The 115,343-nt window shown below is 52.8% G+C and carries 104 protein-coding genes, 1 tRNA gene and 2 pseudogenes (1 of these 107 only partly in view); 65 read left to right on the top strand and 42 right to left on the bottom strand.

Annotation, left to right across the window (positions count from 1 at the left end; genetic code table 11):
• The 7 genes in view from Y71_RS17460 to Y71_RS17430 are tightly spaced (at most 3 nt apart) and all read left to right on the top strand, a layout consistent with a single transcriptional unit that may run on beyond the window.
• Window positions 1–312 carry the 3' portion of a hypothetical protein gene (locus Y71_RS17460; RefSeq protein ID WP_007374240.1) on the top strand. It extends 90 nt beyond the left edge of the window, so 312 of the gene's 402 nt are visible here — the last part of the coding sequence; its start codon lies off the left edge, out of view; its stop codon occupies window positions 310–312.
• A 2-nt stretch (window positions 313–314) separates the two neighbouring features.
• Window positions 315–596, top strand: coding sequence for a hypothetical protein (locus Y71_RS17455; protein ID WP_007374241.1), 282 nt, complete (start codon window positions 315–317; stop codon window positions 594–596).
• A complete protein-coding gene (locus Y71_RS30770) occupies window positions 596–1,027 on the top strand; it encodes a hypothetical protein (RefSeq protein ID WP_007374242.1) in 432 nt (143 codons plus the stop codon). Before Y71_RS17455 ends, Y71_RS30770 begins: the two co-directional genes overlap by 1 nt.
• Before the next feature lie 3 nt (window positions 1,028–1,030).
• Window positions 1,031–1,525 carry a hypothetical protein gene (locus Y71_RS17445; protein WP_007374243.1) on the top strand — a complete coding sequence of 165 codons (495 nt, stop codon included), beginning with the start codon at window positions 1,031–1,033 and terminating at the stop codon, window positions 1,523–1,525.
• A complete protein-coding gene (locus Y71_RS17440) occupies window positions 1,525–4,239 on the top strand; it encodes a transglycosylase SLT domain-containing protein (protein WP_007374244.1) in 2,715 nt (904 codons plus the stop codon). The genes Y71_RS17445 and Y71_RS17440 overlap by 1 nt, the downstream gene beginning before the upstream one ends.
• A complete protein-coding gene (locus tag Y71_RS17435; protein WP_007374245.1) occupies window positions 4,223–5,932 on the top strand; it encodes a hypothetical protein in 1,710 nt (569 codons plus the stop codon). Before Y71_RS17440 ends, Y71_RS17435 begins: the two co-directional genes overlap by 17 nt.
• Window positions 5,932–8,856 (top strand): hypothetical protein, encoded by a 2,925-nt coding sequence (locus tag Y71_RS17430; RefSeq protein ID WP_007374246.1) that lies wholly within the window; start codon window positions 5,932–5,934, stop codon window positions 8,854–8,856. Before Y71_RS17435 ends, Y71_RS17430 begins: the two co-directional genes overlap by 1 nt.
• Here the strand turns inward: Y71_RS17430 and Y71_RS17425 are convergent, their stop codons facing one another.
• Window positions 8,857–9,207 carry a hypothetical protein gene (locus Y71_RS17425; protein ID WP_007374247.1) on the bottom strand — a complete coding sequence of 117 codons (351 nt, stop codon included), beginning with the start codon at window positions 9,205–9,207 and terminating at the stop codon, window positions 8,857–8,859.
• Window positions 9,208–9,242: 35 nt separating this feature from the next.
• On the opposite strand from Y71_RS17425, the gene Y71_RS17420 reads away from it, so the two are divergent.
• From Y71_RS17420 to Y71_RS17400, 5 genes are all read left to right on the top strand, one after another.
• On the top strand, window positions 9,243–9,602 hold the full coding sequence (locus Y71_RS17420) for a hypothetical protein (RefSeq protein WP_007374248.1): 360 nt from the start codon (window positions 9,243–9,245) through the stop codon (window positions 9,600–9,602).
• Window positions 9,577–10,107 (top strand): lysozyme, encoded by a 531-nt coding sequence (locus tag Y71_RS17415; protein WP_035943258.1) that lies wholly within the window; start codon window positions 9,577–9,579, stop codon window positions 10,105–10,107. The genes Y71_RS17420 and Y71_RS17415 overlap by 26 nt, the downstream gene beginning before the upstream one ends.
• Window positions 10,104–10,634: a hypothetical protein gene (locus Y71_RS17410; protein WP_007374250.1), complete on the top strand. Its 531-nt coding sequence runs from the start codon at window positions 10,104–10,106 to the stop codon at window positions 10,632–10,634. The genes Y71_RS17415 and Y71_RS17410 overlap by 4 nt, the downstream gene beginning before the upstream one ends.
• Complete coding sequence (locus Y71_RS17405; RefSeq protein ID WP_007374251.1) at window positions 10,631–10,870, top strand: DUF1378 family protein; 240 nt, start codon at window positions 10,631–10,633, stop codon at window positions 10,868–10,870. Before Y71_RS17410 ends, Y71_RS17405 begins: the two co-directional genes overlap by 4 nt.
• A 92-nt stretch (window positions 10,871–10,962) precedes the next feature.
• Entirely contained in the window at window positions 10,963–13,368 is a 2,406-nt protein-coding gene (locus Y71_RS17400; RefSeq protein ID WP_050998947.1) for a putative phage tail protein, read from the top strand.
• Between the two features lie 38 nt (window positions 13,369–13,406).
• Here Y71_RS17400 and Y71_RS17395 read toward each other — a convergent pair whose 3' ends face one another.
• The 4 genes and pseudogenes from Y71_RS17395 to Y71_RS17380 form a co-directional block, all read right to left on the bottom strand.
• Window positions 13,407–14,894 (bottom strand): hypothetical protein, encoded by a 1,488-nt coding sequence (locus Y71_RS17395; protein WP_081120817.1) that lies wholly within the window; start codon window positions 14,892–14,894, stop codon window positions 13,407–13,409.
• Entirely contained in the window at window positions 14,891–15,832 is a 942-nt protein-coding gene (locus Y71_RS17390; RefSeq protein WP_007374255.1) for a glycosyltransferase family 2 protein, read from the bottom strand. The genes Y71_RS17395 and Y71_RS17390 overlap by 4 nt, the downstream gene beginning before the upstream one ends.
• The gene (locus tag Y71_RS17385) at window positions 15,829–16,191 is read right to left on the bottom strand and encodes a GtrA family protein (RefSeq protein WP_035943266.1); all 363 of its coding nucleotides are present in this window, start codon (window positions 16,189–16,191) and stop codon (window positions 15,829–15,831) included. The genes Y71_RS17390 and Y71_RS17385 overlap by 4 nt, the downstream gene beginning before the upstream one ends.
• A gap of 448 nt (window positions 16,192–16,639) precedes the next feature.
• A pseudogene (locus Y71_RS17380) lies at window positions 16,640–17,077 on the bottom strand (helix-turn-helix domain-containing protein); the annotation flags it as partial.
• On the opposite strand from Y71_RS17380, the pseudogene Y71_RS17375 reads away from it, so the two are divergent.
• Together Y71_RS17375 and Y71_RS17370 are read left to right on the top strand one after the other, a co-directional pair.
• Window positions 17,070–17,399 (top strand): annotated as a pseudogene (locus Y71_RS17375) (FMN-dependent NADH-azoreductase); the annotation flags it as partial. The pseudogenes Y71_RS17380 and Y71_RS17375 sit on opposite strands and share 8 nt — an antisense overlap.
• Window positions 17,400–17,781: 382 nt before the next feature.
• Window positions 17,782–19,353 (top strand): methyl-accepting chemotaxis protein, encoded by a 1,572-nt coding sequence (locus Y71_RS17370; protein ID WP_007374259.1) that lies wholly within the window; start codon window positions 17,782–17,784, stop codon window positions 19,351–19,353.
• Between the two features lie 227 nt (window positions 19,354–19,580).
• Here the strand turns inward: Y71_RS17370 and Y71_RS17365 are convergent, their stop codons facing one another.
• On the bottom strand, window positions 19,581–20,258 hold the full coding sequence (locus tag Y71_RS17365; protein ID WP_007374260.1) for a hypothetical protein: 678 nt from the start codon (window positions 20,256–20,258) through the stop codon (window positions 19,581–19,583).
• Between the two features lie 365 nt (window positions 20,259–20,623).
• On the opposite strand from Y71_RS17365, the gene Y71_RS17360 reads away from it, so the two are divergent.
• The 16 genes from Y71_RS17360 to Y71_RS17295 all read left to right on the top strand — a co-directional run bounded on the left by Y71_RS17360 (window position 20,624) and on the right by Y71_RS17295 (window position 42,894).
• The gene (locus Y71_RS17360; protein ID WP_007374261.1) at window positions 20,624–22,297 is read left to right on the top strand and encodes a ShlB/FhaC/HecB family hemolysin secretion/activation protein; all 1,674 of its coding nucleotides are present in this window, start codon (window positions 20,624–20,626) and stop codon (window positions 22,295–22,297) included.
• 11 nt (window positions 22,298–22,308) lie between these two features.
• Entirely contained in the window at window positions 22,309–23,139 is an 831-nt protein-coding gene (locus Y71_RS31010) for a filamentous hemagglutinin N-terminal domain-containing protein (protein WP_007374262.1), read from the top strand.
• A 30-nt stretch (window positions 23,140–23,169) separates the two neighbouring features.
• Window positions 23,170–33,348, top strand: coding sequence for a hemagglutinin repeat-containing protein (locus tag Y71_RS17355; RefSeq protein ID WP_236946443.1), 10,179 nt, complete (start codon window positions 23,170–23,172; stop codon window positions 33,346–33,348).
• Window positions 33,345–33,701, top strand: coding sequence for a DUF596 domain-containing protein (locus Y71_RS17350; protein ID WP_035943269.1), 357 nt, complete (start codon window positions 33,345–33,347; stop codon window positions 33,699–33,701). The genes Y71_RS17355 and Y71_RS17350 overlap by 4 nt, the downstream gene beginning before the upstream one ends.
• A 59-nt stretch (window positions 33,702–33,760) precedes the next feature.
• On the top strand, window positions 33,761–34,006 hold the full coding sequence (locus Y71_RS17345) for a VENN motif pre-toxin domain-containing protein (protein WP_079518149.1): 246 nt from the start codon (window positions 33,761–33,763) through the stop codon (window positions 34,004–34,006).
• Window positions 34,007–34,027: 21 nt separating this feature from the next.
• Window positions 34,028–34,471: a hypothetical protein gene (locus Y71_RS17340; RefSeq protein WP_081120812.1), complete on the top strand. Its 444-nt coding sequence runs from the start codon at window positions 34,028–34,030 to the stop codon at window positions 34,469–34,471.
• Window positions 34,472–34,696: 225 nt separating this feature from the next.
• Window positions 34,697–34,936, top strand: a complete 240-nt coding sequence (locus tag Y71_RS30070) for a hypothetical protein (RefSeq protein ID WP_007374267.1) — start codon at window positions 34,697–34,699, stop codon at window positions 34,934–34,936.
• Between the two features lie 501 nt (window positions 34,937–35,437).
• On the top strand, window positions 35,438–36,919 hold the full coding sequence (locus tag Y71_RS17335) for a VENN motif pre-toxin domain-containing protein (protein ID WP_007374269.1): 1,482 nt from the start codon (window positions 35,438–35,440) through the stop codon (window positions 36,917–36,919).
• Entirely contained in the window at window positions 36,919–37,263 is a 345-nt protein-coding gene (locus Y71_RS17330) for a hypothetical protein (RefSeq protein ID WP_035886251.1), read from the top strand. The genes Y71_RS17335 and Y71_RS17330 overlap by 1 nt, the downstream gene beginning before the upstream one ends.
• Before the next feature lie 292 nt (window positions 37,264–37,555).
• Window positions 37,556–38,506, top strand: coding sequence for an HNH/endonuclease VII fold putative polymorphic toxin (locus Y71_RS17325; protein WP_007374270.1), 951 nt, complete (start codon window positions 37,556–37,558; stop codon window positions 38,504–38,506).
• Window positions 38,496–39,107 carry a hypothetical protein gene (locus Y71_RS17320; protein WP_143091390.1) on the top strand — a complete coding sequence of 204 codons (612 nt, stop codon included), beginning with the start codon at window positions 38,496–38,498 and terminating at the stop codon, window positions 39,105–39,107. The genes Y71_RS17325 and Y71_RS17320 overlap by 11 nt, the downstream gene beginning before the upstream one ends.
• Window positions 39,108–39,127: 20 nt before the next feature.
• A complete protein-coding gene (locus Y71_RS17315; RefSeq protein ID WP_035886248.1) occupies window positions 39,128–39,565 on the top strand; it encodes a hypothetical protein in 438 nt (145 codons plus the stop codon).
• A 13-nt stretch (window positions 39,566–39,578) separates the two neighbouring features.
• Window positions 39,579–40,058, top strand: coding sequence for a hypothetical protein (locus Y71_RS17310; protein WP_007374272.1), 480 nt, complete (start codon window positions 39,579–39,581; stop codon window positions 40,056–40,058).
• 446 nt (window positions 40,059–40,504) lie between these two features.
• A complete protein-coding gene (locus tag Y71_RS17305) occupies window positions 40,505–41,032 on the top strand; it encodes a hypothetical protein (RefSeq protein ID WP_007374273.1) in 528 nt (175 codons plus the stop codon).
• A gap of 222 nt (window positions 41,033–41,254) precedes the next feature.
• Window positions 41,255–41,410, top strand: coding sequence for a CPCC family cysteine-rich protein (locus Y71_RS31005; protein WP_227135767.1), 156 nt, complete (start codon window positions 41,255–41,257; stop codon window positions 41,408–41,410).
• 179 nt (window positions 41,411–41,589) lie between these two features.
• Window positions 41,590–42,894 (top strand): type II restriction enzyme NmeDI-related protein, encoded by a 1,305-nt coding sequence (locus Y71_RS17295; RefSeq protein ID WP_007374274.1) that lies wholly within the window; start codon window positions 41,590–41,592, stop codon window positions 42,892–42,894.
• 103 nt (window positions 42,895–42,997) lie between these two features.
• Here Y71_RS17295 and Y71_RS17290 read toward each other — a convergent pair whose 3' ends face one another.
• Window positions 42,998–43,963, bottom strand: a complete 966-nt coding sequence (locus Y71_RS17290) for a PDR/VanB family oxidoreductase (RefSeq protein WP_007374275.1) — start codon at window positions 43,961–43,963, stop codon at window positions 42,998–43,000.
• An 8-nt stretch (window positions 43,964–43,971) separates the two neighbouring features.
• Window positions 43,972–45,009, bottom strand: a complete 1,038-nt coding sequence (gene hpxD / locus Y71_RS17285) for a molybdenum cofactor-independent xanthine hydroxylase subunit HpxD (RefSeq protein WP_007374276.1) — start codon at window positions 45,007–45,009, stop codon at window positions 43,972–43,974.
• Window positions 45,010–45,134: 125 nt separating this feature from the next.
• Between hpxD and hpxR the strand changes: the two genes are divergently transcribed.
• A complete protein-coding gene (gene hpxR, locus Y71_RS17280; protein ID WP_007374277.1) occupies window positions 45,135–46,055 on the top strand; it encodes a LysR family hpxDE operon transcriptional regulator HpxR in 921 nt (306 codons plus the stop codon).
• Here hpxR and hpxO read toward each other — a convergent pair.
• Complete coding sequence (hpxO, locus tag Y71_RS17275; RefSeq protein WP_007374278.1) at window positions 46,047–47,201, bottom strand: FAD-dependent urate hydroxylase HpxO; 1,155 nt, start codon at window positions 47,199–47,201, stop codon at window positions 46,047–46,049. The genes hpxR and hpxO overlap by 9 nt on opposite strands.
• Window positions 47,202–47,469: 268 nt before the next feature.
• Here hpxO and Y71_RS17270 point away from each other — a divergent pair, with 268 nt between their 5' ends.
• The 3 genes from Y71_RS17270 to uraH are packed head-to-tail and all read left to right on the top strand — an operon-like array spanning window position 47,470 to window position 49,650.
• Window positions 47,470–48,852 (top strand): nucleobase:cation symporter-2 family protein, encoded by a 1,383-nt coding sequence (locus Y71_RS17270; protein WP_007374280.1) that lies wholly within the window; start codon window positions 47,470–47,472, stop codon window positions 48,850–48,852.
• On the top strand, window positions 48,830–49,330 hold the full coding sequence (gene uraD / locus Y71_RS17265) for a 2-oxo-4-hydroxy-4-carboxy-5-ureidoimidazoline decarboxylase (RefSeq protein ID WP_007374281.1): 501 nt from the start codon (window positions 48,830–48,832) through the stop codon (window positions 49,328–49,330). Before Y71_RS17270 ends, uraD begins: the two co-directional genes overlap by 23 nt.
• Window positions 49,327–49,650, top strand: coding sequence for a hydroxyisourate hydrolase (gene uraH, locus Y71_RS17260; protein WP_007374282.1), 324 nt, complete (start codon window positions 49,327–49,329; stop codon window positions 49,648–49,650). Before uraD ends, uraH begins: the two co-directional genes overlap by 4 nt.
• Here the strand turns inward: uraH and guaD are convergent.
• Both guaD and Y71_RS17250 read right to left on the bottom strand, forming a co-directional pair.
• A complete protein-coding gene (guaD, locus tag Y71_RS17255; RefSeq protein ID WP_007374283.1) occupies window positions 49,630–50,949 on the bottom strand; it encodes a guanine deaminase in 1,320 nt (439 codons plus the stop codon). The two genes, uraH and guaD, sit on opposite strands and share 21 nt — an antisense overlap.
• Before the next feature lie 93 nt (window positions 50,950–51,042).
• Entirely contained in the window at window positions 51,043–52,539 is a 1,497-nt protein-coding gene (locus Y71_RS17250) for an NCS1 family nucleobase:cation symporter-1 (RefSeq protein WP_007374284.1), read from the bottom strand.
• 145 nt (window positions 52,540–52,684) lie between these two features.
• On the opposite strand from Y71_RS17250, the gene Y71_RS17245 reads away from it, so the two are divergent.
• The 3 genes from Y71_RS17245 to puuE are packed head-to-tail and all read left to right on the top strand — an operon-like array spanning window position 52,685 to window position 55,088.
• Window positions 52,685–53,401, top strand: coding sequence for a GntR family transcriptional regulator (locus tag Y71_RS17245; RefSeq protein WP_007374285.1), 717 nt, complete (start codon window positions 52,685–52,687; stop codon window positions 53,399–53,401).
• Complete coding sequence (gene hpxA, locus Y71_RS17240) at window positions 53,401–54,141, top strand: allantoin racemase (RefSeq protein WP_007374286.1); 741 nt, start codon at window positions 53,401–53,403, stop codon at window positions 54,139–54,141. The genes Y71_RS17245 and hpxA overlap by 1 nt, the downstream gene beginning before the upstream one ends.
• A gap of 14 nt (window positions 54,142–54,155) precedes the next feature.
• Window positions 54,156–55,088, top strand: coding sequence for an allantoinase PuuE (gene puuE / locus Y71_RS17235; RefSeq protein WP_007374287.1), 933 nt, complete (start codon window positions 54,156–54,158; stop codon window positions 55,086–55,088).
• A 93-nt stretch (window positions 55,089–55,181) separates the two neighbouring features.
• Here puuE and Y71_RS17230 read toward each other — a convergent pair whose 3' ends face one another.
• From Y71_RS17230 to hpxW, 6 genes are all read right to left on the bottom strand, one after another.
• Complete coding sequence (locus Y71_RS17230; RefSeq protein ID WP_007374288.1) at window positions 55,182–55,541, bottom strand: helix-turn-helix domain-containing protein; 360 nt, start codon at window positions 55,539–55,541, stop codon at window positions 55,182–55,184.
• A gap of 2 nt (window positions 55,542–55,543) precedes the next feature.
• Window positions 55,544–55,846, bottom strand: coding sequence for a type II toxin-antitoxin system HigB family toxin (locus tag Y71_RS17225; protein ID WP_007374289.1), 303 nt, complete (start codon window positions 55,844–55,846; stop codon window positions 55,544–55,546).
• A 110-nt stretch (window positions 55,847–55,956) separates the two neighbouring features.
• A complete protein-coding gene (gene hpxZ, locus Y71_RS17220) occupies window positions 55,957–56,343 on the bottom strand; it encodes an oxalurate catabolism protein HpxZ (RefSeq protein ID WP_035886240.1) in 387 nt (128 codons plus the stop codon).
• Complete coding sequence (locus Y71_RS17215; protein ID WP_007374291.1) at window positions 56,340–57,737, bottom strand: AtzE family amidohydrolase; 1,398 nt, start codon at window positions 57,735–57,737, stop codon at window positions 56,340–56,342. The genes hpxZ and Y71_RS17215 overlap by 4 nt, the downstream gene beginning before the upstream one ends.
• Entirely contained in the window at window positions 57,734–57,922 is a 189-nt protein-coding gene (gene hpxX, locus Y71_RS17210) for an oxalurate catabolism protein HpxX (protein ID WP_007374292.1), read from the bottom strand. The genes Y71_RS17215 and hpxX overlap by 4 nt, the downstream gene beginning before the upstream one ends.
• Window positions 57,923–57,932: 10 nt before the next feature.
• Window positions 57,933–59,516, bottom strand: a complete 1,584-nt coding sequence (hpxW, locus tag Y71_RS17205) for an oxamate amidohydrolase (RefSeq protein ID WP_007374293.1) — start codon at window positions 59,514–59,516, stop codon at window positions 57,933–57,935.
• 165 nt (window positions 59,517–59,681) lie between these two features.
• Here hpxW and hpxU point away from each other — a divergent pair, with 165 nt between their 5' ends.
• The 7 genes from hpxU (at window position 59,682) to hpxK (ending at window position 66,061) form a co-directional block, all read left to right on the top strand.
• Window positions 59,682–60,521 carry a MurR/RpiR family transcriptional regulator HpxU gene (gene hpxU, locus Y71_RS17200; RefSeq protein ID WP_007374294.1) on the top strand — a complete coding sequence of 280 codons (840 nt, stop codon included), beginning with the start codon at window positions 59,682–59,684 and terminating at the stop codon, window positions 60,519–60,521.
• Window positions 60,522–60,725: 204 nt separating this feature from the next.
• Window positions 60,726–61,511 (top strand): transporter substrate-binding domain-containing protein, encoded by a 786-nt coding sequence (locus Y71_RS17195; protein ID WP_007374295.1) that lies wholly within the window; start codon window positions 60,726–60,728, stop codon window positions 61,509–61,511.
• Window positions 61,512–61,520: 9 nt separating this feature from the next.
• Window positions 61,521–62,186, top strand: a complete 666-nt coding sequence (locus tag Y71_RS17190) for an amino acid ABC transporter permease (RefSeq protein ID WP_007374296.1) — start codon at window positions 61,521–61,523, stop codon at window positions 62,184–62,186.
• On the top strand, window positions 62,186–62,842 hold the full coding sequence (locus Y71_RS17185) for an amino acid ABC transporter permease (protein WP_007374297.1): 657 nt from the start codon (window positions 62,186–62,188) through the stop codon (window positions 62,840–62,842). The genes Y71_RS17190 and Y71_RS17185 overlap by 1 nt, the downstream gene beginning before the upstream one ends.
• Entirely contained in the window at window positions 62,823–63,560 is a 738-nt protein-coding gene (locus Y71_RS17180; protein WP_007374298.1) for an amino acid ABC transporter ATP-binding protein, read from the top strand. Before Y71_RS17185 ends, Y71_RS17180 begins: the two co-directional genes overlap by 20 nt.
• 15 nt (window positions 63,561–63,575) lie before the next feature.
• Window positions 63,576–64,814, top strand: a complete 1,239-nt coding sequence (locus Y71_RS17175; RefSeq protein ID WP_007374299.1) for a pyridoxal-phosphate-dependent aminotransferase family protein — start codon at window positions 63,576–63,578, stop codon at window positions 64,812–64,814.
• Window positions 64,814–66,061 (top strand): allantoate amidohydrolase, encoded by a 1,248-nt coding sequence (gene hpxK / locus Y71_RS17170; RefSeq protein WP_007374300.1) that lies wholly within the window; start codon window positions 64,814–64,816, stop codon window positions 66,059–66,061. The genes Y71_RS17175 and hpxK overlap by 1 nt, the downstream gene beginning before the upstream one ends.
• Before the next feature lie 55 nt (window positions 66,062–66,116).
• On the opposite strand, the gene Y71_RS17165 is transcribed toward hpxK, so the two are convergent.
• The 7 genes from Y71_RS17165 to ecpA all read right to left on the bottom strand — a co-directional run bounded on the left by Y71_RS17165 (window position 66,117) and on the right by ecpA (window position 73,933).
• Entirely contained in the window at window positions 66,117–66,599 is a 483-nt protein-coding gene (locus tag Y71_RS17165; protein WP_007374301.1) for a YqeJ family protein, read from the bottom strand.
• The gene (locus Y71_RS17160; RefSeq protein ID WP_007374302.1) at window positions 66,592–67,491 is read right to left on the bottom strand and encodes a winged helix-turn-helix domain-containing protein; all 900 of its coding nucleotides are present in this window, start codon (window positions 67,489–67,491) and stop codon (window positions 66,592–66,594) included. Before Y71_RS17160 ends, Y71_RS17165 begins: the two co-directional genes overlap by 8 nt.
• Window positions 67,492–67,785: 294 nt before the next feature.
• The gene (locus Y71_RS17155; RefSeq protein WP_007374303.1) at window positions 67,786–68,466 is read right to left on the bottom strand and encodes a fimbria/pilus periplasmic chaperone; all 681 of its coding nucleotides are present in this window, start codon (window positions 68,464–68,466) and stop codon (window positions 67,786–67,788) included.
• Window positions 68,456–70,099: a fimbrial adhesin EcpD gene (gene ecpD / locus Y71_RS17150; protein WP_007374304.1), complete on the bottom strand. Its 1,644-nt coding sequence runs from the start codon at window positions 70,097–70,099 to the stop codon at window positions 68,456–68,458. Before ecpD ends, Y71_RS17155 begins: the two co-directional genes overlap by 11 nt.
• On the bottom strand, window positions 70,089–72,596 hold the full coding sequence (locus Y71_RS17145; RefSeq protein WP_035943594.1) for a fimbrial biogenesis outer membrane usher protein: 2,508 nt from the start codon (window positions 72,594–72,596) through the stop codon (window positions 70,089–70,091). The genes ecpD and Y71_RS17145 overlap by 11 nt, the downstream gene beginning before the upstream one ends.
• Window positions 72,597–72,632: 36 nt before the next feature.
• Window positions 72,633–73,301 (bottom strand): EcpB family pilus assembly chaperone, encoded by a 669-nt coding sequence (locus Y71_RS17140; protein ID WP_035886230.1) that lies wholly within the window; start codon window positions 73,299–73,301, stop codon window positions 72,633–72,635.
• Between the two features lie 56 nt (window positions 73,302–73,357).
• Window positions 73,358–73,933, bottom strand: coding sequence for a common pilus major fimbrillin subunit EcpA (ecpA, locus tag Y71_RS17135; RefSeq protein ID WP_007374308.1), 576 nt, complete (start codon window positions 73,931–73,933; stop codon window positions 73,358–73,360).
• Between the two features lie 1,465 nt (window positions 73,934–75,398).
• Between ecpA and Y71_RS17130 the strand changes: the two genes are divergently transcribed.
• On the top strand, window positions 75,399–76,154 hold the full coding sequence (locus Y71_RS17130) for an SDR family NAD(P)-dependent oxidoreductase (protein WP_007374311.1): 756 nt from the start codon (window positions 75,399–75,401) through the stop codon (window positions 76,152–76,154).
• A 761-nt stretch (window positions 76,155–76,915) separates the two neighbouring features.
• Here Y71_RS17130 and Y71_RS17120 read toward each other — a convergent pair.
• Window positions 76,916–77,500, bottom strand: coding sequence for a helix-turn-helix transcriptional regulator (locus Y71_RS17120; RefSeq protein WP_007374313.1), 585 nt, complete (start codon window positions 77,498–77,500; stop codon window positions 76,916–76,918).
• A gap of 415 nt (window positions 77,501–77,915) precedes the next feature.
• On the opposite strand from Y71_RS17120, the gene Y71_RS17115 reads away from it, so the two are divergent.
• Window positions 77,916–79,298 carry a diguanylate cyclase gene (locus Y71_RS17115; RefSeq protein ID WP_007374314.1) on the top strand — a complete coding sequence of 461 codons (1,383 nt, stop codon included), beginning with the start codon at window positions 77,916–77,918 and terminating at the stop codon, window positions 79,296–79,298.
• A gap of 1 nt (window position 79,299) precedes the next feature.
• On the opposite strand, the gene Y71_RS17110 is transcribed toward Y71_RS17115, so the two are convergent.
• Complete coding sequence (locus Y71_RS17110) at window positions 79,300–80,193, bottom strand: AraC family transcriptional regulator (RefSeq protein WP_007374315.1); 894 nt, start codon at window positions 80,191–80,193, stop codon at window positions 79,300–79,302.
• A 162-nt stretch (window positions 80,194–80,355) separates the two neighbouring features.
• Here Y71_RS17110 and Y71_RS17105 point away from each other — a divergent pair, with 162 nt between their 5' ends.
• From Y71_RS17105 to Y71_RS17095, 3 genes are all read left to right on the top strand, one after another.
• The gene (locus Y71_RS17105; RefSeq protein ID WP_007374316.1) at window positions 80,356–81,072 is read left to right on the top strand and encodes an SDR family oxidoreductase; all 717 of its coding nucleotides are present in this window, start codon (window positions 80,356–80,358) and stop codon (window positions 81,070–81,072) included.
• 10 nt (window positions 81,073–81,082) lie between these two features.
• On the top strand, window positions 81,083–81,919 hold the full coding sequence (locus Y71_RS17100; RefSeq protein ID WP_007374317.1) for an SDR family oxidoreductase: 837 nt from the start codon (window positions 81,083–81,085) through the stop codon (window positions 81,917–81,919).
• 92 nt (window positions 81,920–82,011) lie between these two features.
• Complete coding sequence (locus Y71_RS17095; RefSeq protein ID WP_007374318.1) at window positions 82,012–82,734, top strand: YnfC family lipoprotein; 723 nt, start codon at window positions 82,012–82,014, stop codon at window positions 82,732–82,734.
• Between the two features lie 36 nt (window positions 82,735–82,770).
• On the opposite strand, the gene Y71_RS17090 is transcribed toward Y71_RS17095, so the two are convergent.
• Window positions 82,771–83,553: an SDR family NAD(P)-dependent oxidoreductase gene (locus Y71_RS17090; protein WP_007374319.1), complete on the bottom strand. Its 783-nt coding sequence runs from the start codon at window positions 83,551–83,553 to the stop codon at window positions 82,771–82,773.
• A gap of 126 nt (window positions 83,554–83,679) precedes the next feature.
• Entirely contained in the window at window positions 83,680–84,129 is a 450-nt protein-coding gene (locus Y71_RS17085; protein ID WP_007374320.1) for a winged helix-turn-helix transcriptional regulator, read from the bottom strand.
• A gap of 192 nt (window positions 84,130–84,321) precedes the next feature.
• On the opposite strand from Y71_RS17085, the gene agp reads away from it, so the two are divergent.
• Window positions 84,322–85,521, top strand: coding sequence for a bifunctional glucose-1-phosphatase/inositol phosphatase (gene agp, locus Y71_RS17080; RefSeq protein ID WP_050998977.1), 1,200 nt, complete (start codon window positions 84,322–84,324; stop codon window positions 85,519–85,521).
• A gap of 34 nt (window positions 85,522–85,555) precedes the next feature.
• Here the strand turns inward: agp and Y71_RS17075 are convergent, their stop codons facing one another.
• Both Y71_RS17075 and wrbA read right to left on the bottom strand, forming a co-directional pair.
• Complete coding sequence (locus tag Y71_RS17075) at window positions 85,556–85,783, bottom strand: YccJ family protein (protein ID WP_007374322.1); 228 nt, start codon at window positions 85,781–85,783, stop codon at window positions 85,556–85,558.
• A gap of 20 nt (window positions 85,784–85,803) precedes the next feature.
• Window positions 85,804–86,400 (bottom strand): NAD(P)H:quinone oxidoreductase, encoded by a 597-nt coding sequence (gene wrbA, locus Y71_RS17070; protein ID WP_007374323.1) that lies wholly within the window; start codon window positions 86,398–86,400, stop codon window positions 85,804–85,806.
• A gap of 394 nt (window positions 86,401–86,794) precedes the next feature.
• Here wrbA and Y71_RS17065 point away from each other — a divergent pair, with 394 nt between their 5' ends.
• Window positions 86,795–86,968 carry a con-10 family general stress protein gene (locus Y71_RS17065; RefSeq protein ID WP_071532050.1) on the top strand — a complete coding sequence of 58 codons (174 nt, stop codon included), beginning with the start codon at window positions 86,795–86,797 and terminating at the stop codon, window positions 86,966–86,968.
• Window positions 86,969–87,097: 129 nt separating this feature from the next.
• Entirely contained in the window at window positions 87,098–88,021 is a 924-nt protein-coding gene (locus tag Y71_RS17060) for a DMT family transporter (protein ID WP_007374325.1), read from the top strand.
• Here the strand turns inward: Y71_RS17060 and rutF are convergent.
• The 6 genes from rutF to rutA are packed head-to-tail and all read right to left on the bottom strand — an operon-like array spanning window position 88,002 to window position 92,098.
• Window positions 88,002–88,499: an NADH-dependent FMN reductase RutF gene (gene rutF / locus Y71_RS17055; RefSeq protein WP_007374326.1), complete on the bottom strand. Its 498-nt coding sequence runs from the start codon at window positions 88,497–88,499 to the stop codon at window positions 88,002–88,004. The genes Y71_RS17060 and rutF overlap by 20 nt on opposite strands.
• Window positions 88,500–88,509: 10 nt before the next feature.
• Window positions 88,510–89,100 carry a malonic semialdehyde reductase gene (locus Y71_RS17050; protein ID WP_007374327.1) on the bottom strand — a complete coding sequence of 197 codons (591 nt, stop codon included), beginning with the start codon at window positions 89,098–89,100 and terminating at the stop codon, window positions 88,510–88,512.
• The gene (gene rutD, locus Y71_RS17045; protein ID WP_007374328.1) at window positions 89,097–89,909 is read right to left on the bottom strand and encodes a pyrimidine utilization protein D; all 813 of its coding nucleotides are present in this window, start codon (window positions 89,907–89,909) and stop codon (window positions 89,097–89,099) included. Before rutD ends, Y71_RS17050 begins: the two co-directional genes overlap by 4 nt.
• A 7-nt stretch (window positions 89,910–89,916) precedes the next feature.
• Complete coding sequence (gene rutC, locus Y71_RS17040) at window positions 89,917–90,303, bottom strand: pyrimidine utilization protein C (RefSeq protein WP_007374329.1); 387 nt, start codon at window positions 90,301–90,303, stop codon at window positions 89,917–89,919.
• Between the two features lie 11 nt (window positions 90,304–90,314).
• Window positions 90,315–91,007, bottom strand: coding sequence for a pyrimidine utilization protein B (gene rutB / locus Y71_RS17035; protein WP_007374330.1), 693 nt, complete (start codon window positions 91,005–91,007; stop codon window positions 90,315–90,317).
• On the bottom strand, window positions 91,007–92,098 hold the full coding sequence (gene rutA, locus Y71_RS17030; protein ID WP_007374331.1) for a pyrimidine utilization protein A: 1,092 nt from the start codon (window positions 92,096–92,098) through the stop codon (window positions 91,007–91,009). Before rutA ends, rutB begins: the two co-directional genes overlap by 1 nt.
• A gap of 279 nt (window positions 92,099–92,377) precedes the next feature.
• Between rutA and rutR the strand changes: the two genes are divergently transcribed.
• Window positions 92,378–93,016 (top strand): HTH-type transcriptional regulator RutR, encoded by a 639-nt coding sequence (gene rutR, locus Y71_RS17020; RefSeq protein WP_007374332.1) that lies wholly within the window; start codon window positions 92,378–92,380, stop codon window positions 93,014–93,016.
• On the opposite strand, the gene Y71_RS17015 is transcribed toward rutR, so the two are convergent.
• Together Y71_RS17015 and Y71_RS17010 are read right to left on the bottom strand one after the other, a co-directional pair.
• On the bottom strand, window positions 93,013–93,408 hold the full coding sequence (locus tag Y71_RS17015; RefSeq protein WP_007374333.1) for a lysozyme inhibitor LprI family protein: 396 nt from the start codon (window positions 93,406–93,408) through the stop codon (window positions 93,013–93,015). The two genes, rutR and Y71_RS17015, sit on opposite strands and share 4 nt — an antisense overlap.
• 40 nt (window positions 93,409–93,448) lie before the next feature.
• Window positions 93,449–94,027: a nucleotidyltransferase family protein gene (locus tag Y71_RS17010; protein ID WP_007374334.1), complete on the bottom strand. Its 579-nt coding sequence runs from the start codon at window positions 94,025–94,027 to the stop codon at window positions 93,449–93,451.
• Between the two features lie 387 nt (window positions 94,028–94,414).
• On the opposite strand from Y71_RS17010, the gene Y71_RS17005 reads away from it, so the two are divergent.
• The 6 genes from Y71_RS17005 to Y71_RS16980 all read left to right on the top strand — a co-directional run bounded on the left by Y71_RS17005 (window position 94,415) and on the right by Y71_RS16980 (window position 101,195).
• Window positions 94,415–95,398 (top strand): autoinducer 2 ABC transporter substrate-binding protein, encoded by a 984-nt coding sequence (locus Y71_RS17005; RefSeq protein ID WP_007374335.1) that lies wholly within the window; start codon window positions 94,415–94,417, stop codon window positions 95,396–95,398.
• Window positions 95,399–95,505: 107 nt separating this feature from the next.
• Complete coding sequence (locus Y71_RS17000) at window positions 95,506–97,005, top strand: sugar ABC transporter ATP-binding protein (protein WP_007374336.1); 1,500 nt, start codon at window positions 95,506–95,508, stop codon at window positions 97,003–97,005.
• Window positions 96,998–97,987 (top strand): ABC transporter permease, encoded by a 990-nt coding sequence (locus tag Y71_RS16995; protein WP_007374337.1) that lies wholly within the window; start codon window positions 96,998–97,000, stop codon window positions 97,985–97,987. The genes Y71_RS17000 and Y71_RS16995 overlap by 8 nt, the downstream gene beginning before the upstream one ends.
• 1 nt (window position 97,988) lies before the next feature.
• Window positions 97,989–98,942 carry an ABC transporter permease gene (locus Y71_RS16990; RefSeq protein ID WP_007374338.1) on the top strand — a complete coding sequence of 318 codons (954 nt, stop codon included), beginning with the start codon at window positions 97,989–97,991 and terminating at the stop codon, window positions 98,940–98,942.
• A gap of 16 nt (window positions 98,943–98,958) precedes the next feature.
• Window positions 98,959–100,596 carry an FGGY-family carbohydrate kinase gene (locus Y71_RS16985; RefSeq protein ID WP_007374339.1) on the top strand — a complete coding sequence of 546 codons (1,638 nt, stop codon included), beginning with the start codon at window positions 98,959–98,961 and terminating at the stop codon, window positions 100,594–100,596.
• Window positions 100,593–101,195 carry a KpsF/GutQ family sugar-phosphate isomerase gene (locus Y71_RS16980; RefSeq protein WP_007374340.1) on the top strand — a complete coding sequence of 201 codons (603 nt, stop codon included), beginning with the start codon at window positions 100,593–100,595 and terminating at the stop codon, window positions 101,193–101,195. The genes Y71_RS16985 and Y71_RS16980 overlap by 4 nt, the downstream gene beginning before the upstream one ends.
• Before the next feature lie 66 nt (window positions 101,196–101,261).
• On the opposite strand, the gene putA is transcribed toward Y71_RS16980, so the two are convergent.
• A complete protein-coding gene (gene putA, locus Y71_RS16975; protein WP_007374341.1) occupies window positions 101,262–105,221 on the bottom strand; it encodes a trifunctional transcriptional regulator/proline dehydrogenase/L-glutamate gamma-semialdehyde dehydrogenase in 3,960 nt (1,319 codons plus the stop codon).
• Between the two features lie 417 nt (window positions 105,222–105,638).
• Here putA and putP point away from each other — a divergent pair, with 417 nt between their 5' ends.
• Both putP and Y71_RS16965 read left to right on the top strand, forming a co-directional pair.
• Window positions 105,639–107,147, top strand: coding sequence for a sodium/proline symporter PutP (gene putP, locus Y71_RS16970; RefSeq protein WP_007374344.1), 1,509 nt, complete (start codon window positions 105,639–105,641; stop codon window positions 107,145–107,147).
• A 99-nt stretch (window positions 107,148–107,246) separates the two neighbouring features.
• Window positions 107,247–107,675: a DUF3574 domain-containing protein gene (locus Y71_RS16965; protein ID WP_007374345.1), complete on the top strand. Its 429-nt coding sequence runs from the start codon at window positions 107,247–107,249 to the stop codon at window positions 107,673–107,675.
• 37 nt (window positions 107,676–107,712) lie between these two features.
• Here Y71_RS16965 and Y71_RS16960 read toward each other — a convergent pair whose 3' ends face one another.
• Window positions 107,713–108,897 (bottom strand): NupC/NupG family nucleoside CNT transporter, encoded by a 1,185-nt coding sequence (locus Y71_RS16960; protein ID WP_007374346.1) that lies wholly within the window; start codon window positions 108,895–108,897, stop codon window positions 107,713–107,715.
• Window positions 108,898–109,173: 276 nt separating this feature from the next.
• Here Y71_RS16960 and efeU point away from each other — a divergent pair, with 276 nt between their 5' ends.
• From efeU to phoH, 4 genes are all read left to right on the top strand, one after another.
• Complete coding sequence (gene efeU / locus Y71_RS16955) at window positions 109,174–110,007, top strand: iron uptake transporter permease EfeU (protein WP_007374347.1); 834 nt, start codon at window positions 109,174–109,176, stop codon at window positions 110,005–110,007.
• A gap of 49 nt (window positions 110,008–110,056) precedes the next feature.
• Window positions 110,057–111,184 carry an iron uptake system protein EfeO gene (gene efeO, locus Y71_RS16950; RefSeq protein ID WP_071920618.1) on the top strand — a complete coding sequence of 376 codons (1,128 nt, stop codon included), beginning with the start codon at window positions 110,057–110,059 and terminating at the stop codon, window positions 111,182–111,184.
• Between the two features lie 4 nt (window positions 111,185–111,188).
• The gene (efeB, locus tag Y71_RS16945) at window positions 111,189–112,472 is read left to right on the top strand and encodes an iron uptake transporter deferrochelatase/peroxidase subunit (protein ID WP_007374349.1); all 1,284 of its coding nucleotides are present in this window, start codon (window positions 111,189–111,191) and stop codon (window positions 112,470–112,472) included.
• A gap of 539 nt (window positions 112,473–113,011) precedes the next feature.
• Complete coding sequence (gene phoH, locus Y71_RS16940; protein WP_007374351.1) at window positions 113,012–113,800, top strand: phosphate starvation-inducible protein PhoH; 789 nt, start codon at window positions 113,012–113,014, stop codon at window positions 113,798–113,800.
• 38 nt (window positions 113,801–113,838) lie between these two features.
• On the opposite strand, the gene Y71_RS16935 is transcribed toward phoH, so the two are convergent.
• Window positions 113,839–114,654 (bottom strand): shikimate dehydrogenase family protein, encoded by an 816-nt coding sequence (locus Y71_RS16935; RefSeq protein ID WP_007374352.1) that lies wholly within the window; start codon window positions 114,652–114,654, stop codon window positions 113,839–113,841.
• Between the two features lie 202 nt (window positions 114,655–114,856).
• Window positions 114,857–114,944: transfer RNA gene (locus Y71_RS16930), tRNA-Ser, on the bottom strand.
• Between the last annotated feature and the right edge of the window lie 399 nt (window positions 114,945–115,343).

The raw sequence follows: 115,343 nt of genomic DNA, 5'->3' as shown, positions 1-115,343 counted from the left end.
GTATCTTTCCCGTCGTTTGCGCTGGAATGCGGGGAAAAAACACTCGCTGCCGGTGGCGCAATCCAGATAGCGCCTGGTCGCGTACGGCTGTGGTTAAAAACAGATCCTGATGCGGCTGATTTCTCTGTCCGCATTTTCCGCGCAGCAGCGCAATTTACCGCTATTGCCCTGCGGGAAAATCACCGCGTTGAATGTGTCTGCACCGATAACCTTTCTGCGCGCGTCGCAAAAATGCTCAGTTACCAGCAGGACGCTATCATCCGTAATTATCAGCCTGGGTGTGACGCCCGATTATTTTGTATTGTGAGGTGAACATGCTTTTTAAACGCAAATTCACGCTGGAAGCCGATCCGGCAACATGGACAGCGGGCGCAGCAGTTCTTTCGGCTGCTGTGGGTGGTTACTCTGCTATCCAGAGTGCCAACCAGAAAGGGACAACCATAAAGGCAACCGAGCCAGTAACGCAGGACACATCACAGGCACAGGCTGATGATTTGCTGCGCCGCCGTCAGCGGCAGGGTACTCAGGGCAACGTTACCGGGGCATCCGGTACAACGGTTAATTCCTCTGGGCAAAAAACACTGCTGGGGGGCTGATGATCGTTTTGTTTGAGCCTGGGCATCTGCTGGATATTGAGCCGCAGCCGTTGCAGATCGGCTGCATCAGGACACAGCAGCATGCTGAAAATATTGCAGAGGTCGGGGCATTCACCTGCCTTCATGACGGAAAGCCGGTTGCTATTGGCGGCTTTGTGCCTGCTGAAAAATACGGGTTGGTATTTGATGCCGGTATTGGTCACGCATGGATGATCATCTCCGCAGGAATACCAAATATCTGGCCCGAGATTTTCAGGGCGACAAAGCGCGGACTGCACAATGCATTGAAGGATTATCACCGCATTGAAGCCAGCACATCTTTCCCTGAGGGTGAGCGATTTCTTTCGATGCTTGGCATGCAGTGCGAAGGCAGGCTGAAAAAATTTAATCACCGCGGCGAGGATGCTTCGCTGTGGGCACTGACGAGGTGATTTATGGATTCTATGAACTGGCAGTCCGTGGGCAACAGCCTTCAACAAAATGCCGTCCCTGTTGCGCAAACATCAGCCTCTGCACTGAATGCGTTTTCTTCGCTAAGCAGCGCCCGGCAGCAGGCAACCAACCTGAACACCAATGCGCAATTGCTCGATAATCAGGCCAATCAGGCGGTGCAGAATTCCGGTCAGCAATCGTCACTAATCCGCCGTCGTGGCGCGCAGTTCCAGGCGGATCAGGATTCCCGCATTGCGGCCAGCGGTACCGGATTTGGTGGCACCAATGCGCTGCTGCGGCGCCAGACTGCGCTCAATATTCAGGAAGATGCGAATGCAGAGGCTAACAGCGGGATCCTGCAATCTGATGCACTGAAAAATCAGGCCAGCGCCACGCGGCAACAGGCGAAAGCTGCTCAGCCCGGTTTGCTTGGTTATCTTGGTGCCGCAACTCAGGTTGGATCGACATTTCTCACTGCTAAGTACGGGAAAAAATAATGGCCACTTTGCCTTTTTACACTCGCCAGAACACCACGCAGGGGCTGGGCGCCGGTCCCGTCAATCTGCCTGAGACCACTACCGATCTGCAACTCCTTGGGGCCGGTGCTGATTCTGCCGCGCGGGCAACGGAATCCATTAACCGCCAGGTGACTGATACGGCGTTACAGGATGGTGCGCTTAAGCTGGACACCATCAAATACAATCTCTTCAATCAGGTGCGGCAAAAAGAAGGGCAAAACGCGATAGGCGCATCTGATGATGCCCTTAAGCAATATGATCAGGCCGCCGGAACGCTGGGGCAAAGTATCCCGGAAGGCCGCCGTGATGACTGGGCAAGACAGGTCGCAGCAACACGGCTACAACTGCAAAGCTCAACTGATGCTCATGAATACCAGCAGTATCAGGACTACAGCCGTGGGCAGCTCGACGGGCGTCTGCAAATGGCCGTAAATGATGCCGAGAATTACCGGAACGATTCCAGTAATTACGCGCTGAGCCGCGCAAAAGCTGTTGATGCAATTAACACCTTCGGGCAGGCCAACGGCTGGTCAACTGACGAAATCAACGGGCGGGTGGCGCGACTGGATCAGCAGATGTCGCAGAACGCCACGCAGGCCTACATTGCCGACTGGCGAACCCGGCAACTGACTTCCCCGGCGACGTTTACACCGGGAAATGTTTCCTCCGACAAAATTTTCTCGGCGATGATCCCGTCAGAATCCGGCGGCAGGCAGTTTGACGGCAACGGGCAGACGCTCACATCGCCTGCTGGTGCCATGGGGATTGCGCAGGTGCTGCCTGCGACCGCACAGGAGACGGCAGCGAAACACGGAATTGAATGGGATCCGCAGCGCTTCATGAATGACGCCGGGTACAACATGCGTATCGGGCAGCTTTATCATCAGGATTTAACGAAAAAATATGGTGGTAATCAGGCGCTGGCGGTCGCCGCGTATAACGCCGGGCCGGGCGCAGTTGATGACTGGATTAACGGCACAAACCAGACCGGGAAAAATCCGGCGCTGTTACGCCTTGGCGACCCGAATAAAGGTGAAATTTCAAATGACCAGTTTATCGCGGGGATCCCTTTTAACGAGACGCGCAATTACACAATGGGCGTTCTCAGCCGCGCGCAGTCGTTACCGCCGGAAGCGGAAATTGCTCAGATCCAAAAAATGCCCTGGTACCAGAACGCAAGCCCCGAACAAAAAAGTCAGTTTATCGGGCAGGTTTCCGCCGAAGTGAACCGCCAGCGCGCCTATGGCATGCAGAATCTTCAGGATACGATGCAGAATAATATGGCGCAGATGCAGAACGGTATTATGCCGGTGCGTGACGTGTCACGGCAGGAATATTTATCCTACCTGCCGGAGGGCGCGACAGCGCAGCAACTGGAGCAATTCAGCCGCCAGTATGACGAATACGAAGCGACGAAAGCGCTGGTACCTACCTATAACACCATCATGACGCAACCGGCGATCTCTGCCCGCCAGAGTGTGCAGGCGCTCTATCCGCAGGCCAATGATCCAGATTTTGACCGTAAGATGACGCTTTACCAGAAAGCCTCTGCGCAGCTTAACCAGACAGAGCAGCAGCGCCAGAGCGATCCGGGCGCGTGGTTTATCAAAAATTCGCCGCTCGTCCAGCAGGCCTTTTCTTCATGGCAGCAGAATCCGGCAGATCCCACGTCTGCGCAGTCGTTTATTGCGTCTGTTCAGTCGGAAAAATCACGCTTTGGCGTCAACAGCACAAAATTGCTGCCTGATTCCGTGGCTGATGCCATGGCGGAAAGCTTTAACAACAACAAAGAAACGACGGTCGATTCCATTCGCCAGCAACTGAACGCCTTTGGGCCTTACTCCGAGATCGTTGGCCGCCAGATAATGGGGCAAAGTAAAAATGGCGCGCTCGTCGGTGCGCTCTCTGCCGGTAATCCGCGCGCCAGCGTGCCACTGTGGCAGGAGAGAAACACACCAACGGCCAGCCTGAAAGAGTCCATCATCGCGAAAAATGGCAAAGGCTCCGATACCAGCACAGCCCAGGAATGGGCGGATGCGTCTGCTGATTTCCGCCAGACCATGCTTGTGCAGCCGGGCGGTGCCGGAAGCTGGAATACGCTGAATGAGCAGGGGCAACGCCTCACGATGATCAATGTTCTTCGCGGAATGAGTCCCGGCGATGCGGCCAAACAGGCTGTCGCTGATATGTTCACCAGCCAGTACACGGTGAACGATACCTATCGCGTACCGACCTATCTCGGTTACCAGGCAGATTATATTGACCGCGGCGCCAGCCTCTTCAAAGAAAAACTGACAGCCGATCAGTTGCAGCCGCTTAACTTCGGGAAAAACACGCCTGATGAATTCGCGAAATCGCAAACACTCTACGAAGTAAAAAATAACGCGCATTGGGTTAACAACGCCGACGACACCGGGCTGGTGCTGTATCTCGGAAACAATGTGCAGAACGATGCCAGCGGCAACCCTGTAACGGTGAGTTTTTCCGATCTGGATAAACTTGCCAAAGCGGATCCATCACTCTTGCTGCGGGCTAAGTCTGCATGGGATAGCGAAAAAGAATACACGCCGGGAACCCAGCGCGGGGAGCGCGCTGCTAACCTTCAGGGGCTGCGGGAAACGTTCGGCGGCCAGCAGCAGGGCGGCCCATCATTCAGCGAAGGAATGAGGAATACCAATGCCAATTTACGTTGATGATGCAGATGCTGGCGCGGGCCTGCAACAACCCGGTACAAACTTTGAAAGCGGGCTGGGGCAGGCTGCGGGCGCGGCCTTTACTGAGGGTAGACGTTCAGGTCCCTTTAATGCTACCGGGCGCTTTCTCGAATCAGAAGCCTATGCGAACGATCCCACCTCGCCGCTGGTGGACCAGCAAACAGCCCAGCAGAAACTTGACGGGATGGGCATCAAAAATATCAGAATACCGGATCAGGGGTTAACGCAGGCTTATCTCGATCACCTGACGGAAACGCACAATGCTACCCAGGAACGAAAAGCTATTCTGGCGTCAGCACCGACAGGCGTCGTTGCAACTCCGCTTATTTTTACCGCCGGGCTGGCTGGTGCAATGACAGATCCCGGAAACGTGGCGCTCGGTTTTATTCCGGGTGTGGGTGCGGTGCGTGCGGCCAGCGTGGCCGGGCGTGTTGCCCAGCGGTTTATTCAGGGTGCCAGCGCTGGTGCTGTTCAGTCTGCTATCGCCGAACCCATCAACGCACTCGCTTCCGCTTCAGAGGGTGATGATTACACCCTAGGGCAGGCGGTGGAAAATTTCTTCATGAACACGATCGCCGGCGGTGGTCTGCATGCTCTTGGCGGCGCGGTGAGGGATTCCATTGCCGCGCGGCGCCAGCAGCGTATGCAGCAGGACAACCCACAGGCTGTTGCGGATGCTGCGCCAGCAGGGCAGGCGGACACTGTGAATGTGGCTGGCCTCACGCCGGACAACGCACCGGCGCTACGCGACAGTTTTTCCGACGCGCAGACTGACCTTGCGAGAACCATTAATACGGGTGTCGATGATTACGCCTGGCGGCGCGCATGGGATGAAAATATTCAGCCCTATCGTGACTCACTCTCCGGCCAGCTTGACGGGCAGTCGCCCCGCATCGCCGACATCAACCGGCAGATTGCCGAAAATGAAGCCTCGTTGCAGCAGGCAGATCAGCAGTTCCGTGACCTGGCAAAACAGTATCAGGGCCAGCGCATGAGCCGCAAACAGGCGGAAGCACGCGCGCGAAAAGATATTGAGCAAATCCGCCAGCAAACTGAGGAATCGACCGCACGGTTACGCGAAGAAATTTCTGCCAACAGGGACGCGGAAATCTCGCGCGGTAAATTACGCCAGCTTGAGCGCGGGGAAATACCGGATGATCTGGCAAGTCTGATTGAAGCCAGAGCCGGGCAGATTAAACAAGGGTTGCAGGTTTCTCCGTTGGCTGGTGGTGTAAGAACCGCCGCTGAGCGTTTCGGCGATGCGAATATTTTTGTCCGCCAGAATGCACTGAGGTCCGCGATTCGCCAGGCGGCAGACGGTTACAATCCTGATGTAGAAGATTTTTTCCGTCTTGCCGATCCGGCGGAACGAAGCGCCGCGCTGAACAGGCTGAAGACTCAGGCAGATAACCGGGTGCGTGCTGATGAGCAGGCCCGGTCGGCCAGCATCGACGCCGACCGGACAATTCAGCAACGTGGTGATGACCAGCTGCGCGCCGCGCAGGATGACCTCGCGTCAGAAATGGATCTGGCTCAGGCGCATTTTGCAGGCGCTGAGAACCAGGCGGAAATTAACGCCCACCTTGCCGAAATTCAGGCCGGGGCCGGGGATATGAGTTTTGCTCAGGCGGCACGCGCATTTGCAGCCTGTATGTTAAGGAGAGCCATCTAATGGCACAGGGTGAATTTCTGACAGCCTGCGAGCAGGCAGTAAACACGGCGGCCGGACGCCAGCTTGGCGAGGATGAAATGCAGGATCTCGTTACCCGCATGGAATCCACTGTCACACGTATACGGGCAGAAAATCAGGGGCTGTCACTGGAGGAAGCCGCTCTCCGTGCTGCTGATGAAGTGGCGCGTGATGATGCGCTGGCGAAGCACATCGAGGCGCGAAACCGGGTTATCAATATGCGCCTGATGCATGAGAACCTTCAGCGTATTGATGCCTTCGGTGGACGTCCTGATCTCGCTTTGTCCGCTATTATGGTCGGGCGCAATGAGGCTGTGGCCGGTTCCCGCGACAGCGCGTTTAACAACATGCGCCAGCTGCGCGATCACTACATTTCCGGTCTTGCCAATGACCTTGAAGCGCAGGGCGTTTTGCCTGTTTTCGCCAATGGCTCACTGGATCAGAATATTGCTGATGCTATGTGGCGGCTGGGCAACAACCTCGATGTGGGGCATATCCCGGAAGACGCAATCAAAATTGCCCGCGTGCTGGAGAAGTGGCAGGAAAAAGCGCGCATCGATGCAAACCGCGCTGGCGCATCGATCGGCAAACTGCCCGGTTATATTGCCCGCCAGTCTCACGATATCCATAAAATTCGCACCGCAGGCTTTGAGGCCTGGCGTGATGCCATCCTTCCGGAACTGGATCAGCGTACATTCGAAGGGCTGAACATAAACGGGCAGAACGGCTTAACCGTGCGAAAAGCGGCGGCGATGACAGAAGACCAGATTTACGGGCGGGCACGCCCGGCAAAGCCGCTGAAACCAGAAAACGTGGGGGCGCTGGCGCAGCGCGCTGACGGCCGTTTTTATATCAAAGGTGTTGTCAGTGAAAACGTCGATCTCATGCGCGGTAACGGGCAAGTGGTGCGGGCGAATTTCCGCAACGGGGATTTGCTGGCTAACGGGCAGGATATCGACCTTGGTGATATCGTTGGTTTCCGTAATGACGGCGGCGAGTGGGTGAGCGTCGCCGGGCGGACACCGCGTTTTGATCCGGCAGCGCCGGGCGGACTGTCGCCATCACAGGCGGCCATCGACGATTTTCTGCATAACGTGTATGTGGGCCTGTCTTCCGGCGTCCATTTGCGCACTGATCGCCCTGACTGGATGACCGGATTTAAAGGCGGCAGCACCAACGTTGCTCGCCGGGCGAGTCAGGAGCGCGTATTGCATTTTAAAGACGGGCTATCGTGGTACCGCTACAACGATAAATTTGGTGTGGGTAATCTGCGTGAAGCCGTGGGGAGCGGCCTGATCCATTCGGCTGAAACTACCGGACTGATGCGGCGTATGGGTACCAATCCGGAAAACATGTTCAATGAACTGGCCGACCGGATCGAGCAGCGCTACAAGGCCGCGAAAGATGACAATGCCCTGAATAAATTCCGGCAAAAGCGGAATACCTCTTTGACCAACCAGCTAAAGGAAATCACCGGCCAGACCAACATTCCCGGTAACGCCGGACTGGCGCGCGTGGCCGCGACCGCTCGCGCTATTGAGACAATGATGAAGCTGGGCGGCTCAGTGATTTCTTCCTTCAACGATATCGCTACCCAGGCAATGGAGATGCGTTATCAGGGGCGTGACATGCTCGGTGCCGTATGGGAGGCAACCACCAATAAAGTGCAGCTTACGCGCTGGAAGGGGGCGGAACGCCAGCAGGTGCTGAAATCGATAGGGCTGCATGCGGATGCCATGAAAGATGAACTGATGTACCGCTTCAGCGCCGATAATTCGATGCCGGGTCGGGTGAACAGGGCAATGCGGCATTACTTCCGGCTGAATCTGCAAAGCTGGTGGACAAACAGCAGCCGTTACAGTACCGGCATGATGGTTTCTGAATGGCTGGGCGCGCACGCCGGGAAATCATTTAGTGATGTGCCGGAAGAACTGCGGCGCGTGCTGACGATGCACGGCATAGAGGAAAACGAGTGGGCGGCGCTCAGCAAAATGAAGTTGCACGCCGCTGACGGCAACGCGTACATGACGCCGGACGGCGTGGCGGATATACCGCGCGCGGATATCGAAAATTACCTCACTAACCGGGGGCTGAAAATTAACGATCGCTCGGTCGAGTATGCCCGCGACATGCTTTCTGACAAAGTGCGCGGCTATATTCTCGATCGTGTTGGTGTGGCGCTGAATGAACCGGACGCACGCACAATGTCAATCATGAAACAGGGCATGCAGCGCGGTACCGCTTACGGGGAGATGTTGCGCTTTGCCTGGCAGTTCAAATCCTTCACCGCCAGTTTTATGCAGAATGCGATTGGGCGCGAGCTGTACGGCCGTGGTTATGATTTTGGCTCACTCAGTCAGAATAATAGCTTCCGCAATAATGCGCTGACGCGTGCATTCAGGAATGGCAACGGCGAGATAATGGGGGTTGCTCAGCTGTTTCTCTGGGCCACGGCATTCGGCTATTTGTCCATGCAGACGAAACTGATGCTGCGCGGTCAGACGCCGCGCCCGGCGGATAATGTCAGCACTTGGACGGCGGCAATGGCGCAGGGCGGCGGCCTGGGTATTCTTGGCGATTTCCTGTTTGGCGAATACAACCGGTTCGGGAACACCCCGGCAACGTCACTGGCCGGGCCATTTGCTTCTGACCTGGCGCAGGCAATTAATTTGTTCGGGCTGACAAAGCAGGGGGATGCGCGGGCTGCTGATTACTTCAATTTTGCGATCAGCCACACGCCGTACATGAATCTGCATGTTGTGCGCCCGGTGATGGACTTCCTGATCCTGAACCAGATGCGGGAATGGATGTCGCCTGGATCGCTGCAACGCTATCAACAGCGTGTGAAGGAAGAGCAAGGAAACGACTTTATTATCCCGCCGTCGCAATTTATGTTGGGAAGATAATCAGTAATCCCTGAACCCAAATTTTTGCAGGATTTTATTGATGCCGATAGTGGAATACCAGGCGATGCATAATCCTGCAACGATTCCGATTACTGCAAAAGGCCCACACAGAATATTGAACAGTGAAAATCCGCCACACAGAACGCTAATGAAGCTGATTGCTATAGAGATACCGATGGCGATGTATATTACTTGACTGTGTTCACTTTTCATTTTGTCAACCATTGCCGCTGAAGTATTCTTTGAATATAACAGAATCAACCCACCACCCGGTGGGTTTTTCTTTTCGCTCCCCTTATTTTTGCCCAGCACTTTTCCCCTCATCACAATCAGACCTGCCTGATATTTCACTTACTCCATCCCGGCTGGGAGGTGAGGCGATGAGGATGAACCAACAAACAAACTGGTTATCGTGGGCAGGTAATTCGATAACGACAGCGGCGGCCTTTTTGGGGATCACGACGCTGGAGTTAGCCTACCTGGTTATTGCTGTACTTGGCTTTCTTTTAACTTTTCTGAGCTGGCTCGATAAACGGCGTTCAATCCGAACTGAGCGCCTCTCTAATGCTGAACGTCTGAATTTAGACCGCCAGCGCACCAGAGCTATCGTTGATTTCCTGAGCAAATCCGACAAACACGATCTGAGCCAGGCCGATGAGGTTGTGGCTAAAGTTCAGCGCGTGATGGATGAAACCGAAATTCAGACACAGGGGCCATCTCATGGCATCGACGAGAGCGAAGCTTAGTGCGGCCATGCTCGGGTTGCTTGCCGCCGGGGCTTCGGCTCCGGTTCTTCTCGATCAGTTTCTGAATGAGAAAGAGGGCAGCAGCCTCACGGCCTATAAAGACGGCTCGGGCATCTGGACAATCTGCCGCGGCATCACGCTGATAGATGGAAAACCCGTCATCCAGGGCATGAAGCTGACACAGGCGAAATGTGACCAGGTGAACGCCATCGAGCGCAATAAGGCCCTGGCATGGGTGGACAGAAACATCAAGGTGACGCTCACCGAACCGCAGCGAGCGGGTATTGCGTCATTCTGCCCATACAACATCGGCCCCGGTAAATGCTTCCCGTCAACGTTCTATCAGCGCATTAATGCAGGCGATCGTAAAGGTGCCTGCGAGGCGATCCGCTGGTGGATTAAAGACGGTGGCCGCGACTGCCGCATTCGCTCGAATAACTGTTACGGCCAGGTGGCGCGCCGGGATCAGGAAAGTGCGCTGGCGTGCTGGGGGATAGACAAGTGAGTGCAGAAATCAAAGCGACCATCTTATTGCTGATTATCCTGCTGGTGGCCGGGCTGTGCCTGTTCTTCGGTATCCGCTACGAGAGCAACAGCAATCGCGCTGATACGGCGGAAGCCAACGTCCTTGTACAGGCCAAAGTCATTCAGATGCAGGCTGACCAGCAGCAAGCCTTTAACGGTATTGCCGGTACTACAGAGACCGCCAATACCACCGTTGACGCCAAAGCAGAGGAAACCGTCATTGAATACAGAACGATTCTCAAGCGTGAAAAATCGTGTGACCTGCCTGTGCCTGCTGGCGTTTCTGACGGGTTGCTCGACTACACGAACCGTCTACGTGCCAGCGCAATGCACTCCACTTCCGGCGGCGCTGACGCAGCCGGTGCTGGCACCTCTGCCACCGGGCAACTGACATATTGCCAGGCCGTTCTTTGGATTCAGCCACTACTGGCAGCAATCGAAAAAGCCAACAACCAACTTTCAGCCATTCAACAGGCTGAACAACTCAGACAAGGAAAAACAAAATGACATTTATCGAAAGTGTAATGCTGTATTTTTCCACCGCCGCAAGCGCGTTGTTTTTAATAGCTGGTGGCTGGGTAAAAATCCGCGATTACTTCAAAGCCAAAGCGCAGGCAAAGGCTGAAGCTGCTCAGGCAGAATTTGAAGCCGCTGTGCAGGCGCGGCTGAAGCAACTGCAGGAAGAAAATGCAGCTGCGCCAGATGCCACAGCGACCAGCGTAAGCGGAACGGTCGTGATGTAAACCTTCAACGGGCCGCAAATAGCGGCCTTATTTTTGCCCAGCGCCAGGGCGATTCTGACAATGCCAGACATGTCGAATTGTTTTGGGGCTTCATGATGGTCGAGAATGAAATTTCTACTGTTGAATATGAACTTTCAACAAGTACTGGTCCCTTTGATATACCGTTTTATTTCATTGAGAATGATCATATTGCTGCCCAAATTTATGACCCTTCTGATGATACTTATAATCCAACAACGCTGGTGTTGAATCAGGATTATTACCTTTCCGGTGCAGGAAATGAAAGCGGTGGTCAGTTGACGCTGGCAACTGCGCATGCAGGAAAAATACTCTTTATTTTTCGTGATCCCGATGCAACTCAATTAACCAGCTATCAGGATACTGGAAAGTTCCCGGCGGCCAGCCACGAACGGGCACTTGATAAACTGACGATGCTGATTCAGCGGGCTATTTTATGGTGGGACACGCTCGCACTTAAAAAGCCTAATCGGTTTGCCAGTTTTTATGATGCGGAAGGTAACCGCATTGCTAATCTTGCCGATCCTGTGAATACCAATGACGCAGTAACTAAAAATTATGTTGATACTCTTTCGGGCAACAATTTTAGCCGCACGCTTCGTACTCCTGAGGTAATAACGTCATTACCCGATGTGGAGATGCGCAAAAATAAATTAGTTGCGATGGATGATGCTGGTAATCCGCTGATGGTCCTACCTGAATCAGGCTCAGCGGCTGATGTGCTGATTGAACTGGCTAAACCTACAGGTTTCACATATATCGGTGTGTGTCCTGACATTGCCACATTGCGTTCCATTGAGCCTGGAACAGAAGGCCAGCGCATCACCCTCAAACAGCATACTTCTGACACTGGCTTAGGTGGTGGTCAATTCCGTGCTGTTCTGGATGGAACAAGTTATACTGACAACAATGGTACTGTCATTAAGACTCATGGCGGTTCGGCATGGTTGCGAATCAATGCTGACGTCATCAGCCCGGTCATGTTTGGAGCAGTTAGTGATGGTGTTACCAATGATACCGCTGCTATCCAGGCTGCAATAAATACCGGTGCAAGGAAGATCACTTTCCGCCCTTCAGAAATTCCTTCTATAGTCGATGCTGGGTCATTAACGCTCAACAGCGGGCAAACAATTTCTGGTTACGGTGCAGAGTTAAAACACTATTCTACGACCCTTGGTTATTCAATTTTTAATGCTTTTAGCGCTACTGACATAAAAATACTTGGTTTCAAGTTTTCCGGGCCATCCAGCCAGACAAATGCCGTTAACTGTGTTTCCTGTGTGGATGTTATTGTCCGGGATTGTAAAACAGAAAATATAGGTTTGTTTTCCTGTAAATCCGCCAAGGCACCTAATCCATTTGTAGCTCACGATAATACTGGCGTTTATTCACTGGTTACTGATGAAGCAGACTATAGCCGCAATATTAAGGTTATTAACAATACCACCATAGGAGACGGAACTGGTATTCTTGGAGGCGCGTTTAAAGTTTCTGGTATTTATATTTCTTATGCCAAAAGCGTTGTAGTATCAGCCAACTATATTGAAAACCATAAGGAAGGGGTTCAGTGGTGGGGTGGTGATGCTCTAGCTGAAGGTGATAGCATGAGTTCTGAACGCAAATGCTATGACATCGTTATTAGTGACAATACAGTTCTGAACACCGTAGGTGGTATCTGGGGCTCTATGGGGCAGCGCGTTAAAGTAAAAGGGAATAGCGTAATCAACTGTGGAGATGTGGCTATTGATTTTGAGGGCTGCATTGACTCAACAGCATCATCCAATTCAACTGGATTTACCGCGAATGGATGTCTGACTGTTATTGGCCTTAGCCGCAACATTCGGTTTATTGATAATACTGCCCTTACTCAGAGTACTGACCCATACCATAACATTGCAGGCGTGTATTTTACGGATACGCCTGTTACAGACTTGATGGATGTTCATTTTGAGAATAACACGTTCAAATCTATTGGCACTGCCCAGACATGGATTAAAATCGAAAACTGTCCATGGTTGAGTTTCAGCAATAACAGGCTGGAGAACGTACGGTTTGACACTACCACCGCGTCAACATCTAATGGTACACGTAGCCTTATCGTTTCTGATAATGATCTGCTGTTTACCGCCGGGAGTTCATCTTTTACATACACCGCTATAAGCGTGGGAGATTTGTCATTTGGTGGACGCGCTATCATCTCAGGGAATAAGATTGATCATCTTTCAGCAGCAACCGCACAGTACGGCATCAGCTATAAAGCAACAAGATCTGGTCAGGCTCTGACAAATTGCATTATCTCAGATAATATCGTTTCTGGTTTTATTGAAGATATCCATATTGTCACTACTGCGCCCAGCAGTGGTAACCATTTTGTCAGTCTACAGAGCAACATCTTTGGAACTAAAGGAGGCTCCATTTCCGGAGGTACAGTTGTTAGTGGTAACAACTATACTCCGGCTGGAGCCTCAATAGTTTTTTAATGTCTTACTATTAAAGAGGGTTTGTTACACCCTCTTTTTTATTTAAAAGGTATCCCCATTTTTTCGTTAACTTCTGGATCTGGCTTAACCTCAATATACATGTTGTTAGATATGAACTTGTATTTTTTAAGTGAATCATTAATGAATGTTCCACCGTAAATAGGGAATGGCCAGTTATTCACGCTATCTGCTTTTGGTACAATTAAAATCATTCTTCCTTTGTTGTTCTTATCTGCCTCTACTACCTGATCTATTATTCCCTGACTTATATTAATAGCCTTTTCATAACTTAAATTAAGATTTATTGACTCCTTAAGAGTGGAGTCTGATGAAGTGTTTTTATAAATCATTAACATTACAATAAGTGAAAGTATTATATTTGCGTGCTTTTTATATTTATTTGAAACATAATCAAGTGCCATCATTGCGCAAGCAGAAGAAAACAAGAAAACACCCCACATAGCAACAGGCCTTGCCGCATAATAACTTCCTGCCTTTGAACACAGAATTAATAACGCTACCGTAACTATCAATGCAGAGATAAATGTTATTATGAAGATAATTGCATTTCTTTTTTGTGCTCTGGAAAGCAATGTTTTAACTGATATGAATAATCCATAAATAATTAAAAATATACCGCTATAGATAAATACTGGGTTTATTTGGCTTATCAAGTCACCAAAGACTTTAATTGACCCATCGATATCAAGTTTTGCATTAGCAACGCTGTTTGCGCGCCCGCCATTAGCTTCAAATATTAAAGAAACCACCCACATTAACAGTGTCAGTATCTGCAATGGACATTTTCTTAAGGTTGATAACAAAGAAAGCCTGCTATCTATGAAAATGACCAGGCAACATACTCCACATACAACTGCAAGAATTACGTTAGCAAATAAGCTTGAATAAATAGAAATGTATGAAAATAAAATTAAAGATAAAGAAAAAATAATACCATTTCTTTTAAAATGGTCAATTGAAAGAGAATCCCATTTCCTTATTATGTAAATTGCAAGTGCTGAGTTTATTAACGCTGGGGCTATGTAATGATAAAAGCATGTTATGTTAACCTCCCACAGCATATAAAGGCTTTCGTGGTTACCGCTCTTCCTGAACAATAAAAATATTAGCGAATACTCGATCGCCACAAGAAGATATGCTCTATAAAAGCCAGACTCAAAATCTATTGCAAATAATTTATATAGCTGATTGAAAAGCACCGCCATTAATATTGTTATAAATATCGCAGTGATTATTGAGAAAGATTCAAGAAAACCAAAACCAAATGGCATTATTAGTTTTATTGATAATCTTGAAAAGAACGGGTAACCTATTTCTGGCATTACTTTAATTGGGTTGGTAATACCCCATTGAGGATATAATCCTCTTCTAACTATCAGGTTGCCCCAGTCATCACCTGAAATAATTACGGTTGGGTGTGCAAACAAAAAGAAAAAAAGAGTAATTGCTGAAATTACAAGCAATAAAATAAACGTAAACTTACCATTCCTAATACCAGTAATCATTTTATTTTTCCTTGAGTGGTTATGATTTTGTTTTTTATTAAGTATTTAGGTCTTCTTTTGGTTTCAATATAAATCCTGCCAATATATTCCCCAAGAACACCGATCCCTATCAATTGAATACCCCCCAGGAAAAGTATTGATACAAGCAGTGACGGATACCCTCTCACCTGATTACCGAAAGCCAGCGTATCTAAAACCATCCACGCCCCGTAAAGAAAAGCCATCCCGGCGACAAAAAGACCGATATACGTCCACATGCGCAGCGGAAAAGTAGAGAAACTGGTTATGCCTTCCAGTGCCAGATTCCATAGCTTCCAGCCATTAAATTTCGACGTCCCGGCTACTCGCTCGGATCGCGCATATTCCACTACGTCAGTTTTTCCGCCAACCCAGCTAAGCACTCCTTTCATGAACAAGTTGCGTTCTGGCATGCGTTTAATATTCTCTACTACTTCGCGGGACATCAGCCGGAAATCTCCGACGTTTTCTTCAATCTTTGGATCGCTGATCTTGTTGTGAAGCTTATAGAACCATTCAGCAGTTTTACGTTTAAGGCGACCATCAGTTGAGCGATCAGTCCTTTTTGCCAGAACCATATCAGCACCGGCTTGCCATTTTTCTATAAGCTGAGGAATGACCTGAACAGGGTCCTGTAAATCGACATCAATCGGAATTACTGCGTCACCTGTTGCATTGTCAAGACCTGCAAAAAGCGCCGGCTCTTTCCCGAAATTACGCGTAAATGAGAGCGGAACCACAAGAGGATCGCTAACAGCAAGAGCCTGAATAATCGACTCTGTGGCATCTTTGCTGCCGTCATTGATGAAAAGTATTTCAACTTCGTAATCTTTTAACTCGTCAAACTCCCTCACGGTTTTATAAAAAATAGGTATTGTGTCTTCTTCGTTGAAGACGGGAACGACCAGAGAAATTTTCATTTCGCATCTCTAAACACAATGAGTTTTGAGTAAATAAACCCGGCTACAAGGCTGAACGCAGAGAACGCAATGAGCGTTACCAGTGGTGGAGCATTAAATTGATCTGCGATAAAACCTGTGAGCATTGCCATCACTCCCATAAATGCCACGAACGCAATGTAACGACCGGTTGTAGCCTGAGAGTTGAAAGTGAATCTGGCATTTGCGAAGAAGCTAAATGTCACCGCAACGCAGAATGCCACAACATTGGCAATTGCCTGGCTGGCATCAAAAAAGTGAAGCATGGCAGCAAAGCATAACCAATGAATAGCCGTGTTCAACACACCAACAGAAACGTAACGACTAAATAGCTTTAACATTATAAGAATCAGTTAATTCCGAAAGAATGTGAGTTTAGCACTAACCCGGTACGTGATCGATTCCCGGTGACGTAACATGCAAAAAACAAGGAGAATAACTTAATTGCAGCTTACTCTAACCTACTGATATAAATAGAAAACAAAAGGTAGTTGTATTCTTTTTTGTAGATACAACATATTGTTTTAACATCGTTTTTTATCGGTCTTGAAAACCGGCGACCCGAAAGGGTTCCAGAGTTCGAATCTCTGCGCTTCCGCCAGATTAAACGAGGGGTTACCGAGAGGTAACCCCTTTGTTTTTCTGGTTCCTGTCTACCCGCCTGAGAAATTTTCCCTTCCCCGCGCTCATTTTCCTTTTACATCAGCATGAAAAGGGATATCCAGCCATCGAGAAATTTTCACTTTTCTGCCGTAAACCCGTTCTTCCTGCGGCTGGAAAGATCCTGTATCAGGGCTGCTGTAAGCCGCTTCTTTGTTTAATCCACTCCTTATACCTGCCGGGTGACATGCCCATAACGCTAATGAAGGCGCGTCGAAAGGCCGTTTCGTCACTGTAACCGCATTCGCCGGCAATCTGCGCTAACGTTTTGCCCGGTTTTTCCAGCAACACGGCTGCGTTTTCAATGCGCACCCGGGTGATAAAACTTTTGGGCGTTTCCTGTGACAATTCACCCATTTTCCGGTGCAACGTCCGTGAAGACATATTCAGTTGTGCGGCGAGTTGCTCAACGGAGATAGCGATATTTTGGTAACGAACAATATTTTCGGCTTTGATAAGTAATGGATGCACCGAATTCAGAAATCCACCGGGCGCGTAAATATGCTGTGAGAGTGGCTGGCTGTCAGCGACGGCCATATCTGCTGTCATTCTTGCTGCTTCAGTTCCCAGTCAATTAAAAGCATGGCTGGACAGAATAGCGCAACCGGGAAAAATATTTAACTACACATCTTCTGGCCCTGTTGGGCTGGCTGGAGATAAAAAAGTTATCGTTGTATCAGCGCGGGGTGGTTTTTACCATCAGACGCCGCTTCAGAGCATGGATTTTCAGGAAAACTATCTGGCTTCGTTTTTTGGCTTTCTGGGAATCAGCGATGTCGGGTTTATTCGCGCGGAAGGGGCATCAAAAGGTGAAGAGATTAAACAACAAGGAATTGCCAGCGCGATTGCTTCTCTTAATGACACCTTGCAAAAATTTAATTTAGTATGAGGTAATAAATAGTTTACATATCGCAACCCTGAGAAACACCATCAAGTTTCTCAGGGTTTACGATTCTTCTTAATCAAGATAAAACGCAATCTGATAGATTTCACTTTATTTTTTTTACTTACAAAACATCGGAAAGCATCTTCCGATTCATCAATATTTTTGGATAAGTTGATGGGGATATTTTTAAATTATTTATTGACGAACGATAAGAAATAAATAAACGATCGATCGTCCCTCTTCTGATAGCTATCACCTATCGTAGTAGTGTTTTTTTAAGTTTATTCCGATCAATACCTAAGAGAAATCATTATCCTGCCGATATTTTTCTATGCCATCTGCGATTGCGCAGTTGGTGTGCTTATTAATTCACTAAGGAAAGATAATGAAAAACAAAGCTACCATAGTAAAGCCGACAGGCATAAGTATCAGAAATAAGATTATTTTTTCGTTCGGTATTCTGATCGTGTTACTGGCTTTCATTGCCGGAAATGCGCTGTATCGACTGGATGAAGCTAAAAATAAGATCTCAAAAATTGTCACGGAGGATTATCCCACCACGGCAATGGGTAATAATCTTATCAGAGAAGTTAATACATCAACGATTCTGTTTCTCAATGCATTAATAGAGAAAAATCCGCAAAAGCAAAGCCAGTTAATGCAGGAAGTGACTTCACGATCGGAAAAAATCAACGAACTCTATAAACAACTCAACACGGCGGCAGACGATGCAGCGTCCCAGGCGATTTTAGCCAATGTTACTGACATGCGAAAACTCTATATCCAGTCGCGTAATAAGGTGATACAAAACATTCAATCAGATCCTGTTTCAGCAATTGATGAATATACAAATAATACGCGTGAAAAAGAATTACAGTACATTGATAAAATTAACACCTTTATCAATCTTCAGCGAGATGAAATGCAATCGTCATATACTGATTTTTTGCATGATTACAGTACGTCAAAAATGGTCATGATCATTATCGCGATAGTTTGCCTGATTCTTGGCGCCACCATGGCGATCATTATTTCACGCGCTATTGTTATTCCCATTAAACATGCGGTTGAGGCTGCTACGCGTATCGCCGCAGGCAACCTTGGGGAAGAGATAAAGGTGACATCAAAAGATGAAACCGGGCAACTGACCAGCGCTATTTCTCATATGCAGGATGAATTAATAAAAATTGTCACGGAAATACGTGGCGGAGCCGAAAATATTGCGACCGGCGCTTCTCAAATTATGGCCGGAACCCGTGATTTATCAGCCCGTACAGAAGAGCAGGCCAGTTCTATCGAACAGACTGCATCGTCAATGGAACAGATTTCCGCAACGGTAAAAAATACTGGCGATAATACGGCGAATGCTTCACAACTTTCGGCGAGAGCGAGTAATGCGGTGACGGATAACGGAAAATTGATGGCTTCGCTGACGCAAGAGATCCAGAACATCAGCAACTCAGCGGATAAGATGTCTGACATCATTAATCTGATTGATTCCATTGCCTTCCAGACCAATATTTTGGCACTTAACGCCGCTGTTGAAGCGGCGCGTGCGGGTGAGCATGGTAAAGGGTTTGCTGTCGTGGCGCAGGAAGTTCGCAATCTGGCCCAGAAAACGGCCAATTCGTCGAAGGAGATCAGGACACTGATCGAGAACTCAACGCAGCAAAGCGTCCGTGGGCTGGAGATGGTGCGGCAGGTAAACGGAAAAATGGATGAACTGGTGCAAAATGTCGATAGCGTCACCAGTATTCTGAAGGAAATAGAGCAGGCCAGCCTTGAGCAAAGCGATGGTGTTCATCAAATTAATATCGCCATCGGGCAGATCGATACCACGACGCAGCAGAACGCCGCGCTGGTAGAGGAATCGGTTGCCGCTTCTGAAATGCTTAACGAACAGGCCAGAGTCATGCAAGATCTGGTCAGCGTATTCCGGATTCCACAACATGCCTGATAGCGCAACACGTTAACGGGTTAATTAATCTTCACCGGTGAAAGAGATCTGTTTCTTTCACCGGATCAGATTAAGGTCTTTCTTAACGTACTATTTCGGGAAGAGAGTGGCTATCACTTCATCATGTATGCGCGCGCAAAAGCACTGTGCTTTCAATTTCAGATGTGCAGCGCGATTTGCCAGTGAGCGACAGGATATCAACTGTGAAATATCCTGCGCCAGGTCCTTTATTTTTTCAGCAGACGAGGCAACTGGTTCTCCAGCTCAAGTACGCAGGCATCCATCATTTTCTGCGTCTCTTCGCTCACTTTCGCGTAGTTATTGGCTTTCCAGTCGCTTAACGGCGCGGTTTTCACCGTCGGTGCGCATTCAGCAATCACATAAGGACTGAATGCATTGCCGCCTTCCGGACGTTTATAAAATTTGACACGATAGGTGAGATCGTAATTGCTGTTGCTGGTCGACATATCGGTATAAATCAGTGACCACTGTGACGCTGCGATAAAGAGAGGCTGCGTGTAAGCGTAACCGCCACCATTTTTTTCCAGCCAGTCGTGAATTTTGGCTTCCGCTTTCGGCGCTAAATAGCGGGAGGTTGGTTCAGGCAGGGTATCGATGGTGTTCCCTTTATAGACATTTTTATCGAACGAATTGCTGCTGATGCCGCCGCCGAGTACGGCACCCAGAACCGCAAGCCCCATTCCGGTGCCGGAGTGTGCCGGGGAGACTTCCCGCAATTTAACGTCAGGATAGAGATTATTGTTCATTTCTGCAGGGCTGAAGATGGTAGCGACATCGACTTTGCTGCCGTTGCTTGCGGTCACTGCATGTGACGTCGTATTGGTTGCGCAGCCGCCTAACAATGCGGTGGATAAGGCACCGGTAATCAAAAACTGAATTTTCATGTTTTCCCTTTCTCTATTATTAAAATTAACGCGCATCAATCGTTTGCTTATTAAATTGCCCGACGAGGTTTCTCAACACCGGGTCGCGTTATCTCATTAGCGGCAGCAACACTAAAATCTTTATAAGAAATTTTCGTTAAGTTTTATTTTTGGTTAATTATTTTAGTGCCAAAATAGCATGAATAGCTAAGATTGGATCCAGCGTGCCAGGATAAGCACACTATAAAATTCACACCCAAAGCCAAACTCACAAATGTAATGGCTATTTTCCGGGTGTATTAATTGTTGTTATTTTTTGTCTTTAGTAACATCCTTAAAAAAGAAAATTAAAATACACCTATTGATTAATTTGCTTTATGGCAGGGATGACATCACCGTTGAATTACATTCGTAGTTCGGCTCTTTTTTTATTACTCGCGTTTACGGCACAGGCGGCGCCATTATCTCCGGCAGACCGTGACGCTGTCCGTCAACAGCAGGAACAGCTGCTTCGTCAGAGCCAGCAGCAGCGTGATGAACTGGAGCGCAGCACCACGCTGCCGCGCTCAGGCCAGAGTACGTCTGCCCCGCAGGCCGGTGGCCCCTGTTTTGATATTCACACCATTACCCTTTCCGGCGTGACGCTTATCAGCGAAAAAGCGCAGCAGAAACTGACTGCGCCCTGGCAGAACCAGTGCCTGAATATGGCGAAAATAACCGAACTGGCTGCCGCGATTTCCGACTGGTATATCAGCCGGGGATATATTACCAGCCGCGCTTTTCTCACCGAACAGGATTTATCGCACGGCGAATTACGCATTGTCGTGCTGGAAGGAAAATTACGTCATATCCGCCTGGAGGGAGAATCGCCGCGCATGCTGAAAATGGTTTTCCCCGGTCTGGAAGGGAAAATCCTTAATCTGCGGGATATCGAACAGGGGATGGAACAAATAAATCGTCTGCGGCGCGAACCGGTGCAGATCGATATCGTTCCCGACAGTGAACCGGGTTATTCCAGCGTGAATTTAACCGCCACGCCGGAATTTCCGTTAAGTGCTTCGGTTTCGCTGGATAACAGCGGGCAGAAAAGTACCGGTGACGATCAGTTAAATGGTTCGCTGACCGCCAGTAATTTGCTGGGACTGGCGGAACAGTGGCAGGTGAGCGGCGGGCGCAGCAGCGATTTCGCCACCGGCTATGACGCGCAAAATTTTCAGGCCGGGTTCAGCATGCCGTACGGTTACGGCCTGCTCGACTACAGCTATGCATGGAGCAACTACCGCACCACCCTTATCAATCAGGGCTTTCCGTGGATCTCCACCGGTGACACCAGAACGCACCGCCTGAACGGTTCGTGGGTAGTGTTCCGCAACGGCAATATCAAAACCGCATTTACCGCTGGCGTCACACAGCGCTCCTCGCGCAACTGGCTTAACGACGCGCCGCTGGTCAGCAGCACGCGCAATCTCTCCAGCCTGCAACTGGGCATCAGCCATACGCAGAAAGTACTGGGCGGCGTGGCGACCTTCAACCCGACATTCAGCCACGGCATGCCGTGGTTTAACGCCGAAACCGACGAAGGCAAAAGTGGCGATGAACCCCGTGCGCAGTTCCGTAAAGGGAGCCTGAGCGCCAGCTTCCAGCGCCCGTTCAGCGCCGACATCGTCTGGCTCACCAGCCTGTATGCGCAGTGGTCACCGGACAGGCTCTACGGCAGCGAACGCCTGACGCTCGGCGGCGAAAGCTCCGTACGCGGTTTTAAAGAGCAGTATCTCTCCGGCGACAACGGCGGTTACTGGCGTAACGAACTCAATTACGTGCTGTTCACGTTGCCCCTGTTGGGGCAGATCAGCGCCACGGCGGCGGTGGATGGCGGATGGCTGGAAAAAGACCGGCTCGATCGCTACGCCTCCGGCACGTTGTGGGGCGCGTCAGCAGGGCTTGGCAGCGCCGGACGCTGGTTTGCCAGCCAGATCTCCGTTGGCACGCCGCTGCATTACCCCGACTGGCTCGGCCCCGATCACGTCAGTGTTAACTGGCGCGTTGCTGTCACGTTTTAAGGATCAAGACGATGAAGACTGACAAACCGGTTCGTTTTTCCCAGCGTGCTGTCAGCTGGTTGATTATCAGCCTGCTGGTCTGGCAGCCGGTAGCGCCCGCGTTTGCTGCGGCCATCACGCCGACAGGCGGCGCCAGCATGGATAAAGCCGGCAACGGCGTGCCGGTGGTCAATATCGCCACGCCGAACGGGGCAGGTATCTCGCACAACCAGTTTCATGACTACAACGTCGGCAAAGAGGGGCTGATCCTCAATAACGCCACCGGGCAACTGACGCAGACGCAGCTTGGCGGGCTTATCCAGAACAACCCGAACCTGCGCGCCGGGCAGGAAGCGAAGGGCATTATCAACGAAGTGACCGGCGGCAGCCGATCGCAGCTGCAGGGGTATACCGAAGTGGCGGGCAAAGCGGCGAATGTGATGGTCGCCAACCCGTACGGCATCACCTGTAACGGCTGCGGGTTTATCAACACGCCGAACGCCACCCTGACTACCGGTAAACCGCAATTCGATGCGGCGGGCAATCTCTCCGCACTGGAAGTGACCAGAGGCACCATCACCGTGGAAGGGCAGGGGCTGAACGCCAGCGGCAGCGATGCGCTGGCGCTGATTTCCCGCGCCACCGAAGTGAACGCCGCCATTCATGCGAAGGACTTAACCGTGACCACCGGGGCCAACCGGGTGGATGCCAGCGGTAAGGCGACAGCGATTGCCGGTGAGGGTGCAGCGCCGGTGGTGGCGGTGGATACCGGCGCGCTCGGCGGCATGTATGCCAACCGTATTCATCTCGTGTCCACCGAGAAAGGCGTCGGCGTCAACCTCGGCAACCTGACGGCACGCTAGGGCGATATCACGCTTGATGCGAACGGCAAAATGGTGGTGAAAGAGAGCATCGCCAGCGGCGCGCTGACGGCGAAGGGCGACAGCGTCACCCTCAGTGGCAGCCACAAAGCGGGCGGCGATATCGCGGTTACGGCCGTGCAGGATGTGGCGCTGAATCACGCCACGCTGGCCGCCGACGGCAAACTGACGCTCAGCGGCGCGGGCAACACCACCCTTGCAGGCAGTTCACTCACCAGCGGCGGCGACATGTCACTTAGTGGGAAACAGCTCACCAGTGATGCCTCCACCCAGGCCAATGCCGCAGGCAATGCCACGCTGAAGGCGCAGACCCTCACCGAGCAGGGAACAGTGGTTGCCGGTGGTGACATGACGTTCCAGGCTGACAGCGCCACGCTGAACGGCACGCAGGCAGCGAAAGGGACGCTCAGCGTCGGGGCGAAAACGCTGAACCACGGCGGTAAATCAGCGGCGACCCGTATTACGCTTGGCGCACCGGAAAGCCTCACCAACAGCGGTACGCTGGTGGCGGACATGCTGGATCTTGGCAGTAGCCACATCAGCAACAGCGGCCTGTTACAGGGCACGCAGGCGCTGAACCTGCACACCGGGCTGCTTGATAACCTCGCCGGCGGCACTCTCTACTCTGCGAAAGACCTGACGCTTGCCATCCCGCAACTGAACAACAGCGGTCTTGTCACCACCGATGGCGACCTGTATCTGCACGGTGACGCGCTGACCAGCGACGGCGAACTGAATGGCGTTAACCTGTTCAGCGATTACCACAGCCTGAGCAACAACGGCCGTCTGCTGGCCGACGGGCAGTTAACCCTCGCGGCAGACAGCATTCACAACAATGGGCTGGTGGCAGCCAACACCACCGGCGTGACGGCAGACACCCTCGATAACGCAGGAACCCTGCAGGGTAATGATGCCCTGACACTGCAGACACAGAACACCCGCAACAGCGGGACGCTGGCGGGCGGGAATTCACTGGATCTCAGCGGGCAGGCGCTGATCAACAGCGGCCTGCTGGCCGCGAAAAGCCTGACGCTCAACAGCAGCGACATCACCAACAGCGGTACGCTGCAGGGCTCCAGCCTGCTGACCGCCACGGGCAGCACACTGACCAACCAGCAGAATGGCCTGCTGCTGAGTAACGGCGCGGTCACGCTGAAAAACGATCGTCTCAACAACGCCGGGCAGATGCAGGGCGGCACGCTCGATCTGGCGACCGGCGAGTGGCTGAACAGTGGCACGGCGCTCGGGCAAAACGGGCTGAATGCCACGGTCAGCGGCACGCTGGATAATCAGGGCAGCGTGGTCAGCCAGCAAGCGATGGCGCTGACCGCAGACAGCAGCAACAACAGCGGTACGCTGATGGCGAAGGTGCTGGCGCTGCACGGCGATTTACGCAACAGCGGCCTGATCCAGGGAACTGACGGGCTGAACTGGCAGGGCACCACCTTTACCGGCACGGCTGACGGCCAGATGCTCAGCGGCGGCAGCCTGACATTACAGGGCACCACGCTCGACAATCAGGGACGCATGCAGGGGCGCAACCTGACCGCCACTGCCGACAGCTGGCGCAACGGCGGCACGGTGCAGGCGCAGGATGCCCTGAACGCCACGCTTGGCCGTTCACTTGATAACCAGGGGCAGATGCTGAGCCAGGGCGGGGCCGTCATCAGCGCCGCGCAACTGACCAACGACGGTAAACTGGCGGCAAAAGATCTCACTGTGACCGCGCCGGACATCGCCAGTAACGGTACTCTGCAGGGTAACGACAGCCTGACGATCGCCACGCAACATTTGCTCAATGGCGGCAACGGCCAGTTAGTGAGCGGCAGCGGGCTGAACCTGAATCTTGATAGCTTCAACAATCAGGGGCTGCTGTACGTACAGGATGGCCTGACGCTGACCGGCAATACGCTGATCAACGGCGGCAGCCTGGAAAGCGGCGCGCTGGATGCCACCACCGGCAGCCTCGATAACGGCGGGACGCTGCTGGCGCATAACCATGCCACGTTACAGGCGGACCAGCTTGCCAACAGCGGTAACCTCATTGCCGACACGCTGGCGCTGACGGGCACCCGCATCACCAACAGCGGGCTGCTGCAGGGCACGCAGCAGATGCAGGCCACGGCGGACAGCATCGCTAACACGGCGGGCGGACGCTGGCTTTCCGGCGGCGCGCTGACGCTCAACGGTAATCTGAACAACGATGGAACAGTGCAGGGCGATGCGGTCACGCTGCGTGGCGACACGCTGGATAACACCGGGATCATCAATGGTCTGCACGGCCTGACCGGCATCCACAGCGGCGCGGTGACCAACAACGGTCAACTGGTCAGCGGCGGTGTGACGGATATCCACGCCGACAGCCTCTCCGGCAACGGGCGCATCAGCGGCGATACGCTGGCGCTTGACGCCTCCACGCTCAGCAATGGCGGGCTGTGGCAGGGCACGCACGGCCTGACGCTGAATGCAGACACCCTTACCACCGCCAGCGGTTCGCGCACGCTGAGCGGCGGCGATTTCACACTGAACGCCGGGCAACTGTCCACGCAGGGCACCCTACAGGGCGGGCAGGTCAGCGTGACGGCTGATGACTGGACGCTCGGCGGCACCTTGCTGAGCCAGGGCGATTTAACGGCCACTGTCGGCAACACCCTGAACCTGCCGGGCGCGCTGCAAAGCCAGGGGGCGATGACACTCGCTGCGCAGACGCTGAACAATGACGGCCAGGTGTTAAGCGCCGGGGATATCACCCTGCGCGGGCAGCAGCTCACCAATAACGGCACCGTACAGGGCAATACACTGACGGCGCACGAAGCGGGCATCACCAACAACGGTGCGCTCACCGGGCTTAACAGCCTGACGCTGGATAACCACCAGACGACCACTGCGCTGATGGCGCGGATGGCGATGGCAACGCCGCAACTGGCGCTGATCAACAGCGGTTCGCTGTTAACGCAGGGCGCGCTGGATATCACTGCCGGTTCGGTGAATAACAGCGGGATCTGGCAGGGTAACAGCATCCTGCTGGCGGCACAGTCGCTGGATAACAGCGGTGCCGTGCAGAGCGCCGGGGCGCTGAACTTCCAGCTTACCGGCGACCTGAATTCCGCCGCAGGCAGCAAAATTACCGCCATGGGCACGGCCGCGCTGCAGGCCTTATCGCTGACCAACAACGGGCAGTGGGCGGCGAAAAACCTGACGCTTAACGGCGGGACGCTGAATAACAGCGGAGCCATCAGCGGCAGCGACGGCCTGACCGCCACGCTGAGCGGGGATGTCACCCAGCAGAGCGGCGGCTCGCTTGCCAGTAACGGGGCGCTGAACCTGACGGCGGCTGCGCTCGATAACGCCGGTAAGGTGCAGGGCGATGATGTCACGCTTGCCGCTGCGACGCTGACCAACCGCAGTGGCGCACAAACGGTAAGCGCGGGCACGCTGACGCTCACCACGCCGACGCTGGTCAATGACGGGCTGCTACAGGGCGCGGGGGAGACCCGTATTGACGCCATCACGCAGGCGATTAACAGCGGCAAACTGCTTTCCGGCGGGCAACTGACGCTCACCACGCCGCAGTACAGTGGCGCGGGCTGGTTACAGGCCAGCAACCTGATACTGAATGCGACGAACAACAACGGCAGCGGCACGCTGCTGGCCGGGCAGATGACGCTGATCGGCGATACCTTCACTAATCAGGGGACGACGCAGGCGGATAACCTGACGCTGAATTACCGCCAGCTCACCAACAACGGCACGCTGCTTGGCACAAACCAACTGACGCTGAATGCCGCGCAGGTGAATCAGTCCGCCAGCGGCAGGCTGTTCAGCGGCGGCGATCTGTTTGTCGGCGCGACCGGGCTGGACGCGCTGGGGCAGGTGGTGGCGCTCGGTAACCTGACGCTGCAACTGGCGAATGCCTTTACCGGCAAAACCACGCTGGCAGCGGGCAAAACCCTGACTGTTTCCAGCAACGGGGCGATCGATAACCAGAGCGTGATGCAGGGCCAGGCGGTGAATCTCAGCGCGGGCGGCCAGTTGACCAACAACGGGCAAATCACCACCGGTAGCGGGGCCAGTACCTTAAGCGGCAGCAATATCGTGCTGAATGGCAACAGTGCGGTTCAGGGCGGCGGCGATGTGGCGCTGGTGAGCCGGGGAGGGATTACGGCGAACGGCTTTGCCGGAACACTGGGCAGCCTGACGCTGAACGCGCCGGGCGCCATCATCAACACCGCGCTGCTGTATGCGGCGAACAACCTGGCGCTGTATGCCAGCAGCATCACCAACCAGCGCGGCGATATGCTGGCGGGTAACAATCTGGTGCTGCAACGCGACGCGGCGGGGAATGCCAACAGCGAGGTGATCAACACCTCCGGCAGTATCGAAACGCGAAATGGCGATATCACCATTAAGACCGGGCATCTGCTGAACCAGCGGGATGGTTTTACTGTTACGACCAGCCAGACAGTGGATAACACGACACCCGCTCCCACACGCTGGATCCCTGTCACCAGTTTTGACAAAAGTGAGGTCGCTTACAGCACAGGGGAAGTATGTACAGGTGGGGGTGGTGAGCATGGACATGAAATATGCAATACGAGGTATAGCCTCAGACCATTGACGACAAAAGATGTTACTGTCAGTCAGCGTGATGTCACGGTATTTGCCCTGGGGGGGGCAGCAAGGTTAGCCGCCAGCGGGAATCTGACCATCAATGCCGATAAGCTGGATAATATTACCAGCACTATACTTGCCGGGAAAAATATCACGCTTACCGGGGGGCAATTAAACAATAACTCAGTACAAGCGGGAACCACGACAACAACACAAAATTATAAGTACCAAACGGACTGTTCCGCGAGTTGCCAGGCAGCTCTGGAAACCATTCCGGATTACATGAGCCTGGCCAGTTTTATCGATGTTCATAATATTTATGTCGGTGATGGTTTCCTTTTCATCCTCAATGGTGCCCCCAGAATTACGCAGGCTAACGGTGAACTCTACCGCGCAGTGATCCAGGCGGGCGGCAATGTCAGCGCCAGTTTCAGCAGCAATATCAGCAATACCACCACCACGTCAAATAGCGGTGGCATTAGCACGACCATCACAGCCCCGTCACTGAATACCCTGAGCAATCAGGGTATCGGCGGTAGCGTGGCGAAACAGGCGCTGGCCGCAGGGCCGGTCGCGGTGAACTCCCCGCAGTGGCAGGATCAACTGCAAAATGCGCTGCAACAGATTAACGGCGGCAGCGGGCTCGATAACGGCGAGGCATCCGGCGCGGCGCTGGCAACGCCGGGCAGCCAGCAGAAAGGCAATGCCAGTCTGGGCAATACCGGCAGCCTGGCCAGCGCTGGGGTGGCCACGGCAGCGCTGAAAAACACCGGCACGACACCGCAGCAGGGCAAAACCGTCGATACCAGCGCTTACCCGCTGCCGACCGGCAATAACGGTTATTTTGTGGTCACGGATAACCCGAAAATCCCGTACCTCATCACCGTGAACCCGAAACTCGACGGCCTGGGGCAACTTGATCCGGCACTGTTCGGCGATCTGAATAAGTTACTTGGCATCACCCCGACCGCCGCGCCGCGCGAAACCAGTCCGACGTATACCAGTGAGACCCAGTTCCTCGGTTCGTCGTATATGTTAGGCCGCCTCAACCTGAACCCCGATTATGACTACCGGTTCCTCGGCGATGCGGCGTTTGATACGCGCTATGTCAGCAATGCGCTGCTGAACCAGACCGGCAGCCGCTACCTGAACGGTATGGGTTCCGATCTCGCGCAAATGCAGTATCTGATGGATAACGCCGCCAGCGCGCAGCAGTCGCTCGGGCTGTCATTCGGCGTGGCGCTCACCGCGGAGCAAATCGCTTCCCTCGACCACAGTATTTTGTGGTGGGAGAGTGCAACGATTAACGGCGAGACGGTGATGATCCCCAAACTCTACCTGTCGCCAAAAGACGTCGCGGTGAACAACGGCAGCGTGATCGCCGGGAACAACGTCAGCCTTGACGGCGGCAGTGTCACCAACAGCGGCAGCACACTGCTGGCGCGTAACGATCTCAGCGTCAACAGCAGCGGGCAGATAACCAACAGCAATGATGCACTGCTGAAAGCGGGCGGCAATGTTGATCTCAGCGCCATTGGCGATATCAGCAACATCAGCTCCACCATCAGCGGTAAAACCGTGGCGCTGGAGAGCGTGGAGGGCAGCATCAACAACCTGACGCTGGCCGATCAATTTGCGCTCAACACGAAGAATAAATCGGGTTCAGTCAGTATCAGGGACACCACGCTGGGCAGCCTCGCCAGCATTACCGCGACGGATGGCCTGTCGCTGATGGCGGACAAGGACATCACCTTTACCGGCGCGACGGCCTCCGCGGGTGGCGCGTTGTTGATGGACGCTGGCGGCAATATCGCCGTTAACGCCATCCAGAAAAATGAGGCTTACAGCCAGTCTGGTTTCAGCAATCGCATGGATACCAGCCGCTCCACCGTCGGTTACCAGGGCAGCAGCATTACCGCAGGTGGCAATCTGGCGATGCAGGCGGGCAACAATCTGACGCTCAGTGCCAGCAATGTCAGCGCCGGGAAATCGGCAAAGTTGTCGGCAGGCAACGATCTGAACCTCGATGCGCAGCAGACCAGCAACGCCAGCCGCAGCGGCAAAAGTGAAAACCACAGCACCGGTGTTGATCGCACCACGGTCAGCGCCGGCGACAATCTGTTGTTGACGGCAGGCCGGGACATCAACTCGCAGGCCGCCGGGCTGGCGGCAGAGCAGCAGGTCGGCATGCAGGCAGGGCGAGATGTCAATCTGCTGGCGGAAGCCACCACCCAGGGCGACAGCTACAAAGCCAGCAAGAAAACGGTCATTAACGAGCAGGTCCGCCAGCAGGGCACCGAGATTGCCAGCGGCACCGACACCACGATTATCGCCGGGCGCGATATGAATGCCGAAGCGGCGCAGGTGACGGCGCAAGGCGATATTGGCGTACAGGCCGGGCGCGATGTGAACCTGACGACCGCCACCGAGAGCGATTACCACTACAAGGAAGAGACCAAAACCAAAAAAGGTTTCCTGAAAAAAACCACCACCCACACCATCTCCGAGCAGAGTGCCACCCGTGAAGCCGGCACCCTGCTGAGCGGCGATAACGTGACGGTGAAATCCGGTAATGACCTGCTGGTGAAAGGCTCTGCCGTGGTGGGAGACGGTGAGGTGACGCTCAGTGCGGCGCATAACGTGGACATCACAGCCGCCACCAATACCGACTCGAACTGGCAGTTTAAAGAGAAGAAAAAGAGCGGCCTGATGGGATCCGGCGGCATCGGTTTTACCATCGGCAGCAGTAAAACCAAACAGGATCTGAAAGAGAAAGGCACCACCCAGAGCCAGAGCATGAGCACTGTCGGCAGCAATGGCGGGAATGTGACGATTTCGGCAGGTGACGCGCTACATATTGGCGGTTCTGACGTGATCGCCAAAAAAGACCTCGCCCTGAGCGGCGACAGTGTGGTGGTCGATCCGGGTCATGACAAACGCACCACCGACCAGACCTTCGAACAGAAAAGCAGCGGTCTGACGATTGCGTTGTCCGGCGCGGTGGGTGGGGCTATCAACAATGCTGTAAACTCCGCACAGGACGCGAAGCACGAAAGTGACGGCCGGTTAGCGGCGTTGCAGGCCACCAAATCCGTTCTCTCCGGTGTGCAGGCCGGGCAGGCTGTTGCTCTTGATGCTGCTAATAGCGGAAATACCGATAACCCAAGCACCAACGCTATTGGTATCAGTGCATCACTCACCACGCAAAAATCGAAGTCGGAGCAGCATGCCCGGAGTGATGCTGTCTCGGGCAGCGCTCTGAGCGCAGGTAACAATCTCTCCATTACTGCCAACGGCAAAAATAACGGCCCGAACAGCGGCGATATCGTGATTGCCGGAAGCCAACTGAAATCAGGCGGCGACGCGCTGCTGGATGCGAAGAACGACATCCTGCTGGCAGGTGCAGCCAATACGCAGCAGACCACAGGCAAGAACAGCAGCAGTGGCGGTGGTGTCGGTGTAGGCATCGGTGTCGGCAGCGGTGGCTGGGGAATCAGCGTTTTCGCCAGCGTCAATGCGGCGAACGGCAAGGACAAAGGCAACGGTACCGACTGGACTGAAACCACGATAGACAGCGGCAAAACTGTCACCATCAAAAGCGGTAATGACACCGTACTCAATGGCGCACTGGTTAACGGCAATAAAATTGTTGCTGACGTGGGTCATGATCTGCTGATGCGCAGTCAGCAGGACAGTAACGACTACGACAGTAAACAGACCAGCGTGGCCGCAGGAGGCAGTTTCACCTTCGGTTCCATGTCCGGCTCGGCTTATGTAAATGTCAGCCAGGACAAGATGAAGAGTCGTTTCGATTCGGTAGCGGAACAGACCGGGCTTTATGCCGGTGATGGTGGCTTCGATATCACGGTGGACAATCATACCCAGCTTGATGGCGCAGTGATTGCGTCCACCGCCACGACGGATAAAAACAGTCTGGACACCGGGACGCTCGGCTTCAGCGATATCCACAATGAAGCTGATTTTAAAACCCAGCATGCGGGTGGCTCGTTTAATACCGGAGGCAACATTGCCGGGCAGTTTGCCAGCAATGCGGCGAACACCCTGCTTGCAGGAGGCGGCAATAAAGGCCATGAAGAGGGCACGACCCAGGCCGCTATCGCGAACGGTACCCTCACTCTCCGCGACAAGGACAACCAGAAACAGGATGTCGCCGACCTCAGTCGCGATACGGAACACGCCAACGGCAGCATCAGCCAAATCTTCGACAAGGAGAAAGAGCAGAAACGGCTGCAGGAAATTCAGTTGATCGGCGAAGTGGGTTTACAGGCTGCCGATGTGGCAAGAACTCAGGGTGATTTGGCCGGACGTAAAGCCGCGAAAGATCCGGCAGCGCTGGAAGAAGCGAGTCAGCAACTGGCTGCGGAAGGAAAGCCTGTCACTGACGACTCTGTGGCAGAACGCGCGTATAACAACGCCTCGTCATTCTACGGCACGGGCGGTGTGGTTCAACGCGGAATTCAGGCGGCAACCAGCGCACTGACAGCGCTGGCAGGTGGCGGTAATCTGGCTGGCGCACTGGCCGGGGCATCAGCTCCGGAGCTGGCGCATATCATCGGGCATAATCTGGGTATTAATGATAATACTGAGGCAAAAGCGATTGCTCACGCGATCCTCGGCGGAGTAGCCGCTACGCTCCAGGGAAAAAATGCAGCAGCAGGTGCAGCCGGGGGGGCAACGGGTGAACTGGCTGCACAGATCATCAAAGATCAACTGTTCCCCGGTAAGAGCAACAGAGATCTGAGTGAAAGCGATAAACAGCTGATCAGCAACCTCTCCACGCTGGCGTCTGGGCTGGCTGGTAACCTGGCGAGCGGTAATTCGGCTGGTACTACTACAGCTGCTCAGGCCGGGAAGAATGCGGCAGAAAACAACGAGATGAGTGATGAGGAACGGCCTGTTCCGTATGGTGTCACTCCAGGCGATGTGGCGATAGCAAAAGCGAAAGAAGATGCTGCATCGGGGTTAACGAAGAAACTGAATGAACTGGGTCAGGCCATCGATAAAGCCACCCAGTGCACATTTGGTCGTGCGTGTTCGTCGGATGATCCGGATGAGGAATCGAAACCAAATGTCGCAGGAAACCTGACGGATGAGGAAAAAGCTGAATATGGTGGTGCAGGTTCAGGAACACCGGGAGGTCATGGGCCGGAAGATGAGGAAAATGCTCGCACAAGGGAACAGCAGCAAAATCGGTTTAATGAATTAAGTGATATTTTTGACAAAAGCAATCCATCAAAAGACCTTACAATAGATGGACAGACTATCCGTCAGGGAGAGGCCAGTAATAACTATGGCACGACAAAAGTTTATGAAAGTCAAAATCTTAGTGATGATCAAATACGAAATTATGCACAGCAACTTGCAGGAGAAACGCCACTGAATGAAGTGAGGGAGGGGATCTATACTTCAAAATTATCAGATGGATCGGTGATAACACTCAGAAATGTATCTACGTCCGAAGCTCAGACAGGTGCTCGTTGGACTATTGATATACGGAATAGTCAAAAATTCAGTGAATTAGGGAATAAATATACGCGTGTGGAGATTAAATTTAAATGATTAGTGAGCTAAGTGAAAAGGAATATAAGGAACTGGCAGATGCGGCTGAGGGCCAAACTCTTGATGCAATTTTATGTTATGCAGTACCAGATCCCTGTCCACTTGGCTTTACTTTTAGTGAACGAAGAGAATTATTTTTTTGGGTATTAAAACGGCTTTTGAATGATGGACGAATTAGACTTGCCAAGCACGGTAAGTTCCTTGAAGGAAGTGTTGAGGAGCAGGTTGAACTTTTCAGACGGGCGTTCCCCCTGACAGAACCCGATATGGAAGATGGTATCTGGTTCTTTGATGAGGCATGTCCGGGGGGCGCAGTCTGGGTACTTGAGGATGGTTCACTGGAGTGGACTTAAATGTCATTGCCTTCATGGCAATTGCATTGGCATGAATAATCACCACCGCAACTGCCGCGATGCAGGTGCTGGCAACTTTGGCATTCGGGCTGTCGGGGGCGCTGGTGGGAGACAGTGGTGCCAATGCAGCAGCACAGGCCGGGAAAACGACGGTTGAGAATAACTACCTGACTGGTGACGGTTACGATATCGAGGATTACGGCCCGATAACTGTAGTCACTAAAATTGTGATGATTTTGACCGTGATGGCTATTAAGGGGCCTGTTGCGAGGGATGGCGTGAAGGTACTTACGATAGTGAGCTAAATAGGATTAAGGAGTAGTTGTATGTTCGGAATCTTTACGTTAGGCGAACCAACGAATATGGAAGATGAGTTAGTTCAACCATCATCTATCATTATTAATGACTTTAAAGAAAAGTTATATTTACCCTTAGCTTATTGGGATGTGGAAACTTATAAAAGAAATTGGCTGAATTCTCTCGAGGAAGGGTTTTATAAAAAAAATCATTCTGCGCTAGCTGTTTCAATGTATGAGCCAAGTAAAGTTAATTTTATATTTACATGGGTTTTATATTATGAAGGCCAAAATGTTTACGTGCAAAACAATGTTATTTTTCTTGATAAATGTGATAAGTTCATCCCTGAAAATATAAATGAATTTATAGAGCTACGTGCAATTTATGATGAGGATGGAATGAAAATATCTGAATGGGTTACTGATATGAAAAGTGTCTTAGGTTTTTTTTATAGTCTTCATGGCCTAAAATGATTTTGTAATTATCGAAAAGGAGTGCCATATGTTGATATACAGAATATAGCTCCAGCCTGGAGGCGCCACAAGCCTGTTATCGGCCCCAACTCTCTTTCCGGACGCTACGTTTCGGCTCTGCCAACTCTGGCATCAAGCTCATAAGGCTAACTAATTATGGTAATATAAAAGTCATGGTAATTTATGGTGAGTTCAGAATATTAACGTCAGCTATGAGTCATTCGAATGAAACTTTCTGATGAAGAATTATTTGCGCTGATTTTTACCTTTAAGAAAGATAGCAATTTTAAAACTGAATATCTGAAAAATTCTTATGTTATCGAAAGAACTAGTTCAGGTGTCGGTTTTTTTTCAACAATTAAGGTTGATGAGTCTGTCGGACATTTTGCTAACTCAAAAAATATTGGGAGAGGACGTTTAGACACAGGCATATGCCATATGGTGGCTGCTTTATGGTGCGTTTAGAGGATAACCTGCAATTGGAACTCGAAGCTGTAGCTTTTGAAAGTTTATGGCCGAAAATCTTTGTGCAGAGTGATTTTTATAAATGATCTTATTTATAAATATATCAGTCTGCAGTAATTACTAGTGATAAGTCAGAAATATGCTGAATCAACAAAGTATACAATCTTGAACCCTCAGTCAGGCAAGATTTTCGTTAACAAGGATGAACCACGCTAAGGAATCAGCTACAACATCCGTATCGGTGCTACGCCTGTTACAAGCATATCTGACCGATGCCTGCATATGTTAAAAAATGAAATACGGGGCCCTGGTTTTACGGGCGTTGAATAATATTTCCCCGCTAAAGAAAGAATTAAATAGCTTTCTCTCCCGCCAATACCCCAACGGCCACATCACACAACCACTTTGGCGCATTGATGCCATCAGCGTGTCGATACCAGCAGCAGAATGTCGGCGCACTGAGTCGCGACACAGTTAGAGATTCAGACCCAGGCCGTTGCGTTGGGTACCCAGGCGATGGATGCCTGGCGGCAGAGCCAACTGGACGAGGGTAAAAAGAAAATCCGCGCGGATATGGAGGCGAACGGTGAACTGGATGGCCTGACGGAACAGCAGATTGATGACAAAATCGCGGGTTCTGCACAGTATAAAGAGGTCGATAAGGAATACGGTGTCGGCAGTGATTTCTGGCGTAACGGCACTGCGCTGACGGGGCTACTGGCGGGGGCGCTGGGTGGAAATGTCACTGGCGGGATGGCGGCAGGCGCAGCACCGTATGTGGCAGGGCTGATAAAAAGCGTCACCGATGGTCATGAAAGCGCGCGCATTGCACTGCATACCCTGGCGTCAGCGGTACTGGTGCAGTTACAGGGCGGCAATGCTGCTGCCGGAGCGGCCGGTGGTTTTATTGCGGCGTCGAGTTCAGAAGCGCTGTCGCTGGCGTTTTACAACAAAGAGCCGGATAAGCTATCACCGGATGAAAAAACGGTGATAGTGAACCTTGTGGCTGCGCTGGGTGCGGCAGGCGGTAGCGTGGCTGCCGGGAACAGCAGCGACATCGGCGGCGGAGCAAATGCGGCACGGGTTGAGGTTGAGAACAATACTTTTCTGATAAGCCTCCATCCTGATGCCTATCAGGATGAATTTAAGAAAACTGGCGATCCACTTTACCGACTGACTGACAAATATGAACAGGAAGTACGGGAACATGTTGAAGCTGGTGATCCCGTAGCAATACAGGAATTACATAATCTCGAAGAGGCGAAAGAAAACGCTAAAACAGCTATTGCTCTTTATGGCGTCCTTGCTGGAGGTTCCACCGCGCTTGCTGCTACTCCCGAGCTGATTGCCCTTGTCAGGGCGACTGCCAGTAGTTGCGCGGGAAACCCGGTGCTCTGTGCTAATGAAGTTAGTATATGGATAGCAGAAATGGCTGTCGGGGATGCGCTTCCGGCAGGTCTGGCAACCGCGATGGTCAGTAAGATGTCGGTAGCTGAACTGTCAGAGCTGAAGGCGTTGATGGCTGTTGATAAGCAGTCAGGCAACAGATTGACTGCTGAGTCGCTTGAAAGTTTTGTAGGTAATACGGCGAAGAATGGCCAGTTGCCAACGTCAACTGTTGAGCAGACGATAGCTAATTCTGTAGTTGATCCGAAAAAATTTGATTATCTTTTTGGTAAGGGAACGGGCAGTGATCATACGTTAGATCGTACAAACCAACTTGCCCTGGAAATGAAGCGATTAGGTGTTACTGATGACATTAATGGTTATGCACTTTTGGCTGAACATTTTACTCAGGCGACTAAAAATCCAAATAACATTGTGAAAAAATATACGGATCAATACGGTAGTTTTGAGGTCAGACAGTCTTTCTTCATTGACCCTTCAGGAAAAGCTACAATGTTTGAAAGTACTTTCGAAGTCACGAAAGATGGTGCTTATCGATTTATTACGACTATACCGAAAAATGGAGTAACTAAGTGATGTTCATAGAAAATAAGCCTGATGAAATTGAGTTGCTCTCTTTTTTTGAAAGTGAACCTGTTTCGTTTAAACGAGAAAATGTTAGTTTTTTATATACTGCAAAAAACCAATATGGTCTTAGCGTTTATTTTTCTTTTAGTATTGTTGAAGGTTGGATCCAATACTCAATTAAACTACATGATAACGAAATATCACATGCTTGTATCGATGGTGTTAACTCATTTAGCATAAGGAATGATAAGCTTGGTGATTATATTTATATTGAGGTTGCTACAGAGAATTTAATCAATAAAGTTGAAATACGTATAAAGCCGGATATAAAAATTAGCTCTGTTGTCAGATAACGCGAATTCCGAATGTTGGACTACTGTTATGTTTGCTTCAGCCACTCCAGAGTAGAGTGTTAGAAATTATGTGCCATCACCGTAATATGTAACAAAAAAGGAATGGCGCATGTTCCAGCCCTTTGATTTCGACAAAACTCTTAAAGTACTCAACCGTTCAGACATTAACGCGGTAAAGATTGCATCTCAACCGCGTTAATCAAACAATTAACTGAAGATACTCTGTCAGCATGGCTTGACTTCCATCTGGGTCTGGATGTAGAGGCAATCGTAAAAATGTAATCTGCAACCCGTGTCAACCGGGCTGCCGGGAACGTCACTGGCCAGCCTGTCCGACAGCGCCAGCAGTGGCATCGGCGGCGGAGCAAATGCGGCACGGGTTGAGGTTGAGAATAATTCGCTACGGGCGGTTGTTATTGCCGGGAAGCTGGCGATTCAGGCTTGCGCGAAAACGCCGGCTTGTAGCACCGCTCTGGAAGAAGAGGGATTGGGTGCATTACTGGGAATTGGTGCAGCCAAAACCGTAATGGATAACTTGTCTTCTTCTGAGCAGATGTATGTTTTTTCTGTAGCCATGAATGGCGGCCGTGCGGATTTGGTCGAAAATCTGACGCCGGAACAACGTGCAGCCTATGATTACATTGTTGAGCAGGATAAAAAGGGACCATTCCACTTATTGCCTGCCCAACAGAGTCTTTATGATGGCACTCACGGGCCGGGGCATACGGAACTGACAATAGCTGATCAGGATCCAACAGGTGGCAAACTGGTTAATCCTGACCGGAGTGGTGAACAGGGAGCAACGCATACTGGTGCTGATCAACCCGTAGAGCAGGGGGCTACGAACACAGGAAATCTTGATGGCGCACCCGATACAGGGGGTAATACTGTAACGCCAGTTCCTGACGGGCCAGATAAAGATGATTTAGCTTATCTGGCTAAAGGAGATAGACCTGCTAACTTGTCACCGGAAGGCTCTGCAAGATCCGGTGCATTCAATGAAGCAAAAAGGCAATCAGGGATTCCTGTTACCCAAAGTCCGAGTAGTGTATCACCAAATGTAGATAAACGTGGTAATGCTCAACTAGGGTATATATATGAATTTGAATTACCAAAACCTGGTGGCGGTACTCAAAAAGTGTATATTCGAGATGATGCTGGTGGCCATTTCTATAAGGATGATCCTGGCCAAAATCGTGGCCCGCATTTTAATGATGAGCAAGATAACCATTATGACTATTAATTATGTAAAACGGCATGCCGAAAAATTGGATGCCAAAAATGACATTACTCATTTTAACTCATCTCTTTGGTCTCTAGAGGGGATCGCCGCGGTAAGTTGGGAATTACCTGGCTTTTCGCGTAGAGAGTATTGTGAGCAGCTACTAAAGGATATTTTCGATACTATTACCGATCACACAAGTGAAAACATATATGTAATGCTGCAATTAGTCCCAGAGCAACCTGATTCAGTGATGGTCAATTATAAGAAAACATGGGGGCTGGTTGCTAATTCAGGAGTGAATGTTGAGAGTATTTATAATAAAAAATCTTTTATTGATAAAGGTTGTAAAGGGCTGGTGTTAACTGGATTAGGAAGTATTCCTACTACTGTAAGTAATGAGGTGCAAAAATTAATAAATATCGAAGAGAAATTGTTTTTTTCAAATATTTCACCGAACATACATATTGAGAACAATTCTCAGCATGATCGCCTTACACAATGGATTCATAATATTTTGTATAGTAATGGGGTGGTTTTTTTCCCTTTGGGGCAATTTGACGAGAAGTGTGCAGAGATTGTTGCCATTGGCAGCAAATCGGTGTTGGGGAAAATTTGGTAATCGGCAGAATTCTTAATGTAATGATAGTAAAAGGGGATGCATATATTCCTGTTGATAAAATAGAAATATGGCCACGAGGTGGTGCTGCAGGAGATTTGGATGCACTGACATCCCGCTTAGATGTATTAAAAGCTGAGAGGAGGGAGAATCAGAGTGCTTTCGCTAAATCTGGTAAGAGCGATGAACTAGAGAAAATTGAAAAGGATATTTATAGGATCAATAGATCCAGACAAATGGGACAGGATCTGGAAACGATCGGTATAGACAACAAAAGTGGTTTAAATAATAGTATTATTATTGATAAGTTGTTAAGTTCAGCTAAAGAAGTTAACGCTGCAAATACGAAAAGCTCTATCGTTCTTGCAGGAACAAATGGTTCTGTGCGAATTAACGCAACATGGAAAGTATTGCCTGATGGAACAAAGCGGTTAGCGACCGTCACTACGGGTATTTTTTAAAAGGTAAGTGAGTATGTCGATACTAAAAAAAGAGCAGCTGATTTCGGAGTTAACCAGCTATATCAATAATGGATACCTGACGCTTGATTCTTTTGATGACCCTCGGGATGAGGCTGCAACAGCGTTATGTGAGTTACGTTCTATTGATAGTTCTGCATGTGAATTCTTTTGTAAAAAAATTCTCTTGTCTGTAGATGTTGGGGATCCTTATTTGGATGGTTTTTGTCTTGGACGTCTTTTTGATCTGAACAAAGAGTACGCTCTCGATTATGTAACTTCTCATGTGATGGAGATGTCTGCTCCTGTACTCGGAGCTGCGATGGATGGATTGGCTCAATACAGTAAAACATCATTTAGGTTGAATTTCACAGAAGATTTAGTTGCAAAGATATATGCGCGTTATGATGATGTGGCAAAAAACCATTTTTCCCAGGAAGTAATGGCATCATCATATCGTCTTTTTGTTATATCATTTACCAGAAAAAGTGATTAGTATTGATATATCAAATTAAGTGAGTTATGTCGATAATTTGACGATGCGATATACACAAAATACATGCTGCTTGTAAATCAATAGGGTTCTGGTCGGGTAGCAAGAAATAATTTTTCGTGAGTATATATGTGGGGGTGTAAATTATATAAAAATAATCAATGTTGTTATTTTTTTTTGCAGATGAAATTATTTTTCATCAAGAGATTATTATTCCGCTTGGCTGTGGAGGTGATATATAGATAAATATAATTTTATAGGGTAGAGGAAGAAGTTAGTATATGTTTAAATCAAATGTGTCTGGGGGTGTTAATGGCATAATTACCTGTCAACTTGATAATGAAATGTGTGTTTTTGTATATTTTGTGGAGCAGGCTTTGACATTCATCGTTATGGTTAGTTTTCCCGCAAAGTAGCAGTAACAATCTTGCTAATTAAATGATGATATCATGACTTTAATTAAAGATTTTGTAATATCAGACGCTAATCTTCCAGAGCAAGTTTTTCATAAGAAATTTATAAAGTATTTCTTTTTTGATAACGACATCTGTACCTCAGAGGATTTAATTAATTGCACTTGGGCAATCATCAACCAATCCTTTGGTTGCGATTCAGTTGCGGATGTTTTTTCCAGTACTGATTTTGCATATTTAGGGGAACTCTATGCAGATGAGAACTGGATTTCTAAGTTAAAAGACATGACCACTGGATTGAACAACGCTGGTGACTATGGTGCTCTGACAATTATAGAGAAAAATAAACGCTGGGCACTTTTTCAAAAAACACCAGTTGATAAAGGCGTTTTGGGGATCAATAGTAATGTAAGCTTAGAACCGATAAAAAACATAATTTATGATAATTTTGTTGATTGTGATGTTTTATCTAAATGGCTTGAGCAGAAGACCTCTCAGGATGTTGAAATGGTTCGGAGTATTGGAAAAAAATACTTGATGAGGCTTATGATAAATTATAGTTGATAATTAAATGGGTGTTTGCTGGTAAATAAATTATTTGATTTTTGTTAAATATGAAGAACCACCTGGAAATGATTTTAGAAAAGAATGATCAATCCGTAGGTTTAATAAAGAAATTCAGCCTTACCATAAATCGGATGAGGGGGGAACGGATTATTGATGGAAATCAGCTAATAGCACAGTGCGCAGGTTGTGGCCGCAAAACAATAACTGAGCCTGGAAATTATGAGATTTGCCCTGTGTAAATGGGAATATGATTCCGTCCAGTCATCGGATCCCGGCTTTGCAGGCGGAGCGAATACATTATCTTTTGCGGAGGCTCAACGGCTTTTCTCTCTCAGGTCTCGCCAGGCTGTTACTGAATCCTCGTACAAACGGTAAACACACGCCGCAAAACAGTGTTAATTAACACCCGTTCACCTGTTTTCACCTCCTCCCGCATTCTCTTGACAGATATCAATCCCTCCTTTGCGATGCCGCTGTTGAATACCAGAGCAAAGTTTTTGCCCGGTATGCGGTTCGCACCGCTCTTCGATAATTAAAACAATCTGGTTATGGTCATGGAAAATGCTGTTCCGCAGCTTCAGTCAGTACATTCAGATCGCGTTCGTCGTCTAATTCAGCGCTGGCGCAACGATCCCGAAGCCACCTATCAGACGTGGTTTTTATGGGAGCAGAGGTTGAAAAACTTTCGCTCGATCCGCAGCGGTATTGTGGTCGTGGTGGATGAAATTGAGCAGGAAAAATTTGGCGTTGCTTACCGCGGTTCCTCGCTGGAGACAATTGTTCACTCCATTGCCGAGCAGAAACAGATCTTCAAAGGTGCCGATCACGCTTTTCTGTGGAAACCAAAGCTGCGCATTCCGGATATTTATGAAAACAGCGCCAATCAGAAGGCCTTTGCCCGGCTTCTGCATCATTGCGCCTGTGCGACGTGCGCGGACGATATTGTGGGACATATCAATGCTATCGATGCGTTGAAAATTAAAGGGCTCGGCCCGGCGGTCGCGAATCTGCTCTATTTTCTTCACCCCACGCACATTCCCCCGTTTAACACCGCCATTGTAAATGGCTATAACGCCCTTACCGGCGCGAAAGTTAAGCTCGGCAGTTGGCCGCATTTTCTCGCCATGCGCCAGGGGATCCTGAATTTGAACGCACAGTACCGCGAATTACTGTCAAACGATTTGGGCGCTATTGGCGGGCTGCTTTTTGATATCGGTTCGGGTCGCTATCCTGCGCCGCCGCTGGAAAATTCCGCCGCTGCCGACGCAGACTGGAGTGCGTATCTGGAGGCGGCTCGCCCGCCGGCGGCGCAAAATAAAGCGCAAATCCAGGACGGGGAGAATGAACGCACGCACACGGAAATCCAGGCCTGGCTGCGTGATATTGGCAAAGCGCTCGGTTACGACGTATGGATTGCCGCCAACGACCGCAGTCGTCTGCATCAGGGCGTGGCGCTATCGCACGGCTGTCTGAAAGCACTGCCGGAACATATCCTGTCGGTAAACGGTTCTGAAGCGACGCGTCTGATCGATGTCCTGTGGCTGAAACCAGAAGGTGCGCAGGTGGTGGCGGCATTCGAAGTTGAGCATTCAACCTCCATCTACTCCGGGATCTGCCGGATGCTGGATCTGGCGCTCAACGGCAATGATTTGTCCGCCTCAACCGAGCTTTTTCTGGTGGCGCCGGACAGCCGCGAAAATGATGTCAGAAGCCAGCTACAGCGCCCGGCCTTTAGCCGCATCACCGATCTCAATATGGCCTGGTTGCCCTACAGCGAGCTGGAAAAGCACCGCGACGCCATTATGCGTTTTGGCTCGGATCTGAAAGCCATTAAAGAGATTTCCCACGCCCTGTTGTAGCGCTGGCGGATAAAGAGATGCGCTAAACGCTGTGTTGACGGTGAAAAATGCCCGGGGCCGAAGCGTCAGGTTTCGGACCCGGCACAACGTGCCGTCACGGCGGCTACAAATCAATCACCAAAACCCGCGAGTGGCTGCGTGAGCAACATAGCGCGATATGCTGCGTGGCGGCGGTTTTCTCCGCTGCCGATTGCACCGTATCGCGGTGATCGACCACGCCATCAAGCACCGGCGTCAGACAGGCACCGCAAATCCCCATCTCACACGAAAGCGGCACTGCCACGCCATTATCCTGCAGCACCTGCGCAATGCTTTTGTTTGCCGGAACGGGCCATTTTTCTCCGCTGGAGGCCAGCGTAATGGTAAAAGTCTCTTCCTGTTGCGACGCCGCAACGGGCGCGGCAGGCGCAAATGCCTCGCTGTGGATCTGCGCTTCAGGCCAGCCTTTTGCCGCCGCAACGTCTCTTACCGCTGCCATAAAACCCGCCGGGCCGCAGGTATAAATGCGCTCTCCGTCGCCGGGGGCGGGAATCGTTGCCGCCAGCGTCTGCCGCGGGCTTTTGCCTTCTGAGGAGCAGTGAATAAGACAAACCCCGTGCTTCAGCGAGCGGGAGAGTTCGCGTGCAAATGCTGCTTCTTCTCGCCGTTTCACGAAATAGTGCAGCGTAAACGGCGTACCTGTCGCCTCCCGTTGCAGCAGCATCGCATAGAGTGGCGTAATGCCAATTCCGGCGGCCAGCAGCAGCACCGGGCCGTCATCGCGTAGCGCAAACAGGTTGCGTGGCGCTGAGATTGTCAGCGTCTGGCCTGGGCGTAACGTCTGATGGATATAGCGCGAGCCGCCGCGAGATGCGCTCTCCTGCGCCACGCAGATCAAGTAGCTTTCCGTCGTGCTTTCTCCGGTCAGCGAATACTGGCGGATCAGGCCGCAGGGCAGATGCACATCAATGTGCGCGCCGGGCTGCCAGCCGGGAAGCGGTTCGCCATTGGCGGAGACCAACCGCACGGCAAGATTTTTATCGCCCTGACGCCACAAGCCATCAACCACCACATTCAGCACGTCATTCATCGCGCACCTCACACCAGAAAGAACTCGCCAAAACCCATTTTTTTCAGGCCACGGCGATAGGCAATCGAACTTCTGTCCGCCGGAATATGGGCTTCCAGCGTCAGATCCAGCGGCAGCCTTTCCGGCCGTTGTGTCTCTACCATCAGGCGATCTTCTTCAAACACGCGCAGGTTGAACGCGTGCACCTCTTCGATCGGGATATGCAGATCGAAATTGCGCGCGATCGGCGCAAACATGCGGGTAACGCGCGAGGAGACCGGCGATGCGGCATTCATGATCACCAGCCGCGCCTCGCCGGGAAAATGGATCGTCAGCGTGGCGGTAAACGGCAGGTGCATCTCGAAATGGCGCAGCCACTGAAAACCTTCCGGCGCGCGATAGTCAGAACTCGCCGGATAATTGCCGACCGAACTCCAGTAATCAGCAATAAAGCCAAACTCGGTCTCCTGCGGGCTGTAATCCGGGACGAACTGGTTATTGGCATCGGCGAAGGTGTCTGTGTGGATCCACGCAAAGTGGGCGACATCGAGAAAGCCTTCCACCTGGCGGCCTGCAAATCCGTTCACCTCAAAGGCCGGGCAGTTGATCTGCTGAAAACCCTCGTCATCCCAGTGCGGCATCGTCGGGAGCGGTTGCGGGTTTTCCGCGTCAAACGCCAGGCAGGTCCAGATCAGGCCGAAACGCTCTTCAACCGCAAACGTTACCAGGTTGAGTTTTGCCGGTACCGGCTGATCGGGGCTGGAAGGAATGCGGTTACAGCGGCCATCTTCACCGAAACGTAGCCCGTGGTAGGGGCAGACGATGCCCTCTTCATCGTGGAAACCGAGCGTCAGCGGCACGCCGCGGTGCGGGCAGACATCGCGGGCGACCACCACCTGGCCCTTCACGCGATAAATCACCAGTTGTTCATCAAGCAGCGTAGCTTTCACCGGCGCTGCGCCAATATCGCAGGCGCGGGCAACGGGATGCCAGCATTTTGCCAGACGTAACCAGTCCTCCGGCTCGAAGGTGCAATGGGCAGGTGGGGTGGGGAGTGCTGTTTTCATGGTCATCATAGGCTCACATAAAAGCAATTGTTTAATTGTTGTAAGTTTATTGTTGTCATATTAGGGTGTTCACATCCATCGCCATTAATTCACTATTGCGTTGCAAAAATGTGTACAGGTGCAGCATGAGTCCATTTTCCCGTTTCGCCCTCTATTTCGCTGAAGTTGCCCGCAGTGGCAGCCTGCGCCGCGCCGCAGAAAAACTGCATATCTCCGCATCGGCGATTAACCGGCAGATTTTGCAGGCGGAGGAGGAGTTTGGTACGCCGCTGTTTGAGCGGTTGCCGGAAGGTTTACGCATGACCACTGCCGGCGAGTTGCTGTATGACAATTTGCTGCGCTGGCAAAAAGAGTTTCAGCTTACGCGGCAAAAATTTGATGAGTTGCAAGGGCTGAAGCGCGGCTCGGTCAGTGTGGGAATGGTGCAGGCGCTGGCGGAGGGGAGCTTTGCCAGCGCGCTGGCCGACATTATCACCGGGCAACCATGGCTGGAGCTGGAACTCAAGGTCGCAGATAGCCACACTGTCAGCCAGAAAGTGCGGCAGGCCGATCTCGACTTCGGTTTGATCCTCGACCCGGAAGGGCAATCAGGGCTCAATGTGCTAGCCTTCGCCGAGCTGGAGATGGGCGTGGTGATGCGTACGGATCACGAAATGGCAACTGCTCAAGCGTTATCGCTGGGTGAGCTGAGCGAGGCGCGGCATATTCTGCCCGGCGCGCCGCTCATTGTGCATGAACGTGTCGGCATGCTTTATCGCCACTACGATCTCGCCCCGTCGAATACCATCAATTGTAATGACATCCGGCTGATTAAATCGCTGGTGCTGAAGGGGAGTGGCGTCACGGTGCTGAGCCTGCTGGATGTGCTGGACGAAGTGAAAAACGGGCAACTGGCGTTTGTGCCGCTGCGCAACAAACTGCTGCGCCCGCTGACACTGGCGCTCTGTACCGCGCCATCGCGCCAGCTTTCCCGCCCGGCGCAAATGGCGATCCAGAAACTGACCCAGGTGCTGGAAGCGATGCAGAGCGTTGGCGCATCAGCCTAACGGCCCGCCCTGAATGGTATCGCACAGGCCATTGATAATGCGCTCGCCGGTCTCCTCTTTCAGTTCCTGATACCACGCCTGCGTCAGCGCCATATCTTTGCCGTGAGTGATATCGCAGCGTTTGCGCGCCTTGAGCACCAGATCGCGCACCCGGTCGCAGCGTAGTGCTTCATACTGACGCAGCACGTTTTCGATGTCGCTCTGCTCGCGGAAAAGGTTTCCCAGCACCACTGCGTCTTCCATCGCCGCGCAGCCGCCCTGGCCGATATCCGGCGTGGTGCTGTGTCCGGCATCGCCCAGCAGCGCCACTTTACCGCGCACCAGCGTGTCGAACGGTTCGATATCATGGATCTCGATACGGTTCGTGGTTTGCGGATCCAGCGCGGCAATCAGCCGTTGCACCGGCGGCGCCCAGCCGCTGAAGTAGCGCGTCAGATCGTCGCGCAGCGTGCTGCGATCTTCGGCCAGCCCGGCGGGCAGCGGCACGTCAAAGAAAAAGTAGAAGCGTCCATCGGAGACGGGCATCAGCGACACCCGTTTACCTTCGCCCACAAAGGTTGTCCACTGCTCGGCAGGCGCAATGGCTTCATCGATTTTCACCAGGCCATTCCAGTTAACATAACCTGCATAGCGACGCTCCGGCGTATAGCCCAGCACATACGGGCGCAGCGCCGAATGGCTGCCGTCGGCGGCAATCAGAAAATCACCGTGGGCGCAGGTGCCATCGCTGAACCACGCGGTCACGCCGTCGGCATGCTCCTCCACTTCGTTGACCCGTTTACCAAACTGCACCCGGTCGCGTCCCCAGTGATTGAGCATTTCGCGCTGCAGCTCCGCCCGCGAAACCGGGCACGGGCGTCCACCCACCCGCTCAACCAGTGGCGCAAGGCTAAACTGCGTCATCGTTTCGCCATTGCGGTAATCCTTATAGGCCATAAAGCGCATCGGGCCGCCATAGGTCTCCATCATCTCGCCCATGCCCAGATGGTTCATGCACTTCACGCCGTTGGGCCAGATGGAGATCGCCGCGCCGACCGGCTTGATCTCTTTCACCGCTTCGAATACCTGACACGCAATACCTGCGTTCTGTAACGCCACAGCCGCACTCAGGCCGCCGATACCTGCGCCAATCACCAATGCTTTCATTCTGTTCTCCTTTTACATGCGTGTAACAGATGGAGCAATTTGCGTACCAGAATGACGACGGGCGCTGGCGCGAGAGAAAACGGGCGTTGCGAGGTTATGTTGCACTTTTGTAGTGCGTATTTGTATTAACGTTGCCTTTTTGTGAATCAAAAATTTCCAAATTTGGTGCAAGGAATCTAAAGTTTCACAGCGCTGGCGCGGGAGTGGCGACTCTGGCCTGCTTTGTGCATCAGGGCGTTGACGCGAATTGACAACAGGATGGAACGCCATGTCTGATGAAAAGAACAGCAACTTATTGTACGGGCTGGAGCAGCGGATCCCGCCGCTTCCGGCTTTCTTCAGCGCTTTACAGCACGTACTGGCCGGGTTAGTGGGCATCATTACACCGCCGCTGATTATCGGTGCGACGCTGGGGCTGGGCGAGTGGATGCCGTGGTTGATTAGCATGTCGCTGCTGGCCTCCGGGATTGGCACCTTTTTACAGTCCAACCGCGTGTGGGGCGTTGGCGCAGGTATGATCTGCATGCAGGGCACCAGCTTTGCCTTTCTCGGTGTCGCCATTGCGGGCGGGATGTGGGTGAAAGGGCAGGGCGGCACGGCGCAGGATGTGATGGCGATGCTGTTTGGCGTCAATTTCGTGGCCGCGCTGGTGCCGATTATCGTCAGCCGCTTTATTGAGCCGCTGAAGCGCATTTTTACGCCGATCATCACCGGCAGCGTGATTGCCCTGATCGGCATCAGCCTGATTAAAGTCAGCGTGAATAACTGGTGTGGCGGCGTACAGGCGAAAGATTTTGGCAGTATGAGCAACATCGGCCTTGGCGCAGGCACGCTGGCGGTGATTGTGTTACTGAGCTGTGCGAAAAACCGCTGGCTGCGTCTCTCTTCCGTAGTGGTCGGCATCGCCCTGGGTTGCATCGCCGCAGCCCTTGTCGGTAAGTTTCACTTCAGCGGTCTCGGTGATACCTGGTTCCGTTTACCGGCGCTGTTCCCGTTTGGGTTCCAGTTTAATAGCGCCATCTTTCTGCCTGTGGCGCTGGTGTCGCTGGTGTGCATCCTGGAGGCGGTCGGCGATCTCACCGCCAATTGCCTGATCTCGCATCAGCCCATCGATAACAGCGCGTTTCGTTCCCGGCTGAAGGGCGGCATTCTTGCTGACGGCATCAGTTGCATGATTGCGGCGATGCTGGGCGCCTTTCCCAATACCACCTTTGCGCAAAACAATGGCGTTATCCAGATGACGGGCGTCGCCAGCCGCTTTGTTGGCCGCTATATTGGCGTGATCCTTATCCTGCTGGGGGTGTTCCCGCCGTTTGGCGAGATATTACGCCAGATCCCGTTGCCGGTGCTGGGCGGTGCGACGATGGTGATGTTTGGCTGCGTGGTGGCGGCCGGGATCCGCATCATTACCCAGAATCCGTTAACCCGCCGCGACATGCTGATTGTCGGGCTGGCGTTTGGTTTTGGTATGGGCGTCGAAGCGGTACCCGCTTTTCTCGCCCATTTCCCGCCAATTATCGGTAATCTGTTTGGCTCGGCGGCGACCTGCGGCGGCTTAGTGGCGATTGTCCTGAACCTGATTATTCCGGAAGAAAAAACGGCCATCGCCGCTGACGTAAGGAGCAAAGATGATCGCGCTGAATCACTTTAATCAGCTACCGGGCGATGAGGCTGCGGCACTGTTGCAGCCGTGCGTGGCGATCCCCGGCTGGACGGCAGCGCTGGTGGCCGCGCGTCCGTTTGCCTCGCTCGCGGAACTTCAGCAAACCGCGAGTGACATCGCCGGAGCCTGGGGCCGCGTCGAGCTGGAGCAGGCGCTCAGCGCACACCCGCGCATTGGCGAAAAGCCTGCGGGGGCGCAGGCGCATGCCGCGTTATCGCGCCAGGAACAGTCGGCGGTGGACAATCGCGACGCGCAACTGGCGGCGGCGCTGCGCGAGGGGAATGCGCGCTATGAAGCGCGTTTTGGCCGCGTTTTTTTGATCCGCGCCAAAGGCCGTAGCGGAGAAGAGATTCTGCACGCGCTGGAACAGCGGCTGACCAACAGCGACGCCGAAGAGATCGCGGCGGCGCTGGAGCAATTACGGGAAATCACCTTATTACGACTGGCAGGAGCGATTGGCGAATGAACAGCCTCAGTACCCATATTCTGGATATTTCCAGCGGTAAGCCCGCGCAGGGGGTGACGGTTAATCTGTTACTCGACGAGCAGACGGTGGCGAGCGGCGTCACCGATGCGAACGGACGAATCGGTGCGCTTTCCTCTTCATTGATGCCGGGACATTACCGGCTGGTGGCGCAAACGGGAGAATGGTTTGCACAGCGCGGCGTGGCGACACTGTTTCCCTGCGCGCAAATTGACTTTGTGATTACGCAAACGGCAGAGGAGCATTTCCATCTGCCGTTCTTAATTGCTCCCGGCGGCTGGTCAACTTACCGCGGCAGTTGACCATGCGCACTGACCGTTAATCCACGTCTCGCTGATATTGCGCTCGTCGCCGAGGGTCATCAGCACAAACAGTTGCTCGTAGATGTCCTTGCAGCGCGTGTTGCGCAGGCGCTGCAAGGGCGTCACCGCCGGGTCAATGACCACAAAATCGGCCTCTTTGCCTGGCGCAAAATTACCAATTTTATCGTCCAGACGCAGGGCATGCGCGCCGCCAAGTGTGGCGTGGTAAAACGCTTCGCTGGCGCGCAGGCGATAGCTTTGCAACTGGCCCACCTTGTAGGCTTCACCCAGCGTGCGCAGCATGCTGAAGGTGGTGCCTGCACCTACATCGGTGCCGATGCCCATGCGCACTTTGTTCTGCCAGCAGGCGGGCAGGCGAAACAGCCCGCTGCCGAGGAACAGGTTCGAAGTAGGGCAAAACGCCACCGCCGAACCGGTATCGTGCAGGCACTGCCACTCTTCATCATGCAGGTGAATGCCGTGGGCAAACACGCTGCGCTCGCCGGTCAGTTGATAGTGGTGGTAAACATCAAGGTAACGTTGATGTTCCGGCCAGAGATCGTTGACCCACGCCACTTCATTCGGGTTTTCGCTTAAATGTGTCTGCAGCCAGGTCTGCGGAAACTCTTCGCGTAAACGGCGTACCGCCTCAAGCAGCTCCGGCGAGGAGGTGGGCGCAAAGCGCGGCGTAATGGCATAACCCAGCCGCCCCTGATGCTGCCAGCGCTGGATCAGCTCGCGCGTTTGCTGGTAGCTCTGCTCAGCGGTTTCGCTGAGATATTCCGGCGTATGGCGATCCATCATCACCTTACCGGCGATCAGCCGCATATTCAGGCGCAGCGCTTCGCTAAACAGCGCGTTGACAGATTCCGGGTGCAGCGTGCAAAACACCAGCGCGGTGGTGGTGCCGTGGCTCAGTAACTGGCTGATAAAGAATTCGGCAATCTCTGTGGCGTAGGCTTCATCAGCAAACTGGCTTTCAACCGGAAAGGTGTACGTTGTCAGCCACTCCAGCAGTTGTTCACCAAATGCGCCAATCATTTCGGTTTGCGGATAGTGCACATGGGCATCAATAAAACCGGGGAGCAGCAGTTTGCCGCGCCGGTCGGTGTAGCCTTTATGCGCATCCAGATATTGCTCGCCCTCCTGCCAGCTCATTCGCGCCTGAATCTTGCCGTCGCGAATAAATAGCAGACCATCTTCAATGAAACGTGCGTGGTGGGCGATATCGTCGGCGTTGTCGCAGACTTCTGCAATGTCAAACAGCGCGCCGCGGACCGCGGCATGATAATCAATCATCGTTCCTGCCCTGATCGTTTCCATTGTGGGTGAAGTGTTAAAGCAAAATGAGTGCCAGCCGCGACGAGAAACGCCGCGGCCTGAGGTGAAGGGTTACTCTTTTTGTGCCGCGACGTTGGTATTGAAATGCGATGTCGTGACAACAGCGCGCTCTTCGCGGGCCAGCCAGCGATAGGTGATGCCGCCCAGCAGGACGCCGATAAACCAGCTAAAGTTGGCGACTTCGTGCAGCGCCGGAATAAAGCTGATGATCAACCCGACGGCCACTGACGGCACCAGCGCGCCAATCGCTTTCGGGTTAAAGCCATTGCGATACCAGTATTTGCCTTTTGGCGTGTCATCAAACAGGTCATCAACAAACACCTGCCCGCGTTTGATCAGATAGAAATCCGCAATCAGAATGCCGAACAGCGGGCCGATAAAGGCACCCAGCACGTCGAGGGTGTAGTGGATCAGTTCCGGCGAGTTAAACAGGTTCCACGGCGTCAGCAGAATCGAGCCGACAGCGGCGATCATGCCACCGGTACGGAAGCTGATTTTCTGCGGCGAGCAGTTGGAGAAGTCAAACGCTGGCGAAACAAAGTTAGCAACAATGTTGATGCCGATGGTGGCGGTGATCATGGTCAGCAGGCCAATCGCCACCGCCAGATCGTTGCCGACGCGGCTGACGGTTTCAATCGGATCGGTGATCATGCGGCCAAACAGCGACTGGGTGCCAGAGACAATCACCACGGTCACGATCGAGAACAGCAGGAAGTTGAACGGTAAGCCCCAGCGGTTGCCACGACGAATTTCGCCCATGCTTTTGCCATAACGCGAGAAATCACCAAAGTTGAGCAGTGGCCCGGAAAAATAGGAAACCACCAGCGCAGTCGCAGTGATCATCTGCCAGGTTTGCTCACCGGCGCTGAGTGATTTGCTGGCGAGGGTAAACGAGATACCGTCGAAACCGGTCTTGTATACAATCCAGCCCGCCAGCGCCAGCATCACCACATACACGGCCGGACCGGCAATATCGATAAAGCGCTTGATCGCGCTCATCCCGTGCCAGAACACCATTGCCTGCAGAATCCACATCGTGGCGAAGCACAGCCAGCCCAGGTGCGACAGGCCGAACAGCGACCCCTGCGTTAAAGAAGAGAGCGACGGCCAGAATTTCAGCAGCACCAGCATTAGGGCATTCGCTGCCAGATAGGTCTGAATGCCGTACCAGGCGAAGGCGATAAGACCACGAATTACCGCCGGAATGTTGGCGCCGAAGACGCCAAATGCCTGGCGGCAGATAACGGCATAGGGCACGCCTGCCATCTGGCTCGGTTTCGCGACCAGGTTAGCGCAGAGCTGCACAATGCAAATGCCCACCAGCAGGCAGAGCAGCACCTGCCAGCTTGCCAGCCCGAGCGTAAAGAAACTCGCGGCGACGACGTAGCCGCCCATACTGTGTACATCCGACATCCAGAACGAAAAGATGTTGTACCAGCTCCAGTTCTGATCGCGCGTCGGCGCCAGATCCTCATTGCAAAGCCGTGGGCTGTATACCGCTCCGGAATCAGCGGCCTTAACCTGATGAGTGTTTTGTGTATTTGGCATGAAACCTGCTCCTGTCAATAAAAGCCCGTGAAAAGGGAGTGCTGATGTTGTTGCAGGATTCAGGCCAAAATGATTAATCTTGTATCCAATAATTTAATTTCATGTATACGATCCGATATCGAAAAGTAAAAAAGCGGAGTGGTTAATGAGTAATGAAAACAGTCTGCACGCCGCAACGGCCTTGCAGGACAAGGATGAAACCATCTACCAGTCGCTGATGACCGCGATTGTCGAACATCAATTACTCCCGGGGAGCAAATTACCGGAAGAGGCGCTGGCGGAGGTGTTTGGCGTCAGCCGCACCGGGATCAGAAAAGTGCTGCAACGACTCAATGCTGTGCAAATGGTCACCTTAACGCCCAAACGTGGTGCACACGTCGCCAGCCCAACGGTAGAAGAGGCGCAGGCGATCTTCCGTACCCGCACGCTGCTGGAAGTGGCCAACCTGCCTGACGTGCTGGCGCATTGCCAGCCGCCACATCTGGCGGCGCTGGAAGCGATTATCCGCCAGGAGCAGCAGGCGCACGAAGCCTATGACGGCCCGGCGGCCATTCGCTACTCCGCTGAGTTCCACATTCAGCTTCAGGCTATTTCCGGCAACCCGGTGTTGACCGAGATGGTCACCGGCCTGAGCCAGCGCTCTTCGCTGGTGATCGCCGCCTGGGGCTCGCCGTGGCGCCAGGGGTGTCGTTGTAACGATCATGAACAACTGGTTGATTTACTGCGTAAAAAGGATCTACAGGCGCTAAGCGCGGCGCTGACGCACCATTTTGAACATATCGTCGACAGCCTCTGTTTCGAGCGGGCTGGCGTTTGTCTGCCGGATTTCGCCCGGCTGTTTGCCAGTCACAAGGAGGCATAATGTCTGCCGTTTGTATACAAGTTATCAACCCGAACACCAGCCTGGCGATGACCGAAACCATTGGCGCAGCGGCAAGAGCGGCGGCAGCACCTGGCACCGAAATTGTGGCGGTGTGCCCGCGCGAAGGCGTGCCGTCGATCGAAGGGCATTTTGATGAAGCGATAGCCGCCATCGGTGTGCTTGAACAGGTGAAAGCCGGGCGTCAGCAGGGCGTGGATGGCCACGTGATCGCCTGCTTTGGCGATCCGGGATTGCTGGCGGCGCGCGAGCTGGCACAGGGGCCGGTGGTCGGCATCGCCGAAGCCGCAATGCACATGGCGACGCTGGTGGCGACCCGTTTTTCCATCGTCACCACCTTGCCGCGCACGCTGATTATCGCCCGTCATCTGTTGCAGCAGTATGGTTTTCAGGAACACTGCGCGGCGCTGCACGCCATCGATTTACCGGTGCTGGCGCTGGAGGACGGCAGTGGTCTGGCGCAGGAAAAAGTGCGCGCGCGCTGTATTCAGGCGTTAAAAGAAGATGGCTGTGGCGCGATTGTGCTCGGCTGTGGCGGAATGGCGCAGCTTGCGCAGGAGTTGACGCGTGAACTGCATGTGCCGGTGATCGATGGCGTCAGCGCGGCGGTAAAAATGGTGGAGTCGCTGGTGGCGCTGGGCTTATCGACCAGCAAGCGGGGCGATTTGGCTTTTCCGGAAAATAAAGTGTTGAGCGGTAAATTTCAGGCATTAATGCCTTAGCGAGTGGAGGGAGAATGGCACTTTTCGACGATAACTATCCGCGCGATTTGCGTGGTTACGCAGGGAAACCCCCGCACGCGCAGTGGCCGCAGCAGGCGCGCATCGCCGTGCAGTTTGTACTGAATTTTGAAGAGGGCGCAGAGAACCATGTGCTGCATGGCGATGCCGGATCGGAGCAATTTCTCTCCGATATTATTGGCGCGGCCAGCTATCCGGATCGGCATATGTCGATGGATTCACTGTATGAATATGGCAGCCGCGCCGGATTCTGGCGCATCCATCAGGAGTTCAGCAAACGCGGGTTGCCGCTGACGGTGTTTGGCGTGGCGATGGCGCTGGCGCGTCAGCCGGAGATCGTTGCGGCCATTAAAGCGGCGAATTATGACGTGGTTAGCCACGGCTGGCGCTGGATCCACTATCAGAATATGGATATCAATGAAGAGCGTGAACACCTGCAAAAAGCGGTGCAGGTGCTGCGCGAGCTGTTTGGTAAAGCGCCCACTGGCTGGTACACCGGGCGCGACAGCCCCAATACTCGACAACTGGTGGTCGAGCATGGCGGGTTCGATTACGACAGCGATTACTATGGCGACGATCTTCCGTTCTGGAGCGAAGTTACTTGTCGCGACGGCACGCGCAAACCTCACCTGATTGTGCCGTACACGCTGGATGCCAACGATATGCGCTTTGCTACCGCTCAGGGTTTTAATACCGCCGAGCAATTTTACACCTATCTGAAAGACAGCTTTGATGTGCTCTACGCCGAGGGTGAAAGTGCGCCGAAGATGATGTCCATCGGCATGCACTGCCGCCTGTTGGGGCGTCCTGGCCGTTTTCGCGCGCTGCAACGCTTTCTTGATTATCTCCAGCAGCACGATCGCGTCTGGGTCTGTACCCGCCAGCAAATTGCCGATCACTGGCGGCAGGTTCATCCCTACGCACAATAAAAAACGCCCGGAAAATCCGGGCGTTTTTACTGACGCTGCGGCAAGAAAAGAGATTTCTTATGCCGCCGTATTTCGCACTAAGATGGGGTTCTATCAAACGCCAATCAGGCTTTCTAATGGGATACCAAATTGGGTGTGAAGGCGGCGAATCATCGGTAGCGTGAGGCTACGTGTACCGTTAAGAATTTCGTATACACGATTGGACTTGCCGATAGCAGGCTCCAGATCTTTCACGCTCAGCCCCAGTTGCTCCATACGAAATTTGATGGCCTCAATGGGTGAGGGGGGATCAATGGGGTAATGTTTCTTTTCGTACTCTTCAATCAGTAAGCACATCACTTCGAAATAATCACCTTCCGGCGTGTCCAGTTCCGGTTCATTGTCGAACATTGGCTCAACAGCCCGGAGAGCGGCTTCATAGTCCTCTTCAGTTCTGATCGGTTTAATGTTCATTTTTACTCCAGTTCAACGGTTTCGGCGTCGATAGTGTCGTAGTGGCTATGCGTCCCAATAAACTTCACGAATACCCATCCGCGCTGGTAAGCAATCGCCACAATTAATCGATAGTGATTTCCCTTAATGTTGAACACCACTCGCCTCTCTTTCAAAATGCTGGCGCTGCGGTATGGTCCTTTTATCTCTGCCAGGGTTTTCCAATCTGCTTTGGTTACTTCATCGACCCAGGCTTTTAGCGGTTGCTCAGCGTCGGGATTCTCCGCCCAGAAGTCCCTTAATGTTTTCACGGAGATGATCTTCATGCGGACAGGATAGTCCCATTACGGGACTATGGGAAGCGCTAAGTCCCAAAATGGGATAATTCTTCACTAAGGTTGAATATAGCCCGGAACGCGTAATCCGGGCGTTTTTGTTAACTCATCAAACTGACCTGGGCGGCAACGATGCGCCAGCCGTAGGGGAAGCGCACCCAGCTCTGCTGCTGGCGACCAATGCGATCGCTGCCTTCACGAGTGAATTCGGTGCTGCACACGGCGTAATCCTCGCCGAAAGTGGTAATTACCGTATGGCGCAACTCGCGCTGCAATCCGGCGGCCGGGCGCGCGGCGCGAAAGGCGCGGATCTCCTCAATGCCATAGAGATTCTCGCCTGCGCCGAGACGCACGGTGCTGGCATCGTGCCAGAACAGCTCATCAAGCACCGCAATATCGTTGCTGACCAGCGCGTCTTCATAGCGGTAAAACGCGGCTGTGACCTCCGCCAGTACCCACGGGCGGTTAATGTCGTCCTGATGCATCATAGTGTTATCTCCGCAGGGCGGGCATCGGTGATGCCCTGTTCTTCCAGCACACGCGCGGCGCGCAGGCAGGCTTGTTCGTTAAACGGCGCAGCAATCAGTTGCAGGCCAATCGGCTTGCCGGACGCGGTGCGCAGCGGAACGGTCACAACCGGCAGGCCTAAAAACGAAATCGGCTGCGTCAGCATACCCATGCTGGCGCGAATTGGCAGCGGCTGGCCGTTTATCTCCATCGTCTGTTCGCCGATTAGCGTGGCACTGCGCGGTGTGGCCGGGGCGATCAGCACATCCGCATGGGCAAACAGCGCGCGGCTTTCCTGCTGCGCGTGGCGGCGAAAACGCTGCGCCTGTAAATACCACGCCGCCGGGATCATCGCGCCCGCCAGCAGACGTTCGCGCGAGTGTGGTTCAAAACGCTGTGGTTCGCGGCGCAGCGCGGGCAGATACTGATTACCGCCTTCCGAGGCGCTGATAATGAACGCCGCCGAACGCGAGAGTTCCGCTTCAGGAAAGAACACGTCTTCGCGCGCATCGAGAGCGTGCGCTACACGGTTGAGTGCGGCTCTGGCATCGTCGTCGCACCAGGTAGTGAAATAACCGCCCAGCACCGCACAGCGTAACCCTTCCATCCCGCGTGACAGCAGCGGTTGTGTCGCTTCACTGGCGGTTTGTGCCTGAAAGGCATCCTGCGGATCGCACCCCTGTAAGGCGTCATAAACCGCGGCCAGATCGCTCACCCGGCGGGCGAAGGGCCCAATATGGTCGAGGCTGGCGACAAACGGGTGCGTTCCGGCACGCGACAGACGACCAAATGTCGGTTTAAGCCCGAAGATGCCGCACAACGAGGCGGGGACGCGGATGGAGCCGTTGGTATCACTGCCGAGCGAAAAATGCACCAGCCCTGCAGCTACTGCCGCCGCTGAACCGCCGGAAGAACCGCCGGCAATGCGTGCTAAATCGTGCGGGTTGCGCGTCGCGCCGTAGTGGCTGTTTTCGGTGGTAAAACCGTAGGCGTAAGCATCCATATTGACCATGCCCGACAGCAGCCCGCCAGCCTGCTGTAACTGACGCACGGCCCGGCTATCTTCTGTGGCGGCGGGGCGCTGGCTGAATAACTCCGCGCCTGCGAGCGTGGTGTGCCCGGCGACATCAAACAGGTTTTTCACCGCGTAAGGAATGCCTGCCAGTGGCGGCAGCGGCTGGCCATTCTGCCGCAGGGTATCGATGCGCTGCGCTTCGTCGAGCATGCGTGCTGCGGTTACCGTCGTCCAGGCGTTGATCTGTGGGTTGATTTGCTCAATCGCCGCCAGCGTCTGGCGGGCAATGTCGCACGCGCTCAAATCCCCTGCGGCCAGTGATTGCCGGATGTCGGCAATGCTCATCTCATGCAGCTTCATGCTTTGTACACTCCGGCAATTTCCAGACGATCGTCCAGCGGCAGCGCCATTAGCGGTTCAGCCATCGCGGCAATGCGGCGAAACTGTAGCAGCAGCTCGGCGCGCCGCTCATCCGTCAGTTCCACGCCATGAATGCGGATCATGGCGTCCAGATAGACGTCCCATTCGGGTTGTGAATTGTTCATGGTTCTCTCCTCAAAAACCGGCGGCGGAGCCGTTACTGCGGGGATCGAATGCCCCTTCAAACAGGCCGTCAGGATGGCGGACAATCGCGCCTGCGTGGCCCATCGCTTCGGTGAAATCCGCCAGCACGTCAACGTCATGGCCTGACGCGCGCAGGCGGGCGATGGTCTCGGGCGAGAAGCGACCTTCCAGTTTCAGTGAATCCGAGGTTTGCCCCCAGGTGCGCCCCAGCAGCCAGCGCGGGCGGCTGATTGACTCTTGCAGCGGTACGCCTTGCATCACGTAACGGGTAAAAATCGCCGCCTGAGTTTGCGGCTGCCCGTCGCCACCCATCGAGCCGTAGACCATCACGCGGCCATCATGTAGCCGTGCTGCCGCCGGGTTTAGGGTATGAAACGGTTGTTTGCCCGGAGCAAGCGCCAGCAGGTGATCGGGGTTGAGGCTGAACGACGCGCCACGGTTTTGCCAGACGATGCCCGTATCAGGCAGTACCACGCCGCTGCCAAACTCATGATAAATGCTCTGAATAAATGACACGGCGAGGCCGCTGTTATCCATAACGCCCATCCAGACGGTATCACCCGGCCCTTTGCCTGCGCCCCAGGGCGCGGCCTGCTTTTCATCCACACGGTTAGCCAGCGCCTGAAGTTCGCTTGCGGCCAGCAGGCTTTGTATGTCGGTTTTCAGGTGGCGCGGATCGGTGATGTGGGCATCACGCAGGCCGAAGGCCAGTTTGGTGGCCTCTACAATGCGGTGAACGGTGGCGGCATCATCCGCGTTTTCCATCGCCAGACGGTCGGTAATACCGAGGATCGCCAGTGAAACCAGCCCTTGCGTCGGCGGCGCAAGGTTCCATACATCACCCTGCGAATGCTGCAAGTGCAGCGGCGTGGTGCGGCGCGCGTGATGCTGCTGGAGATCTTCCAGCGTCACCGGCAGGCCATATTGCGCCATGCCGCGCGCCAGCCTCCCGGCCAGCGGGCCGCGATAAAAACTCTCCAGCCCCTCTTCAGCAAGGTGTTGCAGCGTGGCGGCGAGCGCCGGTTGACGGAAACGGCTGCCCGCTTTTGGCGGCTGGCCGTTGTGCAGATAGGTGTCGGCAAAGCCAGGCAGATCGCGCAGCTCGGCCAGTTTATCCGCAGTGGCGGTGGCCTGGGAAAGTGTCACCGGCGTGCCGTGTTGGGCGTAATCTATCGCATCCGCCAGCAGACGCGGCAGCGGCAACGCTTTGCCGGTTATTTCGAGCGAGACCTTCAACGCTTCATCCCAGCCGCTGACGGTGCCCGCAACAGTGAGCGCGGCGCGCGGGCCGCGATGCGGAATCGTCGCCAGATCGCTGTAGGCCGCCAGCGTCGCCAGCGAACCGGCAGCGCCGCTGGCGTCGATGGCAATCGGTTTGCCTTCCGGCGGCACAATCAGCCAGAAACCGTCGCCGCCGAGGCTGTTCATATGGGGATAAACCACCGCAATCGTCGCCGCAGCGGCAACCATCGCCTCGATGGCGCTGCCGCCTTCGCGCAGGACAGACAGCGCACTTTGGCTGGCCAGATGATGGGGGGCGACCGCCATCCCGTGGGTGGAGACATTACTTTGCATTCGCTGTCCTCGTAAGCCGAAAAGTAGCCTGAAGTTGCAAAAGCCGTTCCATTTCTGAATAAAAAGTTTCACAGAGAGGGTAAGTGTCATTTTTTTGCCGGGCTGGCATGCATTGTGAAAGGGGAAATCGGTATAGTGCGATGAAACGAAAGTTACAGAGGTCTTATGGAACAGCTTGATGAACGTCTGAAAGGGCAATATGCCTCGTTATCGCCCCAGGAGCAGCGGGTGGCCGATTTTATCTTCGATCACTTTGATGACCTCATAAGCTATAACAGTGCTGAGCTGGCGCAGCTCAGCGGGGTGTCGAAGGCTACCGTCAGCCGCCTGTTCAAGCGTCTGGGGTATGAGAAATACAAAGAGATGCGCGATGAACTGCGTACGCTGCGACAAAGCGGGATGCCGCTGACGGATAACCGCGATGCGGTACAGGGCAATACGCTGCTGGCGCGCCACTATAAGCAGGAGATGGCGAACCTGACGCAGTGGGTTAATGCGCTGGATACACAGCAGTTTGCCGGCGCGCTGGAGGCGATAGTGAAGGCGCAACGCATCATTATTATTGGTATGCGTAACTCCTGGCCGGTGGCGCTGCACCTGCGCCAGCAGTTATTGCAGGCGCGCGGACAAGTGCAGGTACTGCCGCAGCCGGGGCAGAGCCTGGGTGAGGAACTGGTGGATTTAACGCCGGACGATCTGGTGGTGATGGTCGCGTTTCGCCGTCGCCCACGCATTATCCGCCCGCTGATGCAGCAGCTACAGAACGCGAACATTCCGCTGCTGTTGCTGTGCGAGCCGCAGGCGCACAACCTTTTCCCGCTGGCGAGCTGGCACCTGTGCGCACCGTTGGACAGCGTTTCGGCCTATGACAGCTATTCATCGGTCAATAGTTTGATCAACTTGCTGGCGAATGCGTTTTTGCATGAAATTCTCGATAAGGGACGCCCGCGTATTCATGACATTGCCACGCTGTATCAGAAGCTGGATGAACTGGAACAGCGATAATGGGGCACCAGTGTGGTGATTTTGCATTATTTTGGTGCATTTGATTACCGCAAAACGTTCCGGCTTCAGGCGTCTTTTCTTTGTTTTCTCTGCGATAAATGCCGATTTCACCATCGGCATTTTTATTGTGCATCGCTGGCACATTAGTTGCAGATATACATTTAAGGAATCTTTTGTTTCATGTTAACGTAACGGGTAATCACCATGAGAAAACTTTTGATCGCACTGGCCGGGGCCGCTTGTCTGTTCACCTATGCTGCGGCTGCGCAGGCTGACCAATTACAGGATATTGAAAAGCGCGGCGTGATCCGCATTGCTGTCCCGCAGGATTTCCCGCCGTTTGGCTCGGTAGGCACCGATCTGCAACCGCAGGGCTATGACATCGATATGGCACGTTATCTCGCCAAACAGATGAAACTCAAGCTGCAACTGGTGCCGGTCACCAGCGCTAACCGCGTGCCTTATTTGCAAACCGATAAAGTGGATTTGGTGATCTCCAGCCTCGGTAAGAATGCCGAGCGCGAAAAGGTGATTGATTTCAGCCGCGCCTATGCGCCGTTCTTCCTCGGCGTGTTCGGGCCGAAAGGGGCGGAACTGAAAGATGCTGCGGCGCTGAGCGGCAAAAGCATCGGGGTAACGCGCGGCGCGGTTGAGGACATGGTATTAACCAGCGTCGCACCGAAAGATGCCGATGTGAAACGTTATGAAGATAACAACACCACGCTCTCGGCGTATCTCTCCGGGCAGGTGCAGTATGTCGCGACCGGTAACCTTGTCGTGGCGGCAATTGCACGACAGAACGCGGATAAAGCTCCGGTGCCGAGCTTTATGCTGAAAGATTCTCCGTGCTTTATCGGCCTGAAAAAGGACGAACCGGCGCTGAAAGAGAAGGTGAATGCGCTGATTGAGCAAGGGATTAAGGACGGTACGCTGAACAGCCTCTCTGAGCAGTGGCTGAAAGCGCCGCTGCCGGCAAACCTTGGCGCATAAGGCGTGTGAATGACGGAACAACTTCATTTTTCTGCACTCTGGCCGCACTGGCCGGAGTTGCTGGCGGGGATGTGGGTCACCGTGCAGTTGACGATCATGGCGACGGTGGGTGGCCTGGCGATTGGCATTTTCGGTGCGGCTATTCGTAGCGGTCGACCGACATGGTTCAGCCGGATCTGGGGCGGTTATGTAGAGCTGATCCGTAACACGCCGTTTGTGGTGCAGCTCTTTTTTATCGTTTTTGGTCTGCCGAATATTGGTTTCAAGATGACGGCAGGCGAAGCGGCGCTGTTGGCAATGATCGTCAACTTGGGCGCTTATAGCACGGAGATCGTGCGTGCCGGGATCCAGGTGACGCCAAAAGGGCAATGGGAAGCCGGGCGCGTGCTGGGGTTAAGCCGAAGCCAGACGTTTATCCGCGTGGTGCTTCCCCCTGCGTTGCAGCGCATTTATCCGGCGCTGGTCAGCCAGTGCATTATTGTCATGCTGGGATCGTCCGTGGTGTCGCAGGTCTCTTATGAAGAGCTGACCTTCGCCGCCAACCTGATTCAGTCGCGGACATTCCTCAGCTTTGAGGTCTATCTGGTGACCACCGGCATTTATCTGCTGCTCTCGATTGCCATGCGTCAGTTGATGATGGCGGCGGGACGGAAATGGTTGGGGGTACAGGCATGATGACCACATTTACCGACTGGGACATTATCCGCAACCTGTTGCTGGCCGGGCGCTGGACGGTGTTGTTGTCGCTGGTGGCGTTTATGGGCGGTGCGCTGGTAACGCTGCCGTTGTTGCTGCTGCGACTCACTGGTGGACGTCAGGTGAAACGCCTGATCCGCGCCTATATCGAACTGTTTCAGGGCACGCCGCTGTTGATGCAGTTGTTCCTCGCCTTTTTCGGTGTGGCGCTCTTCGGCATCGATGTGTCGCCCTGGACGGCTGCTTCGCTGGCGCTGACGTTCTACACCAGCGCGTTTTTACTCGATATCGGCTATGGCAGCATTCGCGCACTGCCGAAAGGGCAGTGGGAAGCCTCGCGCTGCCTGGGGTTGAGCTTTGGTCAGACATTATTCCGCGTAGTGGCGCCGCAGGCATTGCGCATCGCCATTGCGCCAACGGTCGGTTTTGCCGTGCAGGTGATAAAAGGCACCGCGCTTTCGTCAATCATCGGTTTTGTTGAATTGACCAAGGCCGGCACGATGCTGACCAACGTCACTTATCAGCCGTTTAAAGTCTTTGCGCTGGTGGCGCTGGGCTACTTCATTTTGTGCTATCCGCTGTCCCGCTACAGCCGTTACCTGGAGAATAAATTCAATGCCTCTCATCACCATTAATCAGGTACAGAAGTACTACGGCGACAACCACGTGCTGAAGGGTGTCGATCTGGACATCGATATGGGCGAGGTGATCTCGATTATCGGCCGTAGCGGATCGGGTAAAAGCACGCTGCTGCGCTGCATTAACGGCCTCGAAGGCTACCAGGAAGGGAGCATTAAGCTGGGCGGTGTGACCATTACCAATCGTGATTCACAGGCGCGGGAGATCAGCCGCTCCATCGGAATGGTATTCCAGAGCTTTAATCTGTTTCCGCATATGACCGCGCTGGAGAACGTCATGCTGGCGCCGCGCCGGGTGCTGAAAAAAAGCGCCGCCGAGTGCCGCGAACTGGCGCAACGGATGCTGGAGAAAGTGGGGCTTGGCGATCGCCTCGATTACTACCCGGCGAATCTCTCCGGTGGCCAGCAGCAACGCGTGGCGATCGCCCGTGCGCTGGCAATGTCGCCGAAAGTTTTACTTTGTGACGAGATAACCTCCGCGCTCGATCCCGAACTGGTGGGCGAAGTACTGAAAGTGCTGGAGCAACTGGCCGCAGAAGGGATGACGCTGATCCTCGTCACCCATGAAATGAATTTTGCCCGCGAAGTGGGCGACCGCGTGGTGTTTATGCATCAGGGCCGGGTGTGGGAGCAGGGCGACAGCAAAACGCTGTTTGCCAGCCCGCAGACTACCGAGCTGAAGCAGTTTATCTCTTCCGTGCGCGGTCTTAATTAACGTAAGGAATTTCAGATGGATATCGCTCAATTTCCGCAAATCAATCCGCCGCAACGTCTGCTGATGGGGCCGGGGCCAATCAATGCTGACCCGCGCGTGCTGCGCGCCATGTCGAGCCAACTGATCGGCCAGTACGATCCGGCGATGACCCACTATATGAATGAAGTGATGGCGCTTTATCGCGGCGTGTTTCGCACGGAAAACCGCTGGACGATGCTGATTGACGGCACGTCGCGCGCCGGGATTGAGGCGATCCTCATTTCCGCAATCCGGCCGGGCGATAAAGTGCTGGTACCGGTGTTTGGCCGCTTTGGTCATCTGCTGTGTGAAATCGCCCGTCGCTGTCGCGCCGAAGTGCATACGATTGAAGTACCGTGGGGCGAGGTTTTCACGCCGGATCAGATTGAAGATGCCATTAAGCGCGTGCGTCCGCGCCTGCTGTTAACGGTGCAGGGCGATACGTCAACCACCATGCTGCAACCGCTGGCGGAACTGGGTGCTATTTGTCGTCGCTACGATGTGCTGTTTTACACCGATGCCACCGCTTCACTCGGCGGTAACGCGCTGGAAACCGATGCCTGGCAACTGGATGCCGTCTCTGCGGGGATGCAGAAGTGCTTAGGTGGGCCGTCCGGTACGTCGCCCATTACCCTGAGCAGCCGTATGGAAGAGGTGATCCGCCGGCGTAAATGTGTTGAAGAGGGCATTCGCACCGATGCGCATCTCGACGGTGTGGATGAGATGGTTTACTCCAACTATTTCGATCTCGGCATGGTAATGGATTACTGGGGGCCGGAGCGACTGAATCACCACACTGAAGCGACTACCGCGCTATTCGGCGCGCGTGAATGCGCACGCCTGATCCTGCAAGAGGGGCTCGATAATGGCATTGCGCGCCATAAGCTGCATGGCGATGCGTTGCTGAAAGGGATTCAGGCAATGGGGCTGGAGGCCTATGGCGATTTGCAACACAAAATGAACAACGTGCTGGGCGTCGTCATTCCGCAGGGTGTGAACGGTGACCAGGTGCGCAAATTGATGCTGGAGGATTTCGGCATTGAAATCGGGACTTCTTTCGGCCCGCTGCACGGCAAAGTGTGGCGTATTGGCACCATGGGCTATAACGCGCGTAAAGCCTGTGTGATGAATACCCTGAGCGCACTGGAGTCGGTGCTGAATTATCTGAAATTCGCCACCACGCAAGGGGCGGCGATGCAGGCCGCGTGGGATCACTATCTCAGCGAGGACGTGTGATGATTCAACCGACACGCCTGGAGGCGGCAGCACGTGTGATGTCCCGCGCTGATGAACTGGCAGCAATCAGTGAAACACCGGATGCGCTGACCCGTGTTTATCTTTCCACACAGCATTTACAGGCCAACCAGCGGGTTGCGGAGTGGATGCGCCAGGCGGGAATGCTCGTCTGGCAGGACAGCGTGGGCAATATTTGTGGTCGCTATGAGGCGGCACAGGAAGGCGCTCCTGCAGTGTTGCTTGGTTCGCATCTTGATACTGTGCGTAACGCCGGGCGTTATGACGGGATGCTCGGAGTGCTGACGGCCATCGAAGTAGTACAGAGCCTGCATCAGCAGGGATTACGTCTGGCGCAGGCGATCGAGATTGTCGGTTTTTGTGATGAAGAGGGAACGCGTTTTGGTATCACTTTGCTGGGAAGCCGCGGGTTGACCGGAAGCTGGCCAGCACACTGGCTTACGCAAACTGATGCCGGGGGGATTAGCGTGGCGCAGGCGATGGTGGATGCCGGGCTGGATCCGCAAAGGATCCCGCAGGCGGCGCGCGATGCGGCGGCCTTCAGTAACTATCTCGAATTGCATATTGAACAGGGGCCGTGCCTGGAACAGGCTGGGCTGGCGCTGGGCGTGGTCGAGGCGATCAATGGCGCGCGCAGGCTAAATTGCCGCTTTACCGGCGAAGCCGGACATGCTGGCACGGTGCCGATGAGTCACCGGAAAGATGCGTTGGCCGCGGCGGCCGAATGGATGGTCGCCGTTGAGAGCACCACGCAACAACAGGGCGGTAATCTGGTGGCTACCGTAGGGAATATGCGGGTTCTGCCTGGCGCGGTGAATGTCATCCCCGGCGAGGTGTCGCTATCGCTTGATATCCGTGGCCCGCAGGATGCGCCACTTGATGCGTTACTCAATGAATTGCTGGCGATGGCGCAGGTCATTGCGGCGCGCCGCCATCTGCAATTCAGCGCCGAGGAGTTTTACCGTATTGCCGCTACGCCCTGTGATCAAAAGCTGCAAACGTTGCTTGCCGATGCGGTGCAGGTTGTACAGGGTGAGACGCTGTCGTTACCGAGCGGCGCAGGGCATGATGCCATCGCCATGGCGGAACGCTGGCCGGTTGGTATGCTGTTTGTGCGCTGCAAAGGCGGGATTAGCCACCATCCGGCGGAATCGGTACAGGTGGAAGATGTTGCACTGGCCATCGAGGCGTTTGGGCGAGCGGTAAGAGCGCTGGCGGAAGCGGCATAATAGGTGTTAATGGAGTGCCCGGCAGGGAGACGATACGTCTCCCTGTGCTATCACCTCAGCGAGCGCATAAAAACAGCGGACGTTTGCCAATGACAAACAAAAAACCATTTTTGCCCTGTGGGCGAATGGAATAGTTTATCTCTTTATTGGGGTAGACATAAAAATCTGGCAGCACGGTTGCGATAACTTCATCAGTGGCAGTTTCGATACTGTCCACTTTATTCACCATGGTTGACGTAAAATGATAGGAGTGACGGTTTTCAGTCCATGTATAAGATACATCTCGCCTGATCGTTTCTGTCGGTTTGTTGTCCTCCATATAACCGCCGCTTACGGATATAACACCGCGTTTAGCCTCTCTGTTATACATAAAGTCGAGAGTGAAATTAGCCTGTATGTTTTTGTTATAAACAATCACTGAGGCTGAGCATGTTTCCGTATAGCCAGATGATGCGACGAACAGATAATAAAGATAACCTGCGACTACGCCAGCGATTAAAAATATAAAGCTGAATAGAATTGTTTTCTTGCTATTCACTCTGTACTCCTCTGAAATAGAGTGAAATACAACCCGGTGAAGCGGAGTTTTTAAAGTCTCTCTTACAGGCTAATGCAGTAAGTGTTGGTGATGTTGCTGATACTGGAAAATAGATCCAGGGATAAATCTTACAGTTCAGTCCGGTATTCTTAATCAAATTTTTATATCTCTGATAATAATCTCTGCTATCATGCGTATCATCTTTAATATAAATCTGACAGCCATTGTCATTTTCAACAAAGTTATAGTTATCAAAGAAAACAGGTGTCTTACCGAATGGTAAAGAGTACGCAATTATCAGCAAACCCGTGGCAAAAGCGGCTAATATAATCACTGCGGATAAACGCCAGCCAGCGAATCGCGCGGGTTTGCTTGCAGTTCCCGGCGTTGACAGCGGATTCTGTTCATACTCATTGATATGCGGGTTTAGCGCTGACCATGTCGACTGGTTCGCGGCGTTCCCGTGGGTAATAACAGGATCTTCATATTTTGCGTCTGCGGGAATATCGACGCTGGTAATGTCGGTTTCAGATGTAACCGCTGCGTTAGATTTGTCCTGCCTTTTGATTTTCACACTGTCGTCAATTTGAAAACCTTTTCTGGGAATGGTTGCAATCAATCGGCTATCCGTTTCGCCAACTGCCCGCAACCCGCGACGCACGATCGAGATATTTTGATATAACGTATTTGTTGGAACCAGCATGCCTTCTTCTTCCCACACTTTTTTGAAGAAATCTTGCTGGAGAACAATTTCAGGTGAAGCCTCAAGCAGAAGCAACAAACAACGACTGGCGGGGGCTGTCAGTGTGACGTTTATTTCAGGGTTGCTCACCGAAATAAGCTTTTTCAGTTCCGGTCTGAATTCAATGTTATCGTTAATAATCCAGTGCATATACGCTACAACACAGCCATTGGATGTGTCCCTTTAATGACAGGTTTATCTGTGTGAATCTCATTTAAATATTTGACCATACCATTGACTTGTTTTCCATGATTTTTATATGTAATTCAGCTGCCGATTTTTAATTAATTGAAGCTCTGAATAGTTTATAGTTAATGAAACTAGTTTTTCAGAGGGTTACACAATTTATTAGTGGCTCGTCGCGCTCGATTTATTGTCTTTTTGTATATCTTAAATGCCTTATTAAGAATTAATTAAGGGTGGACGCGGAATTTAAGAGAGGCATTAATTGCACATGCTTATTATCTTTATGAATTTATCATTGTAGGTGATAAATATTTGCGCAGAAGTTCTAAGCACTGGCTGATGAATGATATCACCAGGACGCATATACCAGGCTTTGCCATCCTCTTCTGTTGAATCGCAGCGGGGTTTAGTTATTAGCTTAAACCAGGTATTTCCACTGTTTTTGAATACCCCTTGTTGACGCTCAAACTCCCATTTGAAATGGGTATCACGCGGCCGGACAACAAGAATAGTGTCCATTACGATAACGGGCATCATGCCGACAGTACTTTGAGATGAATGACGCGTGGTACGATTCTGTGGCGGTATCTCCGCAAAAGAGACGCGATAGTAACGCTCTTTATCATCAGTCGGGCCATGATAAAAGAATTTGAAAAAATGATTTTCCCCAGGTTGAAGTAGTATCTGTCGCGGTGTGAACAACAATTCTCCATCAGCAGCGCGTGAGGAGACTTCCTGCTCTCCGGGTCTGTCAATAGATCGGATATTCACGCGGTAAAGGCGCGCTCCCTTACTATTGTTCATCACATATTTGGCAACCATACTTTTTTCTGCTGGCATGGAAAACGTCATGTCGCCAACCGAAATAGCCAGGCAACCTGCTGGTGCCAGTAGTAGCATCAGCAGAACGAAAAGAGAGTGAATGAATTTACCTTGCATTTTGCCACATCGCCATTACGGTAACTTTCCCCGAAGCGCTGACATCTCCATACCAGCTAGCATTATTGAGGGTTTTCAATGATTGTGGATCGTTCATAGGGATGGAAAAGCGGACAGTTGATTTTCTTGTTACACCGGTTTCGCCGTTTGCCAGCGCCAGGGGGGTCGATGCCCATAATGCATTGGTCATGTCACGCCACTGCCCGTCGCAGCCCACATCGACCACTTCGCGATTTCCGCTGGAGGTGGCAAAACTCACGATACCAGGGAAGGGCACCTGCGTTTTGCCATCTTTTGAACTGAATATACACCAGGGGCGGCCATTTATAGTTTGTGTCGGGCCGCTGACACTAACTAAGACCATATCCGCAGCCGTTTTTCCATTTGTGGTAACAAGATAATCAAAATCGAGATCGGGATTACCTGAGCCAACGGTTCCGGACCTGCTGGGATTAGCTATAAAATCGGCCGGGATAATACTGATGCTAAAATTCGTCGGTTTAAAGATAAGTTGTGCGGAGGTTGAAAACTCATACCAGCCCGATTCCGGTGCGGTGAGGTTTCTTAAACGGAAAGTCACTAAATCACGTAAGTTGCCACCGTTAACGCCTTGATTAATCATCTCCTTAAAAAAATTATTTGAGAAAAAGACATAAATTGAGTTATGTCCTTTCATCGCATTAAACGTGTAGTAATGCGTTATGCCTGATACTGTTTGCCAGCTTGCGCCATCAAGGCTGAATTGCATATCCGCTGCTCTGATGGCTGATTCCAGCCCGGCATGGGATATTGCCGGGAAAAAACGCACATCGGTGTCGCTAATACCATTATGATTTAACGTGTAAGTAACAACCTTGCAGGCAATGCCTGAAACACTCCCGATCACCTGCATCCGGCAATCTGCATTGCCTTCACCTATTGTTGGCGTTCCGTCGGTATTAAAGAAGATCTCTGATATCGAATTGGTACTGAAGAATTTGAAATGTGCAGCTTTGGTATGGGACACAGTACGCTCATACCAGGTACCGCTGGGCATATCGCGACAGCGCTGGCCCATTCTGGGATCATAGGAGTCCTCGGTCCGGCATGTATTTATGGTCATTGAGAATGTCTGGCCGACGGGAAAATTGTTCAAATAATGATAAAACTGATCTGACATCATTCCGTGCGCCCATTTTGTACCGCCTGACGTTACGTCCACGCCATAGAAACCCTGACTATCCGTATACGTCGCCGGAAGTAGAGAGGTTGCCATATCGCAGCCGCTGTACCAGTTGATACAACGCATACCGACAAGCAGGTTGGAGGCGGGGGCATTCGTCAGCCACATATCGAATTGATATTCATCACCGATTATTGTGTTATAGCCATTATCAATATAACCGAGGCTGGTTTGATACATGGAACCCGAACCGTTATATTTCAGACCCGTCCAACGGTTTGAACCAGTCATTCGCGGATCCCGCACGCCAGCTGGTGTAACAAAATAGTTATCATCGGTATCGTTTTCGACGAAAATAAAATTACGTGTTGGGGCATCGGCGTAACTTATTTTTGTCACCGCCGCGTTAGCGGGAGAGGCGATAGCATAAAAAATAATCAAAAATAAAAGGCGTGAAAGATTAACTTTCATTGTGTTCTCCTGTCGGCATCAGGCTGGCAAAGCTTTTCAGACCCTGGCATGTAATATCGCCGACCCATACCGCGCCGCGCGCCTGGCTAAGATCCAGTGCCGCCTCGCAGCTTTCATCATTGCCGTAATTAAAATCAATAACCGGGAATTTTTTATCAATATCCATGACAAATTCACCATTGTTATCAGTCCGTGCACGACCAATATGGTTATTTATGCGCGCATTGGCCAGCAGTGTGCCGTCTTCGGCACGAATTCTGCCAAATACGGTAACCATTTGTTTAATTTCTGGTTTAATGACCACGACATTGCCCGGGTATAGTGTCAGATGACTTTTTTTGCCGCGGGAAATGTCGTAGCTATCTAATGAGTTTTTACTGTTAATAATTTCAATGTCATATTTATTATAAGGTTCTAATGGCAGGTAATTATATTTCCCGGTCATTGGAAAAGCACGGCCATTAATCTGTGCGGTCAATTTTCCGTCATTCCCAACATCGGTGTGGAAAATAACGCCTGCATTACCCTCATTGTTACCGCTGGCACCAATATCCTCGGCCTGCCAGCCGAAACTGCCTATCGAGGTCATATTCGAATTAAGATAACCATCAGCACTACTATTAAGGTTGAGTGTTCCGGAGGAGTAGCGTGTTTCATAGCGTGTCCATGCTCCACCACTTAACGTTTTATTATTACCGATGTCGCCGGAAATGGCGCGTGAAACATCTGCTCCAGCAGTACGAATAATGCCCTCGTCGAACTGTTTTTGCGCCGAAATATTCGCCGTAGTATACCCACTCTGATGCGTCATACCGGTCTGGATCCAGTTGCCTAACGGCAGTGAAAAATCGAGCGCGATAAATTTTTGCGTATTGTTGGCGCCGGAGTGACTTCCGTAAGAATATTGTTGTATCCCGCCTCGCAGCCCAAGTGAACCAAAACGGCCGCTATACAGTGACTGGCTGTAATCAACAGTGTAATTATGCGTGTTGTACTGATTATTACTGTTGTAGCTTGCCGACAGTGTACCTAACTTTGACCACAGCGTATTCATATTCAGGGATAAACCTACTGCGGTATTGTCCGTACTGTTACGACGCAGGGTACGGCCAATCACCGTTTTTTCCCGGCTTAACCACACATTACTAAATCCACCAGGAAGCGTTGCATTTATATTACTAATAAAGCTCCATGATCCATCGGTAGCAAACATGTTTTGCATACCCAACTGGAGCACGTCCGCAACTGGCCAGGAAAAATTGCCTTCAGCCACTGCGACGTTATTATAGTGATATCCCGACGCCATCCAGTTTATTGTGTGAAGACCACCGGACGCAGAAACCCCCGTCAGTATTGTATTTTTCGCCTGCTGAATGTTTCCGTTTTCATGAACCCAGTCGTCCATATACATGCTGCCACCCCAGATCTGCCAGCTTAAGGGCATATCGGCCGTACGGATTCCGGTGAGCAATTTATTCACATTTTGAATGTTGCTGCTCGTAACTTTGCCATTGACGATAACATCGACCTTTACGTCATAAATACCGTACGGCAGATCGCGAGTATCCACTTCATGGCTACCCATATTGAAGTTCTGTACGCTTAGTAACTTGTTATTTCGGTAAACATGAACCTCACCTGCAGCAGGCAGAAAAGCAATGAGCGGCGTGATGGAATACGAATGATCAAATTTGATTGAATTTGCCTGGTTTCCCCATGACATGCCGTAAATTTTACCGGATGAGATCGCTGTGACCGGCCCGAGAGATTGTAAATTCCATACATCCAGCATTCCCCCGGCAAATCGATAACCAGAGAAATCACGTTCGTACATGGCCTTATAAATTTCGGTTTGTTGATTAGCAGAGCCCAGGCCGTAAATAGAGCTATCTACTAATAAATGGTGCTCACGTAATGCTGTAGCACTCGCTAAAGAGAGATAGCTTGAGGTATTGTTATCACCACCGCGCATTTGGTTGTGATAAACACCGAGATCATAATTCAGCGTACCACTGATGTTTTCAGCACTGGATGCGCCAATATTTTGACTACTGTCATGCAGTAACGTACCCAGTGCTTCTTTATTAACGACAAGTTGCAGTACTAATTGCTGGAAATTTAAACGTAATGATGCATCATTTGTCAGCGGAATAGCCAGGTTGCTATTAAAACTGGTATTAATTAACGAAGTTAATTTTTCACGTGTTTGCTCATTTATAGAAGCATTGCCATCCTGTTCTTCAAGCTGGACTTGCCGTATTTTGAGCGAGTTTTCATCAAGCCAAATTGCGGCAAGCCCAATACGCTGATCGTCTGTTTTTTCCTCTGTATTATTCAAATGAATATACAGAGGTATACTCATCCCATCACGTAATGCGTTATTGAAGGCGTCAGGAATCATCACCCCATTGATTTGTTGATACAACGATGGTTTTGCAACAGCGTCGTTTACATCAGTAAACAGAACCACAGTACACGTGATGATAGTTTGTAAAATCTTCTTATCCACAATAACGGCTCGTTAGTGAAAATACTATTTGACCGGAATGAAATTGTCCGCTTGCCAGAAAGCGAGTCGCGCTTTCTTATTCTCGATATCCACCAGAGAGAAACTTCGCGTTTTGCCGGGCATTAAGTAATAATTTTCTTTGCACTCTTTTTTCTCAGATGTTTTTTTACAAGGGCCATAAGCAATGAGGCGTAACGTGGCATTGCCAGTGTTTTTCATTACACCCTTTGAATATTGGTAGTCGTATTTTATTTTTCGCGGGGCGACGACAAGTATTGTACTAATACGAGCGGATGCGGTTGCAACAGCATAACGAGTTGCGTTATTTTTTGATGCATTACTGAGCGCCTGGTCAAACCAAATAATGCGATAATATCTTTCTTTGTCGTCCTGCGGGCCATTATAGTAAAAACGAATCGTTTCATTACTTTCAGCCGGAAGCAGCAGGCTTCCTGGTGAGAGTAACAATTCATCCTTACTTTCCATGGGTATTGTTTTACCGTCACTCTGTGGCGAATTAATTCTTTCGATGCGAATATTCACCAGCCGTCCGGTGGTGGTTGGGTTTTTTATCGTTTTATTAATAATAGTCGCATCGCTGTACATAAATGAAGATATGTCACCAACATCGAGCGCATATACTGGTGCCGCGCCACTTACAAATAATAGAGTCGCCAGAATCGTATTTTTCATAGATATATCGCCAAAGAGTTGAACAGGGGCGTTATTACGCCCCTGCTGGAAAAGAATTAGCTCCAGGTAGCGTCGAACTGAACGCTGATATCGCCGCTCCAGATCCCTTCTGGCAGTTGGCTCATATCAGTAGCGGCAGTCGTACCATCCGTCGTACCGTTGGCGATAGAGAAGGTGAATGCGTCTTGCGCGGTTACACGACCCGTCTTGCTGAAGTCGGTGGCAAGAATGCTCAGGCCACCATTTTTATTACTGGTGGTATCCACCATAATAGTGTCCGCGTTTTGTTTAACTTCTTCGCCCATGTAATGCACGGCAACATTCAGCGTGGAGCCGGAGCCATCAAGCTGAGTCAGCGTATTGCTGATCAGGCGAGAGGACAGTTTGAATGCGGTAGCGGTTGAATCGCCTTCAATAGCGACATCAAAGAGACCTTTTTGCGTGTTAAAACCTTTAACGCCATCAGCGTACTGAAAGGTCAGGCTGCCGAGTGGAGTGACAACCAGCGAGCTGGTCGTATCTTTTTTCGCCGTAGCAGACCAGGTAGCGATAGATTGACCCATCTGGGCGGCCTGCACGGAGCCAGCTGCAAAGGAAGCCAGTAAAGCAAGTGCAATTACATTGCGTTTCATAAAATACCTCAGTTATTTATATATCAATTTGTTATTTAATCGCTATGTATCAATGGTTATATCCATCAATATTGCATATGCGAGTTCTGTATTAACGAAGAATCCAAGTGATGCATGTATAATAATTATTGTTCGACATTCAGAATTAATGATGCTTTAAACCTGAAAAGAGAAAGTTTTTTGTGCGCCACTCGATTTCGTGAAGTCATTATTGTCTTATAAAATTTCATTAGAAAAGGAAAAGTTTTTAGGATGTGATTAAATAATAAATGTTGGCTGGTTGTTAATTTTGGAAAGTATCATTTTTTGTTGTTTTTCAATGAAAAATTGATTTTATTAACATGTTTTTATCACAGCTAAACCTTATATAAAATTGTTGTTTGTGTTTTATGATGGTAGAGAAGATAAGACCAGTGAGTAATTTGTCTGCGGCTGGTGTAAATATGTCATATGCAGCTATATATTTTATAAATAGTAGGGTGGCTATAGTGATTTTTTTGGAGTTAAACAATGGTGTTGGGAGTTAGAGGTAATGAGAATGTTTCATGGTTTTTATATTTCATTGCGTAATAAATTATATGGAGAGGGTGAAAATTATCATGTCCGGATTCAATTATTGAAAGTGATAACTTTCTTTAACGTATGGGAAGGGTGAATAACAGGCAAAGAGTATGCGGGGTGTTTAGAGTGAATAAGATCTTAAGCTGGCACAGATGCTGTCAGGAACGATATCTTACTGATTAACTAATATGTTTATTTGAAGTGGTATGTGCCAACATAATTACATTGAAGGAATGTTTAAGACTAGTTCACTTGTCTTTATTTTGTCGGGGAGAATAATAAATATATTCGGACATGTTTTCGGTTTATCACGCGTCCGGTTCTTTATGAACGAAATAAAAGATAAAACTATTTATTGCTGATATAGCTCCACGCTCAAAGCTGCACTTTGAAGTATGTATAATGGTCAATGCAGTAGTGCTAAAAAAGAATCGCTTCTTTTATAGAGATTGGACGCACTGTCCACGCCTGGTGTAGTAACTTCATCTTTGCCAGACGTCATTTGATTGATAAAAAATAAAAGCCGGCTTATTGCCGGTTAGGAGTAAATGACTGGTGTAATACATGTGCTGATAGTGATTTTATGCACATATATTTTTGATAATTCAGTATTAAACTTCACTGGATAAATAATGGAACTAAAAAATAAACGTGGACAAGCAATATGGCCACCGAAGGGTATGCATTAATTACGGCTCAAACCGTAAATAATAGCGGTAACAAAACATCGTTCGGCGGTAGTAAAGGTCTTGTGCTGGAGCTGACAAAGTCATCAGCACAGGTATTCTGGTGGGGTTGTAAGTAATATCAACTCATATCGCCAGTGGAATCTGGCGATGTGAGTATCTGAAGTCTGTTTCTTAAACATTAATCTTTCGTAGTCACTCTAAGGATGGAGCAAGTTATGTACAAATATAGCGATCTGAAAAATAAAACAGTATTAGTTTCCGGGGCAAATGGCGATATCGGCCGCGCAATCTGCCAGCAATATCTGGAGCAGCATGCCGTAGTCTATGCACTGCATGAATCCTGTGCCGATCAATTGCACGAACTGAAAACAGAACATCCCGAGGGGCAGAACTTGCATATTGTTCACTGCAACCTGGCGGATCCTGAGGCGGTGGCGGCACTTGGTTCCCGTTTGACCAGTGAGACCGGGAAAGTGGATGTGCTGGTGAACAATGCTGACGTGGTTAACGATAATCTTTTTGCATCCATGCGCTTCGATGACTTCAGCTCCGTAATCGACGGTAATATGCTTAATACCTTCAGATTGACGAAAGAAATACTGAGGCTGCTCAGAAGTGCTGAAAATGCATCGGTCATTAATGTAGCGTCAATTGCCGCAATTGTTCCCGCGATAGGACAAAGTAACTACAGTGCTTCCAATGGCGCGCTGCTGGCCTTCACGCGTACGCTAGCGGCAGAACTTGCGCCGCAGGGAATTCGGGTAAATGCTGTTGCGCCAGGTATGATTGAGTCAATGAATACGAAAGAGATCTCTGGTGCCCTGGTCCGCGAGATGGCGGATGCAATTCCCTTACAGCGCATTGGACGCAGCTCAGAAGTCGCCAATACTATCGTTTACTTAAGCTCATCGGCTGCCAGCTATATTGTTGGTCAAACGATTATCATCGACGGCGGTATGGTGATGCGTTAATTAATCTCGCGACGGAGGCGAATAAGTTTCAAAAAAAACGATAATAACGCTCGTCATGAGTGGATTTATATTCAGTATCTTTCGTTCCTGTTACAGGAATGTGAGGAGTATTGCCGGAAACCGTTTTTTAAATCTGTGTACATATAAATACGCATCTGCACTATTTTGCTTCAAATGTAAATAACAAGGATAAAATGCCCCCGGCATTCTGTTTTTAGCCGCGCCTGATAATGTCATCCTGACAGGGAAAATCAGATAGGCGAAAAAACTATGTTCGGTGAGCATTTTATCCTCAGTTATTGAGATCATATTGTGGTCATCAAAAAAGCTCATTCATACCTCTGTTCGAAAACTCTTCTCAATATAGTTCGTAAATACCCGTCTGGCCCTGTTTTCGTACTTCCTTCAGCATGGCAACCTTAATTTAGCGATGAATTCTGCCGCGTCCTGTAATATTTCCGGAGCATGGTGTCCTGTTATCGGAATAAAAACGTTACCTGACATACTGATATTAACTAACAGGCATTTTCCTGAACGCAGGTAATCACAACCCATTACCTTTAGTAAGAGCGCCTCATGATAGTTGTATGGTTTATGATGGAAAGGCAGTTGTAGCCGTATAGGCTGCGCCTGGCGGGCATATTACGGTAGCGATGGCTTCAGATTTGATGCGTGGTCAGAAGGTGGTACAGAGAGGTGCGTACAGATAAATATCCGTCTGTAGTTAAGAGGAACTACAGACGGAGTGATTTTTCAGGTGATTACATCATTGCCATGCTGGTGGCTGAGGGAGCGAAGAAGGCGCTGGATTCTGCAAGCAGACTCTCTCTTATCAGCAGTAAATCGCTAATTTTTTTGCCCCCCAGTTTTTTACAGGCTTTATTCCGATAGGCATAGACCTTTTTGGGCGGCATATTAAGTGTGTCGGCGATAAGATCAATATTCTTACCTTTGAGCGATTCATTGATAATCATATATTCAATATCGCTCAGGTGATTGTCTTTTGGTGTCGGATTTTTTTGTTTTTTGATAATCCGCTGTAGTGCCTGGCTAAATTCAGTAAGAGAAACTCTTGATTTCAAGACTTCATCAGCTTCATCAATGACAATATTACGTGCGCTGCGCATAATCACTAAGAGCTTGCAGGTTTTGTTGAGTGTCGATATAGCCCACGCACAAGAGCTACTTTTTATATCAAGGTGAAGGATGACAATGTCATCGAAAGATAAATTATTAATCAATGAAGCATTCAGTTTATGTTCGATTATCTCGATGTTTAGCGTGCTGGCAAAAGACATGATGCCATGCTGAAGATAAGCATCTTCACTGACGGAGTATATTTTCATATTTTTGAATACCGTAAAAATTGTCGGAGGAATTAAATTTATATCCTGCAATTCTAATTATTATTTTTTATTTCGGATAATTAAATAATCTTAAATCAACCTTAACTCGTTTCTGCGGTAAATAAGAATCTGCACAATGATGCACATCGGCAGACAGACTATACTTCCATTGACGTGTTACTGGCGTCGATACTGACAGGTGATAAATGGTTTTTTTGGTTTCTTAACTGTCTGCAGTTGGTTTTTTATGCCTTAATTAATTGCATTTGTAGTTTTTAAGTCTTAATTAAGAAGATGAAAGGGGTCATAAACGCGTCCAAAGTTTTCTTGCGATTATTATGTGCTGATAACGACGACAACTGCGTGCTGACGGTAACGGGCAAGAACAACATCTACTACCGTAAGGATTTGAATGATGGAGACTTACCTTAAGAATATGAAGGCTGAGTGGGTCAATTTGCTCGAGAGAACAGATGAACACATTCGTCTTATCGCCGCTGACGTTGGGAAGAATCATGCACGACTGCTGAGCCAGGAATTCTATACTGTGGTACTAACCGATTCGCAAGCGGCTGAATTTTTGTCTAATGAGCAAGTAGAAAGACAGCTTAAAGCTGCGCTTGCCCGCTGGATCGCAGAAGTGCTTGCATGCCAGATAGATGACGTAGAACGGTTGATCGAAGTACAACAAACGATTGCTGCGGTTCATGCGCGCATTGGCATTTCCGTGGAGCTGGTAGAGATGGGATTTCGGGTGCTTAAAAAGCTCCTTTACCCGGTAATTAATTCCGCAGATTATGCACCGGCAGAAAAACTGCAAGTCTACCATTTCACAATAAACAGTATCGATCTGGCGATGGAAGTTATGTCCCGCGCCTTTTCATTCACTGAACATAATGCGTCAAAAGAGGATGAAAACTACCGTATCTTCTCTTTGCTGGAGAATGCTGAAGAGGAGAAAGAGCGACAAATCGCCTCGTTATTGGCATGGGAAATCGATCTTGTCTATCGAATTGTCCTTGATGCCGATTTAGGTAACAGTCTGTCCCTGAGCCAGGCTGATTTTGGTTTATGGTTTAACCATAAAGGGCGCCATTATTTCAGTGGTATCGCCGAGGCTGGCCATATTTCCCGGTTAATTCAGGATATTGACGAAGTCTTCCGTAATACCCGCGAGACGACCAAAGCCTTAAGTAATCGCAGCTTGCGTACCAAATTCCTTATTCAGCTTAGAAAAAATGTATCGCAAATCAGCACGTTGCTGCGTGAACTTTTTGAAGAAGTCTCCCGTCATGAAGTGGGTATGGATGTACTGACACGCCTGCTCAATCGTCGTTTCTTACCGACTATTTTTAAACGTGAAATCGCCCAGGCAAAACGAGCCTCCACTTCCTTGTCGGTGCTGGTTATTGATGTTGATAAATTTAAGCAAATTAACGATACCTGGGGACACCACACCGGGGACGAAATTTTGCGCAAAGTGTCAGCGGCCTTTTATGACAACGTGCGCAGCAATGATTATGTATTCCGCTATGGCGGGGACGAATTCGTGATCGTCTTAACCGAGGCTTCCGAATTTGATACGACACGAATTGCTGAACGCATCCGTTCACGCGTCGAAAAAACCGTGATCAAATCACCCGACGGCCAGACGATTCCGCTTTCGCTCTCCATCGGTGCGGCAATGTTTAGCGGTCATCCGGACTATGAACGGTTAATTCAGGCGGCGGATGAAGCGCTCTATATTGCCAAGAAACGTGGGCGCAACCGCGTTGAGTTGTGGAAACCCGCCCCGTGACTTATATCGGTGGAAACAGTGAAAATGCCGCTTTCATCTCTTTTGCCTCTTCGCCGGGGCTACGACCAAACAGACGGCGGAATTCACGATTAAACTGTGAGGGGCTTTCATAACCGACGCGGAATGCTGCGCCTGCGGCGGTGAGATTATCCCGGATCATCATCAGCCGTGCCTGGTTAAGCCGCACCGATTTAATGTATTGCAGCGGTGAAGTCCCGGTCACGGCTTTAAAGTGTTTATGAAAGGCTGGCACACTTAAACCGATGTCGTTTGCAAGCCGGCTGACATGCAGCGGTTGCGGAAACTCTGTGTGGATGCGCTGCAGGACGCGGGAGATGGCGGCGAATTGTCCCTGGCTGGCCAGCGCGGCCCGGATCGCACCGCCTCGCGCGCCCATCAAAACCCGGTAATACAATTCGCGAACGATCTGTGGGCCAAGGATTTTGGCCTCCTGCGGCGATGCCAGCGCGCGCAGCAGCCGAAGCGTGGTATCCGTTAAGTCGGGTTCCAGCGGCGTGGAAATTATCCCTTCCGGCGCGGCGGTTGCAGATACGGCTGAATGCTCCAGCTCACTCATTAACTCCAGCAAAACCGTCATCTCCAGCCGTACGGCAATAGCCAGCAGCGGCTCTTCTGCGCTGGCCTCCGTTTCGGTAGAGAAGGGCAGCGGCACCGAAAGCACCAGATAATGCTGCTTGTCGTAATGGTAGACCCGGTCGGCGAGATAACCGCGTTTATATCCCTGACAGACAATCACGATGCATGGCTCATAGACTACCGGCGTACGTCCCAACGGGCGATCGGAGCGCATGAAGCGTACCGTATCGAGCCGCGAGCAGGTGTAACCTTCGTTGGGCGCCAGGCTGCTCAGCAGCGACACCATTTCAGCGCTCATTGCTTCTCTCCTCATCACAATTAAGCAACCATTCTGCCGTTTTGCGTTCTTTATGTGAACAAGATGAAGAGGAACAGGCAATCATCAGATAAGAATGGACCTGTTTTGCCTCCTGCTCGCCGCCTACTCTGTTGCTGGTGACACAACACAGGAGATCACCTTATGACGAAGCGCAAAATTGTCCTGCTGACTGGTGCCAGTAGCGGTATTGGCGAAGCCACCGTGCGGCAGTTGGTGCAGGAAGGGCATCATTTGATTATCGGTGCACGGCGGCTGGCAAAGTTACAGCGTCTGCAGGAGGAACTGGGCAATATCGATGCATTGCAAGTGGATGTGACACAGGCTGGCGACCTGCAACGGATGGCGGATTTTGCACTGTCGAACTACGGACGCATCGATGTGCTGATCAATAACGCCGGTGTTATGCCGCTCTCGCCGCTGGCGGCGCGGAAACTGGATGAGTGGCGACAAACCCTTGATGTCAATGTGCACGGCGTCCTCAATGGTATTGCTGCGGTGCTGCCGGTTATGGAACAGCAGGGCAGCGGGCAGATCATTAATGTGGCATCAATTGGCGCGCATACTGTTTTCCCCTCGTCAGCGGTCTACTGCGCCAGTAAATTCGCCGTTCGCGCCATCTCCGACGGATTGCGTCAGGAGACGGAAACGATCCGCGTCACCGTCATCAGCCCCGGTGTGGTGGAATCGGAACTGGCCGATCACATCACGGATGACGGCGCAAAAACGGCGATGCAGGAATTTCGTCGCATTGCGCTGCCCGCCGACGCAATAGCCAAAGCCATTGCATGGGCTATTGCACAGCCTGATGGCGTCGATGTCAGCGAAATGATTGTTCGCCCAACACAAAGCCCATATTAAGGAGGCGCAGATGGATAAAAAAGTCTGGTTTATCACTGGCGCAGCGCGAGGTGTGGGGTTATCGCTGGCGCGCCAGTTGCTGGCGCGGGGAGATTCCGTCGCCGCCACATCGCGTACGCTACAAAGCCTGCAACATGTTCCAGATGCGCAGAGCGAACGCTTTTTGCCGCTGGAGGTCGATCTGCGATCGGAAGCCAGTGTACAGTCGGCAATCGGGAAAACGGTCGCCCGGTTCGGCCGCATTGATGTGGTGGTCAACAATGCGGGTTACGGCCAGTACGGTGCGCTGGAAACACTGAGTGATGCCGAGCTGCGCGATAACTTTGACATTAATGTTTTCGCGCCGCTGCATGTCATTCGCCATGCCTTACCCCATTTGCGTGAGCAGCGACGCGGGCATATTTTCAACATTGCTTCGATCGTCGGTTTTCAGGGCGGCTATGCGGGGTGGGGCAGCTACGTTGCCAGCAAATTTGCCCTGGCTGGCTTAACGGAGGCGCTGGCCGCCGAAGTGGCCGAATTAGGGATCACGGCGACGGTGGTCTACCCTGGCCCGGTTCGCACCGGTTTTCTCTCTGATGCGAGCCTGAAGGCGGCTTCACACACGCCGCCAGCCTATCGCGCTGCGCAGGCTTCGCTGGATTTGCACCGCCATGAGCTTGATGGCAAACAGGCCGGCGATCCGGAAAAGCTGGCGCTGTTGATGATCCAGGCCGCAAGTGTCAGCGCGCCGCCGCTGCATCTTTTCTCCGGCAAGATTGCCCATCAACTGGCGCAGGAGAAAATCAGCGCGGTCAGTCAGGATCTTGCCCGCTGGAAAGGCGCTGGCGAAGCAACGGATTATTAGAAAACGCAGCAAGCGCAGCGCGGGTTGCCGCTGTGCTTGCTAAGCTACTGATATTTGATAACCTCGACGCTTTACGTCACAGGATGGCGAAAGTGAAAACCTCTCCTTATTTGCTGGCTGTCGCGCTCGGTCTGGCTGCGACGGCAGCCAGCGCACAGCAAGCCTACAACCCGGTTCTTTTAAACCTCTCAACGCTGATGGATTTCAACCCCGTCGTCGGTCACGTTAAGTCGCTGAATACTTCTGCGGTCAATGATAAAGGTGAAGCCGTGTATCAACTCAGCATGACGCTCTCCGCTGATGGCTGTGTTCAAACGCTGAACAGCACCGACAACGTAAATCGTATGCAGACTGTGTTAGTGAAAGAGGGAAACGCGCTGAAAGGTACTCAGAACGGGAACCCCCTGTCATTCACCCTCGACAGCAAATGTAATCTGTTGAGCCGCGATGACAGCGCGGGCCATCTGGATTTCGTCACCAATGCGCAAGGCCAACTGAAGTCTGTCATGCTGGGAGAGCAGAAGATTGTGGATCATTTTTATGATGCGGACGGGAATTTAATCAAAGCGGAATTTTATGCCTCGGGTATGGTTGCCAGTTCAAACAGCGTGACCTATCCGGATAGCGTTAATAAGCCGGTCGATTACACGCTGGTGAATCAATCGGCTTACCAGCCCGGTTTTCGCGCAACAAATGCCTGCCAGTATGATAAGCGGCATATTCCCACGCTGTGCCATGTAACGGTTATGCCCGAGAAAGGGCAACCGGCACCGATGCCGAACATGACCGTCACCACGCAGGCCAGTTTCTACTAAACCTTAATGGGAGCCGTTAGCGGCTCCCGGATAACATTACAGCGTATAACGGGAAGCCGGTTTGCCATTGCGTGAGGCGCTATACAGAGCCAGCCGGGCTTCATCAAAATTGTGCCACAGTTGCAGATCTTCCACTGGCGGCACGGTCACTAACTCCCCTTGATCAAACCCGGCCAGGGCGGCATCGACCAGGTTTTCGGTGGTCATCACGGAACCTTCCGGTAGCATATCCAGCGTGACGCCGGAATGGCCCCAAATTTCCGTGGCTGTTGCCGCAGGCAATACGGCCTGAATACGCACATGGCTGTCAGCAAACTCTTCCTGCAAACCACGGGTAAAATTGAGTACCCAGGCTTTGGTGGCACTGTACAAGGCGCTGTCTGCACGAGCGTGAAAAGCAAGGACTGAAGCGATATTGATAATGGCACCACGATCATTTTCGACAAAGCGCGGCAGTGCCGCCAGCGTCAGGCGCATCAGCGCGGTGGTATTCAGCGTATGAATGGCTTCATGCTCTTCAGCGCTTGAAGAGAGAAACGACGCCATGTTCGCGGCACCTGCATTGTTGACCAGAAAATCGATTGCTGCGTTCTCGCGCAGCACGGTTTCCACGCGTGCAATATCCGCTGACTGGCTAAGGTCGGCAACCAGTGTCTCTACCTGTATGCCATAACGCTGATGAAGATCGGCCGCCAGCGCCGACAAACGATCGGCACGGCGCGCAACTAACAGCAGGTTGTAACCACGGGCAGCAAGACGGTCGGCATAGACTGCGCCGATCCCTGAAGAGGCGCCGGTAATAAGAGCAGTGGTTGTCATTCTCAATTCCTCGAAGGTAAATGGTTTTATCATGCAACCGCTACAGCATCGGCTAAATGGTTTTATTATGCAACCAAATAAGAGGGCAAAAAATGCGATTTTATTCTCAGGGAAAGAAAATGTGGGTTATTCGCTGTTGGCGACGCGCAATACCACTTCTTCCGGTTGCAGCTCGCGACCATCTTCCGCCTGCAACATCAGTTTGCGCAATGGGCGGCGTGAAGCCTCATCGACCAGCACGCTGGCGGGTTCCCCGCGGGTAAACAACCACTCATTACCCCATTGCGACAGGGCGACCAGCACGGTTTGCAGGGCGCGACCTTTTTCGGTCAGCACATACTCTTGCCAGGCGCTGCCATCAGATGCCGGTTGGGTCTGTAATATTCCTTCTTCTACCAGCAGCTTAAGCCGTGCGGTGAGCATATTTTTGGCGATCCCGAGGCTTTTTTGAAACTCACCAAAACGCGAAACGCCAGCCAACGCATCGCGCACAATCAGCAATGACCACCAGTCGCCAATAATGTTCAGCGAACGGGCAACGGGGCAAAAGGTCTCTTCAATACGGGTACGTTTCATGGGGATCCTCCGGTTAATGGTTTTATTATAAAACCAGAAGGGCGGTGAAAACATCGCTTTTTGCGCCAGTGCACACTCCGGACAACCGTACACGGCGAAGTGTCATAAATGTGTCACAATTTTGCTTTCAGGCCGTGAAATGAGGGAAAAAGAGTGAAAAAGTTGATCAGGGTAAGCGCTATTGCCATTGCCATGTCCGCACCCGTCGCGCTGGCGCAGGAGATACCTCAAGGGTATCAATTACAACAGGTTTTGATCATGAGCCGCCACAACCTGCGTGCGCCGTTAGCCAATAACGGCAGCGTACTGGAACAATCGACGCCGAACCGCTGGCCGCAGTGGGACGTACCAGGCGGTGAGTTGACCACCAAAGGCGGCGTACTGGAAGTGTACATGGGCCATTTTATGCGTGAATGGCTGGTCAAAGAGCAGTTGTTGAAAGCGGGAGAGTGTCCATCCGCGAACAGTGTCTACGTCTGGGCTAACAGTCTGCAACGCACGGTTGCCACCGCGCAATTCTTCACCAACGGCGCATTTCCTGGCTGTGATGTTCCGGTTCATCATCAGGAAAAAATGGGCACCATGGATCCCACTTTTAATCCGGTGATCACCGAAGATTCGGCTAAATTCAGCCAGCAGGCGGTCAACGCAATGGAGGCGCAGCGCCAGAAGTTTGCGCTGAATGAGAGTTACCAGTTGCTGGAAAAAATCACGCACTATCGCGCATCTCCGGCCTGTAAAGAGAAACAGCAGTGCTCACTCACCGATGCAAAAGATACCTTTAGCGCAAAATATCAGCAGGAGCCGGGCGTGTCCGGGCCGTTGAAAGTCGGCAATTCGCTGGTGGATGCCTTTACACTGCAATATTACGAAGGTTTCCCGCTCGATCAGGTTGCGTGGGGAGAGATTAAAAGCGACGCGCAATGGCGCCTATTGTCGAAGCTGAAAAACAGTTATCAGGACACGCTGTTCACCTCGCCTGAAGTGGCGCGCAATGTAGCGAAACCCCTGGTGAAATACCTCGACAAAACGCTGGTGGAAGAGGCAAGTAGCGCGCCGAAAATCACCGTTCTGGTCGGGCATGACTCCAACATTGCCTCCCTGCTGACCGCGCTCAATTTCGAGCCTTACCAGTTGCATAACCAGTACGAGCGTACGCCCATCGGCGGGAAAATTGTGTTCCAGCGCTGGCACGACACGGCGGGTAAACGCGATGTCATGAAAATTGAATACGTTTATCAGAGTACGGAACAACTGCGAAACACTGAGCCGCTATCGCTGGCTTCCCCGGCTCAGCGCGTCACCCTGGCGCTAAAAGGCTGCCCGATAGACAGCAATGGTTTCTGCCCGGTAGATAAATTTAATGCGCTGATGCGTGATGCAGCGAAATAAAAAAAAGCCCCCGCGAAGGCGGGGGCGCGAGTGGTTACACATTTTTCCGTTCTATCGTCTGTTCACCCCAGAAGAGTTCATCTTTGTCGGTTTTATCAAAGGCGCGAAGTAACACATCATCGCTGCCTTCTTCCCAGATTTTCTCTGCCAGTACCTCGTCGTAATCGGCGACTTCAAAGATAGCCTCGGCGATCTCCGGCGAGGTATTGCGTAAACTGGCCCATTCACCGACGCGATGGGCTTTCGCTTCTTGAGTTGGCATCTGTCTCCTCCTGATGAAGGTTAGCCGTTCAATTTTACTGCCAGGCCAGCAACATATTCGCCCTGGTAACGGGCAATTGACAGTTCTTCGTTGCTGGGCTGACGTGAACCATCACCACCGGCAATAGTGGTTGCGCCATAAGGCGTACCGCCGCGCACCTGCGAGACATCAAACAGCTCTTGCGCGGCATAGCCAATCGGCACGATGACCATTCCATGATGTGCAAGCGTAGTCCATGTTGAGGAAATTGTGTGCTCCTGGCCGCCGCCCGTACCGGTGGAACTAAAGACGCTCGCCAGTTTGCCGTAGAGTGCGCCGGATGCCCATAATCCGCCAGTCTGGTCCAGGAATGTACGCATTTGCCCGGACATATTGCCGAAGCGGGTTGGCGTACCGAAAATAATCGCGTCGTAGTCGGCCAGCTCCTGAGGTGTGGCGACGGGGGCATTTTGCGTTTTACCGCCAGATTTTAAGAACAGCTCGGCAGGCATTGTTTCAGGAACACGTTTGATGACCACTTCTGCGCCATTCACTTTCTGCGCGCCTTCCGCGACTGCATGCGCCATCGTTTCAATGTGTCCATACATGGAATAATAAAGCACCAACACTTTAGCCATTTGCATCACTCCTGATTAGCTGATTTCGGCAGCACATCGCTGCGTTCTTCTTAAGCGTATGACGTGATCGCCAGAGTGCAAGTAAGAGCGCCATTTCTTTGATAAATAACAAGTTAAGAACAATCAGTCTGCTTGTTACAATCTGACACATATTTGCGGCAGCGTTATTTTGAAGCGTTAAGAGAGGCTTATCGGTTTCGCTTAAGGAATATCGGGTTTCAGGCAGAGAAGCTGTTGCAGAATATTACCATTCACTGGATGAATGATTGTGTTCCACTAAGCTTAGTTCCACACGACGCTGTTAAAGGCTCGGCCTTCACGTCGTGCGGTGAAAGAATCCTCTTTTACTGAATGCAGTATGATGTCTAACATTTCACTTATCTGGAGGTCAGACATGGCAAACCATCGTGGTGGAGCAGGTAACTTCGCTGAAGACCGTGAAAGAGCATCAGCAGCAGGCCGCAAAGGTGGGCAGCAAAGTGGGGGTAATTTCAAAAACGATCCTCAGCGCGCATCTGAAGCCGGTAAAAAAGGGGGCAAAAATAGTCACGGTAGCCGTGAAAGCTAACGTTTGATACTGACAACCTGCAGGCTTGTCGTTCACGCCCGCCGCCGGGGAAACCCGGCGGTTTTTTTTGCGCTTGCGCAACCCGTCGCGCCAACGCACACTACGGGTTTCTCCTCTGGTCGGTGTGTTATGTCCCTCTCCCGTTACGCCTTTTCCGTCAAACCCCAGGAAGCGTTACTGATCGTCATCACCCTGTTTTGGGGCGGTACATTTCTTGCGGTGCAGTATGCCGTGACAATGAGCGGCCCGTTTTTCTTTGTTGGCCTGCGTTTTGCCACCGCCGGTCTGGCCGTGGCGCTACTCTCGCTGAGAGTCTTAAACGGCATCAGCTGGCTGGAAATAAAAGCTGGTGGGGTGATCGGTATCGCCATCGCCCTCGGCTACAGCCTGCAAACCTGGGGTTTACAATTTATACCCAGCAGTAAATCGGCATTTATCACCGCTATGTATGTTCCGCTGGTGCCGCTGTTGCAGTGGTTGTGTCTGGGGCGGATGCCGGGGTTGATGCCGTGCATTGGGATCGCGTTGGCATTTAGCGGGTTATTGCTGCTGGCCGGGCCGGAAGGCAATATGCTGGCGCTGGGGAAAGGGGAGATCATTACGCTTGCCAGCGCGGTGGCGATTGCCGCTGAGATCATCCTGATCAGCGCATGGGCCGGGAAAGTCGATGTCCGGCGGGTGACGGTGGTGCAGCTACTGACGGCTTCGCTGGTCTCCTTTGCCGCCATGATTCCTTCTGGCGAATCGGTACCGACGTTGTCGCCGGGGCTGCTGCTGGTTGCGCTGGGGTTGGGGATCTTCAGCGCAATTATTCAGGTGGTCATGAACTGGGCGCAGCGCAGTGTATCGCCCACACGCGCGACGGTGATTTACACGGGTGAACCGGTGTGGGCGGGCGTATTTGGTCGTCTGGCCGGTGAGCGTTTGCCGCTGCTGGCGCTGTTTGGCGGGGCATTGATTGTGCTGGGTGTGTTGGTCAGCGAACTGAAGCTGAAAAAGAAAAAAGCGCCGTTGCCAGCGCCTGAAAACAGCGTTAAACAGTCGGAAGGTTAGCTGGCAGGGCGTGATAGCGCCGGTCAAACCACACCAGCCCTTCTGGCGTTGGATGGCGGGCAATATCGACAATCTGGCAAAACAGAATATCGTGCGTACCAACGCTCACAACCTGGCTGATATGGCAGTCAAACGAGGCCAGCGCACCGGTCAGACGCGGGCAACCTGTTTCGCCTTGCTGCCAGCCTGCCGCGGCAAAGCGTTCCTCCATCGGCGTTTTGCCGCCAAACAGATTCGATAAACCTTCCTGTCCCGCCGCCAGCGTATTCACACACAGCGCCTGATTATTGCTGAATACCGGCCAGACGGACGCCGAACGGTTAAGACATACCAGCAGTGTCGGCGGTGAATCGGTCACACTGCACACGGCGCTGGCAGTGAAACCGGCACGGCCCGCCGGGCCATCGGTAGTGATAATGTTGACCGCCGCGCCGACACAGGCCATCGCGTCGCGAAACGTGGTGCTGTCGATACTCATAACCTAAACCTCATGCAAACTGACAGACATCAGCAAAGGGCAAACGCGGCAGGCGATCGTAGAGTTTGCCGGGATCGCCGTAACCAATGTTGACCAGTAAATTGCTGCGCCAGGTGCTGTCGGCAAAAAATGCGCTATCGACAACGGCGCGATCGAAACCGGACATCGGGCCGGTATCCAGCCCCAGCGCCCGACAGGCGAAAATCAGGTAGGCCGCCTGCATGGAGCTGTTGCGAAATGCCGTCTCCTCCGCCAGTTGCGGGCTGGAAGTGAACCAGCTGCGCGCATCGCCATGGGGAAACAGCACCGGCAATTGTTCATAAAATTCACTGTCCCAGGCAACGATGGCCGTCACCGGCGCACTGAGCGTTTTTGCCAGATTGCCGCTGGAGAGCGCCGGACGCAGCTTCTCTTTACCTTCCGGCGTGCGGATAAACACCAACCGCGCCGGGCTACAGTTGGCCGACGTCGGCCCCATTTTCAGCAGATCGTAAACCTGTTGCAGCGTCTCATCGCTAACCGACCGTTCCAGCCAGCCATTGTGGGTGCGCGCCTGGTTGAACAGGGTATCCAGCGCCGCAGCGTTGACGGCTTCGCTCATAAATTCTCCTTCTGAGCCAGAGTCAGAACGGGCAGCATGCTGTGCAGCCCGTCGAGTAAAAGGGTATTAAAGTCTTCACTTTCGGTGACATTGCAGGCATGCGCGCCGCGTTCCATCACCTGTAACCGGCTACCAGGGATTGCTGCTTGCAGGTCGGCAGAGCAGGTCCAGGGCACCAGCAGATCGTCTCGCGCGCAAATAATGTTTGTCGGGCAGCGAATCTCCTGGGCGCGGCGGCTGAAGTCGGCATTTTTCAGTGCCGCCAGGCGACGCAATAGATTGCCGGTGCCCTGAAAATGCGCCATCGCCAGCGCTTCCTCCGCTTCCATCCGGGGCGCATGAGCGGCCATCCAGTCTGCCGGGTAGAGAAACAGCGGCTGCGCCTGTACCCAGGCTTCCGCGCCGCCCGCAGCCAGTAACCGCTCACGCACGCGGAAACAGCGCAGCGTATGGTCGTTCAACTGTAGCCAGCCGTTCACCAGCACCAGACCGTTTACCGCCTGTGGGTAATCCAGCGCCAGTTGCAGGCCAATCAGGGCGCCCAGCGCGTGGCCGATAAGGCAAAAACGGGTAATTCTTTCCGCCTGCAGCGCCTGGTATAGCTCCGCTGCCATATCCTGCATGCTATAACCATCCGGCAGCGTGGCCGGGTTATTGCCGGTTCCGCGCTGGTCATAGTGCACCACCTGGTAATGCGCTTCCAGCGCCGCGAGTTGCGCCAGCCAGTAGCTGCCAGCACCGCCCAACCCGGCGCTCAGCACCACCACTGGCGCACCTGCGTACGGCGCATCGCTCAGGGTTAGTTTCATGGCATCCTCACTGACCGATGTGCGCAACGGTGGCAATCTCCACCAGCGCATCGGGTTTCACCAGACCACATTGAATGCAGAAACGTGCTGGTTTATCACCGGGGAAAAACTCGGCGTACACTTCATTAATCGCGGCGTAATTTTTCCAGTCGGTGATAAAGATGCTGTTGAATGTCACATCCTCCATCGTGCCACCTGCGGTCTCGATCACGCGTTTGATCGTTTCCAGCACGTGGCGCGTTTGCGCCTTTGGGTCGCCAACAAACACCACGTTGTTGTCGGCATCAAACGGTAGCGTGCCGGAAACATAGACCACGCCGTCAGCCAGCGTGCCCGGAACAAACGGGGCGATAGGGGTGGTGGTACCCGGTGGAATAATGACCTGTTTTGGCATGATGAGTCTCCTTACGCAATGTTGACCAGTTTTTGAGGTGCCAGGGCGGAACAGAAAGTCTGCACATCGCTCACCCAGCCGAAGAAGGTTTCGATATTGAACAGTGCGGCTTGCTGGGCAAATTCAGGGCCAGCCTGATGGGTGGCGTCTTCCAGTACGATGCCGAAGTATTCGAGAAAAAAGCCGTCACGCAGCGTGGATTCAACGCAGACGTTGGTGGCAATACCGGTAAACACCAGATGGCGGATGCCGTGGCTGCGCAGGAGGCTGTCCAGCGGCGTATTAAAGAAGCCGCTGTAACGCGGTTTCGGCAGTACGATATCGCCAGCTTGCGGTTTCAGTTCCTCCACCAGTTCATAATCCCAGCCACCTTTCGCCAGCAGTTTGCCCTGCAATTCCGGGCGTTTGCGCATGGTCTTCAGCGCGTTGGATTTGTGGTAGTTCGGCGAACCGGGGCCACCGGCTTCCACGTACTGATCATCCCAGCCGTTCTGAAACCAGATAATCAGCATCCCGGCTTTGCGGGCGGCGGCAACGGCAATATTGATATTCTCAATCACCGGCCTGGTGGCCGAGACATCAAACCCGGCCAAGTCCAGATAGCCGCCGGGGCTGGCATAGGCATTTTGCATATCCACTACGATCAGGGCGCTGCGCTCAGGAGAAAAATCGACCGATTCCGGGCGTGCGTTGAGGGTAATCATCAGGCAACCTCGCGTGTTGGGGCTGGAATATGGCTACGGCACTGCATCAGCGGCTGAATGCGCTCGCCGAACATTTCGACGCCCTGTAAAAAATCATCAAAGGTAAGCAATACGCCGTCGGTGCCGGGGACGCTGGCAACCTCATCGAGTAAGCGCGCTACCGTGGCATACGAACCCACCAGCGTACCCATATTGATATTTACCGCCGATGTCGGATCGGCCATCTGACGCACATTCGTGTCCGCGCCGGAACGGGTATCTTTCTGGCTCTGTTCGGTCAGCCATGCCAGCGCTTCATCGTCAGCGCCTGCTTTGTAGTGCTCCCATTTGGCCCGAGCCGCCTCGTCGGTTTCATCGGCAATAATCATAAACAGCACATAGGAGCCGACATCGCGCCCGGTGGCGCTGGCCGCTTCCTGCATACGTTTGGCAGTTGGCGCGAACGCGGTTGGGGTGTTAACACCTTTGCCGAAGCAGAAGTTGTAATCAGCGTATTGCGCGGAAAATGCCATTCCCGCATCGCTTTGCCCGGCGCAGATCACCTTCATCGGGCCGGTGGGTTGCGGGCTGACGCGGCAATCATTCATGGTGAAAAATTCGCCTTTGAAATCGCTTTTGCCGGTTCCCCACAGATCGCGCAATACCTGCACGTACTCCGTCAGATAGTCATAGCGACGAGAGAAGTAGTCGTCGCCGGGCCACAGGCCCATCTGCTCATACTCCGGTTTCTGCCAGCCGGTCACCAGATTTACGCCAAAGCGCCCACCGGAGATGGAATCAATGGTCGATGCCATCCGCGCGACAATGGCGGGCGGCAGCGTCAGGGTAGCGGCAGTCGCATAGATCTGAATACGCGAAGTGACCGCCGCAAGCCCGGCCATCAGCGTGAAAGATTCAAGGTTGTGATCCCAGAATTCAGTTTTGCCGCCAAAACCGCGCAGCTTGATCATCGAGAGCGCGAAATCGAAGTGGTAATGCTCCGCTTTCTGCACAATCGCTTTGTTCAGTTCAAAGGTCGGCTTGTACTGTGGCGCATGGGTTGAAATCAGCCAGCCGTTGTTGCCAATCGGAACGAAAACACCAATTTTCATTACCTACCTCGCTTTGTCAGGTGAATGTCTGGCGTGGCGTTGCATCCTGCATTTTCCTTTCAGCCGCGCAATCAAGGGTTTGCAAAGCGGATGCCAACAATGAAAAGATCATTGTTATTAAGGTGTTAACTGAAAGTTGATGAAATGAACCATAAAAAAGTGGACTAAATGGTCAAAAACGGTGCACAAAAAACAGGCATTCATGTGCAATCAGAGTGCACAGGGTCGAGTCGCCGTGCGCCTTTTGCTATGCTGCTGCCAACCAAAAGGAGAGAGAAAATGGCACAGGGTACGGTGAAGCGGGTCGGTAAACGTACGCAGGCGGTTAATGAGAAGCGACAGGCGATTTTGACGGCGGCGCTGGAGATCTTTTCCCGCGTGGGTTTTCACGGCGCACGGCTGGAGCAGGTCGCCGAAGGCGCGGGCGTGTCGAAAACCAATTTGCTCTATTACTACCCGTCGAAAGAGGCGCTCTATATTGCCGTGCTGCGGCAGATCCTGGATATCTGGCTGGCGCCGCTGAAAGCCTTCCGCGCAGATTTCACTCCGCTGGTGGCGATCAAGGAGTACATCCGTCTGAAGCTGGAGGTTTCACGCGATTATCCACAGGCATCAAAACTTTTCTGCCAGGAGATGTTGCAAGGCGCGCCGCTGCTGAAAGCGGAGCTGACGGGGGATTTAAAAACGTTGGTGGAGGAGAAGTCGGCCATTATTGCTGGCTGGATCGCCAGCGGTAAACTGGCGGCGGTCGATCCGCATCATCTGATCTTTATGATTTGGGCCTCAACCCAGCACTACGCCGATTTCGCCATCCAGGTGGAAGCCGTCACTGGCGCGACGTTACAGGATGAGGCCTTCTTTCAGCGCACGGTCGATAATGTGCAGCGCATGATCATTGAAGGCATCCGCGTCCGTTAATGGCCGGGCGGCAGCGGGCAACTGACATCGCCTTCGCCGCACTGTAGCAGCGAGGCCAGCCAGGCTTCGCGCTCGTTGGTTTTATCTGTCAGACACTGGTTTTCCACCATCGGCTGCACGCTTCCGCCTTCGACGCCGGAACTGACAAAGGCACAATCGCTGTCGCGCAGCGTTATCCAGGTTTGTTGCGCTTTTTTGAGCAGTGACGCCTGCGCGGGAGCGGCGCGCTTAATGGCGCTCTGATAAGTCTGGTTCAGCTTTTTATCCGCCGCCTGATATTGTGCGGCAGTACAGCTATTCAGCTCAGCCTGTGTCGAGGCGTTTTCGCACTCGTCCGCGAGCAGCGGGCTGCTCATTAACAGCGCAGTCAGCGCCAGCATGCAACGTTTCATCCCATCCCCTTCAGTACAAGGCTCTGATTCAGCCGTTTTATTAGCATAGCCCCGGGGGAATGTCATCTGCAGCGATAAGCGCAAGATGCGGGTAACGCGTCAGCCAGCGCTTTTCTTCCGCCCGCCTGAGAAACTGCGGATATTTACGCCCTGTAAAGTGCGGCGTTGGTCGCAGGCGCAAGCCAAACAGATCGTCCAGGCCAAAAGGGGCAATAATCTCAATACGCGCCTTATCGACCAGCCGCACCGCCACAGCGGTGGCGGTTTCCGGCCAGTGCCGCAGCGCCGCGAGTAGTGAAGAATAGGGTGCATCGCCGTTGCGTAGATGCATGCGAGCCTGGTTTTTTACCGACCATTTAACCTCTGGTGCGCGCTCGTGCAGGCGGTTTTCCATCGCTATATCTGCTTCGATCGCCATCTCATGTGGATTAAGCCAGATGACATCCACATCGCCAGCCGGTGGCTGCGGCACGCTATGGTGCAGATGATCCCATACAGCATCGCGTACAAATCCGGCGCCAATCCAGCTTTCAGGGCATAAGGAGTGAACGATATGGAGTATGTTCCTGCTGCGGGGATCGGTGAGTAATAGCGTTTCCAGTGCGCTGGCATAACGCATGTGCGGCTCCTGCAGAAAGAGAATGGGGTATCGAAAGGGGAGAAGACAGTATGCCGATGTTGCGTTTTACCTTACTCGTTTCAGTTCTCAAATTTGCAAACTTTTCCCGCCGCTATGACCATTCATTCAGCACCTAAATACCTGGATTTATCGGTAAATGATAATTAATTGTTAATTAAATGTTTTATTTTATTCTATTTTTAACACATTTTATCTGATATAAGAAAATCAAATGGCGTTATTTTACTTAAATTTAACCATAATTTTTCACAAAATTAACTTTTGTGGGCATGTATCACATTTTTCATTTTTACATTATTTTAACTCTTCCCTTCGTTGTTAATCTCCCCTTCGCGACTTTCCTCTGTCCTCAAGAAAGGTACAACTATGAAATTCAAACTCGCATTACTCAGCGCAGCGCTTATTTCTGCCTGCATGGTGTCGGGCCAGTCCGTTGCAGCAGAAAAGTATGAGATCGCGGTGGTTGCAAAAGTGACCGGTATTCCGTGGTTTAACCGCATGGAGACCGGCGTTAACGAAGCAGCGAAGAAACTGGACGTTAACGCTTACCAGACCGGGCCTTCTACCCCGGATCCGGCGCAGCAAGTGAAGGTGATTGAAGATCTGATCGCGAAAAACGTTAACGCCATCATCGTGGTGCCGAACGATGCGAAAGTGCTGGAGCCGGTGCTGAAAAAAGCCCGCGATAAAGGCATTGTGGTGCTGACGCATGAATCCCCGGATCAGCAGATTGGTCAGTGGGATATCGAAACCATCGACAGCGAAAAATACGCGCAGGCCAACGTTGATGAGTTAGCGAAAGATATGGGCGGTAAAGGCGGTTATGCGATTTACGTTGGTTCATTAACCGTACCGTTGCACAACGCCTGGGCTGATTACGCCATTAAATATCAAAAAGAAAAATACCCGGACATGTTTGAAGTCACCTCGCGTCTGCCGGTGGCGGAAAGCATCGACAAATCCTACGCCACCACCCTCGATTTAATGAAAACCTACCCGCAATTGAAAGGGGTGATCGGTTTTGGTTCGCTGGGACCGATTGGCGCAGGGCAGGCGGTACAGAAAAAACGTGCGAAAGACAAACTGGCGGTTGTCGGGATCGCTATGCCGGGCCAGGCCGCGCCGTATCTGATGCGTGGCGATATCAAAAAAGCGCTGCTGTGGGACCCGCGTGATGCAGGCTTTGCGCTGGTCACCGTCGCTGACCAGTTGTTGCAGGGCAAGGAAGTCACTCCCGATCTGACCATCGACGGGCTGGGCAAAGCCGACGTTGATATGGACAAGAAAGTCATCCGCTTTAACAAAATCCTCGAAGTTACTAAAGATAACGCGCAATCACTCGGCTTCTGATTTTTTCAGGCCACACCAGGGAACCGGAGACCGGCCGCAAGGCCGGGCTCTTTTTGCAGCACAGATAACCATCGCGTCCCGTACGGGCGCTGGCAGGGGTATTGTCAATGACAGACACCACCGCATTTATCACTCTTGAGAATATCAGCAAACAATTTCCGGGCGTGCGGGCGCTGGACAATGTGAACCTGACGCTGGAAAAAGGCGAAGTTCACTGTCTGGCCGGGCAAAACGGCTGCGGTAAAAGCACCATCATCAAAGTGATCTCCGGGGTTTATCAGCCGGAAAAAGGTGCCAGCATTGCCCTGGACGGTAAACTTTTTCACCATCTGACGCCGCAGCTCTCAGCGCATTACGGCATTCAGGTCATTTATCAGGATCTCTCGTTATTCCCCAATTTTAGCGTGGCGGAAAATATCGCCATCCACCGTTATCTGCCCGGCGGCGATATCTGGGTGCGGCGCAGCGCGATGCGTGCGCAGGCGCTGGCTGCGATGGCGCGCATCGGCGTGCGTCTCGATCCGGATAAAAAAGTCGAGAAACTCTCCATCGCCGATCGCCAGTTAGTCGCGATTTGCCGGGCGATTGCCGCCGATGCCCGGCTGGTGATCATGGATGAACCGACCGCCTCGCTGACCCGCCAGGAAGTGAACGGACTGCTGCGCGTGGTGAACGAACTGAAAGCCGCAGGGATCTGCGTGGTATTCGTCAGCCACCGTCTGGATGAGGTGATGGAAGTGGCCGATCGCATCAGCGTGATGCGTGACGGCAAGCTGATTGGTACCTGGCCGGCAAACGAACTGGACAGCCACGAGCTGGCGTATCTGATGACCGGACAGCGTTTCCACTACAGCCCGCTACCGGAAAAACCACCGGTGGATCAGACGCCGATGCTGGAGCTGCGTCATCTGAGCCGCAAAGGCAAATATCGCGATATTAATCTGGCGCTGCGCAGCGGCGAGATCGTCTCTATTGTTGGTTTGTTAGGGGCAGGGCGCACCGAACTGTGCATGAGCTTGTTTGGCATGACGCACCCGGAAGATGGCGAGATCCGCATTAACGGTAAGCCGGTGAAACTGCGCAGTAACCATGACGCCATTCGTCACGGCATTGGCTACGTTTCGGAAGACCGCCTGACGCAAGGGTTGATCATGGAGCAGTCGATTTACGACAACACCATCGTCACCGTTTTTGAAAAACTGCATACGCGCGGCGGCCTGCTCGATCACGCCAAAGCCGGGCAACTGGTCGCAGAGCTGATCCGCAATCTGAATATCAAAGTCTCCGATGCGCAACTGCCGGTAAAAACGCTCTCCGGCGGTAACGCACAACGTATTGCCATCGCCAAATGGGTGGCGACCAATCCGCGCATTCTGATCCTCGATTCGCCCACCGTTGGGGTGGATATCGCCAACAAAGAGGGGATCTACCAGATTGCCCGCCAACTGGCGGAACAGGGGATGGCGGTACTGATGATTTGTGACGAAATCCCGGAAGCCTATTACAACAGCCATCGCGTGCTGGTAATGCGTCGGGGTGAACTGGTGGCGGAATTCAATCCGCACCGTTGCACGGAGCAGGAGATTGCAGAGGTGGTCAATGCGTAATGCATCCCTTTCCCGCCTTGTCGGGCAACATGAATTCTGGCTTGGTCTGCTGGTGATTGCGCTGGCTGTAGGGCTGAGTGTGCGTACCGATGAATTTTTATCACTGGGTAACCTGACGGATGTGGCGACCAGCTACGCCATTCTCGGCATCCTGGCCTGTGGCTTATTTGTGGTGCTGATCTCCGGCGGGATCGATATCTCGTTTCCGGCAATGACGGCGATTGCGCAGTATGCGATGGCCAGTTGGGTGATCGCCCACGGCGGCAACTTCGCGCTGGCGCTGGCATTAGCCATGGCCGTCGGGCTACTGCTCGGTTTAGTGAACGGCTTTCTGGTCTACTGGCTGCGCGTCCCGGCGATCATCATCACCATCGCCACGCTGAACGTCTATTACGGGCTGCTGGTTTACGCCACCAAAGGCACCTGGCTGTATGGCTTCCCGGACTGGTTTATGAACGGCATTAACTGGTTCTCTTTTACCGCGGCGGATGGTTATGACTATGGCCTGACGTTGCCGCTGCTGTGCCTGGGCCTGGTGATCATTGTCACTGCCGTGCTGATGAATTACACCCGGCTGGGCCGCCAGATTTATGCGATGGGCGGCAACCGCGATGCGGCGTCGCGCCTCGGTCTTAATCTGCTGAAACTGCACTTTTATGTCTACGGCTATATGGGCATTCTGGCCGGTGTGGCAGCTGTGGTACAGGCGCAGATCACCCAATCCGTCGCCCCGAACTCATTGATCGGTTTTGAGTTGACGGTGCTGGCGGCGGTGGTGCTTGGCGGCACCAGTATGTCCGGCGGACGGGGTACGCTCACCGGCACACTACTGGGGGTGGTTCTGCTGGCCTTCCTGCAAAATGGTTTAACGCTGCTCGGCGTCTCCTCCTACTGGCACATGGTCTTTAGCGGCGCGATTATTCTCGTCAGCATCAGCGCGACCGCGTGGAATGAAAAACGCAAACTCGCAAGGGAGCTTTAAGATGAAATCAATCGCCAGACTCTTCCCCGGTGATGCCATCATCCGTTTGCAATGCGTGATTATCATCGTTGTCGCGGTGGTCTTTTCTGCGCTGCTCGGCAGTCGCTTTTTCAGCGTCGCCAACTTCCAGTCCATCGGCTCGCAGCTACCGATCCTTGGCATGCTGGCGCTGGGCATGGGCATTACCATGCTGACTGGCGGCATCAACCTGTCGATTATTGCCGGTGCGAATGCCTGTTCGCTGGTGATGGCTGCGGTAATTGTCACTCATCCCGACAATCCACTGTTTCTCGCGCTGGCGCTGCTGGCGGGTTTGCTGGTGGCCGTGGCGATTGGCGCACTGAATGGCGCGCTGGTGGCGTGGGTCGGCGTTTCGCCCATTCTTGCCACGCTTGGCACCATGACGCTGATTTCCGGCCTTAACATTTTGTTCTCCAACGGCACGGTCATTTCCGGCTTTCCGGCTGCGATCCAGTTTCTCGGCAATGCCACGCTGCTCGGTATTCCGGTGGCGCTGTTGCTGTTTATTGTGGTGGCGCTGCTGCTGTGGGTATTGCTGGAACATACTACGCTTGGCCGCAGCCTTTATCTGGTGGGATCGAACGAACAGGCGACGCGTTTTAGCGGCGTGAACACCGTGCGGGTGCAGATTTCCGTTTATGTCATCTCGTCATTGTTGGGTTGGGTGGCCGCCATTCTGATGATGGCGAAATTCAACTCCGCGAAAGCAGGCTACGGCGAATCTTATCTTCTGGTGACCATTCTGGCGTCGGTGCTGGGTGGGATTAACCCGGACGGCGGCTTCGGGCGCGTGCTGGGGTTAGTGCTGGCGCTGGTGGTGCTGCAAATGCTGGAGAGCGGCTTTAACTTATTGGGCATCAGCAGTTATCTGACGATGGCGCTCTGGGGCGCGGTGCTGATCCTCTTTATCGCATTACAAAATCGTAAAGCCTGATCTCAGGAGAAAAAGAATGGCGAGCTACTTTATTGGTGTGGATGTAGGAACCGGCAGCGCCCGCGCAGGCGTCTTTGATTTGACCGGCAGGATGGTCAGCCAGGCGAGCCGGGCCATTGAGATCTATCGTCCGCAGGCCGACTTTGTTGAGCAATCCTCGGACAATATCTGGCAGGCGGTGTGCAACGCCGTGCGTGACGCGGTGAATCAGGCGGATATCAACCCGATCCAGGTTAAAGGGCTGGGTTTTGACGCCACCTGTTCGCTGGTGGTGCTCGACAAAGAGGGCAACCCGCTGACGATTAGCCCGTCCGGGCGCAGCGAGCAGAACATTATCGTGTGGATGGATCATCGCGCAATCTCGCAGGCCAACCGCATCAACGCCACGCACCACCGGGTGCTGGATTACGTCGGCGGCATTATCTCGCCGGAGATGCAAACCCCCAAGCTGCTGTGGCTGAAACAGCATATGCCAAACACCTGGGCGAACGCCGGTTACTACTTTGATCTGCCTGATTTTCTGACCTGGCGGGCGACCGGCGATGATACCCGCTCACTTTGCTCAACGGTGTGTAAGTGGACGTACATGGGCCACGAAGACAAGTGGGACAACAGCTATTTCCATGAAATTGGGCTCGAAGATCTGCTGGAACATGACGCCGAAAAAATTGGCCGCTATGTGAAAACCATGGGCGAACCGCTGGGGCGCGGGCTGACGCAGCGCGCGGCAACAGAGATGGGGTTGATGCCGGGCACGGCGGTAAGCGTGTCGATTATTGATGCTCACGCGGGCACGCTCGGTACGCTCGGCGCCAGCGGCGTTTCTGGTGAAGTGGCGGATTTCGACCGGCGTATCGCGCTGATTGGCGGCACCTCCACCGGGCATATGGCGATCTCTGCGCAGGCACGCTTTATTGGCGGCGTATGGGGGCCATACTACTCGGCGGTGCTGCCGGGTTACTGGCTGAATGAGGGCGGGCAGTCGGCAACCGGCGCGCTGATCGACCATATTATTCAGTCGCATCCGTGCTACGAAACGCTGCTTAGCCAGGCGAAAACTCAGGGGCAAACCATTTACGAAGTACTGAACGCATTGTTGCGGAAAATGGCGGGCGAGCCGGAGAATATTGCGTTTCTGACCCGTGATATTCATATTCTGCCGTACTTCCACGGCAACCGTTCGCCGCGCGCTAATCCAACATTAACCGGCGTCATCAGCGGGTTAAAGTTGTCGCGCACGCCGGAAGATATGGCGCTGCAGTACCTGGCGACCATCCAGGCCATTGCGCTGGGGACGCGGCATATTATTGAGACCATGAATCAGAGTGGTTACAGCATCGATACGGTGATGGCCAGCGGTGGCGGCACCAAAAACCCGATCTTTGTGCAGGAGCATGCTAACGCGACAGGCTGTGCGATGTTGTTGCCGGAGGAGAGCGAAGCGATGCTGCTCGGCGGCGCGATGATGGGCACCGTGGCGGCCGGGGTGTTTGATAGCTTCCCGGAAGCGATGGCGGCGATGAGCCGTATCGGTAAAACCGTCACGCCGCAGACTAATCGCATTAAGCAGTATTACGATCGTAAATACACTGTGTTCCACGAGATGTATCAGGATCATATGAAGTACCGCGCGTTAATGCAGGAGCCGACATGAGCAGTAGCTGGCAGCAGGCCTGCGCCGCGTGGCAAATCTACAGCGAAGAGATGGCGGCGCTGAACCGCCACCTTAACCAAACACAGTGGCAGGCGCTGATGGCGGAACTGCGCGGTTGTCGCGGCAAAATTGCGGTAACGGGCGTTGGCACTTCTGGCATTGCGGCCCGTAAAATCGCCCATATGCTGGCCTGCGTTGAGCGTCCGGCGATGTATCTCAATGCCACCGATGCTGCGCACGGCGATTTGGGTTTTCTTGATGCCAATGATGTGGTGATTATGCTGTCGCGCGGCGGGAATTCCGATGAGCTGACGCGGCTGCTGCCGGGGCTGGCGGCGAAAGGCGTGGCGCTTATCAGTGTCACGGAAAACCCGGATTCAGCGATAGCACAGGCCTCACGGCTGGTGATTTCAACCGGCGTTCGCCGCGAGATCGATCCGCTGAACATGCTGGCAACCACCTCGATTGTGCTGGCGCTGGCGATATTCGATGCCGCCTGCGCATGTCTGATGAGCGAAAGCGGTTATTCGAAGGAAACATTACTTGCCGTGCATCCCGGCGGCGATGTCGGATTAACGTTAAGCAAAAAAGCGCCGTAAGGCGCTTTTTTATTGTCGACGATCCGTAGACCCGATAGCGCAACACTATCGGGCCTCTCTGTCGGTTTACCCAATGGTCATCAGGCTGGCATTACCACCAGCGGCGGCGGTGTTGACGCTTAACGAACGCTCCAGCCACAGGCGTTCGAGCAGGATATGGCTTTCCCCGCGAGCAAAACCCTGCACCGAGACAATTGCGCCATCGCGTGCGGCGACGTTTTCACACAGCGTAACCAGTTGATCGGAATCGCCATGGAAAATCACTGCGTCAAACGCCTGCGTCATTAGCGCATCGGCTTTGGCGAACTGGATGCGTGCGCTGACGATCGGCGGAAACTGTTTCGCCAGATCGCGATGCAGCGTGTCATCCGGCCACAACAGCTGGCTGCCGCAGGCGATTACTGCCGCCAGTTGTACCAGCGCATCCTGTTCGTTATCCGCAATGCAGAGCACGCGCTCGCGCGGTACCAGTGTCCAGCTATTACGCTCGCCGGTCGGGCCTGCCAGCAGACGCTGCGTTCCGCTCTGCGCCAGCTCACCAAACTGACGGCACAGCACCTGTAACGCCGGACGATCGGCGGCCCACGCGCTAAGCGCTTCCAGCGGTTGCGCCATCGCGTTTTTCAACTGGGCATCCAGCGGCGCGGTAGCATCATGACGGGCGAGCGTTTTCAGTACCGCATTTTCCGGGCGGCTACCGAGCAGGCGATAGAGATAGAGCGGCCCGCCCGCTTTCGGCCCGGTGCCGGATAACCCTTCGCCACCAAACGGCTGCACGCCAACTACTGCGCCAACCATATTGCGGTTAACGTACAGGTTGCCGACGCGCGCGCTGCCGGTCACCTGGGCGATGGTTTCATCAATGCGCGTATGCACGCCGAGCGTCAGACCGTAGCCGGAAGCATTGATCTGCTCAATCAACTGCGGTAACTGATTACGGCTGTAGCGCACCACGTGCAGCACCGGCCCGAAGACCTCTTTTTGCAGCTCGTCGAAGCTCTCCAGCTCAATCAACGTTGGCGCCACGAAGGTGCCGGTACGCCATTCCCGCGCATCTTCGCTGTTTTCGCGCATTGCCTGGAATACATTGCGCCCTTTGGCCTGCATCGCCTGAATATGTTTGTCGATATTCGCTTTCGCTTCGGCATCGATCACCGGACCGATATCGGTGGTCAGACGGCCTGGATTGCCCATCCGGCATTCGGCCATTGCACCACGTAACATGGTCAGCGTGTGATCGGCAATCTCTTCTTGCAGGCACAGCACGCGTAGCGCCGAACAGCGCTGTCCGGCACTGTCGAACGCGGAGGCCAGCACATCGACAACCACCTGTTCGGTAAGCGCTGACGAATCGACAATCATCGCGTTCATACCGCCGGTTTCGGCGATGAGCGGCGTCGGACGGCCCTGCGCATCGAGCCGCGTGGCGATGGTGCGTTGCAGCAGGCTGGCCACTTCGGTTGAGCCGGTGAACATCACGCCGCGCACCCGCGCATCGGAGGTGAGCCGTGCGCCGACGGTTTCGCCACGCCCTGGCAGTAATTGCAATACCCCGGCGGGTACGCCCGCTTCCAGCAGAATTGCCACGCCTTGCGCGGCGATCAGCGGGGTTTGTTCTGCGGGTTTTGCCAGCACGCTATTGCCTGCTGCCAGCGCAGCGGCAATCTGCCCGGTAAAGATCGCCAGCGGGAAGTTCCACGGGCTGATGCAAACCACCGGCCCCAACGGGCGATGAGTTTCGTTATCAAAATCGGCGCTAACCTGGCCTGCGTAATAGCGCAGGAAATCCACTGCTTCACGCACTTCAGCAATCGCGTTGCTGAAGGTTTTCCCGGCCTCACGTACCAGAATGCCCATTAACTGCGGCATCTGATCCTCCATCAGCACGGCGGCGCGTTGCAGAATGGCGGCGCGCTCCTGCGGCGGCGTGGCGAACCAGATGGGCGCATGATTAACGGCATTATTCAGCGCCTGTTCCACGTCTTCATCACGCGCTTCCACCACATAACCCACCACATCTTTCGGCTCTGCCGGGTTGATCACCGCGATCGGCTCGCCTTCCATCACCACCTGTTCCAGCATCGGACGGGCATACCATTTCTGCGTGGCGCTGTTCAGCAACGAGGAAGAGAGCGATGCCAGCCGGTGTTCATTCGCCAGATCCAGACCGGCGGCGTTGATGCGTCCTTCACCATACAGGGCGCGGGGCAGGGGGATCTTCGGATGCGGCAGACCGACCTGGCCTTCCTGAGTAGCCAGCTTTTCCACTTCTGCTACCGGGTCAGCCACCAGCGCATCCAGCGGCAATGTGGTATCGGCAATGCGGTTAACAAAGGAGGTGTTGGCACCGTTTTCCAGCAGACGCCGTACCAGGTAGGCCAGCAGGGTTTCATGCGTCCCAACTGGCGCATAAATGCGGCACGGGCGGTTCAGTTTGCCGTCGGCAATTTTCCCTACCACCTGCTCGTACAGCGGTTCGCCCATGCCATGCAGGCACTGGAATTCATACTGCCCGGGGTAGTAGTTTTGCCCGGCAAGCTGGTAAATCGCCGCCAGCGTATGGGCGTTGTGGGTGGCGAACTGCGGGTAGATCAGGTTTGGCACCGCGAGTAATTTTTTCGCGCAGGCGAGGTAAGAGACATCGGTGTACACCTTGCGCGTATACACCGGATAACCCTCCAGCCCTTCCATTTGCGCGCGTTTGATTTCGCTGTCCCAGTAAGCGCCTTTGACCAGGCGGATCATCAGACGGCGGCGGCTGCGGGTTGCCAGGTCGGTCAGGTAATCAATGACAAACGGGCAGCGCTTCTGGTAGGCCTGAATCACAAAGCCGATACCGTTCCAGCCTGCTAACTCTGGCTCAAAGCAGAGTTTTTCCAGCAAATCGAGGGAGATTTCCAGACGATCGGCCTCTTCGGCATCAATATTGATACCAATATCGTACTGGCGCGCCAGCAGGGTGAGGGATTTCAGGCGCGGATAGAGCTCTTCCATTACGCGATCGTACTGCGCACGGCTGTAGCGCGGATGCAGAGCGGAAAGCTTAATCGAAATGCCCGGCCCTTCGTAGATCCCGCGGCCGTTGGACGCCTTACCGATGGCATTGATCGCCTGCTGATAGGAGACCATATAAGCCTGCGCATCGGCAGCGGTGAGCGCCGCTTCGCCCAGCATATCGTAGGAGTAGCGGAAGCCTTTCTCTTCCAGCTTGCGGGCATTCGCCAGCGCTTCAGCGATGGTTTCGCCGGTGACGAACTGTTCGCCCATCAGGCGCATCGCCATGTCCACACCTTTGCGGATCAGCGGCTCGCCGCTTTTCCCGATAATGCGGTTCAGGGCGTGCGAGAGATTCGCTTCGTTGTGTGTGGAAACCAGTCGCCCGGTAAACAGCAGGCCCCAGGTGGCAGCGTTGACGAACAGCGACGGACTGCGGCCAATGTGCGACTGCCAGTTGCCGTTGCTGATTTTGTCGCGGATCAACGCGTCGCGGGTGGCTTTATCCGGGATGCGCAGCAGCGCTTCTGCCAGACACATCAGCGCCACACCTTCCTGCGAGGAGAGCGAAAACTCCTGCAACAGGCTTTGCACCATGCCAGCACGGCCGGAAGCAGTTTTCTGATTACGTAATTTTTCCGCTAACTGGTAAGCCAGTTTATGGGCATTTTCCGCGACTGGCTGCGGCAGACGAGCCTGCTCCAGCAGCATCGGCACCGCATCGGTTTCCGCCCAGCGCCAGGCACCGGTAATAGCAGCGCGGGAAACAGACTGCGGCAGGATCTGCTCGGCAAAGTCGAGGAACGGCTGGTGGCTCTCGTCAGCCGGTACGCCGCTTTCTTCATCCTGTGACGCAGTCCCTGCCGTGGCGGCCAGTTCCGGTAACCCTTCGCTGCTCTCCAGCTTCTCAAGATAATTAAAAATGGCCTGTTTAATTAACCAGTGCGGCGTGCGGTCGATTGTCGCTGCGGCGGCTTTAATCCTTTCGCGCGTGGCGTCATCAAGCTTGACCCCCATCGTGGTGGTGCCCATGCTTTGCTCCTGTTTTTTTGGCTGTTTTGCGGTTCAGGCAGAAATATCCATCATGTTGCAACTTTGTGCAACCTTGTTAAATGTGACCTGGCTGGCAAGGTTAAAAATGAATTAAATGTTAATTACTGGTAACGGGAAAAGGCGCTGGATATTTCACTGGCAAAGCAGGTTTTATGCGGTGGATAACACTTTTAAAAGGTGCAACCTGGAAAAGTGTGACACAGTACAACCTATCGCAAAAAGCTATCAAGCTCAGGATGAATTTGATGTAAATGCTGTGTTAAATCAATTGTGAATAAGTGAGGCTTCCGGCAGGATACGGGCGCTTCTGATAATCAATACGCGCCATCACTACGTTCCGGTGATGGATAAAGCAGCAGAATGATTTTGCTGACGAAGAACCCTGGAGACTCCTTAATGGCAATGAGCACACCGATGCTGGTGACCTTTCTTGTTTATATCTTTGGCATGATATTGATCGGGTTTTTCGCCTGGCGTTCGACGAAGAATTTTGACGATTATATTCTCGGCGGTCGCAGACTGGGGCCGCTGGTCACCGCGCTTTCCGCCGGGGCGTCCGATATGAGCGGCTGGCTGCTGATGGGGCTGCCAGGCGCGATTTTTATCTCCGGGATTTCGGAAAGCTGGATCGCCATTGGCCTGACGCTGGGGGCGTGGGTCAACTGGAAACTGGTGGCCGGGCGTCTGCGCGTGCACACCGAAGTGAACAATAATGCGCTGACGTTACCGGATTATTTCACCGGTCGCTTTGAAGATAAAAGCCGTCTGCTGCGCATTATCTCCGCCGTGGTGATCCTTGTCTTCTTCACCATTTATTGTGCTTCCGGCATTGTGGCGGGCGCACGTCTGTTCGAAAGCACCTTCGGCATGAGCTACGAAAGCGCGCTCTGGGCCGGCGCGGCAGCCACCATTATTTACACCTTTATTGGCGGCTTCCTGGCGATTAGCTGGACCGATACGGTGCAGGCCAGCCTGATGATTTTCGCGCTGATCCTGACGCCGGTAATTGTCATTATTACGGTGGGCGGTTTCAGTGATTCGCTGGAGGTGATCAAGCAGAAAAGCATCGAAAACGTCGACATGCTGAAGGGGCTGAATTTTGTCGCCATCCTGTCTTTGATGGGCTGGGGGCTGGGGTATTTTGGTCAGCCGCATATTCTGGCGCGCTTTATGGCCGCCGATTCCCACCATACGATTGTGCATGCGCGCCGTATCAGCATGATCTGGATGATCCTCTGCCTGGCAGGCGCGGTCGCCGTGGGTTTCTTTGGCATCGCCTGGTTCAATAACAACCCGTCGCTGGCGGGCGCGGTCAATCAGAACGCCGAACGTGTGTTTATCGAGCTGGCGCAACTGTTGTTCAACCCGTGGATTGCGGGCGTGCTGCTTTCTGCCATCCTCGCCGCGGTGATGTCGACGCTGAGCTGCCAGTTGCTGGTTTGCTCCAGTGCGATTACTGAAGATTTCTACAAAGCGTTTTTGCGTAAAAGTGCCAGCCAGACTGAGCTGGTGTGGGTGGGCCGCGCAATGGTGCTGCTGGTGGCGGTAATCGCTATCGCGCTGGCGGCAAACCCGGAAAACCGCGTGCTGGGGCTGGTAAGTTACGCGTGGGCCGGTTTCGGCGCGGCGTTTGGCCCGGTGGTGCTGTTCTCGGTGATGTGGTCGCGGATGACCCGCAACGGCGCGCTGGCGGGGATGATTATTGGCGCAGTAACGGTCATTATCTGGAAACACTACGGCTGGCTGGATCTGTATGAAATCATTCCGGGCTTTGTGTTCGGCAGCCTGGGTATTGTGGTGTTCAGCCTGTTGGGCAAAGCGCCTTCTGCGGCGATGCAGCAGCGTTTTGCCGAGGCCGATGCGCATTATCATTCCGCGCCGCCGTCCCGTTTACAGGCAGAATAACGCGCCATTGACGAAAAACCCGCTGCGGCGGGTTTTTTTATTGCTAAATAATTGTAATTACGCTGTTATCTCAGAACAAATAACAATGAGGATAGCAATATGAAGTTAAAAACAGGGTTCACCGCGCTTGTGGTTGCTGGTTTGCTGACGGGCTGTGCGGCGCCAACATCGAAACAGAGTGTGAGCACGCAAGCCTGCAAGGTTGAAAACCAAATGCAACAAACCACGCTCTATTACGGTTTAACCCGCCAGGGCGGTAAATTGATTACTGCTCAGGAGTGGCAACAGTATGTGGATAACGAGGTCACACCGCGTTTTCGTGATGGCCTGACGGCTTTTGATGCCCAGGGGCAGTGGCTGGGCAGCAACGGGAAGGTGTCTAAGGAACCGAGCAAAGCGCTGATGCTTATCCACAGCGTGGACGCACAAACTGACGCAAAAATTGATACGTTGCGCGAGATTTATAAATCGCGTTTCGCGCAGGAATCGGTGATGCGCGTGGATCAGCCGGTTTGCGTTCAGTTCTGATTTGAAGCCCCTCTCCCGCAGGAGAGGGGTAAATCACTTACAGCACAACACCCGCAAAAGCGGCGGAGAGCAGACTCACCAGCGTTGCCCCGTAGACCAGGCGCAGGCCAAAGCGGGAGACGGAATTGCCTTGCTGCTCATTCAGCCCCTTAATGGCGCCTGCGACGATGCCAATTGAGGCAAAGTTGGCAAATGACACCAGAAACACTGACAAAATTCCCAATCCGCGCGGCGTCATCTGTGCGGCGATTTTTTGCAGTTCGATCATCGCCACAAACTCATTAGCGACCAGCTTGGTGGCCATGATGCCGCCAGCCTGCAGCGCATCGCTGAGCGGAATGCCAATCAGCCAGGCCAGCGGATAGAAAACATAGCCGAGAATTTGCTGGAAACTGATACCGAATAGCGCAGAGAAGAGGGCGTTGACGGCGCTAATCAGGGCGATAAAACCGATCAGCATTGCCAGAATAATCATTGCTACTTTGAAACCAGCCAGAATATATTCGCCGAGCATCTCAAAGAAACTTTGCGATTCGTGGAGTTTTTCCAGCTTAATTTCCGGTTCCGCTTCCGGGCGCGTGGGATTAATGATCGACAGGACAATAAAGGTGCTGAACATATTCAGGATCAGCGCGGCGACCACATATTTCGCATCCAGCATGGTCATATAGGCGCCGACGATCGACAGCGAAACCGTCGACATTGCCGTGGCGGCCATGGTAAACAGGCGACGTGAAGAGAGGTCGGCAAGTATCCCTTTGTAGGCAATGAAATTTTCGGACTGACCCAGAATCAGCGAACTGACGGCGTTAAAGGATTCCAGCTTGCCCATACCATTGAGTTTCGACAGCAGGGTGCCGATCAGACGAATGAAAACAGGCAGGATCCGCCAGTGTTGCAAAATGCCGATCAACGCTGAAATAAAAACGATGGGACACAGCACGCCAAGGAAAATAAATGCCAGCCCTTTTTCGCTCATGCCGCCGAAAACAAAACCCGTGCCTTCACCGGCAAATTTCAGCAGCACTTCGAAGAAACCGGAAACATATTTAATCAGCGTTAATCCGCTTTGCGCGTGCAGGAAGAACCAGGCCAGCGCCATTTCGATGACGATCAATTGCAGAATAAAGCGAAAACGTATTTGCCGCCGGTCGAAACTTACCAGCCAGGCGAGTGCGAGGATCACCGCCAGCGCCAGCAGAAAGTGTAGGAAGTTAATCATATCTCTAATTTTGCAGGTGAATGGGGGAGTATTTAGCCATAGCCGCGAGATGCGGTAAACATAAAGTTAATGCTTTGTAAGCTAAGTTATCGCTTTATTTCAACTACTTCTGCATAAGGGCCGCTTCGCCTGGGGTAGCCTGCCAGCCGTTTACATTCAGTTATTATTCTTGTCATATTTCGCTTGAGTTTCTCGTTAGCGTAATGATAATCACTATCAATGCAATTTGCTTTTCTTTGCAACCGTTGACTGCACATGACACCAGGGGCGTTCTCCATGTTTGTTCCATTTCTTATTATGTTGCGTGAAGGCCTCGAAGCGGCGCTGATCGTCAGTCTGATTGCCAGCTACCTGAAACGCACCCAGCGCGGACGCTGGATCGGGGTGATGTGGATTGGCGTTTTCCTCGCCGCCGCGCTCTGTCTGGGGCTGGGGATTGCCATCAACGAAACTACCGGCGAGTTTCCGCAAAAAGAGCAGGAGCTGTTTGAGGGGATTGTTGCGGTGATTGCCGTGGTGATCCTCACCTGGATGGTGTTCTGGATGCGCAGAGTGTCGCGCAACGTCAAAGTGCAGCTTGAGCAGGCGGTGGATAACGCGCTGGCGCGCAGTAATCATCACGGCTGGGCGCTGATTTTGATGGTTTTTTTCGCCGTCGCGCGTGAAGGGCTGGAATCGGTATTCTTTCTGCTGGCGGCATTCCAGCAGGATCTCGGTATCTGGCCGCCGCTTGGCGCAATACTTGGGCTGGCAACGGCCGTGGTGCTGGGCTTTCTGCTCTACTGGGGCGGGATCCGCCTTAATCTCGGCGCATTTTTCAAATGGACCAGCCTGTTTATCCTGCTGGTGGCCGCCGGTCTGGCCGCGGGCGCTATCCGCGCTTTCCATGAAGCCGGTTTGTGGAATCAATTCCAGGATGTGGCTTTCGATTTAAGCAACGTGCTTACCACGCATTCGCTGACGGGTACCTTGCTGGAAGGCATTTTTGGTTATCAGGAAGCACCGAGCGTGAGCGAAGTCTTTGTCTACTTTGCCTACCTGATTCCGGTGCTGGTGCTATTTGTTTTGCCTCCACGCTCAAGAGCGCAGCCTTCGCAGGCGGCTTCCTGAGGATATGCACAGCTTCGTAGTTACAACATACTTATTTAAGGGAAGGGTCATGGCTATTCATTTTCGTCGTAGTGCTTTGCAGGTAGGGATCGCGGCGCTGATGTCTTGCGCTTTCGGGGTACAGGCTGCGGATGTTCCGCAGGTGAAGGTCACGGTAACGGACAAGCAGTGTGAGCCGATGAACCTGACCGTTAACGCGGGCAAAACGCAGTTCATTATCATCAACCACAGCCAGAAAGCGCTGGAATGGGAGATTCTCAAAGGCGTGATGGTGGTGGAAGAGCGTGAAAACATCGCGCCGGGATTCAGCCAGAAGCTGACCGCCAATCTGCAACCTGGCGAATATGATATGACCTGCGGCCTGCTCACCAACCCGAAAGGGAAACTGGTGGTCAAAGGCTCGGCAACTGCGGATGCGGCAAAAGACGATGCATTGTTGAGCCTGAGCGGGGCCATTACTGATTATAAAGCCTATGTCGTGGCGGAAACCGCGCAACTGGTCTCCGGCACGAAAGCCTTTACCGATGCAGTAAAAGCCGGGGATATTGAAAAAGCGAAAGCGCTGTATGCGCCAACTCGCCAGCACTATGAACGTATCGAACCGATTGCTGAACTCTTCTCCGATCTGGATGGCAGGATTGATGCCCGTGAAGATGATTACGAGCACAAAGCGGAAGATCCGAAGTTCACCGGTTTCCACCGCCTGGAAAAAGCCCTGTTTGGCGATAACAGCACCAAAGAGATGGGCAAATATGCCGATCAGCTCAACAGCGATGTGCTGGATCTGCAAACGCGCATTAACGAACTGGCTTTCCCGCCCTCAAAAGTGGTGGGCGGTGCAGCCGATTTGATTGAAGAAGTTGCAGCCAGCAAAATCAGCGGCGAAGAAGATCGTTACAGCCACACCGATCTGTGGGACTTCCAGGCCAACGTTGATGGCGCGCAGAAAATTGTCAATCTGCTGCGTCCGCAACTGCAAAAAGAGAATGCGGAGTTGCTGGCGAAAGTCGATGCCAACTTCAAGAAAGTGGATACCATTCTGGCGAAATACCGCACAAAAGATGGCTATGAGACGTACGACAAGCTGACCGACGCCGACCGTAATGCGCTGAAAGGGCCGATCACCACGCTGGCTGAAGATCTGGCGCAACTGCGCGGCGTGCTTGGGCTGGATTAACAATATGAAGCAACATGATGATCATGGCGTCAGCGAACCTTCGCGCCGCCGTTTACTGAAAGGGATGGGCGCGCTGGGAGGCGCGCTCGCAATTGCTGGCGGATGTCCGGTTGCCCATGCAGCAAAACCGCAGAGTGCGCTGGGGACGCTGTCGCCGGATTCGCGGATGGAAAAGCAGCCTTTTCTCGGGGCGCATCAGGCCGGGATTTTGACGCCACAGCAAGCGTCAATGATGCTGGTGGCTTTTGATGTGCTGGCTGCGGATAAGGCCGATCTTGAACGTTTGTTTCGTTTACTGACACAGCGCATCACTTTTCTCACTTCAGGCGGTCCGGCACCGGATACGCCAAACCCACGGCTGCCGCCAATGGATTCCGGTATTCTCGGGTCGTATATCTCGCCGGATAACCTGACGGTCACTGTTTCAGTGGGTCAGTCTCTGTTCGATACGCGCTTTGGCTTGCAGGCGCAGATGCCGAAAAAGCTGCAAAAGATGGAACGCTTCCCCAATGATTCGCTGGATGCGGCATTGTGCCACGGTGATTTACTCATCCAGATTTGCGCCAATACGCAGGATACGGTGATTCACACGCTGCGCGATCTCATTAAGCACACGCCGGATTTACTCAGCGTGCGCTGGAAGCGGGAGGGGTTTATCTCCGATCATGCGGCGCGTAGTAAAGGCAAAGAGACGCCGGTGAATCTGCTGGGATTTAAAGATGGCACCGCCAACCCGGACAGCAGCAATAACGCGTTGATGAATGAAGTGGTCTGGGTCACCGGCGATCAAGGTGAACCGGCCTGGGCTGTAGGCGGCAGTTATCAGGCGGTGCGGATTATCCAGTTCCATGTTGAGTTCTGGGATCGCACGCCGCTGAAAGAGCAGCAAACGATTTTTGGGCGTGATAAACACTCCGGCGCACCGCTGGGCATGCAGCAAGAACACGACATTCCGGATTACACAAAAGATCCGGACGGCGATGTGATTGCGCTCGACAGCCACATTCGTCTGGCGAACCCGCGTACCAAAGAGACACAATCAAGCCTGATGATGCGCCGGGGCTATAGCTATTCGCTCGGGGTGACGAACTCAGGTCAACTTGATATGGGCTTGCTGTTTGTCTGTTATCAGCACGATCTGGAAAAAGGTTTCCTGACGGTGCAAAAACGGCTTAACGGCGAGGCGCTGGAGGAATATATCCGTCCGATTGGCGGCGGCTACTTCTTTGTTTTGCCTGGGGTGAAAGACGCAAATCACTATCTTGCCCAATCTCTGCTCGAAGCGTAAAGATCCTATCCTGCCCGCCTGCGGGCAGGATATTCTGTCATTCGTTGCATTTCGACATACTTTTTCTGCCATCCAGCTATCATTTTTTCGTATTAGAAAGTATCTGTTATCTTTCTGTAATATTCATATCAGAGACTCTTTGCAACAACGCAGGGCGCTTGCACGTTATGAGTAGGTAAAAATAATGTTGCAATGATGCTAAGTTTTGATGTAATTAGTTTAAAGCGTTTTTCCCTGCGGTGATGAAGTTCTTCAGGAGATCGCGGATGGTAAAGTCCTGTAGCGGACACTCAAAAAGACCACGTAAGACCCGGCACGGAGAAACCCCCTCCGGCAACGACTTCTTCGCCCCTGAATTTTCCTCCTCTTTGTTCATACCTGATTTCAACGATGTGACCGGCGATGATGCCTGTCGCTCAGCCACATCATATTCAAAGGCAAGACAAGGCTTACAAGGAAGCCAACCCTCAGACGTTTGTGCGCATAGTCGTGTCGAAACAGATACGCGTGATGTAAACCAACAACTCAAGGTGCTATCCATGGGAAGACAAAAAGCAGTGATCAAAGCTCGTCGTGAAGCGAAACGCGTGCTGAGACGTGATTCACGCAGCCATAAACAACGTGAAGAAGAGTCGGTCACCTCGCTTGTGCAGATGAGTGGCGTAGAAGCAATTGGCATGGCGCGGGACAGCCGTGATACCTCTCCGATTGCCGCTCGCAATGAAGCTCAGGAGCACTACCTGAATGCTATCGAGAGTAAACAACTGATCTTCGCAACTGGTGAAGCGGGATGCGGAAAAACGTGGATTAGCGCGGCGAAAGCGGCGGAAGCGCTGATCCATAAGGACGTGGAAAGGATTATTGTTACCCGGCCGGTCCTGCAAGCTGACGAAGATCTCGGCTTCTTACCCGGCGATATTTCGGAGAAGTTCGCGCCCTATTTCCGGCCCGTCTATGACGTGCTGGTTAAACGCCTTGGCGCGTCCTTTATGCAATACTGCCTGCGCCCAGAGATTGGTAAGGTGGAAATCGCGCCGTTCGCCTATATGCGCGGACGTACCTTTGAAAATGCGGTCGTTATTCTTGATGAGGCTCAGAATGTCACCGCTGCGCAAATGAAGATGTTTTTGACACGCCTCGGGGAAAACGTGACGGTGATTGTCAACGGCGATATCACCCAGTGCGACCTGCCTTCCGGTGTTAAATCGGGGCTGAGCGATGCGCTGGCGCGTTTTGAGGAAGATGAGATGATTGGCGTGGTGCGCTTTAACAAAGATGACTGCGTACGCTCCGCTCTCTGCCAGCGCACACTGCTGGCTTATGATTGATGCTATCTCAATGGAAGAGCCCGGCTTGCCGGGCTTTTTTATGCCTTTTTGCCATGCAGCATAAATTCAAGCATCAATGTAATCTGCGCGGCGAGCATGGCCCGTCCAGAGTGTGTGCATAAATTGCGCTGCTGTGCCGCTGCGAGCAACGCCGTTGTCTCCGGGAAAATAATGATATCGCAGACCACAGACTGCGGGTTGAGCGCCATAAGCGAGAAGGGGAGTTCTTGCGTCCCGTCCATGCCAACGGAGGTGGCATTAATGGCAATATCAACCTCTGCGGGTTTATCGTTGCCCAACCGAAACTGCACCTGCGGATAGAAAACCGACAATTCACGGATAAGTGCTTCAGCCCGGCTGACGGTGCGGTTATAGATAATCAATTCTGCAACCTGATGAGCAGCCAGCGCATGTGCGATCGCCGTACCTGCGCCACCGGTTCCTGCCAGATAGATTTTCTTTTGCCCAACGGCAATATCCCGCTCCAGCAGACTGGCGACAAAACCTTCGCCATCCAGCATTGTGCCATGGATTTTCCCGTGCTGGTCACGGCGGATGACATTGCAGGCACCGCAATGTGCTGCCGTGGTACTCGTTGAGTCAAGGAAGCGCATAACCTCTTTTTTATGCGGCATGGTGATGATGGCGCCAGCGAAATTCTGCACAGCTTTCAGTCCCTCAATCGCTTGCTGCACATTGCCAGGCGCAACATGCAAAGGAACCATCAGTGTATCCGGGATGTGTCGCTCTTCCATGGCGGCATTGATCATCAAAGGGGCGCGTACTTGCGCAATGGGATCGCCAATGATGGCCAGCAGGGTTAATTTCCCACTTACGCTATTGCGTTCTTTCATTACGGCACTCTTTTTCGCTCATGGAACGCCATAGTAATGCACCGGTGATAGCTGTGGGAGAAACAAAGTGAGCAAGGTCAGAGGGTTTTCTTCTGAGCTGAAATGAGGATGTTTTTTGCGATTGTTGAGTGCAGTTTGTGGATAGCATGTGCGACATGCGAAAAAAAAGCCCGCATTTGCATGCGGGCTCTTCTTTGAATGATGGCGGTGAGGGGGGGATTCGAACCCCCGATACGTTGCCGTATACACACTTTCCAGGCGTGCTCCTTCAGCCACTCGGACACCTCACCACATTGTATTGCTGCCGCCACTTAGGGGGCAACGGGGCGCTACTATAGGGAGTTGCACTGAAACGGTCAAGCATATTTTCCGCATTGATGACTGTTCGCTTAAGGTGTGAGCAATGGCGGATTTTGGACCAAAAATTTGACCAGAAATGTAGTCCGGGTAAAGCGTCGCTGTCGCCTGGCGTTCCGGCGCGAAGCCAGGGCAGGAGATGGCTAAAACCACGGTTATATAAGGTGTCGACGCCATCTCTGATGTTTAATCGGCATTGGAAGGGAGAGTGGGGGGATTGACTCGCTTCGCTCGCCGTTACTCGGCCCTTCGGGGCCAACGCAGGCGTTGTTCAAAAACGCTCCCGGCGTTTTTGTGCGGGCAGCCCACTCATGTTATTCGTGGTCTGTCCA

This window comes from Kosakonia radicincitans DSM 16656 (genome assembly GCF_000280495.2).
GTDB classification, from domain to species: Bacteria; Pseudomonadota; Gammaproteobacteria; order Enterobacterales; family Enterobacteriaceae; genus Kosakonia; species Kosakonia radicincitans.
The sequence above is the reverse complement of the archived record's forward strand: the minus strand, read 5'-3'. Positions and strand labels throughout refer to the sequence as shown.

Excerpts from the sequence above, each read along its gene's own strand:
- Y71_RS17370 (WP_007374259.1), top strand. The coding sequence starts at position 17,782 with ATGAAAAACAAAGCTACCATAGTAAAGCCGACAGGCATAAGTATCAGA.
- Y71_RS16985 (WP_007374339.1), top strand. The coding sequence starts at position 98,959 with ATGGCGAGCTACTTTATTGGTGTGGATGTAGGAACCGGCAGCGCCCGC.
- Y71_RS17105 (WP_007374316.1), top strand. The coding sequence starts at position 80,356 with ATGACGAAGCGCAAAATTGTCCTGCTGACTGGTGCCAGTAGCGGTATT.
- phoH (WP_007374351.1), top strand. The coding sequence starts at position 113,012 with ATGGGAAGACAAAAAGCAGTGATCAAAGCTCGTCGTGAAGCGAAACGC.
- uraH (WP_007374282.1), top strand. The coding sequence starts at position 49,327 with ATGAACAGCCTCAGTACCCATATTCTGGATATTTCCAGCGGTAAGCCC.
- Y71_RS17185 (WP_007374297.1), top strand. The coding sequence starts at position 62,186 with ATGACCACATTTACCGACTGGGACATTATCCGCAACCTGTTGCTGGCC.
- Y71_RS17320 (WP_143091390.1), top strand. The coding sequence starts at position 38,496 with ATGACTATTAATTATGTAAAACGGCATGCCGAAAAATTGGATGCCAAA.
- Y71_RS17115 (WP_007374314.1), top strand. The coding sequence starts at position 77,916 with ATGGAGACTTACCTTAAGAATATGAAGGCTGAGTGGGTCAATTTGCTC.
- efeO (WP_071920618.1), top strand. The coding sequence starts at position 110,057 with ATGGCTATTCATTTTCGTCGTAGTGCTTTGCAGGTAGGGATCGCGGCG.
- Y71_RS17305 (WP_007374273.1), top strand. The coding sequence starts at position 40,505 with ATGACTTTAATTAAAGATTTTGTAATATCAGACGCTAATCTTCCAGAG.
- Y71_RS17350 (WP_035943269.1), top strand. The coding sequence starts at position 33,345 with ATGATTAGTGAGCTAAGTGAAAAGGAATATAAGGAACTGGCAGATGCG.
- Y71_RS31005 (WP_227135767.1), top strand. The coding sequence starts at position 41,255 with ATGAGATTTGCCCTGTGTAAATGGGAATATGATTCCGTCCAGTCATCG.
- Y71_RS17175 (WP_007374299.1), top strand. The coding sequence starts at position 63,576 with ATGGATATCGCTCAATTTCCGCAAATCAATCCGCCGCAACGTCTGCTG.
- Y71_RS17330 (WP_035886251.1), top strand. The coding sequence starts at position 36,919 with ATGTTCATAGAAAATAAGCCTGATGAAATTGAGTTGCTCTCTTTTTTT.
- Y71_RS17360 (WP_007374261.1), top strand. The coding sequence starts at position 20,624 with ATGACATCACCGTTGAATTACATTCGTAGTTCGGCTCTTTTTTTATTA.
- Y71_RS17435 (WP_007374245.1), top strand. The coding sequence starts at position 4,223 with ATGCCAATTTACGTTGATGATGCAGATGCTGGCGCGGGCCTGCAACAA.
- Y71_RS17015 (WP_007374333.1), bottom strand. The coding sequence starts at position 93,408 with ATGAAACGTTGCATGCTGGCGCTGACTGCGCTGTTAATGAGCAGCCCG.
- Y71_RS17415 (WP_035943258.1), top strand. The coding sequence starts at position 9,577 with ATGGCATCGACGAGAGCGAAGCTTAGTGCGGCCATGCTCGGGTTGCTT.
- hpxZ (WP_035886240.1), bottom strand. The coding sequence starts at position 56,343 with ATGATGCATCAGGACGACATTAACCGCCCGTGGGTACTGGCGGAGGTC.
- uraD (WP_007374281.1), top strand. The coding sequence starts at position 48,830 with ATGATCGCGCTGAATCACTTTAATCAGCTACCGGGCGATGAGGCTGCG.
- Y71_RS17000 (WP_007374336.1), top strand. The coding sequence starts at position 95,506 with ATGACAGACACCACCGCATTTATCACTCTTGAGAATATCAGCAAACAA.
- Y71_RS17130 (WP_007374311.1), top strand. The coding sequence starts at position 75,399 with ATGTACAAATATAGCGATCTGAAAAATAAAACAGTATTAGTTTCCGGG.
- Y71_RS17005 (WP_007374335.1), top strand. The coding sequence starts at position 94,415 with ATGAAATTCAAACTCGCATTACTCAGCGCAGCGCTTATTTCTGCCTGC.
- rutB (WP_007374330.1), bottom strand. The coding sequence starts at position 91,007 with ATGATTACCCTCAACGCACGCCCGGAATCGGTCGATTTTTCTCCTGAG.
- Y71_RS17195 (WP_007374295.1), top strand. The coding sequence starts at position 60,726 with ATGAGAAAACTTTTGATCGCACTGGCCGGGGCCGCTTGTCTGTTCACC.
- Y71_RS17430 (WP_007374246.1), top strand. The coding sequence starts at position 5,932 with ATGGCACAGGGTGAATTTCTGACAGCCTGCGAGCAGGCAGTAAACACG.
- Y71_RS16965 (WP_007374345.1), top strand. The coding sequence starts at position 107,247 with ATGAAGTTAAAAACAGGGTTCACCGCGCTTGTGGTTGCTGGTTTGCTG.
- Y71_RS16980 (WP_007374340.1), top strand. The coding sequence starts at position 100,593 with ATGAGCAGTAGCTGGCAGCAGGCCTGCGCCGCGTGGCAAATCTACAGC.
- Y71_RS17100 (WP_007374317.1), top strand. The coding sequence starts at position 81,083 with ATGGATAAAAAAGTCTGGTTTATCACTGGCGCAGCGCGAGGTGTGGGG.
- Y71_RS31010 (WP_007374262.1), top strand. The coding sequence starts at position 22,309 with ATGAAGACTGACAAACCGGTTCGTTTTTCCCAGCGTGCTGTCAGCTGG.
- Y71_RS16990 (WP_007374338.1), top strand. The coding sequence starts at position 97,989 with ATGAAATCAATCGCCAGACTCTTCCCCGGTGATGCCATCATCCGTTTG.
- Y71_RS17315 (WP_035886248.1), top strand. The coding sequence starts at position 39,128 with ATGATAGTAAAAGGGGATGCATATATTCCTGTTGATAAAATAGAAATA.
- Y71_RS16960 (WP_007374346.1), bottom strand. The coding sequence starts at position 108,897 with ATGATTAACTTCCTACACTTTCTGCTGGCGCTGGCGGTGATCCTCGCA.
- Y71_RS17140 (WP_035886230.1), bottom strand. The coding sequence starts at position 73,301 with ATGAAAAATACGATTCTGGCGACTCTATTATTTGTAAGTGGCGCGGCA.
- Y71_RS17365 (WP_007374260.1), bottom strand. The coding sequence starts at position 20,258 with ATGAAAATTCAGTTTTTGATTACCGGTGCCTTATCCACCGCATTGTTA.
- Y71_RS30770 (WP_007374242.1), top strand. The coding sequence starts at position 596 with ATGATCGTTTTGTTTGAGCCTGGGCATCTGCTGGATATTGAGCCGCAG.
- Y71_RS30070 (WP_007374267.1), top strand. The coding sequence starts at position 34,697 with ATGAAACTTTCTGATGAAGAATTATTTGCGCTGATTTTTACCTTTAAG.
- Y71_RS17110 (WP_007374315.1), bottom strand. The coding sequence starts at position 80,193 with ATGAGCGCTGAAATGGTGTCGCTGCTGAGCAGCCTGGCGCCCAACGAA.
- putA (WP_007374341.1), bottom strand. The coding sequence starts at position 105,221 with ATGGGCACCACCACGATGGGGGTCAAGCTTGATGACGCCACGCGCGAA.
- wrbA (WP_007374323.1), bottom strand. The coding sequence starts at position 86,400 with ATGGCTAAAGTGTTGGTGCTTTATTATTCCATGTATGGACACATTGAA.
- Y71_RS16995 (WP_007374337.1), top strand. The coding sequence starts at position 96,998 with ATGCGTAATGCATCCCTTTCCCGCCTTGTCGGGCAACATGAATTCTGG.
- Y71_RS17390 (WP_007374255.1), bottom strand. The coding sequence starts at position 15,832 with ATGAAAATTTCTCTGGTCGTTCCCGTCTTCAACGAAGAAGACACAATA.
- hpxW (WP_007374293.1), bottom strand. The coding sequence starts at position 59,516 with ATGCAAAGTAATGTCTCCACCCACGGGATGGCGGTCGCCCCCCATCAT.
- Y71_RS17345 (WP_079518149.1), top strand. The coding sequence starts at position 33,761 with ATGCAGGTGCTGGCAACTTTGGCATTCGGGCTGTCGGGGGCGCTGGTG.
- putP (WP_007374344.1), top strand. The coding sequence starts at position 105,639 with ATGGCAATGAGCACACCGATGCTGGTGACCTTTCTTGTTTATATCTTT.
- ecpA (WP_007374308.1), bottom strand. The coding sequence starts at position 73,933 with ATGAAACGCAATGTAATTGCACTTGCTTTACTGGCTTCCTTTGCAGCT.
- Y71_RS17155 (WP_007374303.1), bottom strand. The coding sequence starts at position 68,466 with ATGCAAGGTAAATTCATTCACTCTCTTTTCGTTCTGCTGATGCTACTA.
- Y71_RS17085 (WP_007374320.1), bottom strand. The coding sequence starts at position 84,129 with ATGAAACGTACCCGTATTGAAGAGACCTTTTGCCCCGTTGCCCGTTCG.
- Y71_RS17290 (WP_007374275.1), bottom strand. The coding sequence starts at position 43,963 with ATGAATGACGTGCTGAATGTGGTGGTTGATGGCTTGTGGCGTCAGGGC.
- Y71_RS17160 (WP_007374302.1), bottom strand. The coding sequence starts at position 67,491 with ATGCACTGGATTATTAACGATAACATTGAATTCAGACCGGAACTGAAA.
- Y71_RS17120 (WP_007374313.1), bottom strand. The coding sequence starts at position 77,500 with ATGAAAATATACTCCGTCAGTGAAGATGCTTATCTTCAGCATGGCATC.
- agp (WP_050998977.1), top strand. The coding sequence starts at position 84,322 with ATGTCCGCACCCGTCGCGCTGGCGCAGGAGATACCTCAAGGGTATCAA.
- efeB (WP_007374349.1), top strand. The coding sequence starts at position 111,189 with ATGAAGCAACATGATGATCATGGCGTCAGCGAACCTTCGCGCCGCCGT.
- rutC (WP_007374329.1), bottom strand. The coding sequence starts at position 90,303 with ATGCCAAAACAGGTCATTATTCCACCGGGTACCACCACCCCTATCGCC.
- Y71_RS17455 (WP_007374241.1), top strand. The coding sequence starts at position 315 with ATGCTTTTTAAACGCAAATTCACGCTGGAAGCCGATCCGGCAACATGG.
- hpxA (WP_007374286.1), top strand. The coding sequence starts at position 53,401 with ATGTCTGCCGTTTGTATACAAGTTATCAACCCGAACACCAGCCTGGCG.
- Y71_RS17295 (WP_007374274.1), top strand. The coding sequence starts at position 41,590 with ATGGAAAATGCTGTTCCGCAGCTTCAGTCAGTACATTCAGATCGCGTT.
- ecpD (WP_007374304.1), bottom strand. The coding sequence starts at position 70,099 with ATGAAAGTTAATCTTTCACGCCTTTTATTTTTGATTATTTTTTATGCT.
- Y71_RS17395 (WP_081120817.1), bottom strand. The coding sequence starts at position 14,894 with ATGATTACTGGTATTAGGAATGGTAAGTTTACGTTTATTTTATTGCTT.
- hpxO (WP_007374278.1), bottom strand. The coding sequence starts at position 47,201 with ATGAAAGCATTGGTGATTGGCGCAGGTATCGGCGGCCTGAGTGCGGCT.
- Y71_RS17215 (WP_007374291.1), bottom strand. The coding sequence starts at position 57,737 with ATGAAGCTGCATGAGATGAGCATTGCCGACATCCGGCAATCACTGGCC.
- Y71_RS17385 (WP_035943266.1), bottom strand. The coding sequence starts at position 16,191 with ATGTTAAAGCTATTTAGTCGTTACGTTTCTGTTGGTGTGTTGAACACG.
- Y71_RS17400 (WP_050998947.1), top strand. The coding sequence starts at position 10,963 with ATGATGGTCGAGAATGAAATTTCTACTGTTGAATATGAACTTTCAACA.
- Y71_RS17180 (WP_007374298.1), top strand. The coding sequence starts at position 62,823 with ATGCCTCTCATCACCATTAATCAGGTACAGAAGTACTACGGCGACAAC.
- Y71_RS17245 (WP_007374285.1), top strand. The coding sequence starts at position 52,685 with ATGAGTAATGAAAACAGTCTGCACGCCGCAACGGCCTTGCAGGACAAG.
- Y71_RS17065 (WP_071532050.1), top strand. The coding sequence starts at position 86,795 with ATGGCAAACCATCGTGGTGGAGCAGGTAACTTCGCTGAAGACCGTGAA.
- hpxX (WP_007374292.1), bottom strand. The coding sequence starts at position 57,922 with ATGAACAATTCACAACCCGAATGGGACGTCTATCTGGACGCCATGATC.
- puuE (WP_007374287.1), top strand. The coding sequence starts at position 54,156 with ATGGCACTTTTCGACGATAACTATCCGCGCGATTTGCGTGGTTACGCA.
- Y71_RS17270 (WP_007374280.1), top strand. The coding sequence starts at position 47,470 with ATGTCTGATGAAAAGAACAGCAACTTATTGTACGGGCTGGAGCAGCGG.
- hpxU (WP_007374294.1), top strand. The coding sequence starts at position 59,682 with ATGGAACAGCTTGATGAACGTCTGAAAGGGCAATATGCCTCGTTATCG.
- Y71_RS17445 (WP_007374243.1), top strand. The coding sequence starts at position 1,031 with ATGGATTCTATGAACTGGCAGTCCGTGGGCAACAGCCTTCAACAAAAT.
- rutA (WP_007374331.1), bottom strand. The coding sequence starts at position 92,098 with ATGAAAATTGGTGTTTTCGTTCCGATTGGCAACAACGGCTGGCTGATT.
- rutF (WP_007374326.1), bottom strand. The coding sequence starts at position 88,499 with ATGAGTATCGACAGCACCACGTTTCGCGACGCGATGGCCTGTGTCGGC.
- hpxD (WP_007374276.1), bottom strand. The coding sequence starts at position 45,009 with ATGAAAACAGCACTCCCCACCCCACCTGCCCATTGCACCTTCGAGCCG.
- Y71_RS17075 (WP_007374322.1), bottom strand. The coding sequence starts at position 85,783 with ATGCCAACTCAAGAAGCGAAAGCCCATCGCGTCGGTGAATGGGCCAGT.
- Y71_RS17050 (WP_007374327.1), bottom strand. The coding sequence starts at position 89,100 with ATGAGCGAAGCCGTCAACGCTGCGGCGCTGGATACCCTGTTCAACCAG.
- rutR (WP_007374332.1), top strand. The coding sequence starts at position 92,378 with ATGGCACAGGGTACGGTGAAGCGGGTCGGTAAACGTACGCAGGCGGTT.
- Y71_RS17060 (WP_007374325.1), top strand. The coding sequence starts at position 87,098 with ATGTCCCTCTCCCGTTACGCCTTTTCCGTCAAACCCCAGGAAGCGTTA.
- rutD (WP_007374328.1), bottom strand. The coding sequence starts at position 89,909 with ATGAAACTAACCCTGAGCGATGCGCCGTACGCAGGTGCGCCAGTGGTG.
- hpxK (WP_007374300.1), top strand. The coding sequence starts at position 64,814 with ATGATTCAACCGACACGCCTGGAGGCGGCAGCACGTGTGATGTCCCGC.
- Y71_RS17190 (WP_007374296.1), top strand. The coding sequence starts at position 61,521 with ATGACGGAACAACTTCATTTTTCTGCACTCTGGCCGCACTGGCCGGAG.
- Y71_RS17340 (WP_081120812.1), top strand. The coding sequence starts at position 34,028 with ATGTTCGGAATCTTTACGTTAGGCGAACCAACGAATATGGAAGATGAG.
- Y71_RS17405 (WP_007374251.1), top strand. The coding sequence starts at position 10,631 with ATGACATTTATCGAAAGTGTAATGCTGTATTTTTCCACCGCCGCAAGC.
- Y71_RS17250 (WP_007374284.1), bottom strand. The coding sequence starts at position 52,539 with ATGCCAAATACACAAAACACTCATCAGGTTAAGGCCGCTGATTCCGGA.
- Y71_RS17090 (WP_007374319.1), bottom strand. The coding sequence starts at position 83,553 with ATGACAACCACTGCTCTTATTACCGGCGCCTCTTCAGGGATCGGCGCA.
- Y71_RS17310 (WP_007374272.1), top strand. The coding sequence starts at position 39,579 with ATGTCGATACTAAAAAAAGAGCAGCTGATTTCGGAGTTAACCAGCTAT.
- efeU (WP_007374347.1), top strand. The coding sequence starts at position 109,174 with ATGTTTGTTCCATTTCTTATTATGTTGCGTGAAGGCCTCGAAGCGGCG.
- Y71_RS17355 (WP_236946443.1), top strand. The coding sequence starts at position 23,170 with ATGGTGGTGAAAGAGAGCATCGCCAGCGGCGCGCTGACGGCGAAGGGC.
- Y71_RS17440 (WP_007374244.1), top strand. The coding sequence starts at position 1,525 with ATGGCCACTTTGCCTTTTTACACTCGCCAGAACACCACGCAGGGGCTG.
- Y71_RS16935 (WP_007374352.1), bottom strand. The coding sequence starts at position 114,654 with ATGAAAGAACGCAATAGCGTAAGTGGGAAATTAACCCTGCTGGCCATC.
- guaD (WP_007374283.1), bottom strand. The coding sequence starts at position 50,949 with ATGATTGATTATCATGCCGCGGTCCGCGGCGCGCTGTTTGACATTGCA.
- Y71_RS17225 (WP_007374289.1), bottom strand. The coding sequence starts at position 55,846 with ATGAAGATCATCTCCGTGAAAACATTAAGGGACTTCTGGGCGGAGAAT.
- Y71_RS17010 (WP_007374334.1), bottom strand. The coding sequence starts at position 94,027 with ATGCGTTATGCCAGCGCACTGGAAACGCTATTACTCACCGATCCCCGC.
- Y71_RS17230 (WP_007374288.1), bottom strand. The coding sequence starts at position 55,541 with ATGAACATTAAACCGATCAGAACTGAAGAGGACTATGAAGCCGCTCTC.
- hpxR (WP_007374277.1), top strand. The coding sequence starts at position 45,135 with ATGAGTCCATTTTCCCGTTTCGCCCTCTATTTCGCTGAAGTTGCCCGC.
- Y71_RS17420 (WP_007374248.1), top strand. The coding sequence starts at position 9,243 with ATGAACCAACAAACAAACTGGTTATCGTGGGCAGGTAATTCGATAACG.